Below are 111,683 nucleotides of genomic sequence, written 5' to 3'. Positions count from 1 at the left end.
TCGAGCTGTTCTTCAAGTGGATCAAGCAGAACCTGAAGATCCGGCATTTCCTCGGAACGTCCGAGAATGCCGTACGCATCCAGATCTTCATCGCCTTGATCGCCTATATCCTGCTGAGAGCCGCTCAGGCGACCCAGACCGCAGTCAAGCAACCACTCGCCTTCGCACGCCTTGTTCGCCTCAACCTCATGCATCGACGCACAATCAACGCACTAAACACTCACAAACCACCACCGGAAACAGACACAAGGCAGATGACCCTAAACCTTAATCCAATTTAAACCGGACAGCAGTGGGTCTGGCCCTGCAATGACGGAGCAAATTCGATAGGCCTGCCACGTCCCAGCCCCGTTGCACCACACGGAATTGACGCCCCTGCCCGGCGCTCAGATGTCGCCGGATTCGATTTCCTCGGCGAGGTCGGCGATCAGGTCGCGGCGCGCCTTGGCGCGGCCGCCGATCCGGTTGGCGACTGTCGCTGCAAGAAGCTGCGCCATGGACAGGACGCTGGTCTGGGTCAATTCGCTCCAGGGCGTGGAGACGTGACAGTTGAGCACCGTCGCCTCCTTGCGCCGGGCCTTGCCGGTGTTGGTCGGGTCGGTGATGACAATGGTCTTCAATCGCGTGGTGCGGGCGAAGGTCAGAACGGTCGAGATCTGCTTGGTCCAGGGGCGGACGGCAATGATGATCAGGGCGTCATTGGGTCCGGTCGAGGCCAGTTCCTCAGGCCATGTCGCCGCGTTTTCGGAAATCATGTGAACGCCAGGACGCACGCGGGTCAAGAGGATGCGCAGATAACGGGCGATGCCGTTTTCGATGCCGAGGCCGGCAACCCAGACGCGCCCGGCGCCCGCAATCTGTTCCGCCGCGGCATTGAGAACATCCGGCCGCAACTCCTCGAAGGTGCGCGTCAGGTTGGCGCTTTCGACCTGCAGATGTGTCGGCACGGTGACCGTTTCGTCCACCGCCGCCTGCGGCATGGGGATCTGCTGAACCGGGCCCGTGCGGTTGCGCTCCTCGCGCGCCTGCAGGCGCACATCGTTGAAATCATTGTAGCCGAGATTGCGGAACAGGCGGGCGGCCGTCGCCTTGGAAACGCCTGTGAACCTGGCAAGCTCGGTGGCGGATGAGGCAAGGATCTCGTCCGGCCGGTCGAGCAGAAACTGGGCGAGCTTCTGCTCCGAGGGGGTCAGTTCCTCGTAACGTTCCTGGATCCGCAGCGCCAGTCGAGTTCCCATTCCTGCCCTTCGCTCCCTTCGCAGAATCGCCATGCGATTCAGCATTCTCACAGCCGTTTTGAAAAAACACGTGACAAGTGAGAATGTCTATGAAACTCTTGTTTCAGAAAATGTCAATTCCGAAACAAATGGAACTTAACGTGACCAAAACCAAGATCGTCCGCGAAAAAATCTGGTCGAAGCTTGATGCGGTAGCCTTGCCGGACTCCAGATTTCACAAGAATTTCGCGGAAGTGATCCCCGACTTCATCGGCTCGGACAAGGCGACGGACCGGATCGTGAAACAGCCGTTCTTCCAGACCGGCGACTATGCGTTCATCACTCCCGACAATTGCCTCGTCGATCTGCGCCGCCGCATGCTTGAGGCGGGCAAGTCCATGGTCGTGTCGACCTACGGGATCTATCGCGGCTTCTGGCTTCTGGAGCCGGACATGGTGCCAAAGGGCCAGGAACTGTTTGCCGCCTGGCTGGACGGACTGGAGCATTTCGGCCGTCCGATCACCCTTGCCGAGATCGCCGAGCGCGGCCGGTTCGACTTTCTGGTCACAGGCGCCTCGGCCGTTTCGCTGGATGGCGTGCGCTTTGGCAAGGGCCACGGCTTTTTCGACATGGAATGGGGCATGTTCACCGAACTCGGCATTGTCGACGACAAGTCACCGGTGACCGCGATCGTGCATGACGTTCAGGTGGTCGAGGACAAGCTCTTCCCCAGTCCGACGGACATTCTGGTCGACCATATCGCCACGCCCGAACGCTTCCACAAAATCGAACACCGCGGCACACGACCCCGCGGCATTCATTGGGACCTGCTCGAACCCGAACAGATCGCCCAGACGCCCCCCCTTCAGGAACTCCGCAAGCTACGGGGCCTCGACGCCTGAAACCTCCTCCCCGGAAATGAAAGGATGCATTTGATGCCGCTAATGACCAACCGCCGCCGTTTCCTGCAACTCATGGGCACCGGCGCAGCCGCAGGAGCCATGCCGGGCTTCGTCTCGCGCGCCCACGCCGCCACTCCGCTGACCATGCAGGCAGCCTGGATCAACGACGCGGAATTCGCCGGCTACTTCGCCGCCATCGACGACGGCTTTTACAAGAACGAAGGCCTGGACGTGACCTATCTGTCCGGCGGTCCGGACGTGATCCCCGAAAGTTCGATCATCGCCGGCAAGGCGGATCTGGCGCTGACCACGCCGGACACGACCATCAAGACGATTGTCGATCAGGGCGCACCGTTCAAGATCATCGGCGCGCAATATCAGAAGAACCCGATCGGCATCGTTTCACTCGCCAAGACGCCGATCAACTCGCCGGAAGAACTCAAAGGCAAGACGCTCGCCGTACCGCCGGTGAATGTCATTTCGGTCGAGGCCCTGCTGGCGATCAACGGGATCGACCGCTCGGAGGTGAATATCGTTCCCTACGCCTACGATCCGACGCCGTTGTTAAAGGGCGAAATCGACGCCTCGCTCGATTTCACCACCAACGTACCCTTCACGATAGAACAGTCCGGCGAGAAAGCCGTCAGCTTCCTGCTCTACGATTTCGGCTACAAGACCTACAACGACACGGTCGTGGTAACCGAAGAGGTGTTGAAGACAAAACGCGCCGAACTGGTCGCCTGGTTGAAGGCCAGCCGTGCGGGCTGGGATGCCAACTTCGCCGACACCACCGCCTATCCGCCGAAATTCGCGTCCACCTGGTTTGCCGGAACCGGCCGCACCATCGAAAACGAAGTCTTCTTCAACGGTGCCCAGAAACCGCTGATGGAACATGCCGGCGGGATCTTTACAATGGATGCGGAGGGGATCGATGCCAATATCGAGACCCTTGGCCGGATCGGCATCAAGGCAACGCCCGACATGTTCGACACGAGCCTCCTGGAAGAGATCAAAGGCTGACCGGAAATGCAGGGTCTTCCCCTTCAGTTCACGAACGTCTCCAAGGCGTTTTCAATCAAGGGCAAGGCCCTGCCCGTCATCGACAATCTCTCGCTCGACTGTCCGGCCGGTTCCTTCACCGCCCTGCTGGGGCCGTCCGGATGCGGCAAGTCCACGCTGCTCCGGCTGGCGCTGGCTCTGGAGAACGAGGATTCCGGATCGCTGCGGATCGGCGGCGACAGCCCAAGATCGATCTGCCGCTCGGGGGCGGTCGGGGTCGCATTTCAGGATGCGGCTCTGCTCCCGTGGCGCAGCGTCGAGGACAATATCCGTCTGCCTTTCGAGGTGCTCGGGCGCAAGCGTCCGGACCCTGAGAAGATAAACGGCCTGATCGAACTGGTCGGGCTCAAGGGGTTCGAAAAGGCCCGCCCGGGCGAACTGTCCGGCGGCATGCGCCAGCGCGTCGCCATCGCGCGCGCGCTGGCGACCGAGCCCCGGGTGCTGCTGATGGACGAGCCGTTCGGCGCCCTGGACCTGATCCTCAGGCGGCAGATGAATCTCGAATTGCAGCGCATCTGGTCGGCTAAACGGCCGACGACGCTGCTGATCACCCATGGCATCGACGAGGCGGTCTATCTGGCCGACCGTGTCATCGTGCTGTCGCCCCGGCCCGCGCGGGTGCTTGCCGACATTCCGGTTTCCTTCTCCCGTCCGCGCGGCGCGGAGCTGCTGCGCGACCCCGCGTTTCATCATGTGTGCGACAGGATCGCCGCCCTGCTGGATCCTGAAACCTCGGCCGCCAGCGCCGCCGCAGAAGCCGCCACCCTGGATGCCGCACCTGTAGACGCTCCGGCAAAGGCCGGGACAATCGCATGACCCGGTTTGGCGATCATCTCGCCACGGGCGTTCTGATCCTCCTGCTGCTGGCCGCCTGGGAAGTTGCCGGACAATTGAAACTGGTTGCCGACGGCACGCTGCCGCCCCTGTCGGCAATCCTCCTGCGGTTGGCGGCGGAATGGCGCGAATACTGGCCGCATGTCGCAGCCACGCTTTACACGGCCTCGCTCGGCTTCCTCATCGGCAACGCCGTGGCACTTGCCGCCGCCGTCTCCTTCTGTCTGTGGCCGGTGGCGGAGCGGATTTTCCGGGGCGTCAACATCGCCGCCTTCACGGTGCCTCCGATTGCCATCGCGCCGGTGCTGGTAATCGCGCTCGACGGCGAAACGGCACGGATCACCCTCGCCGCCCTGCTGGTCTATTTTCCGACGATGACGGCCGCCATGGCCGGCCTGCGGTCGGCAGATCCGCGAGCGGTTGATCTCATTCGAGCCTATGGCGGCGGTCCGCTCAGGACACTCTGGCTGTTGCGGCTGCGAGCAGCCCTGCCCGCCATCCTGAGCGGGTTCCAGGTGGCGGCGCCTGCCGCGGTTCTCGGAGCCGTTCTGGCGGAGTTCGGCTCCGGCGCCAGATGGGGCCTCGGCACCTTTCTGCTCGGCTCTCTCGGGCGTGCCGAACCGGACCGTCTCTGGGGAATCGGCCTGACCGCCACAGCCATCGCCGGACTTGGCTACGCCCTGTCGGCGACCCTTGCCGCCCGCACGACATCGCTCAACCGCGCGGTGAACATCGGCGTGACAGGCCCGGAACCGGAAACGGCAAACGAAGCCCCCCTCCGCCGCGCGCTGCTGCTGGCCGCCGCGATCCTGATGCCGCTGCTGATCTGGCAGGGCATGCTGTTCTGGGCGGACCTGTCGCCGATCATCGCCAAGACGCCGATGGGCGTGATCGACTATCTCATCACCGGCAAGACCGCAGCTTCGGCGCAGACCCGGCTGCTGGCAGCACTTGCCGAAACCGTTCCGATCACCATCGCCGGCATGTTGCTCGGGCTCGGCTTCGCCTTCGCCCTGGCGCTGCTCTCCTTCGCCGCCCCTCTTCTGATGCGCGCGCTTCTGCCTTTCGCGCTGGTGACCCAGACCATGCCGCTGGTGGCACTCACGCCGCTGGCCGTGCTGATCTTCGGGCGGGGAATAACGGTGACGCTGGTGATCACCATTTCCGTCACCTTTTTCGCCGCCTTCGTCGTTCTTGCGCAAGGCTTTGCGATGATCCCGAAAGCCGCGTTCGACCTGGTCGACGCCTATGGCGCTTCGACGTTGCGCAAGCTGCGGCTGATCGCAATTCCCGCCAGCCGGCAGTGGCTGTTCGTTGCCGCCCGTCTCGCCCTGCCCAAGGCCCTGCTGGGCGTCATGATCGCGGAGTGGCTGGCCACCGGAAAAGGCCTCGGAAATCTTCTCAACCAGTCGCGCGGCTATCTCGACTACGGCATGATCTGGACCGTCGCGGTGGTGTCCATTCTCTTGTCCGTACTGCTCTATCAGTTGACGCCGGTGCTGGAATGGGTCGGTCGGTCCGACAGGCGGGACAAGTGATGTGGCGCAGTGCCACCGATAATCCTTCCCTCGCCTGACAGGCGCATCGCCGTTTGCCGCTGCCGCAATTCGGCCAACCCGTATCCCGATACGTAATCGGACGAACTGGCGTGACCCGACTGCCTTCCATATGAATTCCGGCATCGCACGAAACCGTGTTCCCGGGCCACCGGCCTTCCGGCGTTTTATATCAGGCAGGCGAATTTCAACGGTTTGTGTCAAGCTATCGCCCGATGCTCGAAAAGGTCTTGCCCGTAAGGACATCCGGCAGAGCGAGGGCTTCATGATCGATATGGAGAAGGATATCAGGCATGGTCAGCATGAAAGCCGCCGTAGTGCGCAAGTTCGGTGCGCCCCTGGACATTTGCGAGGTGGAGAAGCCGGTGGTGACGGACGGCAAGATCGTCGTGAAGGTGAAAGCCTCCGGCGTTTGTCATACGGACCTTCACGCGGCCAACGGCGACTGGCCGGTCAAGCCCAATCCACCGTTCATTCCCGGGCATGAAGGCGTGGGGATCGTCGCCGAGGTCGGTGCCGGCGTCACTGCAGTCAAGGAAGGCGATCGCGTCGGCATTCCGTGGCTGCATTCGGCCTGCGGCCATTGCAGGCATTGCATGGGCGGCTGGGAAACCCTTTGCAACGACCAGCAAAACACCGGCTACAGCGTGAACGGCGGTTTCGCAGATTACGTTCTGGCCGATCCCGACTACGTCGGGCATATCCCGGACGGCCTTGGCCTTGCGGCGGCCGCGCCTGTGCTGTGTGCCGGCGTCACCGTCTACAAGGGACTGAAGGAAACCGACACCCGCCCGGGACAGACCGTGGTCATTTCCGGGATCGGCGGCCTGGGCCACATGGCCGTGCAATACGCCAAGGCGATGGGGCTGCATGTGATCGCCGTGGACATTGCCAACGACAAGCTGGAACTCGCCCGCAAACTGGGCGCGGATCAGGTGATCAACGCACTCGAAACCGACCCGGTGGCCGAAGTGCAGGCCGGCGGCGGTGCGGAAGGCGTTCTGGTCACCGCGGTTGCAGGCAAGTCCTTCCAGCAAGGTGTCGGCATGCTGGCGCGCGGCGGCACCATGAGCCTCGTCGGGCTGCCGCCGGAAGCCTTCCCCCTGTCGATCTTCGATACGGTGCTGAACGGCAAGACCATCCGGGGCTCCATCGTCGGCACACGGCTCGATCTGCTGGAATCCCTCGGCTTCGCAGCCGAAGGCAAGGTTGCGGCACATTACACCGAGGAAACGCTGGACGACGTCAACAGCATCTTCGACCGGATGAAGGCAGGGCAGATCGAGGGCCGGATCGTCATGACGATCTGACTTCGGCGCTGGACCCGCACCCCGGCTGTCTTTCGCGCTCTTGTCGGCTTCGGCACCCAGAACGTGAATGTCACCGGTCCCTCATCGCTCAGCGCGACCGGGCGCTCAGAGGCTCGCGTTGGATGCCGCATGCTCCAATAAAGCCCTGATACCGGCAACGGACAAATTGGCTGCGGGTCGCTCAGCGCCCACCGATCTACTCATTCGGGAAAACACGCACACGCCCGACCTGACAGGTCTGGTGGATATATTCGGATTTTCGTGAAGGAGGAGGAATGGTGGAGCCAAGGGGAATCGAACCCCTGACCTCTTCGCTGCCAGCGAAGCGCTCTCCCAGCTGAGCTATGGCCCCTTATTCCAAAACCGGCCGGATCGGGTCTCCGGCGTCGATGGAGGCGGAACATAGTCACACCTCCAGACAAGATCAAGCAGAAAATGGAACGAATTTTTTCGCATCGCCCGCAATCGCCCGGACAGGGATAAATCCCTGCCCGATCATTGACTTAGCGGTCCGGATCTTCGTCGATTTCGACCCGGATCGGCGGGACTTCGTCTTCGTCCTCGTCTTCATCGTCGATGAAAACGCCGTCATCGGCTGTGTCATCGTCATCGACGTCGACTTCCGCGTCTTCCAGATCCGGGACAACTTCGCCTGTGTCTTCGGTTTCCGCGTCAGCTTCTTCCAGCGGCACGGTGTCCGGTGCCACAACGTCGTCGTCGTCTTCCTCTTCCTCGGGCTTTTCCGCCGCCTTCGCCGCTTTCGCGGCGCGCGCGGTCATGACGGTTTCAAAAACCGTGCTGCACTTCGGGCAGGTAATCGGATCCCGATTGAGATCGTAGTATTTCGCGCCGCAGCTCGGGCACAGCCGCTTTGTGCCAAGTTCAGGTTTTGCCACTGTGCTCACCCTCATCGTTATGTCGTTGTCGAGATCAACAGATGTCCAACCGGGCTCGATTGATCATCGGAAAGCTGATCCATTCAAAAGTGATAGAGCGTTCTGCCTGCGTTCAATCGATCGCAGACGCTCCAGAAATTGTGGGCCGCCCCATAGCGTCAAGCTGGACCCCTGTCAAAGACAAATCAGACAAATTTCTTATTCCACCCATTGTTCTGCATGTTGCGCGGCAAATTTCAAGCGCTCGGATGGATGACGGCGCTGCATCCACATGATAGGACGTGACACCTTTTGACAACCGTTCCAAGTTCCGGACATTGAAAATGTCACATGATTCCGCGCCTGCGCCCCTCACCTCCAGCACGGGCAACTCCCTGACCGGCACCATCCGCGTGCCGGGCGACAAGTCGATTTCCCACAGATCGTTGATGTTCGGCACCCTGGCCGTCGGACGTACGACCGTAAAAGGCCTACTTGAGTCGGAAGACGTTCTGGCCACCGCCGACGCCATGCGCGCCGTCGGCGCCAGGATCGAAAAACAGCCGGACGGGTCCTACACGGTCGACGGCATCGGCCTCGGCAGCCTGCTGGAGCCGGACCATGTCATCGACTTCGGCAATGCCGGCACCGGGGTGCGCCTGACCATGGGCATCCTCGGCAGCCACAACATCGCCGCGACCTTTATTGGCGACGCATCGCTTTCCAAACGTCCCATGGGCCGAGTGCTCAATCCCCTGCGCGACATGGGCACGAACGTGATTGCCCGGGACGGCGACCGCCTGCCCGCCTCGATTCGCGGGCCGGAACAGGCTCTGCCGCTCACCTACCGCGTGCCGATGCCTTCCGCCCAGGTGAAATCCGCCGTGTTGCTGGCCGGGCTCAACGCGCCGGGCGAGACCGTCGTAATCGAACCGATCCCGACCCGCGACCACACGGAAAAGATGCTGGCCGGCTTTGGCGCCGAGATTTCCGTCAGTCTGAATGAAGCAGGCGAGCGGGTTATCCGGCTGAAAGGCCAGCCCGAGTTGAAGCCACAGGATATCGACGTGCCGGGCGACCCGTCTTCAGCGGGTTTTCCGATCGTCGCCGCATTGATCGTTCCGGGATCGGACGTCACCATCGGCAACGTTCTGCTGAACGAACACCGCACCGGCCTCATCACCACGCTGATCGAGATGGGCGGCGATATCGAGATCGTCAACCGCCGGGAAACCGGCGGCGAAGAGGTCGGTGACCTCAGGGTGAAATCCAGCCGGTTGAAAGGCATCACCGTGCCGGCCGACCGCGCACCGTCGATGATCGACGAATATCCGGTGCTGGCCGTCGCCGCCGCATTCGCCCAGGGCGACACGTTCATGCCCGGGCTTGAGGAATTGCGCGTGAAGGAATCGGATCGACTGGCGGCTGTCGCCCGCGGGCTTGAGGCCAACGGCATTCCCTGTGTGGAGACCGAGGACACGCTGACCGTCACGGGCGGCGCAAACGCCATCGGCGGCGGAACGGTGAAAACCCATCTGGACCACCGCATCGCCATGGCCTTCATGGTGCTGGGAATGGCCGCACACAAGCCGGTGACGGTTGACGATGGCGCGGTCATCGCCACCAGCTTTCCGGACTTCACGGCACTGTTTTCCGACCTGGGTGCGAATTTCGCTACCGGCGCCAGCGAGGCCGCATGATCATCGCAATCGACGGACCGGCGGCTTCTGGCAAGGGAACGCTCTCACGGCGGCTGGCGACCCATTTCGGCCTCCGCCATCTGGATACGGGCCTGACTTACCGCGCGGTCGCCGCCGCGCTGCTGGCCAAGGGTCTGCCGCTGGGCGACGAGGCTGTTTCGGTGGAGATCGCGCATAATCTCGATCTGGCGCAGATGGACAAGTCCGTTCTGTCCTCCCACGAGATCGGCGAGGCCGCCTCGCGGATCGCGGTTCTCGGCGGCCTGCGCCAGGAACTGGTCGAACTGCAGCGCCGGTTCGCCGAAAAGCCTCCCGGCGCCGTCCTCGACGGGCGGGATATCGGGACGGTGGTCTATCCGAACGCCACGGTGAAACTCTTCGTCACGGCTTCCGCGCAAGCGCGCGCCCGCCGCCGGACCGACGAAATGATCGCCAAAGGACAGGAGGCGAATTACGCCTCCGTTCTGGAAGATCTGAAGCGCCGGGACGAGCGCGACAGCCAGAGAACGGTGGCTCCGATGAAACAAGCGGAAGATGCGGTCTTGCTTGATACGACAGAAATGGATATAGAAACCGCGTTCCAGGCGGCGGTGGATATCGTTTCGCGCGCCTGACGATGCCAGATCGGGACGGGGCTCACCCTTGGTGTGCCCCTGTTTGTGTATCGCGAACGCATTCGGTCTTGAGACCACAAGTTCTTTAGGAACGACCAAGAAATATCGGCAGGGCGCCTGTTTCCGGCGGCCTGTGACGAGACCGGATTTTCCGTCTCCCGCCCCGCCGGCCCGCTTGATAAAGCGGAAGGATCACGCGCAAACCGCGATCCCGGGAGATTGACAGTCCGGAGTGCAACACCAACCCGCCGGCGGTGCGCCTGAAGGCGCCCAGGAGAATAAATGTCTGATTACAATCCCTCAACCGAGGATTTTTCCGCTCTTCTCGAAGAGTCCTTCGTCCACAATGACCTTTACGAAGGCGCCGTGGTCAAAGGCACCGTTGTTGCCATCGAAAAAGATCTGGCCGTCATCGACGTCGGCCTGAAAGTTGAAGGCCGTGTGCCGCTGAAGGAATTCGGCGCCAAGGGCCGCGACGGCGAAATGGGTGTCGGAGACGAAGTTGAAGTTTATCTGGAGCGCGTCGAGAACGCTCTGGGTGAAGCAGTCCTGTCGCGCGAAAAAGCACGCCGCGAGGAAAGCTGGGTCCGCCTCGAAGTTGCTTTCGAAGCGAACGAAAAGGTCAACGGCCAGATCTTCAACCAGGTCAAGGGCGGCTTCACCGTCGATCTGGACGGCGCCGTGGCCTTCCTGCCGCGTTCGCAGGTCGATATCCGTCCGGTGCGCGACGTTACCCCGCTGATGCACACTCCGCAGCCGTTCCAGATCCTGAAAATGGACAAGCGCCGCGGCAACATCGTGGTGTCCCGCCGTGTCGTTCTGGAAGAAACCCGCGCCGAACAGCGTTCGGAACTGGTCCAGAGCCTCGAGGAAGGTCACACCGTGGAAGGCGTGGTCAAGAACATCACCGATTACGGTGCGTTCGTCGACCTCGGCGGCATCGATGGCCTGTTGCACGTCACCGACATCGCGTGGCGCCGCATCAACCATCCGTCGGAAGTTCTCAGCATCGGCCAGACGGTCAAGGTGCAGATCATCCGCGTCAACCAGGAAACGCATCGTATCAGCCTGGGCATGAAGCAGCTCGAAACCGATCCGTGGGACGGTATCGAAGCCAAGTACCCGGTCGATACACGTTTCACCGGCCGCGTGACCAACATCACCGACTACGGTGCATTCGTCGAACTGGAGCCGGGCATCGAAGGCCTGATCCACGTTTCGGAAATGTCCTGGACCAAGAAGAACGTCCATCCGGGCAAGATCGTTTCCACCTCTCAGGAAGTGGAAGTCGTCATCCTGGAAGTCGATCCGGTCAAGCGCCGCATCTCGCTCGGTCTCAAGCAGACCCTGCAGAATCCGTGGGATGCGTTTGCCGAGCAGTTCCCGATCGGCACCGAAGTCGAAGGCGAAGTCAAGAACAAGACCGAATTCGGTCTGTTCATCGGCCTCGAGGGCGACGTGGACGGCATGGTTCACCTGTCCGATCTCGACTGGAACCGTCCGGGCGAGCAGGTCATCGAAGAGTTCAAGAAGGGCGACATGGTCAAGGCCGTCGTTCTGGATGTGGATGTCGACAAGGAGCGTATCTCGCTCGGCATCAAGCAGCTCTCCGGCGATCCGATGGAATCCGGTGCGGCCGGCGAAATTCGCAAGAATGTCGTCGTCACCTGTGAGGTCATCGAGGTCAAGGACAGCGGCCTGGAAGTCAAGATCGCAGACAGCGACCTGACCGCCTTTGTCCGTCGTGCCGACCTGTCCCGCGACCGTGAAGAGCAGCGTCCGGAGAAATACTCCGTTGGCGACAAGTTCGACGCCCGCATCACACAGTTCGACAAGAAGACCCGCAAGGTGACCGCGTCGATCAAGGCTCTGGAAATCGCCGAAGAGAAGCAGGCCGTCGCACAGTACGGATCTTCCGACAGCGGCGCCTCCCTCGGCGACATCCTCGGTGCTGCCCTGAAGCAGCAGTCCGACGACTAAGATTTCCAGTTTTCAACAAACCGGAAAACGCGAAAGCCCGGCGGAAACGCCGGGCTTTTTGTTGCCCGGCATCCTTTGCGTCACTCTTTACATTTGATCATGCTCCGCTAGGCTGACGACTTGCGACGAGCACCCGCCAGATGCACGCGGCCTCAAAACTCACCTCCCAGACAGAATTGCGATAAGCACCATGAGCGAAGCCAAGAGCGGCGATACGGTTCGTCTTCACTATAAGGGCACCCTCGATGACGGATCCGTCTTCGACAGTTCGGAGGGCCGGGATCCGCTGGAATTCACGGTCGGCAGCGGCCAGATCATTCCCGGCCTCGAGCGCGCCATTCCCGGAATGAAGGTCGGCGACGAAAAAACCGTGAAGGTCGAGGCCGCCGAGGCCTATGGACCGCTGAACCCGGATGCCCGCCAGGCGGTGCCGCGGGCGAACATGCCGGAAAATGTCGAAATCACCGTCGGCCTTCAGCTCCAGGCCCAGACCGAGACGGGCCAGATGATGTCCGTCACGGTCGTCGAAGTTTCCGAAGAGGAAGTCGTTCTGGACGCCAATCATCCGCTGGCCGGCAAGGACCTGACCTTCGAAATCCAGCTCACCGGGATCAATTGACGGCCGGCCCCGCGATTGCCGCGGGGCTCAGTCCGCCATCGAGCCGTCGCTCCGGAAGCAGAGCCGCGAGACGCGGCAGTGAGGGTGACAAGGACAAGCGTTTCCTGCGTTCAATGGAACCTGGAAACGCTCCCCCTCTGATACCAGCCCCGGGCGTCAACTCGCCTTTTCCACTGCGGGAAGGCGCAGCGCGCATCGGCCGGCCTCCGCGCAACGCGATCCTGCCTGACGATTGAGGGCCGCCGTGATGCCGGCTTTTGCCCGATAGCCCCGGATGCACAACCAGGCCACGCGGAGCTATTGCAAATTTTCTCCATAAAGTCGCCTGAAACACCCGCAATCTTATGTAAATCCAAGAAGGCGATTGCAATTCCCGTTAGGGTCACCCTATTTAGGTTGCTGGTTTTGATACGATTTGTCCGGAGACACCGCATTCATGTCCGTTGATATCGACGTGCTCGTAGACAGACGGCGCCTCAGACGCAAAGTGACGTTCTGGCGGGTGGCGACATTCATCGTGATCGCCGCGGTGCTTGTCGGTGGTCTGGTTTACGTGTCGGGCGTCGCAGAATTCTCCAAGCGTACGGCCCATATCGCGCGTATCGCGGTCGAAGGGGTTATTACCGAAGACCGCAAGACCCTCAAGATGATCGAGAAGATCGGCAAGTCGGACGCGGTCAAGGGTGTGGTGATCTCGATCAATTCGCCAGGGGGCAGTACGACCGGCGGCGAAGCGCTGTATCAGGCGCTGCGCGAACTGGCGGAGAAAAAGCCGGTGGTCGCCGAAATCCGCACGATCGGAACATCCGCGGGCTACATGGTCGCGATCGCGGCAGATCACATCGTCGCACGCTACAACACCATCACCGGCTCGATCGGTGTTCTGTTCCAGTTCGGCAACGTCCAGAAGCTGCTGGAGACGGTCGGCATCGAGATGGATGCCGTCAAGAGCGCTCCCCTGAAAGCGGAACCTGATTTCTATTCTCCCGCGACACCGGAAGCGCGCGCCATGCTGGAATCGCTGGTGATGGATTCCTACGACTGGTTCGTCGGCCTTGTCGCCGAGCGCCGCAAGCTGGCGCCTGCCAGGGCGCGGGAGCTTGCAAACGGACGCATCCTGACCGGCCATGACGCCCTTGGCGAAAAGCTCGTCGACGCCATCGGCGGCGAGGACAAGGCGATCGCCTGGCTTGAGACGGAAAAGGGTGTCGCGGAGGATCTTCCGGTCGTCACCTGGACGACCAGGGAAAACCTGGAGGAGCTTCCGTTCTCCTCCCGCGTGTCGCGAGAATTCGGAAAAGGGATCGGTTCAGCCCTGCTGAATCCCATTAATGACGCTAAAGGGCTGATTCCACGGGGGCTTACGCTTGACGGACTGGTATCCGTTTGGCAGGCTTCCGACGCGGCAGACAATAAACGTTAAGCGAGGGGGCTCTTCATGATCAAATCTGAGCTTGTTCAGCATATCGCCGAACAGAATCCGCATCTCTATCAGCGGGACGTTGAGAATATCGTCAACGCGATCTTGGATGAGGTCACCGAGGCCCTGATGCGGGGAGACCGCGTCGAGTTGCGCGGGTTCGGCGCTTTCAGCGTCAAGAACAGACCGGCGCGTGTCGGCCGCAATCCCCGTACCGGTCAGAAGGTGGAAGTGGATGAGAAATTCGTCCCGTTCTTCAAGACCGGCAAGGAAATGCGTTTGCGGCTGAACGGTGGCGTGGATCACGGCGACGAATGACCGCCCACATTCCGCGCATTGCTTCAATGGCCTGTTCAAAATTGAAATCTGATCCGACAACACCCGGGAGACCCCAGTGACCCGTTTCGTCAAGAACGTAATATTGTTCGCAATCGCGGTTGTTCTGGTTCCTCTTTCGGTTGCCAACCGGCACACCGTTTCCCTGTCTCTCAACCCGTTCGATCCCACCGATCCCCGGCTGACACTGACCGACATTCCGTTGTTCTGGGTGATTTTCGCCAGCCTCGGCATCGGCGTGATCGTCGGCGGACTGGGCGCCTGGGCCAAGCAGGGCCGCTGGCGCAAGGAAGCTCGTGTCAAACGCCGCGAAGCCGAAAAGTGGCACAAGGAAGCCGATCAGCTTCGCGAGATGGCGCCTGCCGCGAAGCCGATGGCCGGCGTGAAGGGGCTGAGCGGCCCGGATAATCGTTCTGCGGCCTGAACCGCCGGCCGTTCGGCATCTGTCTTCAGAAATATTCTTGCCCATGTGTCGCCGGGAGGCGTTTTCGCGGTCTTGCGGTGCCTGCCCGGTGCGCCGAGCGTTTCTCCCGGCCGGGTGAATATTTTTTCGCCGACAAAATAACCCCATATCCAAAAACACGGGCTCTCGGCTCTGGAACTCCGCTTCTTCGGTACCCATATTATCAAGCGGCAGGGGGTTTTACGGGAGCGGGCATTTCACGATGCCGTCCAGCAGCCATTCGGGGGTCAGATCGACTTCCACGGCTCCGTATTCCCGGCTGTCGCATTACAAAGGAGCTTGAGATGTTCACGACCCTTGCCTACTCGGCAAGCCTTCCGGCGATTGCGCTCGGACTGATCTACTATGTTTCAGCCTGTTCGGGGCTCGTCTACTGATGCATTCAGCGTTCGCATGAACGTGGGGTGCGGCAACGCTTTTGGATGAATGAACTTTTGGAGCGCTGATCGTTCCAGATTGAACATGCGTTTATTTTTATCCTTTCGAAATTTGGATTGAACGGCGTTTCGTTCAAAATTCTGCCGGTATCACGCCTTTTCCCGGGGGTGTCAGACCCGCCCGTCACGCTCTGGCGTGGCGTTGCCGCGCCTTTCAAATCGCGCTACCTCCACCAAATCCGATAAACCCTTGAGTTTCGCCAGCCAGGCAGGATGCGGCGCGCCCGGCAAACTGGCGGAGACGTTCGCAGGAGTCGTAAAAGCCAGTCTGATGGTTCAATATGACCGGAAAGCGCGCCAGGTCACGGGCTCATGAATGAGCATGCATTGGGCCGGGTACGGGAGGAGCGGCCATGAAGTTCGAATATCATTGCCTGATCAATCGGCTCGCTGCCGGCTCATGATCCAACGCGAGCCGCTCTTCCTCCACACCGGACAGACCGTCAAGACCAGCCTGACGCCACACGTCCACGCAGTGACCGTGGCCACGTTCGACCTGAACAATACCACCTACGTCAAGTTTCTGGACCTGCAGAACACCGAATATTACCGGGTGCTGGTTTCAGCCGCCACACAGAAGGTCACTCTTCTGCAAAATATCGTCGGTGGAGAATTCACGCTGGTAAAAGGTCTGACCGTGAGCTTCTCACCGCAAGGCCCCCAGCAGTTTACGATCTTTCTCAATGGAATGATCCTGGACAGCAAGGAAGAATACCCAATGAGGGGCAAATCCCTGGGCACATTCACGCGCACCACGGCCTTGCTCAAGAACATGAAAGTATCGCGAGAACTGGAGGCCTCCTGAGAATTCGAGCAACGATCTTCACCTATTAACCCTAGGTAACTTTAACTCGACTCATGGGCGAGCTATCTGTATAGTTCCCCTATAACGAGAAAAATAAGTGCCAGACGCCCTTCGGTTCATGCGGTGCAAATCAGTTCCCTCGAAAAGACAGGATAGCCAAATGACGGTACAAGTATTGGCCTTTGAAGTTCCACAGTCTGTCAACACGCCGACAAGTCCGAACAGCAATGTAGTAACAACGCCTTCCGGAGACCCCAACAACACAACAACGGTAACATTCGAGTATCAGGGCCGAATTCCCGTATGGAACACCTTCGTGTCGCAGGCTCAGCCGACATCGGTACTGGGTCAGGACTACACGATAGGCTCAACCACCTGGTGCAAGGGCATCACCGTGCAGTATTCGGCACTTGGTGCCGACAAGTACATGGTCTCAATCATTTCCGGCAAAATTCTGGACGATCGCGGGGAATACAACCTGGCTGGTGTGACACTCGGCATCTTTTCCATAACGCCGCCCGAGAAAAAAAGTCTGCTGTCAGGAGACCAGGATTTCAGCGATTATCCGGTGGCTACATTCAACGCACTGGCCAATACCAACACGCCGACCAGCCCCAACACCAATGTCGTGACCACGCCGAGCGGCGACAGCAACAACACGTCCTACCTGGCGTTTCAGTATCAGCAACGGATTACGGTCTGGTCACCCGTTGTCTCCCAGGCACAGCAAAGCGTCGTGCTGGGACAGGATTACACAATAGGGTCGACCACATGGGTCACCGGCATCACGGTGCAATATGCCGCGCTCGGTGCGTCCCAGTACATGGTGAGCATCACCACCGGCACCATTCTTGACGACCGTGCCAGGTATGATCTGGCCGGCGTGACCTTGGGCATCTTCCCCATCAACCCGGGCTGACCCAGTCATGAGCGATCCAGAGCCGCTGAAATTCGAGCGGGTCGGGGTCAGCAACGCACTCGAAACCAAGGTAGCCGGCAGCATTGGCTGGTCCGGCTACCTCCTGCCTTCGAGCGTCCAGGCGCCGGAAAGCATTGGTCTTGAGCAATCGCTGTCCCAGTACAACGGCCATTACCTCTTCAGCACGAAACGTCCGTCTCTTCTGGAAACGGACCCCGAAGCGTTCTGCCAACAGGTTCTGGACCACATCCAGAGCGGGACCAACAACCGGGTGGTGTTCTGGCTTGAAAACGCCGACCCGCTGGTTCTGGGCGACATCGACAATTATGCGATGCCGTTCTTCTTCGTCAACAGCATCTACCAAACCACGGATGACATGAATCTGCGGTTCGGAACCAACGCCTCCTACTACGCTCTTACGGGCACCAGACTTTCCGTCGACGAAAGCACCAGCAGCCTGCAACTGCTTGCATTTTCCTCCTCGATTCCTCCCACATTCGGTTTCCGCAGCCTGCGCGGCGATCCCCTCGGCGTTTCGGTCACACCAGCAGGAACAGCCATCCGGGCCTTCGTGCCGTTCGCCGGCGGCAACACCGGCTGCGTGACGTTCGATGGCACTCTGGACACTCTTCAGGCGTTCACAACACAGCAGATCGGTCAAGGCTTCCGGTTCGTTCTCGGGGACACATCGGCAAGTCAGGACGCGGGAGAAGACACTGCGCCGAAGTCGATCTTTTACGATGCGTTCGATCTGTCCGAGCTGCCCCGAACCCTGCCCCTGGCCGTCAGCTTCGACCCGGGCGATCCGTGCAACAGGAAGATCGGGACGACCCTGCTCGAGGAAGGCAACCTGCGCTCCGGGTTCGCGCTCAAGTCTTCGCCGTCCCTTGTCAGCACCTATCGCACATCCGCCGGGCAGCCGGTGTCGCTCGTTGCGGCCGGCAGCGCGTCCTCGGACATTGTACCGGCTCCCGGCGCCGGTGGGTTCAGCTTCGCGGCCAGTGCCGCGAAAGCCGACCCGGTGGGATCGGAACCGGTCTTCTTCGAACCAACCGGGGCGTTCGGGCTCGCTGTCGAGACTGCCGCGGCAGGTTTGCCGGACAAGCTGATATGCGGGCTGTTCGGCTCGGAAACGCTGAACTTCCATACTTACGACAGCGGCAAGACGGAAACGGAAAACGATCTTCTGGTGCTTGTCGCGTCGCAAGCGGGATACGCGCCGATCTTCCCCTTCCAGGCCTCCTCTCTCGAAAAGCCGGCGAGCGGCGCCGTCAGGGCCCGGTTGACCGATGACTACCTGGCCGCATGGTCCACCGTCCGGGCAGGCGGCAGCACGGTTGCCTACAGCGCCGAGCCGCAGGGCAGCGGGCTTTTCGGCAAGGGAGATACTGTCAACGAAGCCGAACCCGACGATGTATCCGTTCTGGACTCCACACCGCCGGGCATGGCCCTGCCCCAGGGCAATGCGAAGCTCTTTCCGATGGTCCCTTATGGCGCTGCAACGCGCGCGACGGTCAGTCCGGCCGACGTGGTCCAGTTCGAAAGCCAGATCATCGCGGCCGAGCGCAAGACCACGATTTCAAAGCTGGCGACGGAGACCTGGGCCGCGCGCGTGCAAGTGCGCAACCTGCTGCTCAAGGGAGCGGGACCCGATCCGGAATATGCCACGACCCCGCAGGGCTTTATCGTCGAGTACGAAAAGGCCACGGGCGCCTATATGAACGTCGGCATGGCGCAATCGCTGAACTTGCGCGCCGACATGCCCAAATGCGGTTCCCCGCCGCCGGTTGTGCCTCAATACCTGCCGTTTTCGCTGGCGCACCCGACACAGGAAATGCAGGACGCCCTGCAGACCAACCAGTTGTTCATGGTGGCCGTGAACCCGGAGCCGTTCCAGGGCGGCGACCCTGCCACCGGCGCCTGTTTCGAGAACACCGTCAACATTGCCGACTGGACCATGTCGGCGGAAATCGGCAACGGGGCGACGGCCACCAGCTACAAGAACGTGCTGATCATGAAGTTCTGTTCCGGCTCCCTGCTGGACAGAGTGAACAATCCCAACCGCTGGACGTCAGCAGAGGACTTTTCCCTGCTGACCGGGGACGCGGCCGCGCCGCCCGAAATCGCCTATCTGGGTCTTTCGCAATGGCTGCAGGACTACTTCAAAAAGGGAATCGCCAAGGCCGAGGGCCGCTCCGCAGCGTTCTATCAGAACTTCAAGGAGATCGCGACGAACCCGGACTGGAACGGGGTGATCGTTCTCGCCGCCGATCTGAGCGCTGAAAATCTGCCGCCCGAGATTGCCGGGCTCGCCGGCGGCATCGACTTCACGCGCTTCGCCGCCCATCACTTCGGCTTCACCGTCAGCCGTGTGTCGGTGGACAAACCGACCGGCAAGATCAACATGGAGGATGGCCCTTCCAGCCTCTTCGGTCTGATCGACTATGAAGACCCCCGCTATGCGGCCAATCTGGACACAGGCGTCAGCCCCGAAACACCCATACCGGTGATGACGAACGGCGATTTCGATTTCACCGTTCTGCAACTGCAATCGCTGTTTGAAAACGCCAAACTGGCAAAGTTCCAAAGCCGCATCCAGTTGACGGTGGACTCGCTGTTCGGCAGCACGACGGCAGCGCTTTACAACGGCGGCGTGCCGCAACCGGCCAATGGTGTGGTGCTCGATGGCAGTTACATCAAGCAGGGCACGCGCTCCACCTATGTGTTCGAACAGAACAACACCAATGTGCTGGTCAATGCCTCAAACGTTCTTCCCGCAGTGGCCTTCAACCGTGTCCAGTTCAACACCCTGGGAGCGCTGGACCAGGGCCGGACGATTGCCAGCCGGTTCCTGATCTGGGGGCAGTTCGATTTTAACCAGCTGGAGGGCAAGGACGATGTGCTCGATGTGCTTTCCTTCGGCAGCCCGCAGGATACCAAGCCCGCGCAGTTGGGGGAAGGTCTCGCGTTCTCCAATCTTTCCGTAAACATGAGCTTTCCGGCGGCTACGCCGAATGCAATCCGGTTTGCGCTGAACACCGACAATCTGGCCTGGGACGTGAATGCATCGGCCCCCCGTCCGGAAAGCCTTTTCTCCGGCTTCGCACTTCAGTTGAAGAGCTTCGTGAATGCCGCCGGAGGCCAGACCCCGACCGATCTCGGGTTCTTGCCGGTGACATCGGATCTGAGCCTGACAACCCTCGAGGATCCATGGTTCGGTGTGGTCTACGAGATCACGCTCGGCGGTCCGGGAGCCCTGGCATCCGGGGTTGGTTTCAGTTCCCAGCTTCTGGTGGCCTGGTCACCGTCAAGCCAGCAAGGCGACCAGCATGCCGTTTTCCTCGGAATGAGCCTGCCCGGAGCAGCCCCCGGTGCAAGCCTGTTCAGTCTTCAGGGTGTGTTCAAGGTGGCGGTCGGCTCGATCTCGATCCTCCGCCAGCCGGTTCCGACAGCCCCCGGCCGCGTGGCCACGCTGGATGAACCGGCGTCCTTCTATTGTCTGCGGATTGACGATATCGCGATCAAGATCTTCGGCATCGTCAAACTGCCGCCCTCGGCGAACATCCAGTTCTTCCTGTTTGGCGACCCCAACAACACAGGAAGCCTTGGCTGGTACGCGGCTTACGTGGCGGATGACAACCCCGGATGCGACCAGTCCCTGGCCTTTGCCGAGGTGACTTCGGACACCAGGAAGGAGCTGAGATGACCCGTGTCCTTTTCTGGAACATCGAGAAGTTCAGCATCAACAAATTCTACAGCGCTTCACGGAAACGGCCACGCGGCCAGGGCGGTCTGACCAACACGCAGGCCACGACTCAAAAGCGGCGACTGCTTGGCGATGTCCTGACTGCGACGCGGCCGGATATCGTGGTCATCATCGAAGTCTCCAGCGGTGACAATTTCCCGGATGCACTGGCCACCCAGAGCGCCGGGGTAAACGGTCTTGTCTATCTTCAGGGTTTGCTGAACAGCGCGGCGAACCTGCTGGTTGCTCCAGGGGGCTGGAACATCGTACCGCCCCTTTACACCGGCACCGGCGGGCGATCCGAAACTGTTGGAATTCTGTACCGGAGGCAGAACGACGCGGGCACCCTGCGGCGCTATTTTACCGGGCCCAACATCTGGACAGGTGGCTATGCCGGTACATCAGCGGTGCCGGGAACGGCGGTTGCGGCGGCCTATCCCTCCGTGGGCGGCGTCAATTTCAACGCCATGCTGGTGCCTGCGGGACTGGGCGTCGTGCGGCAAATTCCGGCCGGAGCTCTGGACAACGGCACCTTGAACGAAAATGAGGTTGCCGCACGGATAGCGTTCAACCGCATCAACAACGCAGGCAACGGAGTCGGCGGTCCGGTCAATTTCAACGGGCTGCGTGAGCCTTTCATGGCCACGTTCTGCGAAGCCGATGTCAATGGCAATGTGCAGCGCAACCTGTCCATATTCGGAATACACTCGCCGCCGCAGGCCAATGCGGCACCGGCCTACATGAACCAGCTCGCGACGATCTGGGATATTGTCCGCCCATTGCGGAACAATGAGACAAGGATCGTCGGCGGGGATTTCAACCTCAATCTCCTGAACGCCAACGGATCGGCCTCAGGCGCCTATGCGCCCCTCACCGGCGGCGGGAACCAATATACGCCGCTGCTGGACAGCGCTCTGGCAAATGCCGCGCAAAATGTGGCCCAGTACCGGGGATATTTCTCGACACATATCAGAGGCAAGGTCTCGTCAGCGAGTTCAAATTTCCTATGGTCCGAGAACCAGAACAACCAGGCCTACTATCCCGGCTACGGCTATGTCGGATCCAACTTCACGCAAGCCCCATTCTACGCCATCGACAACATACTCGTCTGGCCGCACCAGGGCGCGAACAACTACCAGACCACCATCTTGAACATGGTGACCGGTACACCGTTCAACCTGGTGAATGCGCCCGCGGACAATCCACCCCAAGGCTCGAACGCCATCGTCATGGCGTCGCGCTTCGGCGCGCCGCCTCTGGCAGGCTGGCCTCAGGCGCCGACAGCGGCGAACTATCCCGGCGTCGGTGCGGCAAAGCGTCTGACCGGTTGGGATAATTATGGCCGTATCCGAAAAACCAGCGACCATTTCGCTGTGTTCGCTGATGCGTAAGGGCAGAAAGGCGTGAAATGGCTGACGGTATCAAGAACCTGCAAAAAGCCCTTGTCGCAGCGGCAGGCGGCGACGCATTCGCGCTCGACAGTTCCTATCTGACAGCAAGCCTGAACGATGACGCCGTCAAGGTTCCAGCCGACTACGACAGCTGGATCGCGGCAGCCTTCTTTACCGCCAGTGCGACGGATTTCCTGATCACGATTCCCACCGCCGGCGATGTCGGCGAAGTCGGGGACGACAACAGCTTTACCGTCACCAACGCCAATGTGCCCTTCATCACCAGCGGCGCACCGCTTTCCTCCAACGCCACGATGGTCTTCGGCGACAAGGACGGCAGTCTGGTGGTGCAGATACAGAGCTCACCCGCGAACTGGACGTGGACCAGTTCCTTCGAGTTCATGAACGGTTGGCCATTCAGCCAATTCGAAGTGCTCAAGGACGTCCTGTTCGCCTTTTCGACAGTCGACGGCAAGTTTCCCTATACCGGCGATGACGGTATGGACGTCAAGGGCGGAAGCTTTCAGAGCTTTGCCAGCAAGATCCCGCTTCCGGACGCGGCAAAGCCTTTCCTCGTGCTCTTTGACGGACTCAAGGCGCCAACCGGCGATCTGCTGCTGAGCGGCAGCCTCGACATGGCGTCCTACAATGCGGAGACAGTGCTGTTCCCCACCGGCACGTTGAGCGCGTCGATCGAGGGCGGGGAATTCGATATCCTGTATCTCAAGGTCACCGATCCCAGCGTGACCATTACCCTTCCCCCTCCCGACGGTTCCGATGAAACCGGTGACTTCGATATCGCGCTGATCGAGGATGACGAGGAAGCCGGCGACCAGTCGCCGCTGCTGTCCATCTCTTCCGGCATCGCCATCGGCAAGGTGGATTCTGGCGCCGACTACACCCTTCAGGTCCAGATTCTCCAGGGGGAGGATGACGAGGAATACGCGATTGATCTGGTCGCGACCAAGGACGGCACACCGCTATCTCCGAGCACGATCATCGAACTGGTCGGCGGCACGGGCAGCTATTTCTCCGCCACGCCTGCCGTCTTGCAGCAATTCCTGACATTCGTGACGCTGAAAGGCCTTTCCATCAGCGGACCCTTGCCCGATTCAGGCAGCGACAAAGCCGTCGTCAACGCGGTGGCGGTTCAGATCGGCAGTTCGGAAGGAACAAGCTGGACAATCATTCCCGACCCGACGGGAACGCTCGATTTCACCATTCAGTCCTTTGACCTCCAGTGGTCGGTCCAGAACCCGTTCGAACCGGAAACCCGGGTCTACAGCTATGACTTCACGACCAGTTTCACGCTAGCCACCAGCGTGTTCAAGGGGCCCGGCGGTGAAGGCGACGGGCTGTTCACGGTGCAGTTCACTTCGGAAAGCATCTTCTATGCCTCCTTTGACGGCACCGCGAAACTCAGCGATTTCCTGACCACACTGTCAGGTGGAATCATCACGCTGAATGTCGACAATATCGGCGATTTCGAGCTGTCGGACATAAGCCTGACGGTCAACTACAACGCCCAGAGCTTCAACTTCTCCTCCGGCTTCGCGCTGGACCTGAACCTGCTGAAAATCGACGATAAACCGATCCTGTCGATCTCCGACGGCACCATAGCGGTGGCAGCCAAGACGCCGACACAGAAAGAAGACGGAGGCAATGCCACATCGCTGCTCCGGGGAACTCCCGCGGGCGTGGCAGATCCCAACGCGGAGAAAAACACCCAATGGCAGGCCTCGATCATGGGTGGCTTCGCCGTCGGACCATTGTCCGCCTCGGCCAGCATCGCTTATGACGGTTTCGCCTCGCCGAAACAGTGGAACCTGTCCGCCTCCCTGGCGCAGCCGCTGGATGTGTCCGATCTGATCGACCAGTTTTTCAACGTTCTGGCGCCCTATCCCTTCCCGAATTTCTTTCCCGGCGACCTCCAGCTGCTGACCTTCGACATCAATGCCGTCATTCCGGCGGAGAAGGGCGAATTGCAGACGAGTTACGACATCAACACGTCTTTCAGCTGGTATTTCACGCTGGTCGATCAGAAAGTCGGCATCGACCCGGCCCGTCTGGGCATCATCTACGATGGCTCCAAACCGAAAGGCACACAGTTCTCCGGATTTGCAGAGGGAACCTGGGTCTATCCCGCGATCAATCTGCGCCTGACCATGGGCTATGAATTCAAGCCCGCCGTGAAAGGTCAGGGCGGCAACGACGTTCTTTATGTTGAATGGGAAGGTTTCCGTGCCGAATGGCAGGAGGGCAAGAACCAGCTGGTCTTCAGCCTGAAAGGCTGGAGCATCGGATCGCTTATCCAGGCGCTGGTCCGCACGCTCGGCAATCCATATTTCACGCTCAGCGCCCCCTGGGATTTCCTGAACCAGATATCGCTGGACGGCTTGCGGGTGATTGTCCTGTTGCAGAACGGCTTGTCGTTCAGCCAGCGTATTTCCGCCAGTTACGAGCTGTCGAGCCCGATCAATCTGGGCTTCATCAACATCACGGCGATCAAGTTCTATCGCGACACATCGGGCAAGGTGACCATCGGGATCGAGGGCTCCAGTCCCATCGCCGATTCAAGCCCGGCGTTCAAGAACCTGATGGACCCGGACAAGGGCCAGGACGTGAACAAACTGCCCACGGTTCCCGGGCAGGGCGAACAATGGTTCAAGCTCTTCCTTCTGGTTCTGGGCCAAAGGATCGGCATCACCGGTTACGCCGATTTCAAGAACACAAAGGAAGTCATCTGCGCACTTTCGAACGTTCCCAACACCAGCGGCGACACCAATCCGGTCGACCCCAATGCGGACAAGGGTCCCACGAAGGGACTGCCGTATTACGACCAGTCGAACAACTGGCTGATCGCAGGGCATTTCGGCCTCCTGAAGGTGGGCGACACCTGGTCGATCGACGCGATGATGGTGTTCAACGATCCCAACCTTTACGGACTGCGCCTTGCCCTGGCGGGCGACAAGATGGGCGGGCTTGCCAACCTGGTCATCGATATCCTGTACAAGAAGATCACCGACGACATCGGGGTCTACCAGATTGAGTTCACCTTCCCGGACATCATCCGCAATCTGAACTTCGGCGCGGTGTCGATCACGCTGCCGCAACTGGGAATCAAGATCTATACAAACGGTGATTTCTTCATCGATATCGGCTTCCCCTATAATCTCGATTTCCGCCGTTCCTTCTCGATCTCCGTGATCGTCTACGGCGTCCCCGTCCTGGGGTCTGGCGGTTTCTACTTCGGCAAGCTGTCGAACGCGACCTCGACCACGACCCCGAAAACCGACCTGGGCACATTCGACCCGGTGATCGAATTCGGCGTCGGCCTGCAGTTGGGTCTTGGCTACAACTTCGAGAAGGGACCGCTGAAAGCCGGATTTGCACTGACCGTTTTCGGCATCATCGAAGGGACGATCGCGCCCTGGCATCCCTATGACCAAAGCAGCCGCGCGCTCGCGCTTGCCGCCAGCGGCGGCGCCCTGCAAAGCGATTACTATTTCAAGGTCAAGGGTACTGTCGGGATCATCGGCCTGCTCTACGGCAGCGTCGATTTCGCGATCATCTCGGCTTCGCTGAACGTCAAGATCGTCCTGTCCATTTCGATCACCTACGAGGCGTACCGGGAAATTCCGCTGACGGCGACGGCCTCGGTCGAGGTCAGTCTGAAGGTCAAGATCAATCTGGGTCTGTTCTCGATATCGATCAGCCTGTCCTTCTCGGCAACCGTTTCGGCGGAGTTCAAGATCGGCGCCAATGAAAGGGCTCCATGGGACCAGATCGGGGGAGCTCAGGACCTTCTCTTCCAGAGCCGTCCTCAGTCCTACGGTCCCGATGCCACCGTCCTCATGGCGCGTCAGGTCTTCCCGCGGCCCAAGCGGGTGGGCGCTCCCTGTCTCAGGTCCATGGGCCTGATGAGGGAGGACACGAAACCGACGCTGACCATGATGGCAGGCGCGCAATACACCGTGCTGGCCCCTGAAGGCAGCAAGGATGCATCGACCAACCAGGGAGCGTTCGTCTTGCTCCTGGCCATGGACGCCCCGGATCCGACGGGACAATCGACGACGGCAAATACGTCCTTCGATCAGCTCTCACAGGCCTATTTCCCCTGGGTCATCGACACAATGGCCGTAGAGACAGGCGAAGTGGCGGATCTCGTCGCCACACTGGCCTCCACGGTTACGCTAAGCCAGCTGAACAAATGGATTACGCGTCTCGCAGACAGCGAAAACAAGGTCTTCGATATCGCCAGTCTCCTCACCTTCCTGGGCGACACGTTCACGCTGAATATCGAGAACCCGGCGACCGCCCAATCTTCCGGACTGAAGGAAAAACTCACCAACGGTTCGGTCATTTTCCCGGCATTCGACGGATTGACCATGGCGGTTCCCGATCCGGCCGGAGGGACGGACACGAAACCGGTCGCCTTCGAGACCTACACCACCGCCACCGCCGAATATGCCCGCCAGATCAGCAAGCTGTTCGATGAGGTAGCCGCCCGGATCGAGGCGGAGAACCAGGAAGACCCCGTCTCGCTCGCCGACGACGATGCGACACCTGAATCCATGGCAGCGCTTGTCTTCGTCGATGCCTTCTCGATGATCGCCCGGCAACTGCTTCAGGCTGCGGCGGATGCCCTGAAAGACTATGCCTATCCATTGACAGCGGACACCAAGCTGTCCGTGCTGCTGAGTGATCTGAACGCAATCACCGGCAATGCTCTGACGACCGCCGACATCGCCGTTCCGAATGCGAAGCATCCGCTGACGGCCGCGAAAACCATCACGATCCCCGCGCAGGACAGTGTGATCCAGACCGGCGACACGCTGAACACGATTGCAGTCCGCAACAGTGATGCAGGCAGCCCGGCGCGCTGGACCACCACGGCCGAAAACCTGATCCTGGGCAATTCCAAAGCTCACTTCATCCAGGGCGGGATTGAACTGTCGCTTGTCTGGGGCTCGGGCGAGACCAAGATTTATGTCACCGTGACCGGAGACAGTTTCCAGACGATTGCACTGGAAATCGGAACAACGGTGGAGGCGCTTGCCGCGCAAAGCGTGCTGTATGACACGGCGAACCTGCTCATGCCGACGCAGACCATGCTTGTCCCCGAGATCGCCTACACGACTGCGGGGACGTCCGGGGCGTCCAGCGACACGCTCAACAGCGTTGCAGCTTCATTCAACACCACCGCCACCGCCGTGACTGACAGGAACCTGGACGTGGAGGCACTGTTTGCCGTCGATGCCGAGGGTGGAATGCTGGCGCTGGCCAATCTCCAGGCACTGCAGGTTTCGAAGCTGTGGGATGCGATCGCAGCCACCAATCAGGTTGGCCAGACGGCGGGAATGGTGTCCCGGTTCCTGCTGTACGGTCTGCGCCTGCCGGTTGCGGACGGCCTCACACTGTCAGCAGATTTCCTCTATCCGACGGGACAGGACTATTACGGTGTCTACCAGCTGACAGGCCAGCAATTCCCAACGCCTGTGTCGGCGACCGGCTACATCGTCGATCTGGCACGGGGTGCACAATCCCACGGCGTGCCGCTTGATTTCATCGAATTCAACGGCGTATCGACCACAGATCCGATGCCCCTGACACTGTCGGAGGCCTATGCCCAGCTTGAGGTCGTCGTGGAATGGGCGAAAGTCCAGGGCAATTTCAACCCGAATCCCTCGCTGACGGTCCTGCCACTGACCGAACGCAGCGCCAGGGTGTTCTCGGCTTCAGGATTTGCCCGCTGGTCGAGTTCTTCGGTGGAGAAAATCCAGGAGGTGACAACCCGCTCCGCAGGTGCCACCGGGACCGGTCTGGCGGAACAGAGTTCCGATTCGCAGATCCAGCCGACAATCTGGGCACTTCCCCCCGCTCTCACCAATCTGGTGGCGGCGCGTCAGGCAAGCATCGAGGCGGCAACCGGCAGCATCAGCTCGACCTATCCGCTGTTGCCGCAATTCTCGCCTGAGGTCCTGCGCACCGACCCTGCGACGAACGCCACCAGCAGCACACCTTTGAACAACTGGGCCTGGTCCACCCGCATCGACTTCCAGGTCAAGCGGCTGCCCGCGGCAGCGCTTGTCGCCAAACAGGGAATGAACCCGGGAGACGTCCCCGGGCCGGCGATCGCACCATCCCTGCCCTTTGTCTATGAGCTTGTCGGCCCCACGGCAGCGGATTCCATCCTTCTGGAGCAAATCCTGACCGCGATGGACACGCTGGGCGAGGACATCGCCTCCAGCATCTTCCTGCTCTACAATCAGAACGGACCGGGTGTTCCGACCCTGGTGACGCCGGGCGATGAGGATTTCCTGTCCTTCATCACCCAGACCAACCTGTCGACGGAGACGAACCCTGCAGGATTCATTTCCGCCCAGGCGAAGTTGGGCGTGGACGCCGAGCCACCGCGCGGCATCGCCAATCCGCCCGCCCAGTTCATCCGCCTTATGTGGGAGCTCAGCACCGTGCGCAGCGGCGGGTATTTTCTCTATTACGAGATGACCCGGAACAAGCAGGGTCTTCCCTCTGCAATCTTCGATTCAAGTGGCACCGGCACGCTGTCCATGGTGGTCAGCTTTGCTGCGAAGGGTCCTGGCACCTTCGGCATGACGACGCCGAATTTCGTCAACTCCGTGGTGACCACCGATGCGCTCGATACCGAACGGGATGTGGTCCAGGCGGTGTCGCAATCGGCTTCGGGTGCCAGCGCTCCCGTGCCCGCCGGCATCACCCTGGATGCTCTTTCCGACATGTACGGCCCCGGACCGGGACGTATCGCGGAGGTCAATCCGGATGCCGCGGTTCCGCAAGGTGTCGACCTGCCGATGGCGGGGATCGTGCATCAGCTGGTCGAAGCCGATCTGGTCCGGGACGGCGGCGCGATTGATGCCGCCAAGACACTGGACAAACTCGCCGCCCATTTTTCCGCCGGAGCGACGTCCACCTTTACCGGCCAGGCGATTGCGGACTTCAATCCCGGTGTCACCGTGGCGCTGGCGGCGGTCTTCTACATTCCCGATTTCACCTACAAGGTGGATACGGCGGCCGCGCCGGGCAACACCTTCCCCAGCATGGCCGCCTATTACGGCGTCACGGTGGACCAGGTCGTCCGCGGCGTGAGCGCCGTTCCGGACATCTTCAGCGAAAGCCAGACGATCACGATCAATTCGCAAGTCTTCGAGCTGCGTCAACAATTGCCTCCGCGCAACATCGGCATCGCGATGAAGCGTGCCAATCTCGGCGAACCGACCGACCTGCCGCCGAACCCGACACCGGAGCAGAAGGCAACTTTCGCCAATCAGACCATGTCCGGTCTGTACACATCGCTGTCCGCCGGGCTGCAGCGAAACGTCTACTTCAAGACCAGCGCCATGGGCACGCCGTTCGGTCCGCAGAACCACGACGATGCGGGAGACGACAGTGCGACAGTGGCCGAAAGCAGGTTGCGCCGGGTCGACCGGCGGCACTCCCGGCTGGCCGCGCTGGCGCTTGCGGATTACGACTATCGCCAATCCATCGGTATCGGAGACGGACTGGCGCTGGTCAATGCAGCTCCTGAAACAGTCGACCCGACCCTGCCGGCAAAATCCGAAAACCCCTATGTGGGGGTCGGCAGCACGGCGCAAGTGTCGCTGCGATGGCAGGATGTTTTCGGAAATACCACCGTCACGCCATTCACCGCGCCGGCGGAAAGCTACGGAGGCGCGCTGAACGGAGCAGCTGTTCCAGTCCTGTTCAATGACCGTTTGATGGGTATGGCCGAGTGGCCGAATACACGCGCCAGCTATATTTATGACAACACGTCCGGTCCCAGCCTGAACCTTGGTCTTGAACTGAACACGCTGGCCTATGAAGGCGAAAGCGGCCAGAAACAGGCTGCCCATGACCTCAAATTGTACCAGCGGGTCTATTTCCAGTTGAACCAGACTTACGGTTCCGACCTGCCGGTCAAGATCCCCGGCGTCAGCGGCAATGCCGTGACGATGAGCCTGTCGAATTCACTCTTTGCAGACCCGGTCACCGATCTGGGGAACGACGCGGACAACGTGCGCGCCTACGTCGCCGACTGTGTCAGCTATCTCTACAGCGTCGCCAATCCTGCCGGAAGCTCGTCGTTGCCGCCGCAGCCAACCGCATCGGTCTCCCTGCCCGTCGATGTGAACGCGATTGCCGACGGCAATATCATCGAGCTGGATGTGGCCCTGCGCTTCCATCGCAATCCGCTGCTGACGGAGCCGTCGGTCGCCGCTCTGCAAAACGGATTGAGCGTCAGTTCTGCCGTCCTCCCGCAAGCGGACTCGGACGCCGGGGTGGCCTTCACCAAATTCGCCATGGCGCTCGAAACACTGTTCGATACAAATGACTGGATGCTGAAAACCGGCGAAGGGCTGGCGAAAACCACGGACGATTCAGCGGAAGGGGATCAGCAACTCTGGGCAGTGCGCTTCGGCAAATCGGCAGGCAAGGGCATTCACTTCAACATCGGCGATACGGCGAGCTACTATGCTCCCAAACCGGTGGCCAAGGCGCTGGAAAGCAAGATCGTTGAGATCACCGATTACAGCACCGGTGAAGAAACAGCGGTCAATTTCGACGGTGTCGATCTGAACCAATGGTTCCAGGCGATGCTGGATGCGCTCGACCTCATCCTCTCGGCGGATTACGCACCGCATATCTTCATTCTGGACGAGATCGACGGGTTCGACGATCCGATGTCCCCGCCACCCGGGGCCGGAGATCCCGGCCCGAGCCTTCACAGCATCCTGAACACCAAGGAACAGCTGGCGGACAACATAAGTTCCACGGTGCTGCCGGTGCTGTCCACCTCCGCCACCGACTCCTCGACAAAAGCCGCCGCCGGCGAAAAGCTTCGCCAGCAGCTTCTGAACCAGATCGGCGCCGCCTATCGCGCCGGAGTTACCATAGTGTTCGGACTGAGCGATGTCAGTGGCGACAGCGGCGACGGCCCGGCCGGGCCCGACAGTCTGTACGGCCAGCCTGGCGGCGAGATCAGTGGTACGCCCCTGAACCAGAATTACAGTCTCACGCCGGCGCGCATCCCGCTTGGCCCGAGCAAGGACGGTCAGGAAACGGTCGATCCGCGTCTGGCGTTTGTCTTCGGATCGAAAACGGTTCTGAATACAGCCTATGTCCCGTTGGACATGTCTCTCAAGATCAGTCATCTGGAGTTCGACCGCAGCAATGTTCCCGGCATTGAAGGGTATGTGGAGTCGCGCTGGCTGTCGTTTGTCAATGGTCCCCTGCCGTATGATCTGGGAGCAGACACGTCCAACGTTCCGGTGGTCAACCGGAACCTGCCGACACCTCCGACCGTGTCCGGACAAACAGCGCAGAGCACCTGGCAGGCCGTCCATCCGATCACGATTCCGCCGACGGATCCCGCAGACCTGAGCAAGTGGAACTACAGCTTTACCTATCTCTACCAGCAAGGCGCGTCGGATGCCGTCAGCTACAGGATCGAGCTGAATTCGAGCGAAGGAAGCAACCAGGCACTGGACAAGGCGGTGCAAGTGGCCGACCTGTTCTCGACGCTTGCCCAGTTCATCTCGTCCTGGCCTGCAATACTGGCCGACATGAACAAGTACCTGGTCCAGATCAACGGCCAGGATGACCAGCCCCCCGCGACACTCGAAGGTGCGCGCAAGGCGGTTGAAGCTTTCGCTACCCAGACCGCCGCCGTGTCCGAGGCTTATGCCAACACCCTCCGGCGTCAGAGCCTGATGGAGAACGCCGCTCCGGAAACGGTGGTTATCAATTTCATGTCCGTTCTGGACGCCACGCCGGAGGGGCATGCACAGACCAATATCCGCGGGCTGGAGATTGACGGGACCGAGGCCACGTGGGACCCCATCACCAACACCATTTCAAACGGTACGACCACTTTGCCCGCAATGGTGATCGCGATTCAGCCCGAGACCTACACAGCGACCGCCGTGCCGCAGGACAAACTGCCGGCCGGGGTGGAGCTAGCCTATGTCTACGAGACGACGACGCCCCCGCCCGGCGAGGATCCGGGCTACCTGAGCTACAGCGATGCGCTTGGCGATTCCACGCGTATCGTGGCGATGGACAAGCTTGATGTCCTGGCCTATCAGAACGGCTGGTCAACGCTCTTCGTGCAGCGCAACCTGATCCTGTTCCCCATCGAAGACATCGACACCATCTCGACCAATCCCGATTTCCTGTTCCAGACACCGGAGGTCCGCTTCGCCAATCCGATCGTGCCCTCGCTGATCTATCCGGACTTCTCGCTGAACGGTATGCCCGGTGCACAAGGAGATCTGGACGCATTGTTGACCGCATTCTTCAAGGGTCTCTACGCAGGTGGTTCGGGCAAGACAAACGCCGACGTCTCGATGCAGGCGAGCTATTCCTATCAGATGGTTCCAGGGCAGGACGACATTCCCCGTGTCGCGGTACCGGTCAGCCTTCTGGTGCCGTCCCCATCGTCGGTCGACCCGAGTGTCGTGCCCGGTTTCGTGGCTCCCTTCGCCGCGACGGTTCAAAACTGGATCGCGAAAAACAATCCGACCGTCAAGGGCGACGCCCAGGTCGATATCGAACTGAAGGTTTTTGGAGCCAGCACCGCGAAACAGCCGCTGATCGAGGTCAAGAAACTCTTCCAGTCGATCCCGGAGAGCTAGAGCGGTTCAGGTTTCAATTGACGCTCATATCCTCCAAGGGCATCTCATCCGTCATGCTGGTGAAGCAGATCGACGTGCGACAGCCGACGGCCTGGAAGATGGCACACGCGATCCGGGAATTAATGGATGACCGGGACGGCTACGACAGTCCGCTTGACGGGATCGTCGAGGTCGACACGACCTACATGGGCGGGCATCCACGGAAGAACGTGGATCCTCGGTACAAGTATGTCTATCGGCCGCGTGGAAAGGCTACGAAACGACCGGAGGTGGCCGTCGCCGCAGAGCGTGGCGGACGCGTCGAAGCGGCAAGGCGGCCAAGGAGCAGGACACGGTCACTCACGGGAAAAAGAAATACGTTCGTGGCAACGTGCACTCCAACACGGTCGAAGTATCACCGCCCTATTGAAGCGAACGCAGCTGGGCGTTTATCACCAGCTCAGCAAGCGTCATCTTCAGCGATATATTGACGAGATCATGTTCCGGAAGAACCCGCGCCGGAAGATCGAGACGGTTGACCAGAGAGACGGAGCCGTGCAGCTGCAGATCTGTCACCGCCCGTTTATCGATCAGCTCGAGGACCTCCCGATGAGGGCCGTCGGCCGGCAGGTCAGGAGATCCTCAGAAGGTGGGTTGGAATGGCCGAAACCGATAGCGCCGGGGCACACCGACGCTCCTTCGATGGGATAGAGCGTTCTTCAGCCTCGCCAGGGAGGGCCGATGATGCAATTATCTTCTGATGAATTGTATATTTTGCGCGATCATCGCAGGGGACGCTGCGGGGCACGTTCTTTGGCAAGACCAAGACATCCTGGTTCTCCTCTCACTTGAGGGCCACCCGCTTGTCGTACCACGTCGGCATATGGCAAGCCTAGATGAGCTTGATGATGCAACTGGTGCGGCAATGATGCGTGCTGCAAAAATGGTTGCACGTGCTCTGCGGAATGAAACTCGCTGTGAAGGTGTAAACCTAGTCCTTTCTGATGGGGCTGTGGCAGGACAAGACGTTTTCCATCTGCACCTGCACGTGAAACCCCGTTGGAAAAACGACGATGTCGTCCTGAGCTGGGACACCGCGACTGCGCCAGACTCGAAACGGTCAAACTTGGCGTCGGCGCTGATTGCTCAGCTCTCCGCCCTCATCTAGTTCTCTCTTGCACAACGAGGTCGATCTCAACTGTGATGAGGTTGAGGGCGGATGTGCAGAATTGCCTTTTTTTGGTGGATAGGTACGTAGCGGAACAAGGACGCACGAAAAATCGATGGAGAGACAGGCGGCCAAGGCATGTCAGGAGGTGAATTTGTTGCGATAGCCAGGCAGCGTCCAGCCGAATTCGATAGCGCCACCGCGCAGCACCAGTGCCAGGGAGGCCGCCACGGCGGCCGATAAGGCCGACGGCAATCCGAGCTGCACCAACACAACAAAACCACCGGCTCCGGCGAATGCGGCGCTCACATAGATTTCCGGCTTGACGATCGCCGAGGGTTCGCCGGCTATCGTGTCGCGCAGAATGCCGCCGAATGTGGCAGTCGAGACGCCCATGAGAATCGCGACCAGCACCGTGTCGCCCACGGCCATGGCCTTTGCGACCCCCATCACGCAATAGGCCGAGACGCCGATGGCATCGGCCCAGCGCAGAGGCTTGTGCAGGCGCTCGACCCAATGCGCGAAGAACCACAGAAAGATGCTGACGACCAGACAGACCAGCAGGTACCCCTCATTCTCCACCCAGAACACCGGCACGCCGAGAAGCAGATCCCGCAGGGTTCCGCCACCGATGCCGGTCAGGGTTGCGAAGAACAGCAGAGCGATGAAGTCGAGCTGCTTGCGCGAGGCGACGATACCTCCGGTAATGGCGAAGACCGCGACCCCGACATAATCCAGTACCTGCAGCAGCATCTTGTCGCCTCGTTTCTTGAATGCGTGCCTCGTTGGCCGCGCAACCACCCGATATTCTCGAACCGAGAGGGCTCCCCCCGCCTCGCATGAAGCGTCCCAACGTTTCGAACCCGGGAGATAGGCGGGACAGGGCTGGGGATCCCAGGCTCTGTTTTTAACCGGCTCACCCGTTAAACACAAAACCGCTCCTGCCCTGCGGCAGGAACGGCTTTTTTTAGTCAACAGTCAATTCCCGGTGCGGGGTCAGGCGCTCTTGTCTACCGTCTGTCCGGCTTCCGCGTCAGTGACCTGGGCAGCCTCCTTCGGCCCCCCCTTGGAGACACCGACCATGGCCGGGCGCAGAACCCTTTCACCGATCACGTAGCCGGCCTGAACGACCTGCACCACCGTGTTATTCGGCACTTCGGTGTTGGGAACCTCGAACATGGCCTGATGGAAATTCGGGTCGAATTTCTGGCCTTCGGGCTCAAGCTTCTTCACGCCATTCTTTTCAAGCTGATTGAGGAGATCGCGCTCGATCATCTCGACCCCCTCGATCAGGGCGGCGACACCGGCATCTGCGTTCTTGCGGTCGTCTTCCGGAAGGGCCTCAAGTGCGCGGCGCAGATTGTCCGAAACATTCAGCATGTCGCGCGCGAAGCCGGAGACGGAGTACTGGCGCGCGTCCTTGATTTCCTTTTCGGTGCGCCGGCGGAGATTTTCCATATCCGCCATCGTCCGCAAGGCTCGGTCCTTCAGGTCGGCGTTCTCTGTTTTAAGAACTTCGGTCGGATCCACTCCGGTTTCTTCGGCGGTTTCAGGCTGCGCTGCTGCCGCGCCGGCTTCCGGGGTTGCCGTTGCCGGCTGTTCTTCCGGGGTTTTGTTTTCTTCGCTCATGAATGTTCCGTTTGGCTCATACCGTTTGCGGATGCTTATAAGGCCGGTCGCCGATTTTTCAAAGAGGATCGGCGGATAGGCTGTCGCTTATCCGCCGGATGCGCTCACAATGGTCGGCAGCCGGTAAGCTGCGGAAGAAATGCCTAAAGGGCGCTCTTGATCCAGTCGGAAAGCTTGCCCTTCGGCGCAGCGCCAACCTGCGTCGCCATAGGCTCGCCATCCTTGAAGAGGATCAGCATCGGAATCGAGCGGACGCCGTATTTCATGGCCATGTCCTGATTCTCGTCGATGTTGAGCTTGGTGATCTTCACCTGAGCGCCCATCTCTTCGGAAATTTCTTCGAGAGCCGGTGCAATCATCTTACACGGTCCGCACCATTCCGCCCAGAAGTCGACTACGACCGGGCCGTCGGAATTGAGAACTTCCGTTTCAAAGGAAGCATCGGTGACTTGTGTTGTAGCCATAACAAGATCTCGTGGTTGTGTGCGTTACGCCTACCCGATGTAAGCGTATCAGTTGGCCAGAACGTAGGTAGCGATTGCCCCGCCGTCAAGCTGCTGTGCCATCCGGACGCAGAGCTGCGAATGTTTCTTCGAGGATCTCTTCAGGAATTTCCATCAGCATGGGACCGGCGGTCCACAGCAGATAGGCGCAAACCCTGCGATCCGGGTAAATCTGCTTCAGCATCTGCCGGTAAACACAAAGCTGTGCGCGGTATTCGAGCGGGACCGCATCAACGGTTTCCGGCGGATGAAAGTTGGTTTTGTAATCCACAATCGAGACCCGGTCCGCTTCGACAAGCAACCGGTCGATCTGGCCGGAAATCTCTACTTCCGTATCGTCACCAGCGCGAATCGTCCCGACCAGCGGCACCTCCGCGCGCGCAGGTTCGGCAAAGAGCGGCCTGAACGCCTCCTCGTCAAGAATAGCCGCGACCTCGGCAAGCAACCGGTCCCGGTAGCGCTCGAACTCGGGCTTCAAAGCCTGTTGCAGATAGGCTCCGGCAGCGGCAAGGCGGTTTGCCCCGGGAACATCCGGCAGCAGCTCCAGCAGGCGGTGGACGAGGCGGCCCCGCTCCAGCGGCCAGGATGCCGGTTCCCGGCGGGCCTTCAGACGGGTGAGCGTCGGAACCGGTTCCAGCCCTTCCTTTTCCTCCATGGCCTCGAAGGCGCGCGAGGGCTGCAGGCGTTTTTTCCTCGGCAGTGGCCGGACAGGCGCGGACAGCCAGGATGGCAGCGGCGGCTCCGCGGTCTGTGCGGCGGTGCCGTCCGGATGGCTTTCGGCGGGTGTGGCTGCCTGGGGACGTTCCGAGCCTTGCTGCCAGCGCCAGCCAATGACATTGCCTGCGCTGTCCTTCAACTCCCGGGCTTCGGGCTTCAGCGTCCGTTCGACCATCGAATACCAGCAGCTTTCATGCGCGCCGCGTTTCGGTTCCCAGCCGCAAACGATCAGCCGGTCCTCGGCCCGGGTCAGAGCAACATACAAAAGGCGGCGGTATTCTTCTTCCTGGGTCTGGCGGAGTCCCTGAACGGCTTCGTCGTGCCAGGGCGTGCGGTCGATCCTGGGCGGTAGCCAGACAAGCGCCGGAGGCAGGAGATCGTTTTCAAGCCGCAGGCGCGGCAGAAAGGACGGATCGTGGATAGCACTGACGGGAGGCGCTCCCGGATCGACCAGGATGACGATCTTCGCCTCCAGTCCCTTGGAGCCGTGCACGGTCATGATCCGCACCATGCCCTTTGTGCTGGTCAGTTCGCGCTTGATTTCCGTCGGCGCGGCGGCCATCCAGGCAAGAAACCCTTCCAGGCCCGGCGTGCCGCTTTGCTCATAGGCGATTGTCAACGCCAGGAATTCATCGAGAACGTCATCAACCTCGACGCCGAGCCTTGCGCGAAACGCCCTGCGGCCACCATCGGCCCCGATCAGCCGGGCATAGAATTCATAAGGCGGCACGAAGTCGGCGCGCGCCCGCCAGTCTTCCAGTTTTTCCCGCACCGACCGCCATTTCCCGGATCCTTCCGAGCGTTTGACCAGCATCTGCCAGAGCGTTCCGGGGCGGATCTTTTCGGGTGTCTCGCGGGCGATCTCAAGCAGATCGTCGTCTGCCAGGTCGAACAGCGGGCTCTTGAGAACACTGGCCAGCGAGAGATCATCCTCCGGCAGCAGCAGGAACCTTCCGAGAGCTGCCAGATCCTGAACAGCGATATGCTCGGTCAACACCAGCCGGTCACTGCCCGCTGCCGGAATGTCGAGTTGCTTGAGTTCCCGGTTGAGCGCATCGACAAACGGTCCGCGTTTGCGCACCAGGATCATCACTTCGCCGGGTTCCGCCGTCCCGTCGCGCATCCAGCCGGCGATTTCGGCGGCAATGCGCCTGGCGACCTTCAGCATCGGACTTCCCGAGCCGACATGATCGACAGGCTGGCGCCAGTCTTCCGGCTCCACGATTTCCGCCTCCGTCTCCAGCGGCCAGAGATCGACAATGCCGGGATCCCGGCGGATCGCCTCATGAACCGGTGGCGCGACCTCCTTGGAAAGGCCCTTATGCGCGCTTTCGTACCGGAACACCGTGTCCACGGCGCCGAGCACATCCGGCGTGGAGCGGAAGGAGAGCTGCAGATTGACGGAATGGAACTCCTGCCCGGCTGACATCGCCTGCTGCGAGAACTCCCGGCGCATGGCATCGAAATAGGCCGGAACCGCGCCCTGGAAGGAATAGATCGACTGTTTTTCGTCCCCCACGGCAAACAGCGTGCGCGTTCTTTCATGCGCCCCGGTGCCGGCGAAAAACTCCGCGGCGAGAGACTGGACCACTTCCCACTGGCGCGGGCTGGTGTCCTGGGCCTCATCGACGAGAATGTGATCGAGGCCCTGATCGAGCTTGTACTGCACCCAGAGCGCCGCATCGGACTTTCTCAGGAGGGTGGCCGTCTTGACCACGAGATCCTCGAAGTCGAGATAACCCCTGGCCGTCTTGGCGCTCTCGTAATGACGGATGACGGCATCGGCCAGCCGCAGCAGCGCAACGGTGCCTTCATAGGTCACGACATTGCGCCGCTCGTCCAGAAGCGCAAGCAAACGGGCCTGCTCGTTGAGGAGCGCCTCGACCATATCCGGGAAGGCCGCTGCCACCTTTTTGGTGGCGAGCGACTGGCGCGGCTCCAGCTTTGCCGTCAGGAAGATCTGCAACCAGGCTTCGCGAAACGCCACCGGATCGTTCAGCCGTTCGGCGCTAACAAGCGCGTCCGCCCGGGCCTGATCCGTTTTGCCGCCACTCTTCAGCGCCTCGCCATAGCTGAGACAGACAGACCGGTCGAGCGGACATTCGTCCTTGAACCGCCGGTCGAACGTCTCGAGCCGGATCGAAGGATCGATTTCAAGCAGGCCGGCCAGTTCAGACAGCCCTGCCTGCAGGTCTCCTGCATCGACCGTCCAGCGGCGGAAGGCGTCGCGGTTCTGGATGAGTTCGTCCAGCGCCTTCTGCGCGCCGCCGTCGCTCATCAGGTCGATGACCGTCGCAAGAGCATGGCCGAAAGCGCTGTCCGGTTCCGTCTCCGCCTTGTGCAGCACGCTGGCGCGGGCCGCGGCCATGAACTCGGCGGCAACCCTGTCGTCCAGAACGGCAAAATGCCCGGCGACATTGGCCTCAAGAGGGAACTGGTGCAGCAGGGCTTCGCAGAAGCCGTGGATGGTCTGGATCTTCAGTCCGCCCGGGGTTTCCAGTGCCCTGGCGAACAGCCGCCGCGCCAGAGCGAGGCGTGCGGCGTTCGGCCTGCGGCCCTCGATCTCCTCAAGCTCCGCCGCCAGAGCCGTGTCTTCCATCGTCACCCAGGTGCCAAGGATGCGGAAAACACGGGTAGCCATTTCGGCCGCCGCCGCCTTGGTGAAGGTCAGCGCCAGAATCCGCGCTGGATCCGTCCCATCGAGCAGCAGGCGCACCACGCGGCGGGACAGCACAAAGGTCTTGCCCGATCCGGCGTTGGCGCTCACCCAGGCCGACGCGCGCGGGCGGGAGGCAAGATCCTGCCGCTCTTTTGTCAGCTTCGGGATTTCAATTCCGCTCATGCCGGGTCGTCCTCCGACCCCAATGCCCATTCCTGGGTGCGAGCAAGATGGTCGTAGTCCCCGCTCAGCTGCCGCTCGCGCATCACACGGGCGCGGGAGAGATAACCCGTATCCTCCCTGGCGTAGTGCGCGATCAACTGCTCCAGCCGTGTCCAGGAGTCCTCGACCAGATCCTCAAGGGGCGTTTCCTTCGGATTGCGCAGCGCCTCGATGACCGGCTCCGTTCCGCCTTTCAGCTGCAGATAAAGCAGCTCGCGGATCTCCGCGTTCGCGGGCACGTCCTTGAACCCGGACCGTTTGATCAGCGCCGCCTCCAGCAGCAATTGCGGAGACAGCAGGGCTTCGACCTGCTTCTGGGAAGGAACCTGACCGGTCTTGTAGTCGATCACCGCCAGGCCGCCACTGTCCATAAGGTCGATCCGGTCCGCCCGGCCGCGCAAACGGAACTCGAAGCCGGGCAGTTTCATGTCGACACCGCCGCCGATTTCCAGAAAACGCCTGTCGACGCGCTTTGCCCGCTCGGCTTCGTAGGCGACGAAGCCGGCAGCAATCCTCTGGAAGCGCGGCCACCACAGCGCCCGGATCGCCGGGAAGGCGTCCAACGGTTCGAAAAACCTCTCGCCTATCCCGGTCAGCGCAGCAACAGCAGCGTCGTCGAACGGGGCCGTCCAAGTCATCAGGAATTCCGCCAGAGCGTCGTGAATGAGATTGCCCTTGTCTGCGGCCCCCGGCTCGCCGCCGATGGGATCGACCGGCTGCACCTCCAGGACATGGCGCGCAAAGATGGCATAGGGGTCCCGGATCAGGCGCTCGATTTCGGTGATCGACAAGGTTTTCGGCCGGGCCGCCAGCGGTGGCAGCGGATTGGGCCGGGCAGCCGGTCTGACCGGGCCTTCAGGGCGGTCCAGAACGGCGGCAAGCTGCGTATAGAGACTGCCCTTGCGCTCCATATCCTCCGTAACCGCCGGGCCTGCCAGGGTGGTCAGTCTTTGCAGCCAGCGCGAGGCGACGGTGGGGGCACCATCTGCCCGGGCGGCCCGTGTCAGCATAACCCGCGCGGCGCCCATTCCCTGTGCGAAGTCATGTGCCGACGCACCGAGCCTGCGTTCGGGCGGCTCCAGTCCCATGCCCCGTTTCATCGGCCGGTTAAGCCAGGGATCGTTGCGGGTCCGCTGCGGCCAGATGCCCTCGTTCAGGCCACCAAGAACAACGAAATCGAAGGATTGCAGCCGCGCTTCCATCGGACCCAGGATCTGCACCCTGGGATCGCCCGGCAACTTGCGGCGCACAGCCTGACCGGACATCAGGGCCGGCAGGACGGATGGCCATTCGCCGGGTGGTATTTCCAGCCCGCTGGCTTCGGCTTCCAGAAGGCCGGTCAGAAACTGGGCCAATGCCTCTCCGGCTTCTCCGGCAAAGAGTTCATCGACCGATCCGACTTCATCCACCGCGACCGCCTGAAGTACGTCCACATGGCGGCGGGCGAGTTCGATGATGGAGACGGGTTCCGCCAATTCGGAGAGTTCCTCGAGCGGCGCCAGGGCAGAGGAGAGACGGTCCGCCAGATCGGCGATCACATCCCAGTCTCCCTCGTGGATCTTTTTCCAGCGTGGCACATGGGCTTCGCCTGCCGACGCGCGGCTGGCTTCGATCGCGGCCTTCAATCCGTCTGTTCCCGGACGGGCACGCGGGCCGCGAATGACCCCGCGTTCGAGGGCGCGTGCGGCGGAGCGGATGTCCCGGATCGGCAGGCCGAGCCTGGCAAGCGGATGTTTGAGGAGCGCCAGCAGGTCTATGGGATCACAGCCGTTCAATGCCAGTTTGGCGGCCAGAAGGGCGAGGATCGCCGGTGCGGTCTGATCGAGCGGGCGGCCCGCGCTGTCATCCACCTGGATGTTCCAGCGGGCCAGTTCCGCCGCAACACGGCGCGTCAGCATTCGGTCCGGCGAGATCAGCGCTGCCGTTTCGCCGCGTTCGATGGTTTCCCGCAAAGCAATGGCGACGCCCAAAGCCTCGTCGGCCTCGTTGCGGGCGGTCATGATCGCGACGCCTTGCAAGGCTTGCGCTCTCTGCTCCTGCGATGTCATGTCGAGAAACGCGGTCCAGCTGTCGGACGTGTCCGCCGGCCGCAGGGCTTCGGAGACAAGTTCCTCGCGCAGGACAAGATCTGTGGCCGGTTCCGGCCCAAGCGTCGCCACCTCGGTCCGGGCGACACTCAGGCGGTCGAGAAGCTGCTTCAGGGAATATTGCGGATGCGAGGGGAGAGAGGCTTCGCCGCTTTGGAAAAGCGGCCCTGCCGCCGGTGCACTGCGTGCGCCCAGGGCAGCCCAGGCCCGATCGTCCAGATACCGGTCGAGACCCGGAAGCACGATGACGCCCTGCGCTAGGCTCGCAACAACTTTCAGAAGCTCCGACGTTGCCGGGACCGATCCCGTCACACCCGCCACGATGACCGGCCCGGACAGCGCACTGGCGGACAGGCGGCGGGCTTCACGCCGGATAAGGGTGGAGCGGCGCGCCTTCGGATCCATTTGCTGCCGCTCAGCCAGATGCGCGGGCCAGGCCTCCTGGACGATCTTGAGAAAGTCCAGAGTGATCTGCCAGTAGCGGGCATGGTCTTCCGGCACCAGACCGGTCAGTTCGGACCAGTCGGCCTCTTCCGTCTCGACCTCGTCCATAAGGGTGAGCAGGTCACTGGCGAGCCAGGCGGCATCGGCGGTCGAGGCGGGCACGCCGAGAGGTTCGTCGGACCGGAGGCTCAGCGCTTCCCGGCGCAGCATGCCCTTCCAGGCCTTCACCAGCCGGGTCATCGCCAGATGGCGTTCCAGCAGAGGCATGGCGGGCGGCAGGGCTTCCAGATCCGGCTCGTTTGTCAGGCTCTGGGCATCTTCATCGGCGTCGCCGACTGGCCGGATAGCGGGCAGCAGAACCGGACGGCCGCCGAATTTTTCCTGAAAGAGCTCGGGCAGCAGGCGGGCGGCGCGGCGGGTCGGCAGATAAAGCGTTGCCGTGGACAGCAACATGGGATCATCGAGGGGACGAAAGCCCGGGACGAGGGTTCCGTCCACAAGCGTATCGACAAGCGTCTTGAGAAAGGGAACGGCGGGAGAGACGGAAAAGAGGCGCGGCCGTTCATCCATCCTCAGGCAGCACTTTCCCGAACGGCGTATTCAGCGGCGCGGATGGCATCGGGCGTGCCGATATGGAGCCAGAGCCCTTCCATCTCCACACCAAACAACCGTCCTGCCTCAATCGCCTTGTCGAACAGCAGGTTCATGGAGAACGGGCCGTCAGGCGCGCCCTCGAACAGGCGCGGATGCAGGATCGCCGCGCCAGCATAGGCAAAGGGCGTCACACCTTTTTCCTGCCGCCGGGTCAAGGAGCCATCCCTGGCCAGATCGAAATCGCCCTTGCCGTAATAGCCGACCGACTTGACGGTTTCAGCGATCAGAAGCAAGGCGTCCATGCGGGTCCCGTCCCAGGCGTCGATCATGTGCTCAAGATTGGGTTTGACGCCCTCCACCCAGTAACAGGTATCGGCATTGAGCTGGAAGAACGGCTCGTTTCCGAGCTTGGGCAGAGCCTTGCGGATGCCGCCGCCGGTCTCAAGCAGCTCATCCCGTTCGTCGGAAATCACGATCTCCATGTCCTGGCGGCGGCGCGCATGCACCTCCACCAGATCGGCAAGATAATGCACGTTGACGACGCATTTCTCCACACCCGCCGCGGCGAGCCTGTCCATGCCGTGGTCCATCAGGGCCTGGCCATTGACCTCGATCAGAGGCTTGGGGGTTGTCGCTGTCAGCGGACGCATGCGCTTGCCGAGGCCTGCGGCCATGATCATTGCGTTTTTCGGGCGATAGCGCGTGTCTGTCATGATGTCACTCGGTTGATTGCAAACGGCCCTGTTCGTCCCTCTTATAGCAGGGAGAACCTCAGGGACGGTAACGTGCGTACCAGTCTTTCAAATCCGACATGCCGGGTCTGTCAAGCACCCGGTCGAGGTAACTTTGCATGCGCGGCAAATGACCCAGATAAGCAGGCTTGTGATCGCGTCGCGCCAGCCTGACAAAAATCCCGAGGATCTTTGAAATCCTTTGCGCGGCCATGATTGCATAGGCCTCTGAAAATCCTGCCTTGTCGAAACCGGAGGTCTGGTTTTCCCTTGCCCTGACATAGGCATCGAGAAGCGTCGTTTCCAGCTCCGGAGCGATATCGACCCTAGCGTCGAATGTCAGGGATGCCAGGTCATAGGCCACCGGCCCGATGACGGTATCCTGGAAATCGATCAGGCCGATACGATCAGACCCGCTCGCGCCTTGCTGCCAGAGCAGATTAGGCGAGTGAAAATCGCGCAGCACCCAACCCCGCTGCGCGTCCGCCAAACTGTCCAGCGCGGCTCGCCACAGCGCTTCAAATTCCGCGCGAACACCCTCGCCCACCGGGTTTCCCGTCATCTCCGGTACAAACCAGTCGAGAAACAGGGAGGCTTCGGCGGCCAGGGCTTCGGTCGAATAGTCCGGCACCTGGTAGATAGTTCCCTGACCCAGGTCGACCGCCTGCGGCCAGGCAATGCCGTGCATCCCGGCCAGAACATCGACCGCCGCGCGATAACGTTCCGGGACGGGGATACCGTTTTCGGCAACTGTTTCTGTGCCCAGATATTCGGACAGAACAAGGCCCTTTTCGGGATTCGCCGCGTGGATCGCGGGTGCCAGGAACCCGTGTCGGCGCAGCTCTCCACCGATGGCGATGACGGAGCGGCAATCCTGCGCCAGATGAACCTTCTGCATGTAGGCCCGGACCGTTTCGGAGACGCTGCCGCTCTGGAACGGCCAGCGCATGAGAACAGCCGTCTCGCCGCCGGTTTCGATTTTCTCAAAGGTTCGCAGGGAAGCGTCGCCTGCCAGAAAGCGGCGATCCGCGCCCTGAAACTTCGTCTGTTCCAGAAAGGCACGGATGTCCCGCGTGAACTCTATCCGTTGCCGCCATTGCGGAGACACGGAAAAGAAGCCGAAGACGCGGGCATCGCTGTCTTCATCCGGTTGCCCGATCCGGATCCACAGCGCATCGTCAGGCAGAAGACCGCCTGCCATTTCCGGCCATTCGATCAGGGCCGCCCCGGTGTGGAGAAGATCGTCAAGACCCAGTTCGTCGAGTTCTTCCGGCTCCTCCAGACGGTAAAGGTCGAAGTGGGACAGGTCGAACCGGTCGAAGGCGTAGGTCTGAACCAGGGTGAATGTCGGGCTCGGAACTTCCAGCCCCGGATTGCCGGCGAAGGACCGCAGCAAGGCGCGGGTGAATGTCGACTTTCCGGCCCCCAGATCGCCGGACAGGCAGACGACATCTCCGGCTTTCAGAACCAGCGCAAGGTCATTGGCGAGCTGCCGTGTCGCGGCTTCGTCCGGGATTTCCATCGTAAGGAAGGAAGCCGGCAGCTGCTTCGGATCACGGTCAAACATTTATTCAGCGGCGGCCTGATCCGACAATTCGGGCCGGGCCGGGAAAACGCAGGACACCGTGGTGCCCTCACCTTCGGCGGAGGCGATATCGACGGTGCCGCCGTGCAGTTCCACGAAGCTCTTGACGATTGCCAGACCGAGACCTGCGCCCTGACGGCGGGCTCCGGTGTCGTGACCGACGAAGCGGTTGAACACCTGGGTCAGGATTTCAGCCGGAATGCCATAGCCGTGATCCTTGACGACGAAGGTGACCGAATCGCCTTCCCTGCTGCAGCTGACATCAACCACGCCGTCGGCTTCCGAATAGCGCACGGCGTTGGAAATCAGATTGAACAACACCTGGCGCAGGCGCTTTTCGTCCGCGACCATCATGCCGATGTCTTCCGGAACCTGGGTGCGCAGATTGATCCGGGCTTCCGCGATCCGGTCTTTCAGACCCTCTACGGCGGCGGAGACGGTCGAGGCCACGTCGACCTCGCCAAGGTCCAGTTCCATGATGCCGGCATCGAGCGTCGCCAGATCCAGAATATCGTTGATGATGGCCAGCAGGGCGGATGAAGAGGACTGGATGTATTCGGCGTATTCACCCTGCTTGTCGGACAGGTCGCCGAATTTCGGATCGGACAGAAGCTGGGCGAAGCCGATGATATTGGTCAGGGGCGAACGCAATTCATAGGACACATGCTGGATGAAGGCGTTTTTGATCTGGTCGGCCTGTTCCAGCGCGTCATTCTTCTCAAGCAGCGCGCGTTCCACATTCACGCTGTCGGTGACATCGACGAAGGTCACCAGCGTGCCGCCATCGGGCAGCGGTACGGTCGCATAGTCGAGCACGTCGCCATTGTGGCGTTCCAGGCGGCTGACCTTTTGCGTGCGGTTGTCGAGAAGACCGGTAACGTTGCCTGCAAGCTGCTCCCAGGCGTCCTCTTCGGTCGCGTTCAAGGTGCAGGCCGAGACCACTTCCTTGACATGCGGCAATTCCGCGAGCTGGTCTTCCTGCAGGTTCCAGATGCGGCCGAACGCCGGGTTCCAAAGGCGCAGGCGGCCGTCGGATCCGAACACGGCGACTGCCTCGGACAGATTGTCGAGAGTTTCGCCCTGAACACGGGTCAGCGCATTGTAGCGGCTTTCCAGATCGAGCTGTTCGGTGACATTCTCGTAGATATAGGTAACGCCACCCTGAGGATGCGGATTGGCGATGACACGCAGGGTCCGCCCGTCCGGCAGGTGCCACCAGCTCTCCCTTGCTTCCAGCGACTGGTAGCTCTCCAGCATCTTGTTGCGCCAGACGCGGTAGTCCGCCTGTTCGGGGATCTTGCGCGTGGCGCGCAAGGCATCGAGGACGGCCCCGTCCTCCGGATGACCTTCCAGAAACGCCGGATCGAGATCCCAAAGCTGACGGAATGCGGCATTATAGAACTGCAGCTTGCGGTCATTGCCATAGATGGCGACAGCCGCCGCGAGCTGGTCCAGGGTGCGGCCATGGAATTCTTCCGCGCGGCCGAGTTCCTTGCGCGCCTGTTCCAGCTCACTGATGTCCACGGCAATGCCGGCGCCGCCGACATTCGCGTTGACATCGGTCACCTCGAACACCCGGCGCGCGCCGGAGGCGACAATGGGAATACGGGCATTGAAACAGCCGTCTTCCGTCCTCTGGACGGCCATTGCGGTTCGGGCGGCCGCATCCAGGAAGGTGGCGCCCTGCTTCACGGCACTTGTCGCATCCGGCATTTCGACGGCCTCGGCATAGGCATCGTTCGCCCAGATAAGCGCGCCCTCCGCATCCCGCTGCCAGGCCGGTGCCGGCATAGCATCCAGAAGCGCGTGCAGCATGTGCAGTTCACCGGAGATCTTGGCGTTGCGCGCGGCGAGTTCCGCCTGCATCTGCCGTTCACCGGTCAGGTCGCGCATGCGCAGAACGACCGCGCCGCCGGTGGTGCGGCCCATTGCCTCGACATAGCTGCCGGTGCGGGTCTTCAAGGTGGTGGTGAAAGCTTCGCCGGAGCGGAAAAGCATGTCCAGATAACGCTCCAGATCGCTCGCGCATTTGGCCGTCAGCCAGCTGCCGAAAGCCAGAAGCTGTACCGGCGGACGCGGAACGCCGGACGTCTCCGGCAGGACGCCCCAGATCTGCGGCATGGCGCCGTTGCCGGTCCACACGATCACGCGCTGCTCATCTGTATTGAGCATCGCCTCCAGGCGGTCCACCCGGAGTTTCAGATCGCCCTTTTCCTTTTGCAGCGTTTCAGTCAGGACTGCGGACTGTTTGCGATGGCGGACAAGGGCAGTCGCGGCGGTCACGGCAAAGGCGCACATTCCGCCGAGCGAACCAAAAAGAATCATGCTATCAGGATTTATTGCCGCGATCGTATCGGCAAGCATATCGGCGGAAGCCGGACCGGAAGACAGCCCGAGGCACGCAATTGCGCCACCGCCTGCTTTCAGCGTGTTCAGACTCCAATCTCGCCACGCCGCACCTGATCGCGCGCCGTCCCTGCTGCCTTTCGGCATTCTGTGATCCCCTTATGCCGCCATGTCCCGCCTTTGCGGGCACAGCCCCCGGTCTATGGGAGCAAATCAAAGACAATCGCCTCCTGGCCTCTGATTCGCTTAAACCATAACCTTTTTGAGAATCACGCAGAAGAGTCCGTTTCCGAAAAGTTAACAGGACCCTTCAAATTGAAGGGTCCTGCATTTTTTTGTTCACAGTGCCGAATCAAGGCGATGACTACATCTGGTGCCCCGCCTTCACCCAATCAGTATTTGTAGTGTTCAGCCTTGAACGGACCGGTCTTGTTAATCCCCAGATATTGAGATTGTCCGTCCGTCAGTTCGGTTAACGTGACACCGAGCTTTTCCAGGTGAAGGCGCGCGACCTTCTCGTCCAGATGCTTCGGAAGCACGTAAACCTCGTTCTGATACTGATCGCCCTTGGAGAACAGTTCGATCTGGGCCAGCACCTGGTTGGTGAAGCTGGCGGACATCACGAAGCTCGGGTGGCCGGTCGCGTTGCCCAGGTTCACCAGGCGGCCCTGCGAAAGCAGGATCATGCGTTTGCCGTCCGGGAACTCGTACATGTCGACCTGGTCCTTGACCGGACGGCATCTGGTGTTCTTCAGCGCCGCGACCTGGATCTCGTTGTCGAAGTGACCGATGTTGCAGACGATCGCCATGTCCTTCATGCCGCGCATGTGGTCGAAGGTGATGATGTCCTTGTTACCGGTTGCGGTGACATAGATGTCGCCTTCCGGAAGGGCCTGTTCGATGGTCTTGACCTCGAAACCGTCCATGGACGCCTGCAGGGCGCAGATCGGATCGATCTCGGTGACGATCACGCGGGCGCCGGCGCCGGCCAGAGACTGGGCGGAGCCCTTGCCGACATCGCCATAGCCGCAGACCACGGCAACCTTGCCGGACATCATCACGTCGGTGCCGCGGCGAATGCCGTCGACCAGGGATTCACGGCAGCCGTAACGGTTGTCGAACTTCGACTTGGTGACGCTGTCGTTGACGTTGATCGCCGGGAACGGCAGCGCGCCCTTCTTCTGCATCTCATAAAGACGCAGAACGCCGGTGGTGGTCTCTTCCGAAACGCCCTGGATCAGGTCTTTCTGCTTGGTGAACCAGCCCGGGTTGGCCGCCATGCGCTTCTTGATCTGAGCGAAGAGGCATTCCTCTTCTTCCGACGTCGGGTTCTCGATCAGATCCGTCTCGCCGGCTTCAACCCGCGCACCGATCAGAATGTAGAGAGTGGCGTCGCCACCGTCATCGAGGATCATGTTCGCCCCGTCGGGGAAATCGAAGATCTTGTCGGCGTAGTCCCAATATTCTTCCAGGGTTTCGCCCTTGACGGCGAAGACCGGAACGCCGGTGGCGGCAATGGCAGCGGCAGCCTGATCCTGGGTGGAGTAGATGTTGCAGGAGGCCCAGCGGACTTCCGCGCCCAGCGCGGTCAGGGTCTCGATCAGAACGGCGGTCTGGATCGTCATATGGAGCGAACCGGCAATCCGGGCGCCCTTGAGCGGCTTGGACTCACCGAATTCCGCACGGCAGGCCATCAGGCCCGGCATCTCGTGTTCGGCGATCTCGATTTCGGTACGTCCCCAGTCCGCGAGCCCGATGTCTTTAATAATGTAGTCGGTCATGAAAGTGTCCTGCTTTTGGAGCCAGCTTAAAACGCCGGGCCTTTTGAAGGCGACCGATCCTTCTGACGGGAAGGAGAGCCGATGGGGCTGTCCGGTCACTGTCTTCCGATGTCCGGCATCTGCCGGATATCATTGGGAGGGTTTATAGCCCCAGCGGAGACATCATGCAATAAAGATATAAAGAATTCTTTATATCCTTTTCAAATCTATAACGCCATGCCCCTCGGAGCTCACAGCTGGGCGACAAGCAGGCCCTCTAGCTAAGACCCACTTCCCTCTCGATCTGGCCTGAAGAAGTGAATTCGTTTCAGTTTGCGAAAATGAAGCGAATTCACTTCACAGGCCTAATGAAAGCCGCAGTTGAACTGGCTTGGGTTGAAATATCCCGGCCCCCACCGCTTTATGGCCGGTAGAGGTCATCCCTCGAGGGCGGCATGCCGGAGGGGCCCTTGGTGCGCCGGGAGGCGACTGTCTGGAAGATGCAGATGGTGCCACGCCGGAAACCAAGTGACACGCCGCACAGATAGGCCAGCCAGAGACGGTATTTCCGCTCCCCGACCTCGGCGATGGCTGTGTCTTTCGCCGCCAGGAGATTCTCGGCCCAAAGGCGGGTGGTGCGGGCATAGTGCTCCCGCCAAGCCTCAACATCGTGGACCTCGAAACCATGCGCCTCGAGATTGGTCAGCGTCCAACCGATGTGGTCCACCTCGCCGCCTGGAAAGATATAGCGCACCAGGGTCCGGTACTCGGGCCTCTTGCGGCGGAACTTCGCGAAGTCCTTTTTGCCGCGCCGGGTGATGGCATGATGAAGATACAGCCCGCGCGGTTTCAAGAGGCGCCGGACATGACGGTAATAATCTTCGTGATTGTCCAGGCCGACATGCTCAAACATGCCGATGGAGGAGATCCTGTCGAACTGACCGTCCAGTTCCCGGTAGTCCTTCAGCTCCACGCTGACCCTGTCTTCCAGGCCCCGCTCCCGAATGCGCTCACGGGCCAGTTTCGCCTGTTCCTCGGCGAGGGTCACCCCAATCGCGGTGACACCGTAATGTTCCGCCGCATAACAGATAAGAGCGCCCCAACCGCAGCCGATGTCGAGAAGCCGGTCGCCGGGCTTCAGTCTGAGCTTTCGGCAGATCATCTCCAGCTTGTCGCGCTGCGCCGTTGCCAGGTCGTTTTCCCAGTCACGAAAATAGGCGCAGGTGTAGAGCATTTCCGGATCTAGAAAGAGCCGGTAGAAACTGTTGGATACATCATAGTGAAAGGCGATATCCGCCTTGCCGCTGCCGGCCCCTGCGGCAGAGCTCTTGCTGTCCAGCGCGCCAATTGGCGATTTCGCGCCGCGCGGCGCGAAGAAAAGCTTCCAGGCCGCACCAAGCAAAAGGCGCTTGTCGAGTTTTTTGAAGAGCGTCCGGCCTTTCACCGCCGGCCGCCTGTCGGCGAAATCGAAGATTGTGCCGCCACGCGGATCGATGTCCCCGGCCGCGTAAAGATCAATGACGGTTTTCAGTCCGGGCGCGCGCAGGAGACTCGGCAGGGCGACATCGGACACGAATAGACGCAGACCCTCGCGAGGTGCGTCCGGCGGTATCAGCGTTCCGTCAGCCAGTTCAAAGGCGAAGTCCGCCCCCAGAACCTCATGAACATGAGCGAGAACGGTCCGGGTGGTATCGATTGAACTGTCCGCCATGCGCGCTCCTGCAACTGGTACAAACCGCACCGAAGGGCGGGCAGACCCGAGGCAAGTCGAACGACTCCGCCGAACTCAGTCCGTCTCGCCAAATCCGCTTTCGACAAGCTCTGAAATCGCGCTCATCGCCACTTCCGCGTCCGTTCCACTCACACAAACCTGGATACAGCACCCCGGACTGGCCGCGAGCATCATCAGACCCATGATCGATGTCCCGCCAACCGTCTGGCCGTCCTTGGAAACATGAACCTCGGCGTCGAATGTCTCAACGAGTTTTACCAGTTTGGCGGAGGCCCGGGCGTGAAGCCCGCGCCGGTTGACAATCGTCAGGTTTCTTTCAAGCAGGGCTGCAGTGGTCATATTCGTATTAGTTCTGTCCCGAAAGCACCTGGCTTGCGACAGAAATATATTTCTGTCCTGCCTGGCGGGCTTCATCCACGGCGTCGGCCAGTTCCCGGTCGGCGCGGACGCTGGCGAGCTTGATCAGCATGGGCAGATTGACGCCCGCCACCACTTCCACGGATTTGCCGTCCATCACGGAGATGGCAAGGTTGGAAGGCGTGCCGCCGAACATGTCGGTCAGCAGCACCACGCCCTTGCCCGTGTTGGCAGCTTCGACGGCGGCCAGAATATCCTGCCGGCGCTGCTCCATGTCGTCATCCGGTCCGATTGAAATGGTTTCGACCTGATCTTGCGGACCGACGACATGCTCCAGCGCCGCCTTGAATTCCTCAGCGAGGCGTCCGTGGGTAACAAGTACTAGTCCAATCATACGTCTTTTGACCTGATCCTAGAGCATCCTGCATTCAGCGGAACGCAGAAGAGAGGCTCCAACATTAAAACATCGATCGACATTTCCGCTTTCACGTGGTTTCGCAAGAAACCGGTCGATCTGGAGTGCGTTAAGCTCTCTTGACGGAGCCGGGCGTTTATCAGTCAGAAGCACTCTCTTCAACCGTTCCGTCACTTGCAAGCAAAAAAGACCCGGACGCTCTCAAATGTAGTCCGGACTTCCGGGAAAAAGCTTGCGCAAGGCCCAGCGGACCTGCCGCAAGCTGATGTCGGGACGATTTGAGGGAGAAGTCATCAACGCGACGAGAACACCTTCCAGATGCTCCTGCGCAATCGCCGTTTCCGGCAGCCGGTCCAAAGTCTCCAGTGGCCTCAGATCGACGACCAGACGAACATGCGCCTCCGGCTCGTGCGCCATTTCCTCAAGCGCGAAACCGCGGATCTCGATCCTGCCCCTTATCGTCTCGGGTGACCGCGCCAGAAGCCGGCTCCCCTGCGCGCGCAACAAGACACGGTCATCGGCTACCAGCGAGGCAAAGTTGCCCTTGGCCCGCGCCGTTTCGATCAGGGTTTCGGAAAGAAGGGATTTGCCGCTTCCCGCCGCGCCGCGGATCAGCATGCCAAAGGTGCCGACAATCACGCAGTTCGCATGAATGCTCTGACCGGTCACTTGCCAGTTCCGGCAGGCAGATAAATGATGAATCTGGCGCCGGCGACCTCACGCTTTTCGCCGTCACCCGGTTCCAGACGATTGGTCGCCACAATTGTTCCGCCATGGGCTTCGATGATCTGTCGGGAGATCGACAGACCGAGGCCGGAATTATTGCCGAAGCCTTCTCCGTCGGGACGGTCCGTATAAAAACGCTCGAAGATGCGTTCCGTGTTCTCGGCCCGGATACCGGGACCGTCGTCATCGACCGTGATCTTGATCTGCCGGCCCTCACGGGCAAGATCCGCCCGGACGGTCCCGTCGGCGGACGAAAAGGACCGGGCGTTGTCGAACAGATTGCTGATCACCTGACCAAGCCGGATGTCGTGCCCCTGGACCAGATAGGGCCTGGCTCCCGGAGCATCGGCGACCGTCAACTTGACATTGGCTTCTCCGGCGCCGGCCCTCTGATTGGAGTCGGCCACCATGTTGCGCAGAAATTCGGCCAGATCGAGCGGTTCGGCCTGGATCCGGGCCAGTTCCGCATCGAGGCGGGAGGCATCCGAAATGTCGCTGATCAGCCGATCAAGCCGACGGACATCGTGCTGGATCACCTCCATCAACCGGTCCTTCGACTCCTGCGACTTCGCAACAGGCAGGGTTTCCACCGCGCTGCGCAGCGAGGTCAGCGGATTTTTCAATTCATGCGCGACATCCGCCGCGAACTGTTCGATCGCGTCGATCTTGTTGTAAAGCGCGTGGGTCATCTCGCGGAAGGAGCGCGCCAGATGGCCGATCTCGTCCTGACGGTCGGAAAAATCGGGAATTTCCTCGCGCGAGGTCGAGCCGCGCCGCACCCGGTCGGCCGCGGCTGCCAGGCGTCTGACGGGCCCGGCAATCGTGCCGGCAAGCAGGATTGACAGGAGGATCGTCACCGTTGCAGCGAACAGGAACACCCGGATGATCGCTATGCGTTCGGCCCGCACGATGGCGTCGATATCGCCACCCTGGGTGGACAGAAGCAGCGAGCCGAGTACCGCTCTGAACCTCTGGATCGGCACGGCAACAGATACGATCAGCTCGCCGCGCGGGGAAATCCTGGTAACACTGGCGGGCGATCCGGCAAGCGCCGCCTCGACCTCCGGATAGACCCGCCCGTCGCCGCCGCCGGCTTCCTGATAAAGCGGCAGATCGCCCTGCCGCAGCCAGCGTTTGGTCCATTGCCAGAGCGTATCCCAAAAATCCTCCTCCACCGCATTGGGCGGCGGCAGATCGAAGCGCAGGATCTGGGCACTTGAATAAAGATGGCGGGAATCAAGGATCAGAATGCCTTCCGGATCGTAGATCCGCGCACGCGTCTTGGTCGGCGAGATCAGGCGGCGCAGAACCGGGCCGACACGTTCCGGATTGATCGGAAAATCGAGACTGTCCAGATCGTCGCCCGTCGGAGTGATGCTCTCGCCGGCCTGCAACTGAAGCAGACGCTCGGGATCCACCGTGATCGTCCCCGTATCGACTGTCGCCGAGGCGGCAATCGCACCCGCGATAATCTCGCCCTGTGTCAGAAGACTTTGCACGCGCGCGTCAATGAGACCGGCCCGGAACTGGTTCAGGTAGAGGATGCCGATCACCAGGGCGAGCAGACCCACAAGGTTGATCGCAATGATCCGACGCGTCAGGGAAGACAGGACATAGGTGCCGAAGATGCGTCCGAACTGGTTCAGAAGCCGGCGGCGGATGCGCTTGTTGCCGAGACGGCGCAAGCGGGAGCGTTCCGAACCGCTCGCGGGTTCGGAAGCCGCAACTGCCTCGGCGCTCTCGCTTTCAACCGCCATTTACCCCACCACGAGGGCAAGCGGTGCCACGATGCCGGTGGGCCGGTTTTCCCTCATCAAATGCTTCGGTCCGATCGGACTACACCTTCTGGCCGCTTCTGGCTGACCGCTTCTGGCCGACTCAAGCCTCCCGGAAGCGGTAGCCAACACCATAAAGGGTTTCGATCATGTCGAAGTCGTCGTCAACCACCTTGAACTTTTTCCGCAGGCGCTTGATATGGCTGTCGATGGTCCGGTCATCCACATAGACCTGATCGTCATAAGCCGCATCCATAAGGGCATTCCGGCTTTTCACGACGCCCGGGCGCTGCGCAAGGGCGGAAAGAATAAGGAATTCGGTTACCGTCAACGTCACCGGCTTGTTGTTCCAGGTGCAGGTGTGACGCTCCTGGTCCATGACCAGTTGGCCGCGCTCGAGCAGCTTGTCCGCATCGTCGCGCGGTGCGGAAGCGTCCTTCGGCTGCGCCCTGCGCAACACTGCACGGACCCGCTCGACAAGAAGCCGCTGGGAGAAGGGTTTGCGGATGAAATCGTCCGCGCCCATTTTCAGGCCGAACAGTTCGTCGATCTCGTCGTCTTTCGAGGTCAGGAAGATCACCGGAAGATCCGAGTTCTGACGCAGACGGCGCAGCAGTTCCATACCGTCCATGCGCGGCATCTTGATATCGAAAATAGCAAGTTCCGGCGGATCGCTCTGCAGCCCGTCGAGGGCCGAGGTTCCGTCCGTATAAGTCTGAACGCGATATCCTTCGGCTTCCAGAGCGATGGACACCGAAGTCAAAATGTTGCGGTCGTCGTCGACCAGGGCAATTGTCGGCATGCTGTATTTTTCCATTTCCGGCAACGCACCGATGGCACGCATCGGCTTGACTGTAACATAGAGCGTTTGGCCTGCTAAATGCGCATAAATTAAGGCAATCTGCCATTTCCGATACTCCGGAGCGGGAATGGCGGGTACACTGCCTGCATGGTGGGGATCGTTCCGGGAAATTTCAAGAGACCGGCCAGATCCGTTCAACGCGGTCCAGAGGCGCTTCCACGAAAAGTCGCCTCAGCTTTCAGACCACCCACAGGCCATGATCTGCCGATTTGAAACCCGGCGCCTGCCCGGCCGCGCCTGTTCGATTCCGGGAATGGGCTCTTTCATTCTCGGTTTTGCCCCCGCCGCGCGCCATGAGACTTGCGCTTCAAACGCATTCTCTTTCGGTTTTCCGGACAAATCGAACATTGCGAAGATGTCGCCATTTAGTTCGATATCCAAATTAAACAACTGATGCAGGACATCATATTTTAATCGATTAAACAAGGACATAGCACCTTCAGATGTCTTGCTGCCCTTCTGCCATTCCACTACGGTCGCAGCCCTTACAGCCGGGTCTGGCGAGAATTGACTTTCGCACTTCTTGCCATTCTTCGACGGCAACATGCCCAGATCACGAGGACTGCGGGAACAATGCAAGAAACAGGTGTCAGAAATCCCTCCAATGGCTGCGAAACCTTCGGCTTCAAGGGTCTGAAGGCGCTCTACTGGAACCAGCACGCGCCTGTGCTTTACGAGTATTCCGTTTCCCGCGGCGAATCCCAGATCACATCCGGAGGCGCCCTCGTCGCCGAAACCGGCGTTCATACCGGCCGTTCTCCAAAGGACAAGTTCGTCGTTCTCGACGACGAGACCAGGGACACGGTCTGGTGGGACAACAACGGACAGATCTCCCGGGATCAGTTCGACCTGCTGCTCGGCGATTTCCTGGACCATGCCGAAGGCCGGGAACTGTTCGCGCAGGATCTTTACGGTGGCGCTGATCCGGCACACCGGCTGCCGGTGCGCGTCTATACGGAATATGCCTGGCATTCATTGTTCATCCGCAATCTGCTGTTGCGGCCGGAAACCGGTGAGCTGGCCAACTTCGTCCCGGAAATGACCATCGTCGACCTGCCCAGCTTCAAGGGTGACCCCGAGCGCCACGGTTGCCGCACAGAAACGGTGATCGCCTGCGACCTGACACGGAAAATCATCCTGATCGGTGGCAGTTCCTATGCGGGGGAAATGAAAAAATCCGTATTCACGATGCTCAACCATCTGCTGCCGGCCAAGGGCGTGATGCCCATGCACTGCTCCGCCAATGTGGGCGAGGGCGGCGACACGGCGATCTTCTTCGGCCTGTCGGGCACGGGCAAGACAACCCTTTCCGCAGATCCGGACCGTACGCTGATCGGCGATGACGAACACGGCTGGGGTGAAAGCGGCGTCTTCAACTTCGAAGGCGGCTGCTATGCGAAAACCATCAAGCTGTCGGCTGAGGCCGAACCGGAGATCTACTCCACGACGCAACGCTTCGGAACGGTGCTTGAAAATGTAGTTCTGGATGAAAACCGGGTTCCGGATTTCGACGACGGTTCGAAGACCGAGAACACCCGCGCGGCCTATCCGATCCACTTCATCTCCAACGCCAGCCCCACCGGCCGCGCGCCGATGCCGAAAACCATCATCATGCTGACGGCCGACGCGTTCGGTGTCATGCCGCCGATCGCCCGCCTGACACCCGCCCAGGCCATGTATCACTTCCTGTCCGGTTATACAGCCAAGGTGGCCGGCACGGAAAAAGGTGTCACCGAACCGCAGGCGACATTCTCGACCTGCTTCGGAGCACCATTCCTGCCGAGGCATCCTTCCGATTACGGCAACCTTCTGAAAGACCTGATCGCCCGCCACAATGTGGATTGCTGGCTGGTCAATACCGGTTGGACCGGCGGCGCTTACGGCATCGGACAGCGCATGCCGATCAAGGCCACCCGCACCCTGTTGCAGGCAGCCCTCTCCGGCAGCCTGAAACAGGCGGAGTTCCGCACCGACGCGAATTTCGGCTTCGAGGTTCCGGTCGCGGTTGAAGGTGTGGAGGACAGAATCCTCACACCCCGGGAAACCTGGAGCGACAAGGACGCCTACGACGCGCAGGCTGCGAAACTGGTGCAGATGTTCGTGAGTAACTTCGAAGCCTTTGAGGCTCACGTGGACGGCGCGGTTCTCAGCGCCGCCCCGGCCCTGAGGCTCGCGGCGGAATAAAGGCCCCATCGATCACCGCCCTCCTGGACGGCGCCTGTGGCAGCAGGCGCCGTTTCTTTTTTGCAGCGGCGGTTTCGATGGCAGTGTCTGCGACAGGAGCCTACAGCAGATCCCAGCACCTTCACCGCACACCGGTATTTCATCGGGGCCGAAACAGTCTATATTGGGTTCGACGCAAAAGGACATTCCATATGCCTGCCACCGATACCTCGCCCTTGGCGGATGTGCTCAGAACGGCGGAAGCCTGGACCGGTTCAGGCCGATCCGTCGCGCTTGCGACCGTGATCGAGACCTGGGGCTCCGCGCCGCGTCCGGTCGGCTCCCATCTGGTGATCGATTCCGACGGCAATTTCGAGGGCTCAGTTTCCGGCGGCTGCGTGGAAGGCGCCGTGGTCTCCGAAGCGCTCGACGTCATCGAAACCGGCAAACCCGCGACTCTTGAATTCGGCGTCGCAGACGAAACCGCGTGGCAGGTCGGCCTGTCCTGCGGCGGCCGTATCCGCGTTTATGTCGAACCCGTCAGCTGATTCCGGATTTTGAAGTCATGACACCCGAAGCGTTCCTCGCCTTTCTCGCCGCGACCCTGCTGTTTGCCTATATGCCGGGGCCGGCGCTTCTCTACACCGCCGCCCAGACGATATCGCGCGGTCAGCGGGCCGGGTTCATGGCCGCCGCCGGAATTCACCTGGGCTGTTACGTTCATGTCATTGCGGCCGCCTTCGGATTGTCGGCGATTTTCACCGTGGTGCCGACGCTTTATTTCGCGCTGAAACTGGTGGGCGGCCTTTATCTGATCTTTCTCGGCATCCAGATGATCCGCACCCGGGTGAGCGCCGGTCCGCTACCGGAGCTGCCGCAAAAGTCGACCCGTAGGGCCTTCGTCGACAGTGTTGTGGTTGAAATCCTCAACCCCAAGGTCGCGATCTTCTTCATTGCCTTTCTGCCGCAATTCGTCAGTCCGGGCACGGGCCTGCCGATCTGGGTGCAGTTCCTGATCCTGGGGACCTTCGTCAATTTCGCCTTCACGTCCGCGGATCTGGTGACGGTCCTGTTTGCATCGGAGGTGAAAAAGCGCCTGACCAGAAACTCAAGGTACCAGGATCTGACCCGCTGGCTGGGCGGCTCCCTGCTGTGCGGCCTCGGCGTGAAACTGGCAACGGACCGCACCTGACCCATGGACCTTACGCTTCTCACGGACCTGAATGACCTTCGCTCCACCCGCCGCGCGGCGATCCTGGTGACCAGCCTTCAGGACGGCAACCAGAGGCTTGTGCGCGCTGAAGACGATCTTTCCTCCGATCCGCTGGCGGATGAATTGCGCAAGCGCTTCCGGTCCGGAAAATCCGGAACAGTCCCGACGCAAGGCGGCGATGTCTTTCTGACCGTCTCCGTGCCCGCACCCCGGCTGGTGATTATCGGCGCCGTACATATCAGCCAGGCGCTCGTGCCCATGGCGGAGATCGCCGGGCTGGATGTCACGGTGATCGATCCGCGCACGGCTTTTGCCACCGGGGAAAGATTTCCGGGAAGCACGCTGAGAGACGAATGGCCTGAAGACGTGCTCAAGGACGCTCCCCTGGATGCCTATACCGCCCTTGCCGCCGTGACCCACGATCCGAAAATCGATGATTTTCCTCTTATGGAAGCGCTCAGGACCGGATGCTTTTATGTCGGCGCGCTCGGCAGCCGCAAAACCCACAGCAAACGCCTGGAACGGTTCGAGGCTGCGGGCCTCGATGCCGCACTTTTCAAACGGATCGACGCCCCGATCGGTCTTGATATCGGTGCCGCGTCGCCGCAGGAAATCGCGGTTGCCGTGCTTGGCTCCATCATCCAGGCGCTTCGCAAGGGACCGGAGGCCTCGGCATGAAATTCGGCCCCCGCCCGCCTGAAGAGGCCGCCGGGTGCATTCTCGCGCACAAGACCAGGCTGGCGGACAGAACGCTCAAGAAGGGCCATATCCTTACAGGAGCGGACTGCGCCGACCTCGCGGCAGCCGGACAGGCGCAAGTGGTGGTGGCCTCTCTGGATCCCGGTGACATCGGCGAGGACGAGGCGGCGAGGCGCCTTGCCCTGGGGGCGGCAGGACCAGGACTGGAAGAAGACACCGCCTTCACCGGACGGGTAAACCTTTACGCGGCGGCCAGCGGCGTTCTCGTGATCGATCCCGACGCGGTGACCGCGGCCAACCGGATCGATCCGGCCATCACCTTCGCGACGCTGGCGAACCACAGCAGGGTCACCGCAGGGCGCATGGTGGCGACTGCCAAGATCATTTCCTTTGCCGTCGCCGGAGAGCTGGTGGAGTCCGCGGCCGAGGCTCTCCGAGGCGCAGTACGCGTTGCCGCCTTCAAACAGCACAAGGTGGGACTGGTCGCGACCGAGCTGCCGCATGTGAAAGCCACCACGCTGGACAAGACACGCCGGGTTCTGGAGAACCGCCTGCGGCCAAGCGGCAGCAGTGTCATCGCAGAGAAGCGGGTTCCGCATACCCGGGACGCGGTTGCCGGCGCGATGGCCGAACTGGTGCGCGAGGGCGCGGACTTCCTGATCCTGTTCGGCGCGTCGGCCATCGTCGATCGTGACGATGTCCTGCCCGCAGCTCTGGACTTCGCGGGCGGACAAGTGCGGCAGCTGGGAATGCCGGTCGACCCGGGCAACCTCCTGATGCTCGGAGCGCTTGACGGCCTGCCGGTCCTGGGGGCGCCGGGCTGTGCCCGCAGCCCGAAAGAGAACGGCTTCGACTGGATACTCGACCGGCTTCTCGCAGGGCTCGATGTCAGTCCGGACGATATTACCGCAATGGGTGTTGGAGGCCTTCTGATGGAAATCGCCAGCCGTCCTCAGCCGCGCGCTGCCGCGATCCAGGGCCGTAAATCGAAGATCGCGGCAATTGTCCTGGCGGCGGGCAAGTCGTCGCGGATGGGCGGGCCGAACAAGCTTCTTGCGGAACTTGAGGGCAAACCGCTTGTCCGCCATGTCGCCGAAGCCGCCACCGGCGCAGGGCTGTCCCAGGTTGTGCTGGTCACGGGACATCTTGCGGACGCGGTCGGCAGTGCTGTGACCGACCTGACGCTCGAAGTCGCGCACAACCCGGACTTCGCGGACGGGATGGCCGCTTCCATCCGTGCCGGCATGAAGGCGCTTTCCCGCGAAACAGACGCGGTCATCATTCTGCTCGGCGATATGCCGCGGATCGACGTGGATATCCTGCAGCGGCTCATCGCGGCCTACCGGCAGAGCGATCCGGGCCTGATCGTCACAGCCACGGCCGACGGCAAGCGCGGCAATCCGGTTCTCTGGGACAAAAGTTTCTTCGAGGCGCTGTCATCCCTGAACGGGGATATCGGCGCCAGACACATCATTGCCGACAATCCGGATGTCGTCAGGGAGGTCGAGATCGGCCCGGCTGCGAGACTGGATCTGGATACCCCCGAGGCCTTGCTGAAAGCCGGAGGGACACTGCCACAGCACTCAGGCTGATCCGGATAGGTTGAGGCTTGATAAGATGAATCTTTCAGGCATCGACCCGACAAAGAAGAGCCAGCAAGCCCCCCAGGTCACGACACGGATTCTTGTCGCCGGACAGGTGTGTGAAAGCATCGTTTCCGGAGGCCATATCTTAAGGTCCGTTAACCCGCTATGCATGAAACGCAGGCCGGAAATTCAAGCTATTCTATTGCATTTTTGTGACATGCCGCTTATGTAAGCCCTGCGCTTGCTGCAGAGCACCCTACAGGGTTGGACAACGGATGACGTCCCGAGCGCCGATTACATCCGATTCCCGTCAAAAGCTGTTCGGATCCTTTCACAAGGATGCTCGAGCGTTTTTGCTGCTTGGTACAAGAATAAAGGAAATACGAAATGGCTGACATGTCTCTCCCGCGTCCGGGCTGCTGCAAATGGGCGGAAGGTGATGCTGGCAACTACATCTTTCCGTGCTCGACGCGCGTTGAGGCCGGTGTGTCCTATTGCACCGAACACAGTGCCATTGTGTACATCCCGCCGGAAGAACGCCGTCGCAGCCGCTCCGGTGGCGGCATGAGCCTGTCCTTCCGCCGGGCCGCCTAAAAACAACAGCTGCTTGAAAAAAAGCAGATATTTCGCGGCAGCGCCACGAGCCTTGAACCCGGTCTCACGACCGGGTTTTTTGTTGCCTGAACGACAGGCACCGAGGCTCCAGAGCTGCCGCATACCGCGTTAAATTGAATTCAGAAGATCCCCCCTCGAATGCATTTACCAGGGAACGCTGCCTCGCGCGTCTTGCTGAAACCAAGATCCCACTTGAATGCGACACGCTCCGGGCTTTCAACTCCTACAAGATACAGGAAAACACTTCTGGATTTATGCGAGAACAAATTATTTTTATATCGCAACAAATACCTATTCAGTACAGATTTCTATTTATCTTTCTCTATTCTCAATTATCCACCGAACTAACATCATGTGGGTAAATTTAATATTTTCTTGCCATTTAGTGTATAATTTTTAAATTCAACACGGAATAGTTGATCTTACATTTACTTGGGAACCTTACGCCAGATGAGCGCCGCGCAGGGACAAATCGAGAAGAAGCGGCTTAGCGCGTTGCACTCGCTTCAAATTCTCCATTCCGAACATCTGCAGGAATACGATTCCGTTGTCGAGACCGTTGCAGAGATTTTCGACTGTCCCATCGCACTTATCTCGCTGGTTGCCGAAGAAGAGCAGTGGTTCAAGGCGCGCTGCGGCCTGGATGTTGCGGGGACAAGTCGGGACGTCTCCTTCTGTCAGCACACAATCCTTTCCGATGACCTTTTCATTGTCCCCGATGCACTTGAAGACGAACGCTTCAGGGAAAACCCGCTCGTTACCGGCGAGCCGCATATTCGCTTTTACGCAGGCTGCCCACTTTCCATCGATGGCCTCAACAGACTTGGGACACTCTGCGTCATCGGCCGGCAGCCGCAGCTCCCCACTCCAGGCCAGCTCAAGCAGCTCCGGCGCCTCGGCGATGTCGTTGAAGGATTGTTCAAGACCCACCGGGCGGGGCTCGAGACACGGGAAGCTCTCGACTCTGTGGAGTTCGCGCGCCGCAAAGCGGTTCGCGAAACTGAACTCATCGAGGAAATCGCCAACCTTTCCGGCGTTGGCGGCTGGGAGTTCGATGTTGCCGCCAATATCCTGACCTGGACCGAAAAAACCCGGGACATTCACGAAGTCGACCCTGAGTTTGTCCCCGATATCAGCACGGCCGCTTCGTTTTATCCGACAGAAGCCAGCAATAAAATCAGCAAGGCCATGCAGGAAGCGATTGAGAACAACGTCGGCTGGGACCTTGAGCTGCCGCTGGTCACCGCAAAGAAACGGCACATCTGGGTCAGGTCCGTCGGGCGGCCGATCAGGGAGGACGGGTCGGTCGCGCGCATTGTCGGCGCCTTCCAGAACATTACCGAACGCAAGCTTTCCGAACAGGCGATCCGGCACTCGGAGGCCGTGCAAAGGACGACACTCGAGGCATTGACCGAGGGCATCCTGCTTCTTACCCGGTCTGGCCGAATCCGGTCAGCCAACCCGGCGGCGCGGGCAATTCTCGGTTTGGGCGACACGGATCCGACCGGCAAATGCGTCGCCGATCTCGACCTTGAACTCACATGCAGTTTTGCGGATTCCAACAACTCCACCGATCCCCTGGTGCTGGCAGCACGTGATCCCCAAGTCGTCACGGATCTGATCGCCAGCCTCAAACTGCCCCAAAATCCCAATTGCATTTGGCTTCGCCTGAACGCTGAACCGATCGACCCCCAGAACGAATACGGACTGGACGATATTGTCGTTTCGCTGGCGGATGTTACGGAAACCAAGCATCAGTCGGAAACCCTGCAGGTCATCTTCGACAATTTCCCCGGTGGATTTGCCCATTACGACGAGACCAACAGACTGGCATCAAGCAATGCCGAGTTTCAGCGTCTGCTTGGCTATCCGCAGGATATGATCGACCGGAAAGCACATCTTCTTGAATTTCTCAAATTCAGCGCCAACAGGGGCGACCTGGGGCCAGGGGTGCCGGAAAAACTGGCGGAGGAACGCTTCAGTCTGACAGCAAAGCCGAAGTCTCGACACTACGAGCGGCAGACATTGAACGGCCGCTTTCTGGAGGTTCGCAGCACGCCGCTTCCCACCGGTGGATGGATTTACAACTTCTTCGACGTGACGGACCGCAAGCGCATGGAAGTCCAGCTTGCGAAAAACGAACAGCTTGCACGGCACCGACTGGAGGAACTCGAGGTCATTCTTGCCAACATGCGGCAAGGCGTGAGTGTCTTCGACAATCGGGGCAACCTGATGCTGTGGAACAAGCAATACGTCGACATATTCGGAAGGCCGGAAGCCGAGGTCTATGAAGGCGCCAGCATTACAGACCTGATCTTGGCCGAAGGAGAACGGGGCGAGTTCACCGGAAACGTGCAGCATCACGTCATGGACCTGCTCACCCGCCTCACCGCCGGTGAAGTCGTCCACTCGAAGGTAACGCATCCTGACGGTAAGGTAATCAGTTCCGTTCAGGCCCCCTTGCCCGACGGCGGCTGGATCGGCACCCACGAGGACATAACGCTGAACGAACGAGCCGCGCAGAAAATCGCTCATGCCGCTCATCATGATCCGCTTACAGGTCTGGCTAACAGGACAAAGTTCAACCTGAAGCTGGAAGAGTCCCTGGAAAAAGCCGCCGCTCTCGACACGAGCGGGAACCTGATGCTGCTCGACCTCGACAAGTTCAAACCGATCAACGACACTTATGGGCACGATGCCGGCGACGAATTGCTCAAGCTGGTCTCAAAGCGGCTGCAGGAATGTGTCCGGTCCACCGATCTGGTCGCCCGGCTCGGCGGAGACGAGTTCGCCATAATCCTCAGCGGAACCGGGCCGACCGAAGTCCACATTTCGGACATCGCCGGACGCGTCGTGGAGCAGCTTCGATCGCCGTTCAAGGTTCAGGGGCAGCTTGTTTCGGTCGGCATCAGCATCGGCATCGCCACCATCAATGGCGAAACAAAGGACGCCGGATCGGTTTTCAAGCGCGCCGACATCGCGCTTTACGAAGTGAAGAAAAACGGGCGCAACGGCTTTCGGTTCTTCGAAGAGCTGGACTCTTGCCGGATCGTCAACGGGTAAGCCCTTCCCGGCCACCGCCGGAACCGGTTCAAACGAAAAACGCGGCCCGTCGCCGAACCGCGTTTCGTTATTTCAACGTTGACGCTAAAACGTCAGGCCGTCTTCAAGGCTTCCGCGACATCCCTGAGCTGGGACAGCGTCATTTCAGCCTTTTGCCTGGCTTGATCGTCCTTTGCGTCGGAGGCGTCTTCTTCCGCATTGCGGATAGCCAGATCGAGTTGGTCCTTGCTGATTTCGCTGACCGGAACGGCCTGCTCGGCCAGAACCGAAAGCACTCCCGAGGACACCTCGGCAAACCCGCCGCGGACAAAATACTCTGTCCAGCCGCCATCGTCGTTACGGACCTTCAGAATGCCCGGATTGATGGTGGACACGACCGGAGCATGGTCCTTCAGTACGCCGAATTCGCCCTCGGTTCCCGGAACGATCACCTCGGCAACATGCGCGGACAGGAGCTGGTGCTCCGGCGAGACCAACTCAAACTGGAAAAGTTCAGCCATTTGGCATTTTCCTTGTCAGTCTGGAGCATCCTCGCCGCGCGAAACGCGGACGGGACGCTCTAGCATCTTCAGATCGATCAACCTGATCTGTTTCGGATGGCCGGGCCATCCAGCATGTGGCAGACCGCACGCCCTTGCGGGCGTCCGGTCAATTCCAGGATCTTAGGCGGCTTCCGCAGCCAGACGCTGGGCTTTCTCGATCGCTTCGTCGATGGAGCCGACCATGTAGAAAGCCGCTTCCGGCAGGTGGTCGTAATCGCCGTCCACCAGGCCCTTGAAGCCCTTGATGGTGTCTTCCAGAGCAACAAGCTTGCCCGGAGAACCGGTGAAGACTTCAGCCACGAAGAACGGCTGGGACAGGAAGCGCTCGATCTTGCGGGCGCGGGCCACGGCGAGTTTGTCTTCTTCAGACAGTTCGTCCATGCCCAGGATGGCGATGATGTCCTGCAGGGCCTTGTAGCGCTGCAATGTCACCTGCACGGCACGCGCGGTGTTGTAGTGCTCTTCACCGATGATGCGGGCATCCAGCATACGGGATGTGGAGTCCAGAGGATCCACGGCCGGGTAGATACCTTTTTCAGCGATCGAGCGGTTCAGAACCGTGGTCGCGTCCAGGTGGGCGAAGGTCGAAGCCGGCGCCGGGTCGGTCAAGTCATCGGCAGGAACGTAAACGGCCTGCACGGACGTGATCGAGCCCTTGTTGGTGGTGGTGATGCGTTCCTGCATCGAGCCCATGTCCGTGGCCAGCGTCGGCTGGTAACCAACAGCGGACGGGATACGTCCGAGCAGCGCGGACACTTCGGAACCGGCCTGGGTGAAGCGGAAGATGTTGTCCACGAAGAACAGAACGTCCTGGCCCTTGTCACGGAAGTGTTCCGCAACGGTCAGACCGGTCAGGGCAACACGTGCGCGGGCTCCGGGAGGCTCGTTCATCTGGCCGTAAACCAGGGCCGCCTTGGAGCCTTCTCCGCCGCCTTCCTTGTTCACGCCGGATTCGATCATTTCCCAGTAAAGGTCGTTACCTTCACGGGTCCGTTCGCCGACGCCGGCAAAAACGGAGTAACCGCCATGCGCCTTGGCGACGTTGTTGATCAGTTCCATGATGAGAACGGTCTTGCCCACGCCGGCGCCGCCGAACAGGCCGATCTTGCCGCCCTTGGCGTAAGGTGCCAGCAGGTCGACGACCTTGATGCCCGTTGCGAGGATTTCCGCCTCGGTGGACTGCTCGACGAATTCCGGTGCTTCCTGGTGGATGCCGCGGCGTTCCTCGAACTTGATCTCGCCGGCTTCGTCCACCGGTTCGCCGATCACGTTCATGATGCGGCCCAGGGTTCCGTCCCCGACCGGCACGGCGATCGGGCCGTCGGTGTCGACAACGTCCTGTCCGCGTACAAGACCCTCGGTGGAGTCCATCGCAATGGTGCGAACCGTGTTCTCACCAAGGTGCTGAGCGACCTCAAGCACAAGGCGGTTGCCCTGGTTGTCAACTTCAAGAGCGTTCAGGATCAGCGGCAGGTGGTCATCGAACTTGACGTCGACAACGGCGCCGATGACCTGGGTGATCCGTCCGACCGTTTTGTCAGCCATATCCCTAATCCTCGTCTCGATCCGGTTAGAGCGCTTCAGCGCCCGAGATAATTTCAATCAGTTCCGTCGTAATCTGTGCCTGACGCTGGCGGTTGTAGGTGATCGTCAGCTTGTCGATCATTTCGCCGGCGTTGCGCGTCGCATTGTCCATTGCGGACATGCGCGCACCCTGCTCAGATGCAGCATTTTCCAGGAGCGCCCGGAAAATCTGGACGGAGATATTACGCGGCAGCAGATCCGCAAGGATCTCGCCCTCGTCAGGTTCGTATTCGTAGACCGCAACGGCACTATCGTCCGCTTCGGCTTTTCCCGTGTCGAATTGAGCCGGGATAAGCTGCTGCGAAGTCGGCTCCTGCGCGATCACCGACTTGAAGGTCGAATAATACAGCGTGCAGACATCGAACTCGCCGTTTTCGTACATGGCGAGAACTTCGCGGCCGATTTCGTCCGCATTGGAGAAAGCGACATTCTTCACGCTGCGCAGATCGATGGTCTTGAGCACCAGATGGCCCAATTCACGCTTCAGGGCGTCGTAGCCCTTCTTGCCGACGCAGATGATCTTGACCGTCTTGCCTGCCGCGATCAGGCTGCGTGCCCGGTCGCGTGCCAGCTTGGCGATATTCGAGTTGAAGCCCCCGCACAGGCCGCGTTCGGCGGTGGCGACGACCAGGAGATGAACCTGGTCATTGCCCGTACCGGACATCAGCTTCGGAGCGTCATCGCGCCCCTCGAAGGCGACCGCTAGGTTGGCCAGCACCGCTTCCATGCGTTCCGCATAAGGGCGCGCGGCCTCCGCGGCTTCCTGAGCACGACGCAGCTTCGCCGCGGCCACCATCTGCATGGCCTTGGTGATTTTCTGCGTCGCCTTCACGGAAGCGATGCGGTTTCGTAAGTCCTTCAGGCTCGGCATGGCCGCCCCTGCTCCTTATCCCGGCGTGTGATCCTTAGACGAAGTTCTTGGCGAACTTGTCGACGGCGGCTTTCAGCTTGCCCGTCAGTTCGTCGTCGAGCGCCTTCTTTTCCCAGATTGCGTCGAGCAATTCCTTGTGCTCGCCGCGCAGGAACAGAAGCAGGCCTTCCTCGAAATCGCGCACCCGGTCAACAGGCTGCGTATCCAGGTAGCCATTCACGCCGGCGTAGATCACCGCGACCTGCTCTTCCGTCTTCAGCGGCGAGAACTGCGGCTGCTTCAGAAGTTCGGTCAGGCGCGCACCACGGTTCAGCAGGCGCTGGGTAGTGGCGTCGAGGTCGGAGCCGAACTGTGCGAAGGCCGCCATTTCGCGGTACTGCGCCAGTTCGCCCTTGATCGGGCCGGCAACCTGTTTCATCGCCTTGATCTGGGCCGAGGAGCCCACGCGGGACACCGACAGACCGACGTTCACGGCCGGACGGATGCCCTGATAGAAAAGGTCGGTTTCCAGGAAGATCTGACCGTCGGTGATCGAGATCACGTTGGTCGGAATAAACGCGGAAACGTCGTTGCCCTGGGTTTCGATGACCGGAAGAGCCGTCAGCGAACCGCTGCCGTTTTCCTCGTTGAGCTTCGCGGCACGTTCCAGAAGACGGGAGTGCAGGTAGAAGACGTCGCCCGGGAATGCTTCACGTCCCGGCGGACGGCGAAGAAGCAGGGACATCTGACGATAGGCAACGGCCTGTTTGGTCAGATCGTCATAGCCGATCACGGCATGCATCGAGTTGTCGCGGAAGAACTCGCCCATGGCACAGCCGGCGAACGGCGCCAGGTACTGGAGCGGAGCGGCGTCGGATGCGGTCGCGGCAACAACGATGGAATATTCCATCGCGCCGGCGTCTTCCAGCGTCTTGACGAACTGGGCAACGGTGGAGCGCTTCTGACCGATTGCAACATAGATGCAGTAGAGCTTGGCGTTTTCGTCGTCGAAAGCGTGCAGCGATTTCTGGTTCAGGAAGGTGTCCAGAAGGATCGCGGTCTTGCCGGTCTGACGGTCGCCGATCACCAGTTCGCGCTGACCGCGGCCAACCGGGATCAGTGCGTCAATGGCCTTGAGACCGGTCGCCATCGGCTCGTGCACGGATTTGCGCGGCAGGATGCCCGGCGCCTTCACGTCCACACGGCGTTTTTCGGTTGCCTCGATCGGACCCTTGCCGTCGATCGGATTGCCGAGCGGATCGACAACACGGCCGAGCAGACCCTTGCCGACCGGAACTTCCACGATAGCGCCGGTCCGCTTGACGGTGTCGCCTTCCTTGATGTTACGGTCGGAGCCGAAGATCACGACACCGACATTGTCTGCTTCCAGGTTCAGGGCCATGCCCTTGATACCACCGGGAAACTCGACCATTTCACCGGCCTGAACCTTGTCCAGACCATAAACACGGGCGATACCGTCACCGACGGAGAGCACCTGACCGACCTCGGTAACTTCGGCTTCCTGGCCAAAGCTCTTGATCTGGTCCTTGAGGATTGCGGAAATTTCCGCGGCCCGAATATCCATCAGCCGACCTCTTTCATCGCGAACTTGAGTGAATTGAGCTTGGTACGCAGGGACGTGTCGATCATGCGGGAACCGACCTTGACCACGAGGCCACCAATCAGTGCAGGATCGACCTTCGCTGCGATGTTTACAGATTTTCCCGTGGAAGCCGAGAGGGCCTCCTTGAGGGCAGCGACATGCTCATCGGAAAGAGCCTTGGCGGAGACCACCTCAGCCGTCGCCTCGCCCCGCTTTTCAGCAAGCTGGGCGCGGAACGCCTTGATCATGTCTGGTAGTACGAAGAGGCGCCGGTTACGGGCGGCCAACTTCACGAAATTCGCTGCAAGACCGGAGATGCCGGACTTGTCGAGCAGGGCGGTGAGCGCTGCAAGCTGCTCTTCCGCACTGAATGCCGGGCTCTTCACAAGACGGACGAGATCTCCGCTTTCGGCAAGCATGCCTTCGAAAGCCGTAAGGTCCCGCTCAACGTCAGCCGTCAGGCCTTCGTCCTCTGCGAGGTCGAGAAGGGCAGACGCATAACGCAGCGCCACGCCGGATACGAGAGATACGTTGTCAGTCACCAGGTCCGTGCTCTCTGACTTCTTTCATGCCCGCAAAACGGCCAGCGCCCGCAAAGCATTGAAAAAACGAATGATTTTCAGGCAAGAAGATATGACGGTTAAACCGTCTCCTCAAAGCCGCGCCTCAATTAGCACAGGGTTTCCGAGTGTGCAACTTCGCCAAATGACCTTTGTTGCGGAATCGTCGGTGTTTTTTGATGTCCGTCCCCAAAAACCCTTGCAGATCAAGGCCTCACCGGCGTCATAAACCTTTAGACGGTATCTCTCTGCCGCGCTTCGGAGGGCTTCACAGAAAGTGTTGCGGATCGATATCCACCTGGACCCGCAACCCCCGCGACGGTTTGGGGCCGCCGGCGAGCCAGTTGCGCAGATAGGACTGCAGATCGAATTGCCGGGGCGCCATTGCCAGAAGGCGGAAACGGTATCTGCCACGGACCATGGCAAGGGCGGCCTCCGCGGGGCCCAGCAGAGTGACGGGCTGGTCGCCCGGCGCCGCTCTTGCCAGCGCCCGCGCGTGGCCTTCGGCGAAGGTCTTGTCCGGCCCGGACACGACCACCGCGGCCAGACGTCCGAAAGGCGGCAGTCCGGCGGACCGCCTAGCATCGATCTCCGCCTTGTAGAAAGCGGCCTTGTCGCCGGACAACAGCGCCCGGATGACCGGATGTTCGGCACAGTAGGTCTGCAGGAGCCCCACGCCACCGCCCGACACCCGCCCGGCGCGGCCCGTCACCTGCGCCAGCAGCTGAAAGGTCTTTTCCGCCGCGCGCGGATCGCCATGAGCCAATCCCAGATCCGCATCGATAACACCGACCAGTTTCAGCTTGGGGAAATTGTGCCCCTTGGCGACCAGTTGCGTGCCGATGACAATGTCGGCGCCGCCCTCCTCGACGATCTTCATCTCCCTTTTCAGCCGCTCGGGCCCGCCCGGCAGGTCGGAAGACAGGATCAGCGAGCGCGCCTGCGGAAAAAGGTCGGAGACCTCTTCGGCGATTCTTTCCACACCCGGTCCGCAGGCCACCAGCGTGTCCGTGCCCTGACAGGACGGGCATTTGTCGGGAACCTTCTCGAAGTGGCCGCAATGGTGGCAGACCAGTTTCTTCTGGAATCGGTGCTCCACCAGCCAGGCGCTGCAATGGGGGCACTGAAAGCGGTGACCGCAGGTGCGGCACAGGGTCAGCGGCGCGTATCCACGGCGATTGAGAAACAGAAGCGACTGACCGCCGGCCGCAAACGTATCCTTGACGGCATGGACAAGCCGTGGCGCCAGCCAGCGTCCGCGTTCCGGCCCGTCCATCCGCATGTCGATGGCGTCCAGCTCCGGCAGATCGGCTCCCGACGCGCGTTCTGGCAATTCAAAGAGTTCATATCGGCCGAGATCGGCATTCACCCGGCTTTCGACGGACGGTGTCGCGGAGGCCAGCACGACGGGGAACTTCGACAGATGGCCGCGCACCACCGCCATATCGCGCGCGCTGTAGGGCACCCGGTCGTCCTGCTTGAAGGCTGCGTCATGCTCCTCGTCGACAATGATCAGTCCGAGGTCCCTGAAAGGCAGGAACAATGCGGAACGCGCTCCGATCACGACACGGACATCGCCGGAGGCCACACCCCGCCAGACCCGCGACCGGTTCTTCACCGTGATTTCCGAATGCCATTCGGCGGGATAGACCCCGAAACGCTGTTCGAAGCGGCGCAGAAACTGTTCCGTCAGCGAAATTTCCGGTAGCAGGACGAGCGCCTGCCGGTCGCGGCGCAGGGCCTCGGCGATCGCTTCGAAATACACCTCGGTCTTGCCGGAACCCGTTACCCCGTCGATCAGGCTCACGCTGCCGGAGGCCGTGTCGAAACACTTCACAAGACCTGCCACGGCGGCCTCCTGGGCGGCGGTCAGCGTTTTGCGGGCATAGTCCAGCTGCGGTTTCGGCGGCGGCGGGGCCGCTGGCAGCAGGACAGGTTCCAGGACATTGTGATGGAGCAGACCGTCGATCACCGAGGCCGATACGCCGGCGGCATGGGCAAGCCCGCTTTTGGTCCAGGCGAAGCCGTCTTCCATGGTTGCCAGCACCCGGGTGCGGGCGGCAGTGGAACGATCCGGTTCGGCACCCTCGATCCGGCGCACACCGGGCAAAGGCGCTTCCGGCTCCAGGGCCTCCTCCGATCTCAAGACCATGCGCAGGACCATGCCCGGCGCACCCAGGGTCCAGTTCGCAACCCAGTCGACGAAGCGGCGCAGATCATCGTCCAGTGGAGGCGTGGTGTCGTAGACGCGGGAGATCGTCTTGAGCTTCTTCGGGTTGATCGCCGCATCGGGCTCGATGTCCCAGACGGCGCCGATCACCTCGCGCGGGCCGAGCGGCACCTTGACGATAGTGCCCGGAACAACGGTCTTTCCGGGTGGGACCCTGTAGGTGTAGGCGCCGGGCACGGCGACTGGAACCAGCACGCTGGCAATCGTCTCCTGGTCATCTGGGTCGTCGAACAGCACGGAATTCATTATCCTAAACGCCTTGCCCGGTCCAACGCGCGATCCGCGGAAGCTCACGAAAGCAGGAGCAAGACTTTGCCTGTCCCGATACGGCATTCAAGAGCGGCCCGTTCTGAGGTACGTACCACACTAAAATCGTCCACCGGAGAATCAGCGTTTTTCTTGTCATCATAGGGTACAGAAAGCGCGGCTGACCAATCAATCGTTTGACCCGATCCACGGGACAGAGTTTCCCGTGGACCGACATGATGCGCCAACAGGGGCACCCCACACGGAGAAGACGCGCCTGCGGCGCGAAGTTAGCGCTGGGTTCCGGCTCTGGCCATGCAGTTGCGCCGCAGACCGTCCGAATTGACCGCTTGAGTTCGTCAACAAGCTGGCGGCACGGATTTTCGGGCCGTTTTTTCGAGTTGCAAACTCGGGTGGTGCTGATTATCGTCCGGCCAGGCCCCGGGCGGGGCCTCCGGTCCGCGGAAAGGTGTCCCACGCCCAAAAGTCGAGAGTGCCCTGGCACTCATGCTATCTGACACCCGCTCGTTCCGGAGATGCGGACGCTGGATGACAACCGAGCCCGGGAGTCACCATGACCGACCTGATGCGCGACGCGCAAACCCTTCCCCTGTTGAGCCCCTCCGACCTGTCGCTTGACCTCGACCGGCAGAAACGGCTGGCGAAAGATCTTAAAAACGCGGTCCGCGCCGGTGATAACACCGCTATCGCGCGCCTGCGGAAACATCACCCCAGGTTCGGCGCGCTGGATCTGGCCGCGCTCAAACTGACCGATGCCCAGTTGACAATCGCCCGTGAGGCGGGTGTCGCCAGTTGGCCGGCGTTGAAGCGTCATGTCGAGCGGATCGACGCCGCTCGGGACGCAATCGAAACCCATCACCAAGCGCCCGACGCCGATCTGCCAACCCTGCATGTGCGCTGTGGCAACGACATCGAGGCCGCCTTGAACCGTGCGGGCTTCGCCGGCGATTTTCTCATGTTCGCCGACCCCATCTGCCAAGGTCCCCTCACCCGTGGCAGCAGCTTGCTGGAGACCCGCGCCGCTTTCATTGCTGCCGAATATCCCGGCGAGTCCTATGAACGGAACCTGGAGGGACTGCGAAATGCCGAGCGCAAGATCGGCGATGCAGGCAAATACGGCCGGATCGCCCTGTGGTTCGAACATGACCCCTTCGACCAGTTGCTGCTCGCCAGACTGCTTGCGATGCTGCGGGAAACGCAAGCGGACCGCAGGAAGGTCGAGCTGATTTCAGTCGACAGGTTTCCCGGCATCTCGAAATTCATCGGGATAGGCCAGCTGTCGCCGGCCGCGCTCCGGCACATGTATGACCTGCGCCGGCCGGTGCCGGTTTCCGCCTATGCGCAGGCAAGCGAGGCCTGGACAGCCCTGTGCGCACCGACACCGCGTCCCCTGCTGGACCTGGTGGACAGGAGCGATTCCCTGCCGTTCCTCGGAGACGCAATCCTGCGTTATCTGGCGGAACTGCCCTCCGTTGAAAACGGGTTGTCTTTTACCGAGCAGACCATTCTGGAAATCCTCGCCAATGGTCCGTGTCCCTGGGGACAGATTTTCCGGGAGTTCATGAGAGAACGCGATCCGCTGCCCTATCACGGCGACCTGATGTTCCTGGGAACACTGCTCCGACTTCGGGACGCCGGAACACCCGCGGTCCTCGACGACGGCAGCGGTCTCGACCATGCCGGCCGGGGCAAGACGGTCTTCTCGCTCACGCAGGCCGGTCGCGCGCTTCTGGAGTGCCGGCGCGACTGGACATCCTGCACCCCGCGCAGACGGGACCACGGCGGCATCCAGTGCTTCGGCGATCCTGACTGGCGCTGGAACCGGGACCTGCAACGGCCGGTGATCCTCTGACGCCGGGTGATGGCGAACACAAAGAACCGGCCGGCGGGAAGGGCGCCCTGCCGGCTGCATGGGCCGCTCACAGAACGCGGCCCAATCCTTTTTCTATCGGGTGCTGTTGCCGTGTGATCGCTGAAACTCAGGTAACCGGCGCGCGGTAGTCGTCTGAGGTGCTGGTGCCGGTCTTTTCGTGGCTCCATTCGGCCTTGCGATAGGTGCAGGATCACTTGTTGATGTCGCCGCGCGAGGCGTTCTGTTCCTAGGGCGTAGACCCGTTAACCGAACCGTACAGGTTAGCAGGCCAAACTAGCGCCATGTGCGCGCAAACAGCAGACAATGACGCCCTTCTCGTGACGGCCATGCCTGATCTCAATCAGCGCGTGGGTCTCTGGCTCGACCATCTGTCGGACGAGCGGCGCCTGTCCGACAAGACGCTGCTGGCTTACGAACGGGACCTGAGGCAATTCCTGCGCTTCCTGACCGGGCATCTTGGAGGCGCGCCTTCGCTCAAGGATATCGCCGCGCTCAAGCCCGCCGATTTCAGAGGCTTTCTGGCTAGCCGCAGGCGGCAGGGCGTTCAAAGCCGGTCTCTCGCACGGGGACTGGCGGGCATACGGTCCTTTTTGAGATTCCTGGAACGGCGCGGCGAGGTGAATGCAGCCGCCTCCGCGGCAGTTCGTCCGCCACGTCAGGCCAGGTCCCTGCCCAAACCTGTGTCCTCGAAAGACGCCATCGGCATCACCAGCGGCGATCTGGCCATGGAAAGCGAAGCCTGGATCGAGGCGCGCAACGCCGCCGTCCTGACCCTGCTTTACGGCTGCGGCCTGCGCATCTCCGAAGCCCTGTCACTCACCGGCAAAATGGCTCCCGGGCGAGGTACCAGGACGTTGCGGATCGTCGGCAAGGGGCGCAAGGAGCGTATCGTGCCGATCCTGCCCGTCGTCAGCGAAGCAATCGAGCAGTATCTGAAGCTCTGCCCCTATGCCATCAGCCCCGAAGGGCCTTTGTTCCTGGGCGCGCGCGGCGGCCCGCTGAACCCGCGCCTGATCCAACTGGCGATGGAGAAGCTGCGCGGCGCCCTCGGGCTAGCCGACAGCGCCACACCGCACGCGCTGCGGCATTCCTTCGCGACGCATCTTCTGGCGGGTGGCGGTGATCTCAGAACCATTCAGGAGTTGCTCGGGCATGCGAGCCTTGCCTCCACACAGATCTATACGGAGATCGATATCGCTCATCTCCTGAGCGCCTACGACAAGGCACATCCACGGCGTTAGGCTACGGACCCGAGATCAGCCCGAGATCAGCCCGAGATCAGCCCGAGATCAGGTTATCCGGGTTAACTGAGAACGTCCCAAGGGATGGCGACGCGGAGTTCAACCGGGTAGAGTCATGCCGGTGGAGCCGTTGTCCTGCCGATCCGTGCCGCAATCAGGAGAGTGCGAATGCGTCTGATTATTCTCGCCGCCGGCCTTCTTCTGCTGTCATGCGCTGCCTCGCTCGCGCAAGAGCGCGTCTACTGCCCGCTGCCGGAAGACGGGATCTGGATCAACAAGGACGCGGAGCCGAAGCAGATCAGCCGGGTGGAGATCGAAAGCCGGTGTCAGAACGACAAAGTTTATGTGCGCGCCCGTGCCTTCACCTCCTGCATTCCTCGCGATTGCAAATGGGGCTGGACGGAAGCGGCGCGGCGGTCGGACGGAGCAATCCAGGTGCTACTGGTGGGGTTTTTGAGCAGCAAACAACTTACAATGAAAGTCTTCAGTGACCTGCTCGACGTGCATGTCGTCAACGTCACCAACGACTTGTCTCAACCGCGCACGGAGGAAACCTATAATCTCACGCGGAAATGATCGCGCATCTTGAGGGTTTCCTTCTTTTTCCTTGCCAAAGCGGCGTGTTGGCCTACACTTTTAAGTAGCGCAACGATGCGCGGTGATACGCAAGGAGGGGAATGGATGCGTCTATTGACCACTGGTATCGCGGCACTCGCCCTGACAGCATTCGCAGTCGTGCCGACTGTAGCCTGCACCTGGGACAAGACCGCACAAGCCAAGCAGAAAATGACCGTCGCCGAGGTGACGACGCTGCCGCAATTCGAGACCGATGCCGCCATCGCGACCAATGATCTGAGCGATGAGACACTCCGGGAAATGTCAATCCTGCCGGTTCCGGACGAAAAACCCGCCGAGTGATCACGGCTTTCTGACTTGCTCCATGTCGCCCGCTGCCCCGCAGCGGGCTTTTTTTGTGACGATCAAGGGTCTGTGGTCAATCAGGAGTTCGGCGCCACATGCATCGCGTTGTGGCGATATTCCCCGAAGGCCTGCCTGAGGATCTGAAGCGAGGAGCTGAGAAAGAGGCTGGCCATCAGTCCGGCAACGATCAGGTCCGGCCAGGCGGTGGCCGTTCCCCACACGCCCAGGGCCGCCAGCATGACAGCCACATTGCCGATCGCATCGTTGCGCGAGCACAGCCAGACAGACCGCACATTAGCGTCGCCGTCCTTGTAACGGACAAGCAGCAGAACGCTGGCTATGTTTGCGGCGAGCGCCATGAACCCGACGGAGCCCATGACCGCGGCTTGCGGAACCCCGAGCGTGTAGACGTGGTATAGCGTCGAACCCGCGACCCAGGCCCCCATCAAGAACAGGCTGACGCCCTTGGCCAGCGCCGCCAGAGAGCGGGTTCTCAAGGAGGCTCCGATCACGGCGAGGGACAGACCGTAGGTGGCCGCATCGCCGAAGAAATCGAGTGCGTCCGCCTGCAGGGATTTCGAGCCTGCGGCCTGACCGGCACCCATTTCAACGATGAACATGCCGGCATTGATCGCAATGACCAGCCAGAGACGGCGGCGGTAATCCCGTGACATTCCGTCGAAGGTTCCCTGAGAACGTCCGCAACATGCGCCCATGAATCGCTCCAATACACTTGAAATCCTGCTGCAGGAGCCTTGTAATCCCTATAGCGACTAGAGCTTCAAGAGGTTTTCATGGATTTTTCGATCGGAGATTTGGCAAAGCGGACCGGCGTCAAGGTGCCAACCATCCGCTACTATGAAAAGGAAGGCCTTCTGGATGTGCCGCTGCGCACGGAAGGCAACCAGCGCCGCTACCGAACGGAGGACCTGGACCGGCTCGGCTTTATCCGCCATTGCCGCGATCTCGGACTGCCGATGCCGGCCGTCCGGGACCTGATCGAGCTCGGCCAGCATCCCGACAAACCCTGCCAGGAAGCGGACAGGATCGCCGCCACTCAATTGCAATCGGTGCGCGAACGCATCGCCCATCTGAAGAAACTTGAGGCGGAACTGGCGCGAATCGCCGCAAGTTGCCAGGGAGCGCATACCGTGACCGACTGTAACGTTCTCAAGGCTTTCGGCGATCACAGTCTCTGCCGCGACGATCACCGTACACCGACAAAATCCTAGAGCACACCCGCCAGCCGCGCAGCATCGTGCGGCGTTCTTCAGGCAAGCTGATTAGCGGCCGAGTACACAGGGAACCGGCTGCCGTTCGATTTCGCTTCTACGCCGGCCGGACGCGCAATGCGCAATTGCGAACAAAAAACGGCGGCTCCTGTCACCCGGGAGCCGCCGGCTACTCACAATGGTCTTTCAAGTCACGCGCCGAGGCGTGAACCGGTCCTCACGAATGGATCGACTTGAAGAAAGCCCCGAGGGCGGCTTCCTTAACGGCTTCCGACATTGTCGGATGCGCATGACAGGTGCGGGCGAGATCTTCCGAAGAGCCGCCGAATTCCATCAGCACAGCCGCTTCATGGATCATCTCACCGGCGCCGAAGCCGATGATATGCACACCCAGAACCTCGTCGGTCGTGCTGTCGGCCAGAACCTTGGCAAAGCCATCGGTCTTGTTCATGGCGCGTGCGCGGCCGTTTGCGGAGTAGTTGAACTTGCCGGTCTTGTACTCGATACCGGCCGCCTTGAGCTCTTCCTCGGTCTTGCCGACTGAAGCGACTTCCGGCTGGGTATAGACGACACCGGGAATGACGTTGTAATTCACATGGCCTGCCTGTCCGGACAGGATCTCGGCCAGCGCAACGCCTTCGTCCTCGGCCTTGTGCGCCAGCATCGGACCGGCGACAACATCGCCGATGGCATAGATGCCGTCGACATTGGTCTTGTAATGAGCGTCGATCTGAACGCGGCCGCGCTCATCCAGCGCCACTCCAGCCGTATCCAGCCCGAGACCCTCGGTATAGGGACGGCGGCCGATGGCGACCAGAACGATGTCGGCTTCCAGAACCTCCTTGTCGCCACCCTTGGCCGGCTCGACGCTGACCGCCAGACCCTTGCCCTTCTTCTCGACACCGGTGACCTTGGACGACAGCTTGAACTCCATGCCCTGCTTTTTCAGCATGCGCTGGAAGTTCTTGGAGACGTCGCTGTCCATCGGGCCAAGAATCTTGTCCATGAATTCGACCACGGTAACCTGCGATCCGAGACGGTTCCAGACCGACCCGAGCTCAAGGCCGATAACACCCCCGCCGACGACGATCATCTTCGCAGGCACCTTGTTCAGTTCGAGCCCGCCCGTGGAGGAGACGATCAGTTTCTCGTCGATCTCGACACCAGGCAGCGGCATAACATCGGAACCTGTCGCAATGACGATGTTCTTCGTTTCAAGCACGTTCGCCTTGCCGTCATCGCCGGTCACTTCGACCTTGCCCTGACCCAGAACCTTGCCGGTGCCCGTGTGAACGTCGATCTTGTTTTTCTTCATCAGGAAGGCGACACCGCCGACATTGGCGTCGACCACGTCGCTCTTGTGTTTCATCATCGACGGCAGGTCGAGCTTCGGCTTGGATACCTTGATGCCGATCTTTTCAAAGCCGTGGCCGGCTTCCTCGAACATTTCGGAAGCATGCAGCAGGGCCTTCGAGGGGATGCAGCCGATATTGAGACAGGTGCCTCCGAGCGTCTCGCGTTTTTCGACAACGGCCGTCTTCAGGCCGAGCTGCGCCGCCTTGACCGCGCAAACATAGCCACCCGGGCCGGATCCGATGATGACAAGATCATATTGGGACATATTGGGCCGCCTTTGCCTCTTCAAGTGTGCGTCCAGAAATCTGGATCATGGTAGGATTGCCCGGCCTCCGGAAACATCCAGAATTGCGCCGGTCGTGTAACTTGCCTGGTCCGACATCAGCCAGAGCACCGCATCGGCCACCTCTTCGGCAGACCCTGCGCGCTTCATCGGCAGTTTGGATTGAAGTTCGGCCACCCTGCCGGGCGCGCCGCCAGAAGCATGGATCTCCGTGTCGATAATTCCCGGACGAACCGCATTGACGCGGATCCCCTCCTGCGCGACTTCCAGCGCCAGTCCGACCGTCATGGTGTCGATCGCGCCTTTCGAGGCCGCGTAGTCGACATACTGGTTCGGCGAACCGAGCTTGGAGGCCGCAGAACCGAGATTGACGATCGTCCCCCCCTTGCCGCCGTTGCGGGTCGACATCCGCCGCACCGCCTCGCGGGCACACAGGAACGATCCGAAGACGTTGACGGAAAAGATCCGGTTCAGGCGCTCGAGAGACATTTCGTCGACCCGTTGCGCCACGTCCAGGACCCCCGCGTTGTTGACTAGGCCCGTCAGGGTTCCGAGCCTGTCGGCCTCGGCGAACAGATTCAGGATTTCCGCTTCGTTGCCGACATCGCCCTGGATTGCGACAGCCGCGCCACCGGCTGCCCGTATCTCATCGACAAGTTCTTCCGCTGCGCCGGAATTTTGCGCGAAATTGACCAGCACCTTTCGGCCATTCGCCGCAAGCTTGCGGCAAACGCTGGCACCTATTCCGCGGCTTCCGCCGGTAACCATGACAATTTCTTCAGGCATTCCGCCTCCGGTTGAGGCCGTTCATTCAGTTAAGGGGACGAAGCGTTTCCGATGCCTTGCCGGCGGCCCAGGTGCCGGACAAAGTTCCATCGGCGTTGATCTTGTAGAATACGGGGTCGGCTCCACCCCAGTCGATAACAAGCCTGTTGCCGGCGAGCGGCCCCTGACCATGGAAGGTCCGGCCGGCAATCGTCCAGCGGAAGAAAGCCGTGCTGTCCTTGACCGTGATGGTGACGCCGCCCTCATAGCGGGTTCCGTCCGGGTTCAGCCCCTGAACGGAATAGGCACCCTCGATCTGCGGAACAACCACGGCTTTGGGAGCAGCATGGGCCGGCGACGTTGCGCCGCCTGTCACGAGCACCATCGCGAACAGCGCGCAGGCGCCGAGTATCATCGCGCGCGCATAGGCTCTGCACGATCCGTTCAGCGTTCCTCCCGTCACCATCAGCTTTGCCAAGTGCGCCTCCCGTCGCATCACCGCTCCGCCAGCGCCAGGCGCAGGCCGAAGCCGGCAAAGGCCGCGGCGACCGTCCGGCGCATCCACACCAAGACCGTGTCGCTGCGCAGAACCCTTTCACCCACCAACGAGGCGAATTGTCCGTAAATCACGAACACAACGAAGGTCATGACCATGAAGACCCCGCCGAGAAGCAACATGTCGAGCGTCGGGTTGAGCGCCCGCGGGCTGACGAACTGGGGAAGGAAGGCGAGAAAGAACACGGTCAGTTTCGGATTGAGAATGTTGATCAGAAACCCGGTCCGCGCGGTCACCGCGAAACTCGCACCCGCACTCCTGTCGGCTTTCAGGTCCAGCGGACCATTTTCCTTCAAAGTCTGCCAGGCAAGATAAAGCAGATAGGCGACACCGGCATATTTGACTGCCTGGAACACCAGGGCGCTGGTGTGCATCAGCGCCGCCAAACCGATGATGGAGGCCAGGATCGCCGGGATGATGCCGAGCGTACAGCCGAAGGCGGCGGCGACAGATGCCTGCCGCCCCCTGCCGAGACCGACCGCCACCGTGTAGACGACACCGGTTCCCGGAACCAGCACCACAATCAGCGCGGTTATGAGAAAATCAAGGCTCATCTACCGGTGTCTCCAGGGTCTTTCCGGATCAGAGATCCAGAACCAGTCGCTGCGGATCTTCCAGGCTTTCCTTGACGCGAACCAGGAAGGTCACGGCTTCCTTGCCGTCGACAACCCGGTGGTCGTAGGAAAGCGCCAGATACATCATCGGCCGTATCACCACCTGTCCGTTCACCGCCATCGGCCGTTCCTGGATCTTGTGCATGCCCAGGATGCCGGACTGCGGCGCGTTGAGGATAGGCGACGACATGAGCGAACCATACACCCCGCCGTTGGAGATGGTGAAGGTGCCGCCGGACATATCAGCCATGCCCAGTTTGCCGTCCCGGGCTTTCCTGCCGAGATTGCCGATCTCCTGTTCGATTTCGGCGATGGACATCTGGTCGGCGTCGCGCACAACGGGAACCACGAGGCCCTTGTCGGTGCCCACGGCCACGCCGATGTGGCAGAAGTTCTTGTAGATGATGTCCGTGCCGTCGATCTCGGAATTGACCGCCGGGATTTCCTTCAGGGCATGGGTCACCGCCTTGGTGAAGAAACCCATGAAGCCCAGCTTGACACCGTGTTTCTTCTCGAACAGGTCCTTGTACTGCTTGCGCAGCTCCATGACCGGGCCCATGTCCACCTCGTTGTAGGTGGTCAGCATGGCGGCCGTGTTCTGGGCATCCTTGAGGCGGCGGGCGATGGTCTGGCGCAGCTTGGTCATGCGCACGCGTTCCTCGCGCGCCTCGTCCTGGGCTGCCACCGGACCACGGGCAACCTGTGCCGGCGCAGGTGCGGACGCACTTGCGGTCGCGCCCGAGGCAATCGCACCGATAACGTCGCCCTTCAAGACCTGACCGCGCTTGCCGGATCCGGCAAGCTGGTCGGCGGAAAGACTGTTTTCCGCCATCATCTTGGCCGCCGACGGGGCCGGAGGCATGGAAGATGCGGCCTGAGCCGGTTGCGCCTCGGCAGCCTGGGCCGGTTTACTTTCGGCCGGAGCCGCGGCCGCGCCTTCTCCCGATGGGTCGATCTGGCAGAGCAGAACGCCCGGCTCGACGGTTGCGCCGGTTTCCGCGGCGATCTTGACCACCTTGCCGGCGACCGGGGCCGGAACTTCCTGGGCAGCCTTGTCGGTTTCCAGTTCGACGAGCGTGTCGTCGGCCTTGACCATATCGCCGACCTTGACGCTCCACTCACCGACTTCCGCTTCGGTCACGGATTCGCCGGCGCTTGGCGTGACGACATCGACCAGTTCAGCTTTTTCCGACTTCGTCCCGGCTTCGCTATCTTGCCTGGCAGGAGCGGCTTCAGCCTTTGAGGGGGCTGCCGTCGCCCCTTCGGCGATATGCCCCAGAAGAGCGCCGACTTCGACCGTATCGCCTTCATTCACGACGATGCTTTCCAGAGTGCCCGCCTTCGGCGCGGGAACTTCCACGGTAACCTTGTCGGTTTCCAGTTCAACAAGCGGCTCGTCCTGCTTGACGGCCTCACCGGGTTTCTTGAACCACTGTGCGATCGTTGCTTCTGAAACGGATTCGCCCAGCGTGGGTACGCGAATTTCGGTTGCCATGGTCGCCTTCTCTTAAAATTACCTGGCCAGTTTTTGAAAGAGGACCCGAAGGCCCTCTCAACGATTAGTTTCCAAGAGCCTCTTCGAGGAGCGCCTGCAGTTGAGCGAGATGCGCTGACATCAGGCCTGTTGCCGTCGATGCCATGGCGGCACGGCCCGCATAAAGCGGACGCTTGTGCTTGGCGTCGATCTGTCCGAGCACCCATTCGATATAGGGCTCGACGAAGAACCAGCAGCCCATGTTGCGCGGCTCTTCCTGGCACCAGACCATCTCGGCCTGCGGGAAGCGGGCCAGTTCGAGCATCAAGGCCTTTTTGGGGAACGGATAAGGTTGTTCCACACGCAGCAGGTAGACATCGTTCAGGCCGCGCTTTTCCCGCTCTTCATAAAGATCGTAATAGACCTTGCCCGTGCACATGACGACACGCTTGATCTTGTCGTCCGCAACCAGTTTGGTTTCCGACGCGGGATTGTATTCCGCATCGTCCCAAAGCAGCCTGTGGAAACTGGAGTCCGGACCGAGCTCGGCGATCGTGGACACAGCCCGCTTGTGGCGCAGGAGAGACTTCGGCGTCATCAGGATCAGCGGCTTGCGGATTTCGCGGCGCAGCTGACGACGCAGGATGTGGAAATAGTTGGCCGGTGTCGAGCAATTGGCGACCTGCATGTTGTCTTCCGCGCACATCTGCAGGAAGCGCTCCAGCCGTGCGGAAGAGTGTTCCGGGCCCTGCCCCTCATAGCCATGCGGCAACAGACAGACGAGGCCGGACATGCGCAGCCACTTGCGCTCGCCGGAGGAGATGAACTGGTCGAACAGCACCTGCGCCCCATTGGCGAAATCGCCGAACTGGGCTTCCCAAAGGGTCAGGGCACGCGGCTCGGCCAGCGAATAGCCATATTCGAAACCGAGCACGGCTTCTTCCGACAGCATCGAGTTGATGACCTCGTAGCGCTGCTGATCGGGCGAGATATGGTTCAGCGGGATATAGCGGCTTTCGTCTTCCTGATCGTACAGCACCGAGTGGCGCTGTGAGAAAGTGCCGCGCTCGCAGTCCTGGCCGGACAGGCGAATCGGATGGCCTTCCTTCAGCAGGGAGGCGAAGGCAAGCGCCTCGGCGGTCGCCCAGTCGATCCCCTCGCCGGATTCAATCATGCGTTCACGGTGCTTCATGAAGCGGGCGATGGTGCGGTGGATGTTGAGACCTTCCGGCACACTGGTCAGTGCGCGGCCGATTTCCTTGACTTCCTCGATCGGCAGTCCGGTCTGGCCGCGGCGCGGATCGTCTTCGTTATCCGCGCGCTTCATGCCGGCCCACTTGCCGTCCAGCCAGTCGGCCTTGTTCGGCTTGAACGCCTGGCCGGCGTCGAACTCGCCATCCAGATGCTTGCGCCAGTCGGCCTTCATCTGGTCGACTTCTTCCTGGGAGAGGACGCCTTCCTGGATCAGACGCTCGGAATAGAGCTGCAGCGTCGTCGCATGTTTGCGGATCTTACGGTACATGATCGGCTGCGTGAACGCCGGCTCGTCGCCTTCATTGTGACCGAAACGCCGGTAGCAGATGATGTCGATGACCACCGGACGGTGGAAAGTCTGCCGGAATTCGATCGCGATCTTGGCCGCGAACACCACGGCTTCCGGATCGTCGGCGTTGACGTGGAAGATCGGCGCCTCGATCACCTTCGCCATATCGGACGGATAGGGTGAGGAGCGGGAGAAACGCGGATTGGTGGTGAAGCCGATCTGATTGTTGATGATGACGTGGACCGAACCGCCGGTGCGGTGGCCGCGCAGGGCCGACAGGCCGAAGCACTCGGCAACGACGCCCTGGCCGGCAAAGGCCGCGTCGCCATGCAGAAGCAGAGGCAGGACCGTGCCGCGGTCGACTTCCGTCGTGTCGATGAATTTGCCGTCTTCGTCCGCGGAAAGCTGATCCTGCTTGGCGCGGGACTTGCCGAGAACCACCGGGTTGACGATTTCCAGATGCGACGGGTTCGCCGTCAGCGACAAGTGGACGTTGTTGCCGTCGAACGTGCGGTCGGAGGACGCGCCGAGATGGTATTTCACATCGCCGGAGCCTTCCACCTCGTCCGGTGCGGCGGAACCGCCCTTGAACTCGTGGAAGATCGCCCGGTGCGGTTTACCCATCACCTGGGACAGAACGTTCAGCCGGCCGCGGTGCGCCATGCCCAGAACGATATCCTTCAGGCCCAGCTGGCCGCCGCGCTTGATGATCTGCTCCAGCGCCGGGATCAGCGCCTCGCCGCCGTCCAGGCCGAACCGTTTGGTGCCGGTGTATTTGACGTCGAGGAACTTTTCGAAGCCTTCAGCCTCGACCAGCTTGTTCAGGATCGCCTTCTTGCCTTCGGCCGTGAAGTCGACCTGCTTGTCCGGTCCCTCGATGCGCTCCTGGATCCAGGATTTGGCCGCCGGATCGGAAATATGCATGAATTCGACGCCGAGCGTCGAACAATAGGTCCGCTTCAGGATGTCCAGCATCTCGCGGATGGTGGCGTATTCCAGGCCGAGAACATGATCGATGAAGATCTTCCGGTCCCAGTCGGTTTCCGTGAATCCGTAGGAGGACGGGTGCAGCTCCTCGTGATCGCCCTTGCCAGCGAGGCCGAGCGGATCGAGATCGGCATGAAGATGGCCGCGCATGCGGTAGGCACGGATCATCATCAGGGCGCGAACGGAATCGCGGGTCGCCTGATGAACTTCCATCTCCGAAACCGGTTTGCCGTCGGCTTCGGCCTTCTTCTTCAGCTTTTCGCCAAGCTTGTCTTCAATCGGCGCCCAATTGCCGTCAAAGGCATTGACAAGGTCGCCGTTGGCCTCGATCGGCCAGTCCTTGCGTTTCCAGGTTGCCCCACGCGCTTCCTTCAGCACGGCTTCCTTTTCGTCCTGGAAGGACGCAAAGAAATCCCGCCACTCGGCTTCCACCGAGTTCGGATCCGTCTTGTACTGTGCGTAGAGGTCTTCGATATAGGATGCGTTGGCGCCGTAAAGCAACGACGTCAGTGCGAATACGTTGTTCGCTTCCTGCCGTGCCATGTCCATCTAGCGGAGGGCTGCTCCGCCCTTTTTGTTATGGCGAGCCGTAATTGGCCCGCGGCCGGTTCCCTACAAAGACCAATGTAAAAACACCGGCCCCCTCGAAAATCAGTTGCGGCACGGTATTCGCGCCACAACCCATCCTTCCATCATGCAGCAGGAAACGTAAACAGTTTACGTCCCCTGCTGCAAAGAATTCCCGGATATCAACCCTTCAAAACCTCGAGAAGCGTCTCGCCGAGCTTCGCAGGAGAAGGAGATACCCTGATGCCGGCCTCTTCCATCGCCGCGATCTTGTCTTCCGCGCCGCCCTTGCCGCCGGAAATCACCGCGCCCGCATGGCCCATGGTGCGGCCCGGAGGTGCGGTCCGTCCGGCGATGAAACCGGCCATAGGCTTCGAACGGCCCTTCTTCGCTTCGTCCATCAGGAACTGGGCTGCTTCTTCTTCCGCGGAGCCACCGATCTCGCCGATCATGATCATCGACTTGGTCTCGTCGTCGGCCAGGAACATTTCCAGGACGTCGATGAACTCGGTGCCCTTGACCGGATCGCCGCCGATGCCCACGGCCGTTGTCTGGCCGAGACCTGCATTGGATGTCTGGAAGACGGCCTCGTAGGTCAGCGTGCCGGAACGCGAAACAACGCCGACGGACCCCTTCTTGAAGATGGAGCCCGGCATGATGCCGATCTTGCACTCTTCAGGCGTCAGGATACCCGGGCAGTTCGGGCCGAGCAGGCGGGACCTGGATTTATCCAGCTTCGCCTTGACCTTGATCATGTCAGCCACCGGGATACCCTCGGTGATGCAGACGATGAACGGAACTTCCGCATCGATCGCCTCGATGATCGCAGCGCCCGCGCCTGCCGGCGGAACGTAGATCACGGAGGCGTCGGCACCGGTGGCTTCCTTGGCTTCACCGACGGAGGCGAAGATCGGCAGCTCGGCGGCACCCTCGACGCCGGAGGACCAGGTTTCCCCGCCCTTCTTGGGATGCACGCCGGCCACCATCTTGGTGCCGTAATATTCAAGGGCCTGTTCCGTATGGAACGTGCCGGTCTTGCCGGTCAGGCCCTGAACGATGATTTTCGTGTCCTTATTGACCAATATAGACATTTACGCCCCCCCCTTCACGGCTTTCACGATTTTCTGGGCGGCGTCGTCGAGGTCATCGGCGGCGATCACGTTGAGACCGCTCTCGTTGATGATCTTCTTGCCGAGTTCCACGTTGGTGCCTTCCAGGCGGACGACGAGGGGAACCTGCAGGCCGACTTCCTTGACGGCCGCAACCACGCCTTCCGCGATCACGTCGCAACGCATGATGCCGCCGAAGATGTTGACCAGGATGCCCTTCACCTTCGGATCGGAGGTGATGATCTTGAAGGCGGCCGTCACCTTCTCTTTCGAAGCACCGCCGCCCACATCGAGGAAGTTGGCCGGCTCGGCTCCATAGAGCTTGATGATATCCATGGTCGCCATGGCAAGGCCCGCGCCGTTGACCATGCAGCCAATGTCGCCGTCGAGAGCAACGTAAGCGAGATCGTGTTTGGACGCCTCGGTCTCCTTGGCGTCCTCCTCGGTCTCGTCGCGCAGGGCGAAGATGTCGTCATGGCGGAAGAGCGCGTTGCCGTCGAAGGACACCTTGGCGTCGAGGACGCGCAGGCGCCCGTCCTTCATGACGATCAGCGGGTTGACTTCCAGAAGGCTCATGTCCTTTTCGACAAAGGCCTTGTGCAGGATCGGGAACAGGGTCATGCCGTCCTCGCGGGCGGCACCGGAAAGCTCAAGCGCATCGCAGAGCTTGCCTGCGTCCGCGGCGGTCACACCGGTGTCCGGATCGATCGGCAGTGTGATGATCTTTTCCGGGGTCTCTTCGGCAACGGCCTCGATGTCCATACCGCCTTCGGTGGAGACGACGAAGGCCGGGCGCCCGACGGTGCGGTCGACCAGGATGGAGAGGTAAAGCTCACGCTCGATGTCGGCACCGTCTTCGATGTAAAGACGGTTGACGACCTTGCCCGCGTCACCGGTCTGCTTGGTAACCAGGGTGTGGCCGAGCATTTCCCGGGCATGCGCCTTGACTTCGTCCAGAGAGAAAGCCAGGCGGACACCGCCCTTGGCGTCGGCGGGAAGTTCCTTGAACTTGCCCTTGCCGCGGCCGCCGGCGTGGATCTGTGATTTCACGACCCATAGCGGTCCGGGAAGCTTCTTGGCAGCAGCCTCGGCTTCGTCGGCCGAGAAGATGGCGACGCCTTCGGCCACCGGAGCGCCGAATTCCTTCAGCACCGCTTTGGCCTGATACTCATGAATATTCATGTATTTCTCCCGTTTCTAGCGCCCCGCTTCCAGCGCGTGCCGAAAGCGGATGCTACGGTTTCAGGTCAAACGCCGCCTCAGGCGAGCGCCGGCTGAATTTTCTTGCAGGCTTCAACCAGACCGTTGACCGATGCAACGGACTTGTCGAAATTGCCTTTCTCTTCACCGTGAAGATCGATCTCGATGATGCGCTCGACACCATCGGCACCAATCACGACGGGAACGCCGACGTAGGTGTCCTTCAGGCCATACTGGCCGTCGAGGGCAGCCGCGCAAGGCATAACGCGCTTCTTGTCCTTGAGGTAGCTTTCCGCCATCGCGATCGCGGAAGCCGCCGGAGCATAGAAGGCTGAGCCGGTCTTCAAGAGGCCGACGATTTCCGCACCGCCGTCGCGGGTGCGCTGAACGATCTCTTCCAGACGATCGGCGGTGCACCAGCCCATCTTGACCAGATCCGGAAGCGGAATGCCGGCAACGGTGGAGTAACGGGTCAGCGGCACCATGGTGTCGCCATGACCGCCCAGGACGAAAGCGGTGACGTCTTCCACGGAGACGTTGAATTCCTCCGCCAGGAAGTAACGGAAACGCGAGCTGTCGAGAACGCCGGCCATGCCGACGACCTTGTTCTTCGGCAGACCGGAGAACTTCTGCAGCGCCCAGACCATCGCGTCGAGCGGATTGGTGATGCAGATGACAAAAGCATTTGGCGCGTATTTGGAAATGCCGGCGCCAACCTGTTCCATGACCTTCAGGTTGATTTCCAGAAGATCGTCACGGCTCATGCCGGGCTTGCGGGGCACGCCGGCGGTGACGATGATCACGTCGGAGCCTTCGATGGCCTCGTAGCTGTTGGCACCTGCCAGTTTGGAGTCGAAGCCGTCGACCGGCGAGGATTCAGCCAGATCGAGCGCCTTGCCCTGCGGAACGCCTTCCGCGATATCGAAGAGAACGATGTCTCCCAGTTCCTTCAAACCTGCCAGATGTGCAAGCGTTCCGCCGATCTGACCGGAGCCGATCAAGGCAATTTTGTTACGCGCCATTTTGAAAGTTTCCCTTTACGTAAGATGGAACTCCATGCCATCCGCCGATGACTGACGATGGCACTACTCCCTTTGCCGCGCCCACGCAACCTCGCCAAAAGATTATTGCGCGCTGCCCGGCAAAAATTCTCATATCTTCCCGTCCATATACATGCCCTATAGGGAATATATACCTATGCGTGGGTTTCCGGCCTTTCTCCCGCAAGGTAGGCCTCGGACCGCATTTCGATCAACCGGGACGCTGTCCTGTCGAATTCGAACGCTTCGGTCCCCCCTTCCGAGGTGTAGAGATTCTGGGGTTCTGCATCCGCCGAGACGATCAGCTTGATGCCATTGTCGTAGAACGTGTCTATCAGGATGATGAAGCGCTTGGCCTCGTTGCGCCGGGCTTTCGACAGGACCGGCACATTGTCCAGGAACACGGTGCTGAAGGCATGGACGATGCGCAGGTAGTCGCTCGCTCCCAGCGGCTGCATGCACAGGTCATCGAAGGTGAACCGCGCCGCGCCGGCGGCCGTGCAGGGAACGGCAATCCTGCGTCCCTTGTTCTCCAGTTCCGCGGTATGCGGCTTCATCCCGTGGGTCAGCTTCGTCCAGATCTCATCCATCCGCGCATCGGCCGTCTCTCCGAGAGGCGTTATATAGACCGGGGCCCCGGCAAGCTTCTCCAGACGGTAGTCCGTCGGTGAATCCAGATGGAGGATTTCAACCCTGGAGGTCAGCATATTGATAAAGGGGACAAACAGCTGGCGGTTGAGGCCGTCCTTGTAAAGACTGGACGGCTCGACATTCGATGTCGCCACCACGATCACACCCTTTTCGAACAACTGGGTGAACAAGCGGCCGAGGATCATGGCGTCGGCGATATCGGTGACGGAAAACTCGTCAAAGAGCAGCAGCCGGGTTTCCTCGGCGATCTGTTCGGCAACCGGCGGGATCGGATCGTCGCCCTTCACCTCGCCGCGCTTGTGCGCCTGGCGGTGGGCGTGAATGCGCTCATGCACGTCGCCCATGAATTCGTGAAAGTGCACCCGGCGTTTGCGGCGGATCACCGTGACCTCGTAAAAGAGATCCATCAGCATGGTTTTGCCGCGCCCGACGCCGCCCCACATATAAAGTCCCTGCACCGCAGACCAGAGCTGGTTCTTCTTGTTCGCGAACAGCCAGCCGAGCGAGCTTTTCTTCGACGCGAGCCTGGTTTCGGCAAGACGGGTATTGAGGAGATCCAGCTGGCGCACCGCCTGCCGCTGGACGGGGTCTTCCGAAATCTCGCCGGATGCGATCAGCGCGTCGTAGCGGGCGCTCATCGCGCGGTTGACCGGCAGTTCCATCTTCAACGGCGATACTCCCTCCATGAGAACTCATGGGGTCGCGAGTTAATCCAGTTGCACGGCGGAATAAGGTCAAATCGCCGCAGATGCAAGCCATGATATGGTCTTACGCACTTCTCCAAGGTCGGCGCAGTGGATTTAACCGATTGAAAGGCAGGGCGTTCCGGGGAGCGGACGATAAACACTGCTTCATGGTTTACTTCCGGATCGAGAACAGCTCCTCATCCACACCGCTCACAAGGTTCGAGATCTCCTTTTGCAAGCGGACCGCAAATGCCTGGGCGAGCCTCGATGCCGGACGGTTCGCCGGCGTCATCACCGACATATTGAGGAAAAGGCCCGGACTGAACGGTCTGAACGTCACGGCGCTCCTGTCACCGAAAATTCTGACGTGGCTGACGGCACTCAGACTTTCGCAGATCGTGTAACAGCTGCCCTGGGCGACAAGCTGTAGAGCGGGGAGAAACGTCCTGAGTTCGAATCTCTGCCTCAGGCGAGCACCGGCGTCCTCGAACGCCTTGCGTATCTGGACGCTGATCAGGTGCTCCTTGAAAAGCACAGCCATCGGTTTGTCGTCGAGATCGTTCGGCGTGATCACCGATTTCCGCACCAACGGATCTCCTTCCGGCAGTGCGCAAACGCAGGGAAAGCTGAAATCTTCCGTGCGGATTGTACTGCGCGGTTCCGGCGTCTCCGCGAAGCCGACATCATACTGCTGAGAGGCGATCCACTCCGCAACGACCGGCGAAGACCGCATCATGAGGGAAACCTCGATGTCGGCCTTGTCCTGTGTGAACTCGCCAACGAGCTTCGGCAGGAAATAGTTGGAGGCTGCGGGATTACAGGCAATTTTCAGTTTGCCTGCATCGAGATTGCCGATCTCCTGTAGAATCCGCGCGGACTGGTTCATGCGCTTGATCATGAACTCCGCTTCTTCCATGAAGTAATAGGCTTCCGGCCTGGGGACCAGCCGCCGTCTTTCGCGTTCGAAGAGCGGAAAACCTATCTCCCTTTCCAGTCCCGCGATCATGGCACTGATCGCCGGCTGGGTCCGGCCAAGCGCCCGGCCCGCCTCGGAAACTGAACCGGTACGCATCACTTCAACAAACGTCTGGAGCTGGCGGAAGGACAGATTCATGTAACTTCCATAAAGCTCTTCTATCAAAATAGCAATATTTCCGATTTGTTTTTATGTATTGGCGCACCCTAAACTCGTGAAAAATACGCATTGGCCTGTCAGGAGGCCAACGACCATTGGGGAGCAAAATTGGAAAAATTCGCACAGTGGCTGCTCACGGCATTAATTTGCTGTGTGGCGCTTGGCCAGTTTGTTCAGGTTATTACGCGCTATGTCCTTCAGGTTCCGGTCATGGGCCTGGAAGAGACGATCCTGTTTCCGACCCTCTGGCTCTACATTCTCGGCGCGGTCAACGCATCACGCGAAAACACGCACATTCGCGCGAATGTGCTGGAGATCTTCCTCAAGACCGAACGCCAGCACACGATCCTTGCGGTCGTCGGCGAGATCATCAGTCTCGTGGTCGGTCTGTGGCTGCTGTACTGGGCCTGGGACTACACCAGATACGCCTGGCGCGTGTGGCGGGAAAGCCCGACCCTTTATATTCCCACCTTTTATGCCGACGTCGCCCTGGTCTGCGGCCTTTTCCTGATGATGGTCTACACAAGTCTTTACCTGCTGGCTCATATCAGGACCCTTGTGAACGGAGGCGCACGATGATCGATATCGCGCTTCTGGCCATTGCGCTTCTGGTCGTCACACTCACCTTCGGAGTGCCGCTTCCCTGGTGCTTCGGCGCCGCCCTGATGACGATGTATTTCGTCGGGGACGTCACCATGAAGGGCATGGTCCTCTGGGGGTTCCAGCAGCTCGGCAATCCGGTCCTGCTTGCAATTCCTTTGTTTGTGCTGGCCGGCACCATCATGTCGGAAAGCGGCATCGCCGCCGCCCTGCTCAGGTTTGTCAATGCCTTCGTCGGTCATGTGCGCGGCGGGCTCGGCGTGGTGGCGGCGGTCACCTGCGCGGTCATCGGCGCAATCTCCGGCTCGGGTCTCACCGGTGTCTCGGCGATCGGCCCACTGCTCATTCCGGAGATGGAAAAACGCGGTTACCCCCGTGCCTATGCCGCAGCGCTGATTTCAAACTCGTCCATTCTGGGTCTCCTCATTCCACCTTCGGCAACCATGATCCTCTATGGCTGGGTCACGGACACCTCGATTGCCGCCTGTTTCCTGGCAACGCTTGGTCCGGGCCTGCTCATCATGTTCAATTTTTCGGTGGTGAACCTGTGGATGGCCCGCAAGTTCAATCTTGTGCTGGACGAAAAGCCGACTGCCGCCGAATTTACCGGAGAAGTGGCCAGACGAGGCTTCCACGCCTTTCCGGCGCTGCTTATGCCGGTCATCATCCTTGGTGGCATCTACGGCGGTATCATGACGCCGACGGAGTCCGCCGCAGTCGCGGTGATCTATGCGATTCCCGTCGGGTTCCTGATCTATCGCGGCCTGCGTCTCGACAATTTCCTGGCTGCCGGCAAGAACGCGGCCACGGCTGTCGGCGCCATCATGCTGATGATCCTGTTTTCGATGATCCTCGGCCGTATGTTCATCTACGAAGGCATTCCGCAACAGCTGGTCAGCGTGATTTTCGGCATCACCGAAGACAAGGTCATATTGCTGATCCTGATCAACATCCTGCTGTTCCTGGTGGGGATGGTGGTCAATGACGCAACAGCCATACTGCTTGTCGCACCGCTTCTGCTGCCACTGATGCAGGCGCTTGACGTGAGCCCGGTGCAGTTTGCCGCGATCATGGGTGTGAATACCGCCATGGGCGGCGTGACCCCGCCCTATGCATCCATCCTCTATCTTGGCGCCCGGATCGGCAATGTCAAAGTCACAAAGGTCATACCTCCCGCCATGCTCCTGATCCTGTTCGGCTATGTCCCGGTGGTCTTCCTGACCTCCTTCTGGCCGGACCTCTCGCTCTACCTGCCACGGCTGTTCGGCTACTGAACCGCTTCGTCAGGAAAGACCGGAACGCAGAACCATAAAACCAGAAAGGGAAATACCATGAACATACTTTTGGGAGCGACTGCCGTCGCCGCCGTTGTCGGCCTTGCCTGCACCGCCCAGGCAGAGGAACTCAAGATGAGCCATGTCCGTCCTCAGGGAGCGACGATCGATGTCGAGCTGAAGGATTTCGCCAAGTCCGTCAAGGACGCAACGGGCGGCGATATCGACATTCAGATTTTCGCCGCCTCAGCGCTTGGCGACTATACCGTCGTCCAGGAAGCCGTCTCCGTCGGCGGCATCGACATGGCCACCCAGCCCGCTGCCACGGGCACGGACCGGCAAATGCAGATTGCGTCCTTTCCGTACCTTGCCGCCAACTGGGACGAGGCACGCAAGATCTACGGTCCGGATGGCATCCTGCATTCGACCATGGCCAAGCTGTATGCCAAGCAGGACATAACGATGTTGGCCGCTTATCCCGTTTACTTCGGCGGGATTTCGCTCAATCGCGACCCGGTCGATCCGGGCGATCCGTCGAAATCGAATGGTATCAAGGTACGTGTTCCCGGCATCAAGAGCTTCCAGCTCACCGGTGAGGCGCTCGGATATATTCCCGCGCCGATCCCGTTTTCCGAGGCATTCACCGCCATCCAGACGGGCGTGGTCGACGGCGTCATCGGCTCGGGAGCCGAGGGTTATTACGCGTCCTTCCGGGATGTGACCAAGTCCTACATTCCGGCCAACACGCATTTTGAAGTCTGGTTCATGATCATTTCCAACGAGTCGCTGTCTTCCCTCGACGCGGAAGACCAGGAAGCCCTGAAAAAAGCGGCTGCTGACTTTGAGGCCAAGCGCTGGATCGTAGCGGAGGAAGACCAGGGCAAGTGGGAAAAACGTCTTGCCGACGAGCTGGGCACGAATGTCGTCAAACTGACCGACGCACAGCTTGCCGCCATGGCCGCCAAGGTCCGCGAGGATGTCTGGCCGCTTGTGCTCACCGACATCGATTCCGAATGGGGTCAGGAGATCCTGGACAAGGCTCGCAACTAGAGAGCTTTGCGTTCAATTTGAACGCGAAAAATCATGCTTCCAAAGGCCACCGACCGGCCGGCAACAGGTTTGCCGGCCGGAATTTCAAGCGCATGCGTGAGACACATCATGGAATCGGACTACGCCATTATCGGTGGGGGGGTTGTTGGGCTCTCTGTCGCCTGGGGTCTGCTCAATCGGGGCAGATCGGTGACAGTCATCGATGGCGATGACGGAAGCTTCAGAGCTTCCCGGGGAAATTTCGGACTGGTATGGGTCCAGTCAAAGGGCATGAACCAGCCGCGCTATGCGCAATGGTCCCAGCAGTCGGTAAAGGCGTGGCGGGCCTTCTCGGACGAACTTCGCGGCAACACCGGTTACGAAGTCGGCCTCGAACAAAACGGGGGGTACGACTTCCATTTTTCCGAGGAGACACTCGCCAACACCGTCCGGAAATACGAAACGCTGAAAGCCAAACTGAACGGCGACTATCCATATGAGATCCTCGGGCACAACGAGCTGCGCAAGGAAGAACCGGAGATCGGGCCGAAGGTCACAGGAGCAATCCTTCATCATCAGGACGGCCATGCCAATCCGCTGAAGCTGCTCAAGGCGCTGGCGGACGATGTGCGCCGTCTCGGTGGCCGCATCCTGAACGGCAAGACCGTGAAGTCGGTCCGCTTGAATGGAAGCTTCTGGCTCGAATGCAGTGACGGAACGACGGTCGAGGCCGCTAAAACCGTTCTTTCGGCCGGTCTCGGTGCGACCGAACTCGGGCCGAAGATGGGCTTCAAGGCCCCGATACGTCCGCAGCGCGGGCAGGTTCTGATCACCGAGAAACTGCCAAGGATCATGAACCGGCCATCATTGATTGCGCGTCAAGTCGAGGAAGGCGGGGTCCAGATCGGCGCGACGAACGAAGAAGTCGGATTTGACGACACGGTCACTTTGGAAGGTCTTGCCGGCCTCGCCGCAACCGCCGTTGAAACCTATCCCGTGCTGGGCAAGGCGCAGCTTGTGCGCAGTTGGGGCGCATTGCGGATCCTCTCCCCGGACGGGCTGCCAATCTACCAGAAGAGCACGGAAATGCCCGGTGCCTATCTTGTGACCTGCCACAGCGGCATCACGCTGGCCGCAGCACATGCGCGTTTCATTCCGGAGTGGCTGGAGGAAACTCCGGATGCTCCCGATCTGGAGGTGTTCAATGAAGACCGTTTCGCAATTGCGTAAGCTTCCCGGCGGCGGTCGGCAGGTTCGCGTGACCTTTGCCGGTACCGATTACCAGCTTTGTGAGGGCGGCAACCTTGCCGCGGAACTGCTTGCCGCGGGCACAGGCCCCTTTCGCTACACCCCGGTTTCCGGTGCGCCCCGCAATCCCTACTGCATGATGGGCGCCTGCTTCGACTGCCTGGTCGAGATCGACGGTGTCATCCGCCAGGCCTGCATGACGGAGGTGCGCGAGGGGCTGAGCATCTCAAGGCCCGCTGCGCGGGAGGCAGAGCATGACTGAAGCGGATCTCGTTGTGATCGGAGCCGGTCCCGCCGGCATGTCGGCCGCCCGCGCCGCGGCGGATGCGGGTCTTTCCGTGGTATTGCTGGATGAGCAGAAACAGGCAGGGGGGCAGATCTACCGGGACGTGGAGCGTGCCGCGAAGGCGCGCTGCGATATTCTCGGACCGGACTTCGGCAAGGGCCTGAATATGGTCCGCGCTCTCAGGAATGCGGACATCAATCATATATCGGGAGCGACGGTCTGGCAGATCGAGCGGAACACCCGTGTCGCCTACACGGTCGAAGGCGTGGCCTCCTTCATCACCGGGAAGTGTCTGCTGATTGCCACCGGCGCGCTGGAACGGCCAATGCCCGTGCCCGGCTGGACCCTGCCCGGCGCAATGACCGCGGGCGCCGCGCAGATCCTGCTCAAGCAGTCCGGCATGCTCGTCGAAAACGCGGTCCTTGCCGGCTGCGGGCCGCTGCTTTATCTCGTTGCGACGCAGATGTGCCGGGCCGGCACACCGCCGCTTGCCCTTGTGGAGACCCAGTCGGCGGCGAATATCCTTGCCGCCGTCCTTCGCCACGGGACGGGAGCCGTGCAGGGCTGGCGCCAGCTTGCCAAAGGTCTTGGCCTGTTGTCGGAGCTTCGTTCATCCGGCGTGAAGCGTTTCACCGGCGCCTCCGCAATCGCGCTGGAAGGGACGGACCATGTCGAGGCTATCCGCTTCACCTCCGGCGGGCGGCAGCGGCGGCTGGTCTGCTCCACGGTGCTCCTGCATCACGGTGTCGTTGCCAATACGCAGACAACCCGGTCTATAGGCGTTCCGCACCATTGGAACGAACTGCAGCGCGCTTTCGTTCCGGAAAAAGACAAATGGGGCCACACAACTCACCCGCAAGTTTTTATTGCCGGCGACGGCGCTGGTATCGGCGGTGCTGATGCGGCTGCAATCGCAGGCAGGATTTCGGCCCTGGCGATAGCATGTGAGCTAGGAGCGATAACGCTGGCGGAACGCGACGCGGCTGCCCTGCCCTTGCGCCGCGGCTTGCGGAGAGAACTGGCCGCGCGCCCGTTCATCGACCGGGCCTATCCGCCCTTTGGCGAAGCCCTGTCACCGGCGGACGAAACCATTATCTGCCGCTGCGAGGAAGTCACCGCCGGCGACATCAGGAAATACGCAAATATAGGCTGCCGCGGCCCGAACCAGACAAAGGCGTTCGGACGGCCGGGCATGGGTCCCTGCCAGGGGCGTTACTGCGGGTTGACGGTGACCGAGCTGCTCGCGGCGGCCAACGGACAGTCACCCCAGGACACCGGCTATTTTCGGATCCGCCCGCCCATAAAACCTGTCACACTTGGTGAACTGGCGGGACTGGCCAGACAAATTGAAGATGAAAAGGAAACTGACCAATGATCGAGCGCCTCGAAACCGGCACGCGTATGAGCAAGATCGTCAAGCACAACGGTGTCGCCTATCTCTGCGGTCAGGTCGGAGAGGGCCAGAACGTCGCGGAGCAGACCCGCGATTGCCTGTCGCGGGTCGACGCGCTGCTGAAAAAAGCCGGATCGTCCCGCACCCAAATCCTGCAGGCCATCGTCTGGCTTGCCGATATATCGGATTTCGACGAGATGAATTCGGTCTGGGACGCCTGGGTTCCGGAAGGACACGCCCCGGCCAGAGCCTGTGGGGAGGCGAAGCTGGCGCGTTCAGATCTCAAGGTAGAGATCATCATCACCGCGGCGTATCCCGCCTGAGTGGAAACAACCGCTCTTCTCTTGAACGGCGCCCGCTGCAACGGCTCTTGTGTCTCAGGTAAGGTCCTTTCCTCCGTTTCTTGCGGAAACAAATAAGACGCAAGAACCTTCGGGAATTTCAGCGCTACATCAGCACCGATTTGCGACCGTTCTGCAGTTCCTGGATGTAGAGCAGCTGGGCGACGAGCTGGCGTTCGTCCGTGTCGTCAAGATTGGCTTTGCGGCCGCGGCCATCGGTCAGGAGCCAGGCGTTCCCGGGCTTGACGAGATCGCATTCGATCGGGGCCTTGGGGTCGAAGCCGGTTTTTTCCAGCAGCGCGGACCCCAGGCCGCTGTCGTCGCTCTTTTCCTGACCCATGGTGCGCAAACGCAGGCTCCGGTAGACCTGCAGGACGGAGCGGGCCGCGACAACGACCGTAACGACATCATCCCCATCCATCGCAGCAAACCGCAGCACACCGGCGTCAGACGGAATGGACCCGCTCGAGCAGGGTGTTCTGTGAACATCGCCAAGCGTGACCCATTCGGAACGAAGCGTCACTGTGGTCGGCTGCCGCAATCCCGCCAATTCCTTCGCCAGTCGCTTTTCCGCAAGGCGTTGGGGATTTTTAACGGTTTGTTCCGTTCGGACCGATTGACCGGCGATCACTGTGCCGCCGATCCTGAGGCGCCTGAAAACGATCACGTCGCGCATCAGGTCCGTGCGCTCCACCCGCCAGCCAGCGTCGAGCCAGGCATTCTGATGAACCAGGCTGCCACCGGAATTGGCCCACCATGTGCGATGTTCCCGGGCGCTTTTGGGAAGCGAGGTCCCGATAATCTGTTCGACCTCATTCAGCTTCGCAGCCCAGACGACATCCTCAAGACGCGCCAGATGTTCCCGTAACGGTTCATATTTTGACATTCGCACAGCCTTTCCGTTAGCTGCGCAAAATGTACACCTATAACGAGCATTGTCCAGTAAAAAATACCGATGCTTGTTAACGGTAGAGGGAGATCGGCAATCCGGTGGAGGTCTGACCGTCGAACCGCCCGGGAGCGCTGGAATAGAGCTGTGCGGCGATCACGCCGGCACCGTCCTTCAGGACCACCTGATTGCCGTTAAGGTCCCAGGCAGCGATGCCTGTCAGGGCGGGGGATGCGCAACCTCTGGTATTCGCACGGTAGCCGCCGGACCATGTCGTCAGGGTCATGAAGGCCTTGCAATTCTCACCGGCGGAGGCCAATTCCCAGCCGCCGAGAAGATCCGTCCTGCCGACTTCCTGGGCGCCGGACGGCGCGGCAACAGGGTTGCTGGCGAGATCCGTCGGGGCTGCAGACGGGTCCAGTCCGGCGGTTCCGACCGGCGGCGCATTGGGATCAAGCGGGGCCAGAGTTCCGGCGCCGACCGGCGTGGTCGGGGTCGCGGGCAACGGCGCTGCGTAATTCCGGCCTCCGGAAAACCGCTGGCATCCGGCTGCCAGAACAACCAGTCCCAAGACCAAAACAAGTTTTCCCGCGCGCATCATGACGAATCAGTCCCTCACCTTCCGGTCCACAATGAACGCATCCTTAGCCCAGAATTTGTCGAAAATCCAAAATCCCGGGAATTTGTCCAATGGAACCGGCTTTTTCGACCTTCATCAGGATCAGCCTCAGGTCAAGGCCTCATATAATGCGGATATGCGCCAAGCGCACCCAACGGAAACCCGTGCGGCCATTTCCTGGCCTTGCACAGGGGGACTTCAACCTGAATCTCTGTCAGGATATATCCTTCACCGGCCGATTTTACGGCCTTTCAGACTGAGGAAAGAACTATGCCGATCGCCTTGTGGTGTGTGCTGATTGCCGCGATCCTGCCCGTCCTGTCCGTATTTCCAGCCAAACTGAGCAAGGACTTCGATAATGCCAACCCGAGAGATCAGGACTATTGGCGGCAGGGTTTCCGGGCGCGGGCGCAAGGCGCCCAGGCCAATGGATTTGAAGCTTTCCCGTTTTTCGCCGTCGCTGTATTCGTTGCCATGAGTCAGGGGGGAGACCCGGGCTGGATAGACCGTCTCGCCGTCCTGTTCATCGCCCTCAGGGTCATCTACGTCGCCTGTTACTGGGCCGGACGGGCCAACCCGCGCTCCCTTGCCTGGACGGCATCATTCCTGACAATCGTGGCGCTGTTCACCAGTTCCCTGTGGAGCTGACGGACGCTCCCGGGCAGGGCCACCACTGAAAATAGTCCAAGGAGCATTTGCACCAGTGAGCCGATTTCGTTAACGATGCAAAAGAGTAAAGTGGTTTTTTGGTAGGCAGAGGTACATGGTGAGGACGACAGATCAGACGACGGATACTCCGTCGGCATGCCTCCAGTCTGCTTCCCAGCGCCAGCTTACCGAGCCGCATATTGTCGATGTTCTGATCGCGGAGCGCGGAAAACTTGTGATGGCGAGCCCCTGGTGGCCGTTCATCAGACCCTTCGCGCACAATTTTTTGCGCTACAAGTCCGCGGTGAGCATGGCCGATACGATCGCCCCGATGGACGCGCTCGACGTTTTTTCCCATCTGAGCAACCTTTTGAAGCTGGACGTCACGACACTCGGCCTCGACCGCGTGCCGAGCGAAGGTCCTGTCGTGCTGGTCTCCAACCATCCGACCGGCATCGCCGACGGCATCGTTCTTTATGACGCGATCAAGGCCCGGCGCGACGATCTGGCGATATTCGCCAATCGCGATGCCATCCGCATCAACCCGCGCCTAGCCGAGATGATCATCCCTGTCGAATGGCGGGCGGACTTCAAGAGCCGGGAAAAATCCAAGGAAACGCTGAAAATCGCCTCCTCCGCCTTCAGCAAGGAACGGGTGGTGGTGCTGTTTCCTTCCGGCCGGCTTGCCTACTGGCATGGCGGCAAACTGACCGAACGCCCGTGGATGAGCTCCGCGCTGGCGCTCGCCCGCAAGAACAAGGCGCCGATCATCCCCATGCACATGGGCGGGCGCAATTCCGGTCTTTTCTATTTCCTCGCCCGCGTGTCGACCGAGTTGCGGGACATGACGGTCTTCAATGAGCTACTCAACAAGAAAAACGCCAAATTCAACGTGCATTTCGGCAAGCCCATCCGGCCCGAACGGTTGCAGGGCGACCTTGGCGAGCTGACGGAGCAGATGCGCATCCATTGCGCCGAGACCCTGGCCAGCGATCCGGACGCGGAATTTTAGAAAATTCGTTTTCCCCGGCCAACACCGGGATCATCCACAGGCGAAGATTGCCCTTCCGGCGCGAATAGGACATGGTTCGGGAAACTCAAAGGAACCCGCTGCCCCATGTCTTTTTCGCCCGCGGTCGCCGCGGATGAAGTCTCTTCACTTCAGCATCCAGCCGCTCCGCAGATCCGCGCGGAGCCCAAGCCGCTCGCCGTCCTGCAGAAGGTCTTCGGATACAGCAGCTTTCGCGGCAAGCAGCAGGCCGTCATCGACACTCTGGTCGATGGCAAGGACGCGGTTGTGCTGTTCCCGACCGGGGCCGGCAAATCCCTGTGCTTCCAGATCCCGGCGCTTTGCCGGCGTGGCGTCGGCATCGTCGTTTCGCCGCTGATCGCGCTGATGAAGGATCAGGTCGGCGCGCTCAAGGCTGCCGGTGTCAATGCCGCCGCAATGAACTCGACGCTGTCGCCGGAAGATCAGGCCGCCCTGCGCGCAGAGCTGCAACGCGGTGAGATCGACCTGCTTTACGTGACGCCCGAACGGCTGAGCATAGAGAGCTTCCGCAGATTTCTCGACACGCTTGAAATTTCTCTCTTCGCCATCGACGAAGCCCATTGCGTCAGCCAGTGGGGTCATGATTTCCGGCCGGAATATCTGTCCCTGTCCTGCCTGTCGGAACGCTATCCGGGTGTGCCGAGGGTTGCGCTTACTGCCACGGCGGACCCGCACACCCAAAAGGACATTCTGGCGCGGCTGCAGCTTGAAGACGCCGAGGTCTTCTCCACCAGTTTCGACCGGCCGAACATCCGCTACGAAATCGTCGAGCGCACCAACCAGCGTCAACAGCTTCTGGATTTCCTGAAGAAGCACGAAAACGAAAGCGGCATCGTCTATTGCCTCTCGCGGGCCAAGGTGGAAGACATCGCCGCGTGGCTGACGGAAAAAGGCATTCGGGCGCTTCCCTATCACGCGCGGCTACCAGCCGAGGAGAGGTCGGCCAACCAGGACGCTTTTCTGCTTGAAGAAGACCTGTGCCTCGTGGCCACCGTTGCCTTCGGTATGGGGATCGACAAGCCGGACGTGCGCTATGTCGCCCATCTGGACCTGCCGTCCTCGGTCGAGGCCTATTACCAGGAGACGGGCCGGGCGGGCAGAGATGGCGCTCCGGCAGAGGCCTTCATGGCCTACGGCATGGCCGATCTGGTGCAGCGGCGGCGCATGATCGCCGAAGGCGACGCGCCGGACGACGTCAAACGCGCGGAAAACGCCAAGCTGAACGCCTTGCTCGGCATTTGCGAGACATCAGGTTGCCGTCGACAGGCGCTGCTCGCCCATTTCGGCGAGACCTATCCGAAGCCTTGCGGCAATTGCGATACCTGTCTGTCGCCGGTCGAAACCTGGGACGGGACGGAAGCCGCCCAGAAATTCATGTCGGCCATCTACCGCACCGGACAGCGCTTCGGAACCGGCCATGTCATCGACGTGCTGCTCGGCAAGAGCAACGAGAAGACCACCCGCTTCGCACATGACAACCTGTCCGTCTTCGGCATCGGAGCGGACGTGCCGCAGAAGACCTGGCAATCGATCGCGCGGCAGCTCGTCGCCGCCGGGTTTGTCGATGTCGATCATACCCAGTTCGGAGCTCTGGTGTTGACGGAAAAGGCCCGGTCCGTGCTGCGCGGGGAAGAAACGCTTGCCTTGCGCAAGGACCGCAATGCAGCGGGACTGAAGAAGACCCGCACATCGCGCACGGGCTCGGTCGCCGACGAACTCGACAATGAAGACAAGCTCCTGTTCGAGCGCTTGCGGCGTCTCAGGACCCAGATCGCGCGCGATCAGAAAGTCCCCTCCTACGTGGTGTTCCCGGATGCCACCCTGGCCGGCATTGCGTCCGCGCGTCCTGTAACCAAGGATGCGCTGCTGTCAGTCTCGGGTGTCGGCCAGTCGAAACTGGAGAAATACGGCGAAGCCTTCCTTGATCTCGTCGAGGCTTTCGAAGCAGGCGTTTGAAGATTATTAACCTTAACGAAGCATTGACCCTTTTAGCGATATGAAAGACCCAGGCTGATCTTTCGCGGGGGTTTACAAATGCGCATCATATCCGTTGTCGGATTGTTTCTTCTTGGCTCTACTGTCACCGCCTTGGCCGCGGACGTGCCTGTCGCCAATTTCGGCACAGTGGAACACCTTCGCCTGGAACGCTCCGGCTGGTCCGGCTTCAGCGGCGTCCTCTTTGCCGGAGGCGCGTTTCTGAACGTTTCGGGAACCGCAGAGTCCAGATATAACACCAACAAAGAGAGCAATTTTGAACGGTCCGGGGCATTCGGCGGTTCGATCGGCTATGATCATCAGTTCGACCAGTTGATATTGGGCGCTCATCTGGAGGGCATGATCACCAATTTTCGCAGCGACGCGTCGAAAGATCTTTCCGTGCAGGGCAAGTGGCTGAGTTCGGGGACTGTTCGTCTCGGCTTCGATGCCGGGAGGTTCATGCCGTATGTTTCCGCCGGCCTCGGCTACGGCCGACTTCAGGTGGGCCACGAGACACGCGCCATGCTCGCCGAAGACGATTTGTTTACGCCGCCAGCGGCGCGCATGCTGGAATCCTCCTATTCCAAGACAGCCCTCGCACTGGTGCTCGGGGGCGGGGTCGAAGCCCGTATCAACGACGGATTTTTCGCGCGCGCGGACTACAAGCACTTCCGGTTTGACGAGATCCAGTTCAATATGAATGAGCTTTCGACGGTGATGACGGCAAGCAACAATATCGACGTGTTCAATGTCGGCCTTGGCTACCGCTACTGATCGCTGATTCCAGAGCTGCCGCTTCAAGCGGATTGATTGTTTCAGAAGGGCGCCCGAGGCACCGTTTGCCTTGCATATCCGTTCGGGTGATCTCTGAATTCAGAGCAACGCAACATGATCTGGGGCACAACCACCAAATATTGGGTAATTTGATGGATGTTCTCTAGCCGTCTCCGCGCAGACACAATTGATATACGCCGGCAAGGTCGTCCAGAGTATCCGCACCGGGATGCGCGAGGAAGCCGTTGATGACCTCGCGCAACGCCAGATGGATCTGGCGATGCTGACGCAGGCGCCGGTAGGACTTGCCGAGAGTATAGATCTGATCGATTTCCTCCCGCGAGAAGAGATCGAGACCGGCAATGCCCAGCACGACACCCAGATCCGCATTGGTTCGCCGCGACAGATCATGTGCAATGAGAAACCCGAAGAGGCCGGTCACGAACCGGTTTTCGTAAGACAGGTCGTCGAAATCGCGATCGGCTGTCGTGAGCACCAGCCTCATGATCGCGACAGTGGCCGCGGCGGCAAACTCTGTCGGTGTGTTGGTGTCACGGATTTCCAGCCCGGCGGCTTCCAGCAGGCCGGCGGTCTTCAAGCGCAGTCGGTCTTCCGTTTCGACAGCTCTGAGTTCCGAAATGAATTCCGGCTCCCTTAATGAGGGACTTCCAAACAAACCAAGCATGACACCGTCCTTCCAGACGCGAGCCCACCCTAAAAAATGTAGGTCACAAATTCCCCAACCGCAAATTTAAAGTGGCCGACCCCGCCGGATCCTCGCGGATCCGGCCGCGGGAGAGCCTCAGGTTCCTGACTTCGGCAGCCCTGAAAAAGCTTCCGCGCCCCAGACGGCTTTCACCTGCGCGTCGCGGCCACAGGCCTTGCGATAGCCCTTGTAGGCGTCGGCCCGGGAGACATACCCGAAGCGTGTCAGCGTGCGCACGCCGCTCTTGTAGTAGTTCTGATGATAGTCCTCGGCCGGCCAGAAGACCGCGGGCTGCTCGACCGGAGTAACAACCTTTGAACCGAGTGCCTCGCGTGCCCGGGCAATTTCCTCTTCGGCCTGTTTTGTCTGCGCCGCGTCGAGCGGATAGAGCGCCGAGGAATACCCATGGCCGCGATCGCAGAACTGACCGCCCGCATCCGTCACATCGATCGTTCGCAGAAAAACTCCGACCAGGTCGCCATAGCTGATCCGGCTTTCGTCGAAATCGACTTTCACCACCTCCCGGTGGCCGCCACGCTCGTAATTCTTGTAGGTGGGGTTCTGCGTCGTTCCGCCGGCATATCCCGAGACGACTTCACGCACGCCGGGAAGGGCTTCCAGATCCGATTCCACGCACCAGAAACACCCGCCTGCAAGGATCGCGGTTTCCGCCTGCGCCTGCGCGTAGGGGGCTGCTGCTGCAAAAGCAGCAACGACAGATAGCGGCAAAAGGCGCTTCATGTATGATCCTCCATCGGTTTCCATTAGAGGTACGCAATTCGGGAGCCGAAACAACTCAACTCCCTGGCGCATCCTTGCACAAGAACGTGAAGCCAACGTGAGCGGTTCCACGTCTTACCGCCCTCCGAATGCACGGTGACATGCCGTCATCTGCGGTTTCATGCGATGGAGCTTCTGGCCGGTGAGGTGCAGTGCTCTGCTCCAAAAACCGGATTGCTTTCGCCTGGCGCTTTCCGTCACATTTCGCGATCCGGGACAGGTATGAAACCGCCTGAAGGCATCGGGATTTACGCAGGCGCAGAAGACGTTCATCTTGATGCAAAGGGTGAAGCGCTACGGTCCCGGCTGGAATTCGCGAAGATTGATGCTTTGAAACGCTGTGGGTCAAGAGATGAAAATCGACGAACAATTGGTTGCGAATCTCGTCCGTCACCAGTGTCCTCATTTGAGTCATTTGCCAATTGCTCCGGTCAAGAAACAAGGCTGGGACAACAGAACTTTTCGGCTCGGCGAGGATCTCAGCGTACGCTTGCCAAGCAACGCGTCCTATGCCGATGCGGTGGAGAAGGAAGCAAATGCGCTGGCCACACTCGGCAAAAATCTGTCTGTTGAGGTTCCTGAAGTGGTGGCTGTCGGAGAGCCGAGCAAAATATTTCCGCTGCCTTGGTCAATTCGGCGCTGGGTCAAGGGAGACACGCTGGAGAGCAGCGCAGGTGTGGACCAAACCGCCCTCGCATTTTCGCTCGGCAGCACTCTTGCCGAACTGAGAAACATCCCGACAGGCAACGGCCCATATGCAGGAAAACACTCTTTTTATCGGGGGTGCCATCCCAGCGTCTATGGCCATGACGTGCAAAAGAGCCTGGAGATTCTCGAAGGCAAAGTGGATGCTTCTCTATGCCTCGAAATTTGGCAACGCAGCGTTACATCGGCCTGGAACGACGCACCGGTCTGGTTCCACGGTGATGTGGCAATCGGGAACATCGTCGTTGACAAAAACACCGTGAAAGCGCTCATCGATTTCGGGACGTGCGGACTCGGTGACCCGGCCTGTGACTTCGTTATGGCCTGGACATATTTTGACGTCAAAAGCCGCAGGGACTTTCGATCCGCCTGCGCAATCGATGAAGACACCTGGCAAAGAGCGCGCGGCTGGGCACTATGGAAAGCACTGGCATGCCTTTCGGGGCTGTCGAGTCCCGATGTCGATGGCGTGCAATCACGAGCCTTGCGAAACATCTGTGATGAAGAGGTTCTTGACCGGCAATCGCCCGAAGCCCGCCGGCCCGTACGCTCGCAATGACCGAGGAGAAACCCATCGCCTTGGCGGAATGGGCACCTTTGCGCGCTGATCACCCGTGTTTGCAACGGACTGCCTGAGGCACTCCACCGGTTGATCGCCAAGTTCAGGGCCGGTTCGCGCCATGCATGGCGCGAACCGAAAATGACGTCCGTTAGACCCGGCGTTCGACCATCATCTTCTTGATCTCGGCGATTGCCTTGGCAGGGTTGAGCCCCTTCGGACAGGCCTGGGAGCAGTTCATGATGGTGTGGCAGCGGTAGAGGCGGAACGGATCTTCCAGATCGTCCAGACGCTTGCCGGTCGCCTCGTCGCGGCTGTCGATCAGCCAGCGGTAGGCCTGAAGCAGAACTGCCGGGCCGAGATAGCGGTCGCCGTTCCACCAGTAGGACGGGCAGGAGGTCGAGCAGCAGGCACACAGGATGCACTCATACAGACCATCCAGTTTCACCCTGTCATCATGGGACTGAAGCCACTCCTTTTCCGGCGCCGGCGACACGGTCTGAAGCCACGGCTCGATGGAGCGGTGCTGAGCATAGAAGCGGGTCAGGTCCGGCACGAGATCCTTCACCACCGGCATGTGCGGCAGCGGGTAGATCTTGACCACGTCGGCGGCGACCTCGTCCATGCCCTTCGTGCAGGCCAGGGTGTTGGTGCCGTCGATGTTCATCGCGCAGGACCCGCAGATGCCCTCGCGGCAGGACCGGCGGAACGTCAGGGTCGGGTCGATCTTGTTCTTGATGAAGATCAGGCCGTCCAGGACCATGGGGCCGCAGTCGTCCGCGTCTATGAAATAGGTATCGACCCGGGGGTTGCGCCCGTCGTCCGGGTTCCAGCGATAGATGCGGTACTCACGCAGGTTGGTAGCGCCTTCCGGCTTGTCCCACACCTTGCCTTCCGTCACCTGGGAGTTCCGGGGAAGCGTCAGCTGAACCATATCGTTACTGCTCCGCGTTGGGCCCTGGTTTCGCGTCCGGGCCGGTTGGTCTTCTGGCTTGAGCTCAAAGCTCGAAGACCATGTTGTCATTCGTCCGGCCGGTCACCTGGTAGCCCCGGTTTGCCAGTTCGTTCAGGCAATCCTCGGACCAGTAGGGCCGGCAGTTGGTTTCAAGAAGGATCACACGGGGCCAGAGGTCCCTGTCCACGTGCCGCAGGAAAGGAAGAACCACCCGGTCCTCGAACCCTTCCACATCCACTTTCAATACGTCGATCTTGCGCAGACCCAGCTCGTCGGTCAGGGCCGTCAGCGGCCGGACCTTGACGAAAGTCGGCGACCAGTCGCCTGCCCATTCCCCGGTGGTCAACTCCTTGACGAAGGTGGAGAAGCCGCAATTGCTCGGTTCCTGCCACAAGGGCAGCGTGTCGTCGCGCGGCCCCACGGCGGAGCGCACGACCGTGACATTGTCCAGCAGATCGTTGGCCCGCACGTTGAAAGTCAGTTTGTCCGCCGTCTGCGGATTGGCTTCAATCGCGACCACCTGCGCGCCGAGGCCGGCGGCGAAGATCGCATAGGACCCGATATTGGCGCCGACATCGACGAACACCTTGCCCTCGCCCAGATGAGGCGCGATCAGCCTGTGTTCCTCGCGTTCCGGCAGACGCCCCTTGGACAGGATCTTGCGGTCGTCGTAATTCTCGCCCGGATAGATGCGGAATTTCAGACCGTCGGCTTCCAGATCGTAAGGCCCCTTGAAAAGCCGCGCGACCAGCGCGCGGACGCGCTTGCGCAGACCCATCGAAAGTTCATGCCTGTCGGCAAGGCGCCAGGCAGCACGCACCATCCGCTCGACCGGATAGGTGCCGAACGGACTTCTTGTGTCCAGAAGTGTTGCTGCCTCGCTCAATCGACCGCTCCCGTCAGTAGACCCGCGCTTTCGGCGCGATCTTCTTCGGGTCGATACCACCTTCTTCCAAGGTGGTCAGCGGATCGGTCACGACCGGGCGATAATCCAGCTTGATGTCACCGGCCTCGTCCACCCAGGCAAGCGTGTGCTTGCGCCAGTTCACGTCGTCTCGGCCGGAGAGCGGGCCGTCCTTGAAATCCTCGCGGGCATGGGCGCCACGACTTTCCTTGCGGGCTTCGGCGCCGTAGACGGTGGTAATCGCATTGGCCATCAGGTTTTCCAGCTCCAGCGTTTCCACCAGATCGGAATTCCAGATCAGCGACCGGTCGGTCACCTTGAGATCCTTGCGCTCTCCCCAGATCTCCGACAGACGCTTGCAGCCCTGCGCCAGGCTTTCCTGGGTGCGGAAGACGGCAGCGTCCTCCTGCATGGCATGTTGCATCTTGTCGCGCAGGTCCGCCGTCGGGATCGATCCGTTGGCATTGCGGAGACTGTCGAAGCGCTCCATGATCTTGTCGCAGCTCGCCTCGTTCGGCGTCGGTATGGCGGCGTTCCTGTCGATCACCTGACCCGCCCGGATGGCGGCGGCGCGTCCGAACACCACGAGGTCGGTCAGCGAGTTCGAACCGAGACGGTTGGCGCCGTGGACGGATGCGCAGGCCGCTTCGCCGACAGCCATCAGACCCGGCTGGATGCGGGTCGGATTGTCACCATCCGCGTTCAGCACCTCACCCCAGTAATTGGTCGGAATGCCGCCCATGTTGTAGTGAACGGTCGGCAGGACCGGGATCGGTTCCTTGGTCAGATCCACACCGGCGAAAATCTTCGCCGATTCGGAGATGCCCGGCAGACGTTCCGCCAGCAAGGCCGGATCGAGGTGATCCAGGTGCAGGAAGATATGGTCTTTTTTCGGTCCGACACCTCGGCCTTCGCGGATCTCCATGGTCATGCAGCGGGAGACAACGTCGCGGGACGCCAGATCCTTGGCCGATGGCGCGTAACGCTCCATGAAGCGTTCGCCTTCGGAGTTGACAAGATAGCCGCCCTCGCCGCGCGCGCCTTCGGTGATCAGGCAGCCCGAGCCGTAGATGCCGGTCGGGTGGAACTGGACGAATTCCATGTCCTGAAGCGGCAGGCCGGCGCGTGCCACCATGCCGCCGCCGTCGCCGGTGCAGGTATGGGCTGACGTCGCCGAGAAGAAGGCCCGGCCGTAGCCGCCGGTCGCCAGAACCACCGTCTTGGCCGCGAAGCGGTGCATCGTACCGTCGTCGAGGTTCCAGGCGATCACACCCTGGCAGACACCGTCGTCGGACATGATCAGGTCGAGTGCGAAATATTCGATATAGAACTCGGCGTTGTGGCGCAGGGACTGGCCGTAAAGCGTGTGCAGGATGGCATGACCGGTCCGGTCGGCCGCGGCGCAGGTGCGCTGCACGGGGGGGCCTTCACCGAAATTCTGCATGTGGCCACCGAACGGGCGCTGGTAGATCGTGCCTTCCTCTGTCCGCGAGAAGGGCACGCCGTAATGCTCCAGCTCGTAAACGGCTTTCGGAGCTTCACGGGCAAGGTACTCCATGGCGTCGGTGTCGCCGAGCCAGTCGGACCCTTTCACCGTGTCGTACATGTGCCACTGCCAGCTGTCCGGCGTCATGTTGACGAGAGAGGCCGCAATGCCGCCCTGAGCGGCAACTGTGTGCGAGCGGGTCGGGAAGACCTTGGTGATACAGGCGGTCCTGAAGCCCTGCTCGGCCATACCGAGTGCCGCGCGCAGGCCTGCGCCGCCAGCGCCGACAACGACCACATCATAGGTATGGTCGACGAATTCGTAAGTCTTGGCCATCCGGGTCAGCCTCCAAAGCCGATCTTGAGCACTGCGAAGATGCAGCCGAAACCGATAAAGACGCAGAAGAAGGAGTTCAGCATCAGGGAAAGGAACTTGATGCCTTCGCCATGCACGTAATCCTCGATGATCACCTGCATGCCGAGCTTCATGTGATAGACACCGGAGAGGATCACCAGAAGCAGGACAATCGAGACCAGCGGGTTTTTCAGCGTGTCGATGACCTCTGCGTGGGTGGACCCCTGCATCGCGATCACCATGATCACGAAAAAGCTGATCAGGAAGACATTGGCGAAAGCGGTGACATGCTGCTTCCAGTAATGATCGGTGCCTTCCTTGGCGGAGCCGAGGCCGCGGACCTTGTTCAGCGGCGTGCGCAAATCTTTCATGACGCTCTCCTTAACGAACCAGGTAACCGATGACCCAGAGCACCAGGGTCAGGGAAACGGAACCGATGATGGTGGCCCTGGCCATCCATTCCCGGGCTTCCTTGCCGAATCCGGCGCCCATGGCCCAGATCAGGTGACGGAGGCCGCCGAGCATGTGATGCACCAGCGCCCAGGTGAAGCCGAAAAGGACCAGCCGGCCCAGGATGGAGCCGTATATGTCGTTGACGAAATCGAAGTAGGACGGGCCGGCCGCGGCGGCGATCAGCCACCAGGCCAGAAGGATCGTGCCGAAATACAGCGCCGCGCCCGTGATGCGGTGCAGGATCGACATAACCATCGTCAGAATGGGTTTATAAATCTGAAGATGGGGCGACAGCGGGCGGTTGCCCCGCAGATCGGCGTTCGACATGGAATTCCTCTCCCGTACGACGCTGGATCAACAAGTTTTCACATGGACACATATGAAAGCATAATAGTTGATCGATCTTAAAAATTCCGAGCGGCATGGAATCGGGAAAAACCGGTTGATAGACACTCTGCCGAAAGCCCGATTGCCGCATACAGCGGTTTTTCCTGAGTTCAGTCGCCTTAGCTTACGTTCGCGTAAACGTAAGCAAATCAAAGCGTTGTTCAGAAGGGTTCTAGCGCCAACGCTTCGAAAGGTCAAAAGATCCTATAGGGCTAATTGCACCGAAACCACTTTTGAATCGTTTTAAATAGGGACTGCGACAAATCTTCCCTACCAGGGTGTGAATACACATATGGATAGGAAACGGTAAAACACGGCCGGAAAAGTCCGCCGACGGGGTTCCTAAAGGTCAAGCAGGCTTCCTGTGGGTGTTTCATCATTTCGTTGTCAGTTATGAGTTTACCTGCTGGTCAGCCGCCTGCACCCTGTGCGGAACGCCGAAGACGGACCATCCGGTTCTGTGCGAAAAGGTCTGCATGGCTTCTGTTCCAAGCTTGGAATTGCCATAAGGATTAAGCCCGGGCGACCAGACCGCAATCGAGGCCCTGCTTGGCGAAATCACAAGGATCCCGCCTCCGACACCACTCTTGCCGGGCATGCCGACACGAAATGCGAAGTCCCCGGAGCCGTCATAATGGCCGCAGGTCATCATCAGCGCATTGATGCGCCGGCGGCGTTCAACCGAAACGAGTTCCGGCATCCCGGGCGCGTCCACCAGAAAACGGCCCGCCATCGCCAGTTGCCGGCAGGTCATCTCGATCGCGCACTGATGACTGTAGGTGCCGATCACCTTGTCGACCGAAGTCTGTAGATTCTCGAACGATGCAAGATAGTGGGCCAGGGAAAGATTGCGATGGGCGGTGGCGATCTCCGACCGGGCAACCGTTTCGTTCATGTGGATGCCGTCGTCG

The 111,683-nt window shown here is 60.6% G+C and carries 88 protein-coding genes, 1 tRNA gene and 1 pseudogene (1 of these 90 only partly in view); 42 read left to right on the top strand and 48 right to left on the bottom strand.

Annotated elements, in window-relative coordinates; all coding sequences use genetic code 11:
• Positions 1–281 (top strand): annotated as a pseudogene (locus OA90_RS28985) (IS4 family transposase); the annotation flags it as partial.
• A 105-nt stretch (positions 282–386) separates the two neighbouring features.
• On the opposite strand, the gene OA90_RS07995 reads toward OA90_RS28985, so the two are convergent.
• Positions 387–1,238 carry a MurR/RpiR family transcriptional regulator gene (locus tag OA90_RS07995; RefSeq protein WP_068409263.1) on the bottom strand — a complete coding sequence of 284 codons (852 nt, stop codon included), beginning with the start codon at positions 1,236–1,238 and terminating at the stop codon, positions 387–389.
• Positions 1,239–1,378: 140 nt separating this feature from the next.
• Here OA90_RS07995 and OA90_RS07990 point away from each other — a divergent pair, with 140 nt between their 5' ends.
• The 5 genes from OA90_RS07990 to adhP all read left to right on the top strand — a co-directional run bounded on the left by OA90_RS07990 (position 1,379) and on the right by adhP (position 6,878).
• Positions 1,379–2,119 (top strand): 5-formyltetrahydrofolate cyclo-ligase, encoded by a 741-nt coding sequence (locus tag OA90_RS07990; RefSeq protein WP_156510423.1) that lies wholly within the window; start codon positions 1,379–1,381, stop codon positions 2,117–2,119.
• A 33-nt stretch (positions 2,120–2,152) separates the two neighbouring features.
• Entirely contained in the window at positions 2,153–3,139 is a 987-nt protein-coding gene (locus tag OA90_RS07985; RefSeq protein ID WP_068409259.1) for an ABC transporter substrate-binding protein, read from the top strand.
• A 6-nt stretch (positions 3,140–3,145) separates the two neighbouring features.
• The gene (locus OA90_RS07980; protein ID WP_068409186.1) at positions 3,146–3,994 is read left to right on the top strand and encodes an ABC transporter ATP-binding protein; all 849 of its coding nucleotides are present in this window, start codon (positions 3,146–3,148) and stop codon (positions 3,992–3,994) included.
• Positions 3,991–5,550 carry an ABC transporter permease subunit gene (locus OA90_RS07975; protein ID WP_068409184.1) on the top strand — a complete coding sequence of 520 codons (1,560 nt, stop codon included), beginning with the start codon at positions 3,991–3,993 and terminating at the stop codon, positions 5,548–5,550. Before OA90_RS07980 ends, OA90_RS07975 begins: the two co-directional genes overlap by 4 nt.
• Positions 5,551–5,861: 311 nt before the next feature.
• Positions 5,862–6,878, top strand: coding sequence for an alcohol dehydrogenase AdhP (gene adhP, locus OA90_RS07970; protein WP_068409183.1), 1,017 nt, complete (start codon positions 5,862–5,864; stop codon positions 6,876–6,878).
• Positions 6,879–7,154: 276 nt separating this feature from the next.
• On the opposite strand, the gene OA90_RS07965 is transcribed toward adhP, so the two are convergent.
• Together OA90_RS07965 and OA90_RS07960 are read right to left on the bottom strand one after the other, a co-directional pair.
• A tRNA-Ala gene (locus OA90_RS07965) sits at positions 7,155–7,230 on the bottom strand.
• 151 nt (positions 7,231–7,381) lie between these two features.
• Positions 7,382–7,774, bottom strand: a complete 393-nt coding sequence (locus OA90_RS07960; protein ID WP_068409182.1) for a TIGR02300 family protein — start codon at positions 7,772–7,774, stop codon at positions 7,382–7,384.
• A 323-nt stretch (positions 7,775–8,097) separates the two neighbouring features.
• Between OA90_RS07960 and aroA the strand changes: the two genes are divergently transcribed.
• The 12 genes from aroA to OA90_RS07900 all read left to right on the top strand — a co-directional run bounded on the left by aroA (position 8,098) and on the right by OA90_RS07900 (position 32,855).
• Positions 8,098–9,453, top strand: coding sequence for a 3-phosphoshikimate 1-carboxyvinyltransferase (aroA, locus tag OA90_RS07955; protein WP_068409180.1), 1,356 nt, complete (start codon positions 8,098–8,100; stop codon positions 9,451–9,453).
• The gene (cmk, locus tag OA90_RS07950) at positions 9,450–10,067 is read left to right on the top strand and encodes a (d)CMP kinase (RefSeq protein ID WP_068409178.1); all 618 of its coding nucleotides are present in this window, start codon (positions 9,450–9,452) and stop codon (positions 10,065–10,067) included. The genes aroA and cmk overlap by 4 nt, the downstream gene beginning before the upstream one ends.
• Positions 10,068–10,349: 282 nt before the next feature.
• Positions 10,350–12,047, top strand: coding sequence for a 30S ribosomal protein S1 (gene rpsA, locus OA90_RS07945; RefSeq protein WP_068409177.1), 1,698 nt, complete (start codon positions 10,350–10,352; stop codon positions 12,045–12,047).
• A gap of 190 nt (positions 12,048–12,237) precedes the next feature.
• A complete protein-coding gene (locus OA90_RS07940; RefSeq protein WP_068409175.1) occupies positions 12,238–12,666 on the top strand; it encodes a peptidylprolyl isomerase in 429 nt (142 codons plus the stop codon).
• A 436-nt stretch (positions 12,667–13,102) separates the two neighbouring features.
• Positions 13,103–14,089 (top strand): signal peptide peptidase SppA, encoded by a 987-nt coding sequence (sppA, locus tag OA90_RS07935; protein ID WP_068409173.1) that lies wholly within the window; start codon positions 13,103–13,105, stop codon positions 14,087–14,089.
• 15 nt (positions 14,090–14,104) lie between these two features.
• Complete coding sequence (ihfB, locus tag OA90_RS07930) at positions 14,105–14,404, top strand: integration host factor subunit beta (RefSeq protein ID WP_068409172.1); 300 nt, start codon at positions 14,105–14,107, stop codon at positions 14,402–14,404.
• Between the two features lie 76 nt (positions 14,405–14,480).
• On the top strand, positions 14,481–14,846 hold the full coding sequence (locus tag OA90_RS07925; RefSeq protein ID WP_068409171.1) for a lipopolysaccharide assembly protein LapA domain-containing protein: 366 nt from the start codon (positions 14,481–14,483) through the stop codon (positions 14,844–14,846).
• Between the two features lie 876 nt (positions 14,847–15,722).
• A complete protein-coding gene (locus OA90_RS07920; RefSeq protein ID WP_068409169.1) occupies positions 15,723–16,127 on the top strand; it encodes a hypothetical protein in 405 nt (134 codons plus the stop codon).
• A gap of 160 nt (positions 16,128–16,287) precedes the next feature.
• On the top strand, positions 16,288–17,046 hold the full coding sequence (locus tag OA90_RS07915) for a hypothetical protein (RefSeq protein WP_156510422.1): 759 nt from the start codon (positions 16,288–16,290) through the stop codon (positions 17,044–17,046).
• 7 nt (positions 17,047–17,053) lie between these two features.
• Positions 17,054–20,752, top strand: a complete 3,699-nt coding sequence (locus OA90_RS07910; RefSeq protein ID WP_068409165.1) for a hypothetical protein — start codon at positions 17,054–17,056, stop codon at positions 20,750–20,752.
• Complete coding sequence (locus OA90_RS07905; RefSeq protein ID WP_068409161.1) at positions 20,749–22,182, top strand: endonuclease/exonuclease/phosphatase family protein; 1,434 nt, start codon at positions 20,749–20,751, stop codon at positions 22,180–22,182. The genes OA90_RS07910 and OA90_RS07905 overlap by 4 nt, the downstream gene beginning before the upstream one ends.
• A gap of 17 nt (positions 22,183–22,199) precedes the next feature.
• Positions 22,200–32,855 (top strand): LysM peptidoglycan-binding domain-containing protein, encoded by a 10,656-nt coding sequence (locus OA90_RS07900; protein ID WP_068409159.1) that lies wholly within the window; start codon positions 22,200–22,202, stop codon positions 32,853–32,855.
• Positions 32,856–33,257: 402 nt separating this feature from the next.
• Here OA90_RS07900 and OA90_RS29455 read toward each other — a convergent pair whose 3' ends face one another.
• From OA90_RS29455 to OA90_RS07815, 17 genes are all read right to left on the bottom strand, one after another.
• Positions 33,258–33,410 carry a hypothetical protein gene (locus OA90_RS29455; protein ID WP_244274562.1) on the bottom strand — a complete coding sequence of 51 codons (153 nt, stop codon included), beginning with the start codon at positions 33,408–33,410 and terminating at the stop codon, positions 33,258–33,260.
• Positions 33,411–34,143: 733 nt separating this feature from the next.
• On the bottom strand, positions 34,144–34,755 hold the full coding sequence (locus OA90_RS07890) for a trimeric intracellular cation channel family protein (RefSeq protein ID WP_068409155.1): 612 nt from the start codon (positions 34,753–34,755) through the stop codon (positions 34,144–34,146).
• Positions 34,756–34,998: 243 nt separating this feature from the next.
• Positions 34,999–35,631 carry a nucleotide exchange factor GrpE gene (grpE, locus tag OA90_RS07885; RefSeq protein ID WP_068409153.1) on the bottom strand — a complete coding sequence of 211 codons (633 nt, stop codon included), beginning with the start codon at positions 35,629–35,631 and terminating at the stop codon, positions 34,999–35,001.
• A 143-nt stretch (positions 35,632–35,774) separates the two neighbouring features.
• On the bottom strand, positions 35,775–36,095 hold the full coding sequence (gene trxA, locus OA90_RS07880) for a thioredoxin (protein ID WP_068409151.1): 321 nt from the start codon (positions 36,093–36,095) through the stop codon (positions 35,775–35,777).
• A gap of 85 nt (positions 36,096–36,180) precedes the next feature.
• Entirely contained in the window at positions 36,181–39,693 is a 3,513-nt protein-coding gene (gene addA, locus OA90_RS07875; protein WP_199823637.1) for a double-strand break repair helicase AddA, read from the bottom strand.
• The gene (gene addB / locus OA90_RS07870; protein ID WP_068409149.1) at positions 39,690–42,833 is read right to left on the bottom strand and encodes a double-strand break repair protein AddB; all 3,144 of its coding nucleotides are present in this window, start codon (positions 42,831–42,833) and stop codon (positions 39,690–39,692) included. Before addB ends, addA begins: the two co-directional genes overlap by 4 nt.
• Positions 42,834–42,835: 2 nt before the next feature.
• Positions 42,836–43,570, bottom strand: a complete 735-nt coding sequence (locus tag OA90_RS07865) for a nucleotidyltransferase family protein (RefSeq protein ID WP_068409147.1) — start codon at positions 43,568–43,570, stop codon at positions 42,836–42,838.
• A gap of 58 nt (positions 43,571–43,628) precedes the next feature.
• A complete protein-coding gene (gene tsaE / locus OA90_RS07860; protein WP_068409145.1) occupies positions 43,629–45,155 on the bottom strand; it encodes a tRNA (adenosine(37)-N6)-threonylcarbamoyltransferase complex ATPase subunit type 1 TsaE in 1,527 nt (508 codons plus the stop codon).
• Positions 45,156–47,666, bottom strand: coding sequence for a PAS domain-containing sensor histidine kinase (locus tag OA90_RS07855; RefSeq protein ID WP_208986027.1), 2,511 nt, complete (start codon positions 47,664–47,666; stop codon positions 45,156–45,158).
• 245 nt (positions 47,667–47,911) lie between these two features.
• A complete protein-coding gene (gene ahcY / locus OA90_RS07850) occupies positions 47,912–49,300 on the bottom strand; it encodes an adenosylhomocysteinase (RefSeq protein ID WP_068409143.1) in 1,389 nt (462 codons plus the stop codon).
• Between the two features lie 400 nt (positions 49,301–49,700).
• Positions 49,701–50,990 carry a cyclopropane-fatty-acyl-phospholipid synthase family protein gene (locus OA90_RS07845; RefSeq protein WP_068409141.1) on the bottom strand — a complete coding sequence of 430 codons (1,290 nt, stop codon included), beginning with the start codon at positions 50,988–50,990 and terminating at the stop codon, positions 49,701–49,703.
• A 75-nt stretch (positions 50,991–51,065) separates the two neighbouring features.
• Complete coding sequence (locus OA90_RS07840; protein ID WP_068409139.1) at positions 51,066–51,350, bottom strand: HPr family phosphocarrier protein; 285 nt, start codon at positions 51,348–51,350, stop codon at positions 51,066–51,068.
• Between the two features lie 7 nt (positions 51,351–51,357).
• On the bottom strand, positions 51,358–51,762 hold the full coding sequence (locus OA90_RS07835) for a PTS sugar transporter subunit IIA (protein WP_068409138.1): 405 nt from the start codon (positions 51,760–51,762) through the stop codon (positions 51,358–51,360).
• Positions 51,763–51,984: 222 nt separating this feature from the next.
• Positions 51,985–52,452, bottom strand: a complete 468-nt coding sequence (locus OA90_RS07830) for an aldolase (RefSeq protein WP_068409136.1) — start codon at positions 52,450–52,452, stop codon at positions 51,985–51,987.
• Positions 52,449–54,266: a sensor histidine kinase gene (locus OA90_RS07825; protein WP_068409134.1), complete on the bottom strand. Its 1,818-nt coding sequence runs from the start codon at positions 54,264–54,266 to the stop codon at positions 52,449–52,451. Before OA90_RS07825 ends, OA90_RS07830 begins: the two co-directional genes overlap by 4 nt.
• 121 nt (positions 54,267–54,387) lie before the next feature.
• The gene (locus tag OA90_RS07820) at positions 54,388–55,086 is read right to left on the bottom strand and encodes a response regulator transcription factor (protein ID WP_068409253.1); all 699 of its coding nucleotides are present in this window, start codon (positions 55,084–55,086) and stop codon (positions 54,388–54,390) included.
• Between the two features lie 231 nt (positions 55,087–55,317).
• Entirely contained in the window at positions 55,318–55,692 is a 375-nt protein-coding gene (locus OA90_RS07815) for a hypothetical protein (protein ID WP_156510421.1), read from the bottom strand.
• A gap of 27 nt (positions 55,693–55,719) precedes the next feature.
• On the opposite strand from OA90_RS07815, the gene OA90_RS07810 reads away from it, so the two are divergent.
• The 7 genes from OA90_RS07810 (at position 55,720) to OA90_RS07780 (ending at position 64,485) form a co-directional block, all read left to right on the top strand.
• Positions 55,720–57,330 carry a phosphoenolpyruvate carboxykinase gene (locus tag OA90_RS07810; RefSeq protein WP_068409130.1) on the top strand — a complete coding sequence of 537 codons (1,611 nt, stop codon included), beginning with the start codon at positions 55,720–55,722 and terminating at the stop codon, positions 57,328–57,330.
• Between the two features lie 191 nt (positions 57,331–57,521).
• Positions 57,522–57,857 carry an XdhC family protein gene (locus OA90_RS07805; RefSeq protein WP_068409128.1) on the top strand — a complete coding sequence of 112 codons (336 nt, stop codon included), beginning with the start codon at positions 57,522–57,524 and terminating at the stop codon, positions 57,855–57,857.
• Between the two features lie 17 nt (positions 57,858–57,874).
• Positions 57,875–58,501, top strand: coding sequence for a LysE family translocator (locus OA90_RS07800; RefSeq protein WP_068409126.1), 627 nt, complete (start codon positions 57,875–57,877; stop codon positions 58,499–58,501).
• A 3-nt stretch (positions 58,502–58,504) separates the two neighbouring features.
• Entirely contained in the window at positions 58,505–59,200 is a 696-nt protein-coding gene (locus tag OA90_RS07795) for an XdhC family protein (RefSeq protein WP_068409124.1), read from the top strand.
• Positions 59,197–60,813, top strand: a complete 1,617-nt coding sequence (locus OA90_RS07790; RefSeq protein ID WP_068409122.1) for a molybdopterin-binding/glycosyltransferase family 2 protein — start codon at positions 59,197–59,199, stop codon at positions 60,811–60,813. Before OA90_RS07795 ends, OA90_RS07790 begins: the two co-directional genes overlap by 4 nt.
• Before the next feature lie 381 nt (positions 60,814–61,194).
• On the top strand, positions 61,195–61,401 hold the full coding sequence (locus OA90_RS07785; RefSeq protein WP_068409120.1) for a hypothetical protein: 207 nt from the start codon (positions 61,195–61,197) through the stop codon (positions 61,399–61,401).
• 471 nt (positions 61,402–61,872) lie between these two features.
• Positions 61,873–64,485: a PAS-domain containing protein gene (locus OA90_RS07780; RefSeq protein WP_068409114.1), complete on the top strand. Its 2,613-nt coding sequence runs from the start codon at positions 61,873–61,875 to the stop codon at positions 64,483–64,485.
• A gap of 92 nt (positions 64,486–64,577) precedes the next feature.
• Here OA90_RS07780 and OA90_RS07775 read toward each other — a convergent pair whose 3' ends face one another.
• From OA90_RS07775 to OA90_RS07750, 6 genes are all read right to left on the bottom strand, one after another.
• Positions 64,578–64,985, bottom strand: a complete 408-nt coding sequence (locus OA90_RS07775; RefSeq protein ID WP_068409112.1) for a F0F1 ATP synthase subunit epsilon — start codon at positions 64,983–64,985, stop codon at positions 64,578–64,580.
• 162 nt (positions 64,986–65,147) lie between these two features.
• The gene (gene atpD, locus OA90_RS07770) at positions 65,148–66,581 is read right to left on the bottom strand and encodes a F0F1 ATP synthase subunit beta (protein WP_208986033.1); all 1,434 of its coding nucleotides are present in this window, start codon (positions 66,579–66,581) and stop codon (positions 65,148–65,150) included.
• 16 nt (positions 66,582–66,597) lie between these two features.
• Positions 66,598–67,482 (bottom strand): F0F1 ATP synthase subunit gamma, encoded by an 885-nt coding sequence (locus OA90_RS07765; RefSeq protein WP_068409108.1) that lies wholly within the window; start codon positions 67,480–67,482, stop codon positions 66,598–66,600.
• Positions 67,483–67,516: 34 nt separating this feature from the next.
• Positions 67,517–69,046, bottom strand: coding sequence for a F0F1 ATP synthase subunit alpha (gene atpA, locus OA90_RS07760; protein ID WP_068409107.1), 1,530 nt, complete (start codon positions 69,044–69,046; stop codon positions 67,517–67,519).
• A complete protein-coding gene (locus OA90_RS07755) occupies positions 69,046–69,609 on the bottom strand; it encodes a F0F1 ATP synthase subunit delta (protein ID WP_156510420.1) in 564 nt (187 codons plus the stop codon). Before OA90_RS07755 ends, atpA begins: the two co-directional genes overlap by 1 nt.
• Positions 69,610–69,892: 283 nt before the next feature.
• Positions 69,893–72,091: a primosomal protein N' gene (locus OA90_RS07750; RefSeq protein ID WP_068409251.1), complete on the bottom strand. Its 2,199-nt coding sequence runs from the start codon at positions 72,089–72,091 to the stop codon at positions 69,893–69,895.
• Positions 72,092–72,674: 583 nt separating this feature from the next.
• Between OA90_RS07750 and OA90_RS07745 the strand changes: the two genes are divergently transcribed.
• The 4 genes from OA90_RS07745 to OA90_RS07730 all read left to right on the top strand — a co-directional run bounded on the left by OA90_RS07745 (position 72,675) and on the right by OA90_RS07730 (position 76,153).
• Positions 72,675–73,973, top strand: coding sequence for a DUF1835 domain-containing protein (locus OA90_RS07745; protein WP_068409104.1), 1,299 nt, complete (start codon positions 72,675–72,677; stop codon positions 73,971–73,973).
• A gap of 302 nt (positions 73,974–74,275) precedes the next feature.
• Positions 74,276–75,235 (top strand): tyrosine recombinase XerC, encoded by a 960-nt coding sequence (locus OA90_RS07740; protein WP_068409102.1) that lies wholly within the window; start codon positions 74,276–74,278, stop codon positions 75,233–75,235.
• A gap of 168 nt (positions 75,236–75,403) precedes the next feature.
• Positions 75,404–75,811 carry a serine/threonine protein kinase gene (locus OA90_RS07735; protein WP_068409101.1) on the top strand — a complete coding sequence of 136 codons (408 nt, stop codon included), beginning with the start codon at positions 75,404–75,406 and terminating at the stop codon, positions 75,809–75,811.
• Between the two features lie 105 nt (positions 75,812–75,916).
• On the top strand, positions 75,917–76,153 hold the full coding sequence (locus OA90_RS07730) for a hypothetical protein (RefSeq protein ID WP_068409098.1): 237 nt from the start codon (positions 75,917–75,919) through the stop codon (positions 76,151–76,153).
• Between the two features lie 80 nt (positions 76,154–76,233).
• Here OA90_RS07730 and OA90_RS07725 read toward each other — a convergent pair whose 3' ends face one another.
• On the bottom strand, positions 76,234–76,872 hold the full coding sequence (locus tag OA90_RS07725) for a cation transporter (protein ID WP_068409097.1): 639 nt from the start codon (positions 76,870–76,872) through the stop codon (positions 76,234–76,236).
• A gap of 78 nt (positions 76,873–76,950) precedes the next feature.
• Between OA90_RS07725 and OA90_RS07720 the strand changes: the two genes are divergently transcribed.
• The gene (locus tag OA90_RS07720) at positions 76,951–77,388 is read left to right on the top strand and encodes a helix-turn-helix domain-containing protein (protein ID WP_068409095.1); all 438 of its coding nucleotides are present in this window, start codon (positions 76,951–76,953) and stop codon (positions 77,386–77,388) included.
• 217 nt (positions 77,389–77,605) lie between these two features.
• Here OA90_RS07720 and lpdA read toward each other — a convergent pair whose 3' ends face one another.
• From lpdA to OA90_RS07665, 11 genes are all read right to left on the bottom strand, one after another.
• Positions 77,606–79,009 (bottom strand): dihydrolipoyl dehydrogenase, encoded by a 1,404-nt coding sequence (gene lpdA / locus OA90_RS07715; RefSeq protein ID WP_068409093.1) that lies wholly within the window; start codon positions 79,007–79,009, stop codon positions 77,606–77,608.
• Positions 79,010–79,054: 45 nt separating this feature from the next.
• Positions 79,055–79,813: an SDR family oxidoreductase gene (locus OA90_RS07710; RefSeq protein WP_068409092.1), complete on the bottom strand. Its 759-nt coding sequence runs from the start codon at positions 79,811–79,813 to the stop codon at positions 79,055–79,057.
• A gap of 25 nt (positions 79,814–79,838) precedes the next feature.
• Positions 79,839–80,270, bottom strand: a complete 432-nt coding sequence (locus OA90_RS07705) for a hypothetical protein (protein WP_082836904.1) — start codon at positions 80,268–80,270, stop codon at positions 79,839–79,841.
• A gap of 17 nt (positions 80,271–80,287) precedes the next feature.
• Complete coding sequence (locus tag OA90_RS07700; RefSeq protein WP_068409091.1) at positions 80,288–80,902, bottom strand: LysE family translocator; 615 nt, start codon at positions 80,900–80,902, stop codon at positions 80,288–80,290.
• 28 nt (positions 80,903–80,930) lie between these two features.
• Complete coding sequence (gene odhB, locus OA90_RS07695; protein ID WP_068409088.1) at positions 80,931–82,457, bottom strand: 2-oxoglutarate dehydrogenase complex dihydrolipoyllysine-residue succinyltransferase; 1,527 nt, start codon at positions 82,455–82,457, stop codon at positions 80,931–80,933.
• A gap of 64 nt (positions 82,458–82,521) precedes the next feature.
• Positions 82,522–85,509 carry a 2-oxoglutarate dehydrogenase E1 component gene (locus OA90_RS07690; RefSeq protein WP_068409247.1) on the bottom strand — a complete coding sequence of 996 codons (2,988 nt, stop codon included), beginning with the start codon at positions 85,507–85,509 and terminating at the stop codon, positions 82,522–82,524.
• Between the two features lie 206 nt (positions 85,510–85,715).
• Positions 85,716–86,624, bottom strand: a complete 909-nt coding sequence (sucD, locus tag OA90_RS07685) for a succinate--CoA ligase subunit alpha (RefSeq protein ID WP_068409085.1) — start codon at positions 86,622–86,624, stop codon at positions 85,716–85,718.
• Complete coding sequence (gene sucC / locus OA90_RS07680; protein ID WP_068409084.1) at positions 86,625–87,824, bottom strand: ADP-forming succinate--CoA ligase subunit beta; 1,200 nt, start codon at positions 87,822–87,824, stop codon at positions 86,625–86,627.
• A 77-nt stretch (positions 87,825–87,901) separates the two neighbouring features.
• Complete coding sequence (mdh, locus tag OA90_RS07675; RefSeq protein WP_068409082.1) at positions 87,902–88,864, bottom strand: malate dehydrogenase; 963 nt, start codon at positions 88,862–88,864, stop codon at positions 87,902–87,904.
• 173 nt (positions 88,865–89,037) lie between these two features.
• A complete protein-coding gene (gene zapE, locus OA90_RS07670; protein ID WP_244274561.1) occupies positions 89,038–90,219 on the bottom strand; it encodes a cell division protein ZapE in 1,182 nt (393 codons plus the stop codon).
• Between the two features lie 172 nt (positions 90,220–90,391).
• Complete coding sequence (locus OA90_RS07665) at positions 90,392–91,333, bottom strand: LysR substrate-binding domain-containing protein (protein ID WP_068409075.1); 942 nt, start codon at positions 91,331–91,333, stop codon at positions 90,392–90,394.
• 129 nt (positions 91,334–91,462) lie between these two features.
• Here OA90_RS07665 and OA90_RS07660 point away from each other — a divergent pair, with 129 nt between their 5' ends.
• From OA90_RS07660 to OA90_RS07630, 7 genes are all read left to right on the top strand, one after another.
• Positions 91,463–91,933 carry a TRAP transporter small permease subunit gene (locus tag OA90_RS07660; protein WP_068409245.1) on the top strand — a complete coding sequence of 157 codons (471 nt, stop codon included), beginning with the start codon at positions 91,463–91,465 and terminating at the stop codon, positions 91,931–91,933.
• Positions 91,930–93,228, top strand: a complete 1,299-nt coding sequence (locus OA90_RS07655; RefSeq protein ID WP_068409074.1) for a TRAP transporter large permease — start codon at positions 91,930–91,932, stop codon at positions 93,226–93,228. Before OA90_RS07660 ends, OA90_RS07655 begins: the two co-directional genes overlap by 4 nt.
• 57 nt (positions 93,229–93,285) lie before the next feature.
• The gene (gene dctP / locus OA90_RS07650) at positions 93,286–94,278 is read left to right on the top strand and encodes a TRAP transporter substrate-binding protein DctP (RefSeq protein ID WP_068409073.1); all 993 of its coding nucleotides are present in this window, start codon (positions 93,286–93,288) and stop codon (positions 94,276–94,278) included.
• A 108-nt stretch (positions 94,279–94,386) separates the two neighbouring features.
• Positions 94,387–95,487 (top strand): FAD-dependent oxidoreductase, encoded by a 1,101-nt coding sequence (locus OA90_RS07645; RefSeq protein ID WP_068409071.1) that lies wholly within the window; start codon positions 94,387–94,389, stop codon positions 95,485–95,487.
• Complete coding sequence (locus tag OA90_RS07640) at positions 95,462–95,767, top strand: (2Fe-2S)-binding protein (protein ID WP_068409070.1); 306 nt, start codon at positions 95,462–95,464, stop codon at positions 95,765–95,767. The genes OA90_RS07645 and OA90_RS07640 overlap by 26 nt, the downstream gene beginning before the upstream one ends.
• Positions 95,760–97,166 (top strand): NAD(P)/FAD-dependent oxidoreductase, encoded by a 1,407-nt coding sequence (locus tag OA90_RS07635; protein ID WP_068409068.1) that lies wholly within the window; start codon positions 95,760–95,762, stop codon positions 97,164–97,166. The genes OA90_RS07640 and OA90_RS07635 overlap by 8 nt, the downstream gene beginning before the upstream one ends.
• The gene (locus OA90_RS07630) at positions 97,163–97,507 is read left to right on the top strand and encodes a RidA family protein (protein WP_068409065.1); all 345 of its coding nucleotides are present in this window, start codon (positions 97,163–97,165) and stop codon (positions 97,505–97,507) included. Before OA90_RS07635 ends, OA90_RS07630 begins: the two co-directional genes overlap by 4 nt.
• A 124-nt stretch (positions 97,508–97,631) precedes the next feature.
• On the opposite strand, the gene OA90_RS07625 is transcribed toward OA90_RS07630, so the two are convergent.
• Together OA90_RS07625 and OA90_RS07620 are read right to left on the bottom strand one after the other, a co-directional pair.
• A complete protein-coding gene (locus tag OA90_RS07625) occupies positions 97,632–98,411 on the bottom strand; it encodes a hypothetical protein (RefSeq protein ID WP_068409063.1) in 780 nt (259 codons plus the stop codon).
• 76 nt (positions 98,412–98,487) lie between these two features.
• Entirely contained in the window at positions 98,488–99,015 is a 528-nt protein-coding gene (locus OA90_RS07620; protein ID WP_068409061.1) for a protease inhibitor Inh/omp19 family protein, read from the bottom strand.
• A gap of 288 nt (positions 99,016–99,303) precedes the next feature.
• On the opposite strand from OA90_RS07620, the gene OA90_RS07615 reads away from it, so the two are divergent.
• The 4 genes from OA90_RS07615 (at position 99,304) to OA90_RS07600 (ending at position 103,483) form a co-directional block, all read left to right on the top strand.
• Positions 99,304–99,681: an MAPEG family protein gene (locus OA90_RS07615; RefSeq protein WP_068409060.1), complete on the top strand. Its 378-nt coding sequence runs from the start codon at positions 99,304–99,306 to the stop codon at positions 99,679–99,681.
• Positions 99,682–99,796: 115 nt separating this feature from the next.
• Positions 99,797–100,693, top strand: coding sequence for a 1-acyl-sn-glycerol-3-phosphate acyltransferase (locus tag OA90_RS07610; RefSeq protein WP_208986025.1), 897 nt, complete (start codon positions 99,797–99,799; stop codon positions 100,691–100,693).
• Positions 100,694–100,798: 105 nt separating this feature from the next.
• Positions 100,799–102,688 carry a DNA helicase RecQ gene (recQ, locus tag OA90_RS07605; RefSeq protein WP_082836903.1) on the top strand — a complete coding sequence of 630 codons (1,890 nt, stop codon included), beginning with the start codon at positions 100,799–100,801 and terminating at the stop codon, positions 102,686–102,688.
• A gap of 78 nt (positions 102,689–102,766) precedes the next feature.
• Complete coding sequence (locus OA90_RS07600; RefSeq protein WP_068409059.1) at positions 102,767–103,483, top strand: outer membrane beta-barrel protein; 717 nt, start codon at positions 102,767–102,769, stop codon at positions 103,481–103,483.
• Positions 103,484–103,646: 163 nt separating this feature from the next.
• On the opposite strand, the gene OA90_RS07595 is transcribed toward OA90_RS07600, so the two are convergent.
• Positions 103,647–104,168 carry a hypothetical protein gene (locus OA90_RS07595; RefSeq protein WP_068409058.1) on the bottom strand — a complete coding sequence of 174 codons (522 nt, stop codon included), beginning with the start codon at positions 104,166–104,168 and terminating at the stop codon, positions 103,647–103,649.
• 117 nt (positions 104,169–104,285) lie between these two features.
• Positions 104,286–104,930 carry a peptide-methionine (S)-S-oxide reductase MsrA gene (msrA, locus tag OA90_RS07590; protein ID WP_068409056.1) on the bottom strand — a complete coding sequence of 215 codons (645 nt, stop codon included), beginning with the start codon at positions 104,928–104,930 and terminating at the stop codon, positions 104,286–104,288.
• 391 nt (positions 104,931–105,321) lie between these two features.
• Here msrA and OA90_RS07585 point away from each other — a divergent pair, with 391 nt between their 5' ends.
• Positions 105,322–106,233 carry an aminoglycoside phosphotransferase family protein gene (locus OA90_RS07585; RefSeq protein ID WP_068409054.1) on the top strand — a complete coding sequence of 304 codons (912 nt, stop codon included), beginning with the start codon at positions 105,322–105,324 and terminating at the stop codon, positions 106,231–106,233.
• 151 nt (positions 106,234–106,384) lie between these two features.
• Here OA90_RS07585 and OA90_RS07580 read toward each other — a convergent pair whose 3' ends face one another.
• From OA90_RS07580 to OA90_RS07555, 6 genes are all read right to left on the bottom strand, one after another.
• Complete coding sequence (locus OA90_RS07580; protein WP_068409052.1) at positions 106,385–107,167, bottom strand: succinate dehydrogenase iron-sulfur subunit; 783 nt, start codon at positions 107,165–107,167, stop codon at positions 106,385–106,387.
• A gap of 64 nt (positions 107,168–107,231) precedes the next feature.
• Positions 107,232–108,074, bottom strand: a complete 843-nt coding sequence (locus tag OA90_RS07575) for an FkbM family methyltransferase (RefSeq protein ID WP_208986024.1) — start codon at positions 108,072–108,074, stop codon at positions 107,232–107,234.
• Between the two features lie 13 nt (positions 108,075–108,087).
• The gene (gene sdhA / locus OA90_RS07570; protein ID WP_068409051.1) at positions 108,088–109,914 is read right to left on the bottom strand and encodes a succinate dehydrogenase flavoprotein subunit; all 1,827 of its coding nucleotides are present in this window, start codon (positions 109,912–109,914) and stop codon (positions 108,088–108,090) included.
• A gap of 5 nt (positions 109,915–109,919) precedes the next feature.
• Positions 109,920–110,303: a succinate dehydrogenase, hydrophobic membrane anchor protein gene (gene sdhD / locus OA90_RS07565; RefSeq protein WP_068409049.1), complete on the bottom strand. Its 384-nt coding sequence runs from the start codon at positions 110,301–110,303 to the stop codon at positions 109,920–109,922.
• A gap of 10 nt (positions 110,304–110,313) precedes the next feature.
• Positions 110,314–110,712: a succinate dehydrogenase, cytochrome b556 subunit gene (sdhC, locus tag OA90_RS07560; RefSeq protein ID WP_068409048.1), complete on the bottom strand. Its 399-nt coding sequence runs from the start codon at positions 110,710–110,712 to the stop codon at positions 110,314–110,316.
• A gap of 451 nt (positions 110,713–111,163) precedes the next feature.
• Positions 111,164–111,683, bottom strand: partial view of a glutaminase gene (locus tag OA90_RS07555; protein ID WP_068409046.1) — the 3' portion only. The gene runs 428 nt beyond the window's last position; only the last 520 of its 948 coding nucleotides appear in the window; its start codon lies beyond the right edge, outside the window; the stop codon is at positions 111,164–111,166.

Source organism: Labrenzia sp. OB1 (assembly GCF_001624695.1).
Lineage (GTDB): Bacteria > Pseudomonadota > Alphaproteobacteria > Rhizobiales > Stappiaceae > Roseibium.
This window is presented reverse-complemented; position numbering and strand designations above follow the sequence as displayed.

What these genes read in the sequence shown, in the direction of transcription:
- OA90_RS07780 (WP_068409114.1), top strand. Translation starts at nt 61,873, where the DNA reads ATGAGCGCCGCGCAGGGACAAATCGAGAAGAAGCGGCTTAGCGCGTTG.
- OA90_RS07920 (WP_068409169.1), top strand. Translation starts at nt 15,723, where the DNA reads ATGATCCAACGCGAGCCGCTCTTCCTCCACACCGGACAGACCGTCAAG.
- aroA (WP_068409180.1), top strand. Translation starts at nt 8,098, where the DNA reads ATGTCACATGATTCCGCGCCTGCGCCCCTCACCTCCAGCACGGGCAAC.
- sdhD (WP_068409049.1), bottom strand. Translation starts at nt 110,303, where the DNA reads ATGAAAGATTTGCGCACGCCGCTGAACAAGGTCCGCGGCCTCGGCTCC.
- OA90_RS07915 (WP_156510422.1), top strand. Translation starts at nt 16,288, where the DNA reads ATGACGGTACAAGTATTGGCCTTTGAAGTTCCACAGTCTGTCAACACG.
- lpdA (WP_068409093.1), bottom strand. Translation starts at nt 79,009, where the DNA reads ATGTCCCAATATGATCTTGTCATCATCGGATCCGGCCCGGGTGGCTAT.
- OA90_RS07765 (WP_068409108.1), bottom strand. Translation starts at nt 67,482, where the DNA reads ATGCCGAGCCTGAAGGACTTACGAAACCGCATCGCTTCCGTGAAGGCG.
- OA90_RS07905 (WP_068409161.1), top strand. Translation starts at nt 20,749, where the DNA reads ATGACCCGTGTCCTTTTCTGGAACATCGAGAAGTTCAGCATCAACAAA.
- OA90_RS07595 (WP_068409058.1), bottom strand. Translation starts at nt 104,168, where the DNA reads ATGCTTGGTTTGTTTGGAAGTCCCTCATTAAGGGAGCCGGAATTCATT.
- ahcY (WP_068409143.1), bottom strand. Translation starts at nt 49,300, where the DNA reads ATGACCGACTACATTATTAAAGACATCGGGCTCGCGGACTGGGGACGT.
- sucD (WP_068409085.1), bottom strand. Translation starts at nt 86,624, where the DNA reads ATGTCTATATTGGTCAATAAGGACACGAAAATCATCGTTCAGGGCCTG.
- OA90_RS07800 (WP_068409126.1), top strand. Translation starts at nt 57,875, where the DNA reads ATGACACCCGAAGCGTTCCTCGCCTTTCTCGCCGCGACCCTGCTGTTT.
- OA90_RS07610 (WP_208986025.1), top strand. Translation starts at nt 99,797, where the DNA reads ATGGTGAGGACGACAGATCAGACGACGGATACTCCGTCGGCATGCCTC.
- OA90_RS07690 (WP_068409247.1), bottom strand. Translation starts at nt 85,509, where the DNA reads ATGGCACGGCAGGAAGCGAACAACGTATTCGCACTGACGTCGTTGCTT.
- OA90_RS07725 (WP_068409097.1), bottom strand. Translation starts at nt 76,872, where the DNA reads ATGGGCGCATGTTGCGGACGTTCTCAGGGAACCTTCGACGGAATGTCA.
- addB (WP_068409149.1), bottom strand. Translation starts at nt 42,833, where the DNA reads ATGGATGAACGGCCGCGCCTCTTTTCCGTCTCTCCCGCCGTTCCCTTT.
- sdhC (WP_068409048.1), bottom strand. Translation starts at nt 110,712, where the DNA reads ATGTCGAACGCCGATCTGCGGGGCAACCGCCCGCTGTCGCCCCATCTT.
- OA90_RS07615 (WP_068409060.1), top strand. Translation starts at nt 99,304, where the DNA reads ATGCCGATCGCCTTGTGGTGTGTGCTGATTGCCGCGATCCTGCCCGTC.
- dctP (WP_068409073.1), top strand. Translation starts at nt 93,286, where the DNA reads ATGAACATACTTTTGGGAGCGACTGCCGTCGCCGCCGTTGTCGGCCTT.
- trxA (WP_068409151.1), bottom strand. Translation starts at nt 36,095, where the DNA reads ATGGCTACAACACAAGTCACCGATGCTTCCTTTGAAACGGAAGTTCTC.
- sucC (WP_068409084.1), bottom strand. Translation starts at nt 87,824, where the DNA reads ATGAATATTCATGAGTATCAGGCCAAAGCGGTGCTGAAGGAATTCGGC.
- OA90_RS07890 (WP_068409155.1), bottom strand. Translation starts at nt 34,755, where the DNA reads ATGCTGCTGCAGGTACTGGATTATGTCGGGGTCGCGGTCTTCGCCATT.
- OA90_RS07665 (WP_068409075.1), bottom strand. Translation starts at nt 91,333, where the DNA reads ATGAATCTGTCCTTCCGCCAGCTCCAGACGTTTGTTGAAGTGATGCGT.
- OA90_RS07865 (WP_068409147.1), bottom strand. Translation starts at nt 43,570, where the DNA reads ATGACAGACACGCGCTATCGCCCGAAAAACGCAATGATCATGGCCGCA.
- OA90_RS07745 (WP_068409104.1), top strand. Translation starts at nt 72,675, where the DNA reads ATGACCGACCTGATGCGCGACGCGCAAACCCTTCCCCTGTTGAGCCCC.
- OA90_RS07840 (WP_068409139.1), bottom strand. Translation starts at nt 51,350, where the DNA reads ATGACCACTGCAGCCCTGCTTGAAAGAAACCTGACGATTGTCAACCGG.
- addA (WP_199823637.1), bottom strand. Translation starts at nt 39,693, where the DNA reads ATGAGCGGAATTGAAATCCCGAAGCTGACAAAAGAGCGGCAGGATCTT.
- OA90_RS07710 (WP_068409092.1), bottom strand. Translation starts at nt 79,813, where the DNA reads ATGCCTGAAGAAATTGTCATGGTTACCGGCGGAAGCCGCGGAATAGGT.
- OA90_RS07825 (WP_068409134.1), bottom strand. Translation starts at nt 54,266, where the DNA reads ATGGCGGTTGAAAGCGAGAGCGCCGAGGCAGTTGCGGCTTCCGAACCC.
- cmk (WP_068409178.1), top strand. Translation starts at nt 9,450, where the DNA reads ATGATCATCGCAATCGACGGACCGGCGGCTTCTGGCAAGGGAACGCTC.
- OA90_RS07795 (WP_068409124.1), top strand. Translation starts at nt 58,505, where the DNA reads ATGGACCTTACGCTTCTCACGGACCTGAATGACCTTCGCTCCACCCGC.
- odhB (WP_068409088.1), bottom strand. Translation starts at nt 82,457, where the DNA reads ATGGCAACCGAAATTCGCGTACCCACGCTGGGCGAATCCGTTTCAGAA.
- zapE (WP_244274561.1), bottom strand. Translation starts at nt 90,219, where the DNA reads ATGGAGGGAGTATCGCCGTTGAAGATGGAACTGCCGGTCAACCGCGCG.
- msrA (WP_068409056.1), bottom strand. Translation starts at nt 104,930, where the DNA reads ATGAAGCGCCTTTTGCCGCTATCTGTCGTTGCTGCTTTTGCAGCAGCA.
- OA90_RS07720 (WP_068409095.1), top strand. Translation starts at nt 76,951, where the DNA reads ATGGATTTTTCGATCGGAGATTTGGCAAAGCGGACCGGCGTCAAGGTG.
- OA90_RS07655 (WP_068409074.1), top strand. Translation starts at nt 91,930, where the DNA reads ATGATCGATATCGCGCTTCTGGCCATTGCGCTTCTGGTCGTCACACTC.
- OA90_RS07805 (WP_068409128.1), top strand. Translation starts at nt 57,522, where the DNA reads ATGCCTGCCACCGATACCTCGCCCTTGGCGGATGTGCTCAGAACGGCG.
- rpsA (WP_068409177.1), top strand. Translation starts at nt 10,350, where the DNA reads ATGTCTGATTACAATCCCTCAACCGAGGATTTTTCCGCTCTTCTCGAA.
- OA90_RS07835 (WP_068409138.1), bottom strand. Translation starts at nt 51,762, where the DNA reads ATGATTGGACTAGTACTTGTTACCCACGGACGCCTCGCTGAGGAATTC.
- OA90_RS07820 (WP_068409253.1), bottom strand. Translation starts at nt 55,086, where the DNA reads ATGCCGACAATTGCCCTGGTCGACGACGACCGCAACATTTTGACTTCG.
- tsaE (WP_068409145.1), bottom strand. Translation starts at nt 45,155, where the DNA reads ATGTTTGACCGTGATCCGAAGCAGCTGCCGGCTTCCTTCCTTACGATG.
- OA90_RS07580 (WP_068409052.1), bottom strand. Translation starts at nt 107,167, where the DNA reads ATGGTTCAGCTGACGCTTCCCCGGAACTCCCAGGTGACGGAAGGCAAG.
- OA90_RS07635 (WP_068409068.1), top strand. Translation starts at nt 95,760, where the DNA reads ATGACTGAAGCGGATCTCGTTGTGATCGGAGCCGGTCCCGCCGGCATG.
- atpA (WP_068409107.1), bottom strand. Translation starts at nt 69,046, where the DNA reads ATGGATATTCGGGCCGCGGAAATTTCCGCAATCCTCAAGGACCAGATC.
- OA90_RS07940 (WP_068409175.1), top strand. Translation starts at nt 12,238, where the DNA reads ATGAGCGAAGCCAAGAGCGGCGATACGGTTCGTCTTCACTATAAGGGC.
- mdh (WP_068409082.1), bottom strand. Translation starts at nt 88,864, where the DNA reads ATGGCGCGTAACAAAATTGCCTTGATCGGCTCCGGTCAGATCGGCGGA.
- OA90_RS07625 (WP_068409063.1), bottom strand. Translation starts at nt 98,411, where the DNA reads ATGTCAAAATATGAACCGTTACGGGAACATCTGGCGCGTCTTGAGGAT.
- OA90_RS07600 (WP_068409059.1), top strand. Translation starts at nt 102,767, where the DNA reads ATGCGCATCATATCCGTTGTCGGATTGTTTCTTCTTGGCTCTACTGTC.
- OA90_RS07810 (WP_068409130.1), top strand. Translation starts at nt 55,720, where the DNA reads ATGCAAGAAACAGGTGTCAGAAATCCCTCCAATGGCTGCGAAACCTTC.
- OA90_RS07585 (WP_068409054.1), top strand. Translation starts at nt 105,322, where the DNA reads ATGAAAATCGACGAACAATTGGTTGCGAATCTCGTCCGTCACCAGTGT.
- OA90_RS07845 (WP_068409141.1), bottom strand. Translation starts at nt 50,990, where the DNA reads ATGGCGGACAGTTCAATCGATACCACCCGGACCGTTCTCGCTCATGTT.
- OA90_RS07775 (WP_068409112.1), bottom strand. Translation starts at nt 64,985, where the DNA reads ATGGCTGAACTTTTCCAGTTTGAGTTGGTCTCGCCGGAGCACCAGCTC.
- OA90_RS07790 (WP_068409122.1), top strand. Translation starts at nt 59,197, where the DNA reads ATGAAATTCGGCCCCCGCCCGCCTGAAGAGGCCGCCGGGTGCATTCTC.
- OA90_RS07730 (WP_068409098.1), top strand. Translation starts at nt 75,917, where the DNA reads ATGCGTCTATTGACCACTGGTATCGCGGCACTCGCCCTGACAGCATTC.
- sdhA (WP_068409051.1), bottom strand. Translation starts at nt 109,914, where the DNA reads ATGGCCAAGACTTACGAATTCGTCGACCATACCTATGATGTGGTCGTT.
- OA90_RS07980 (WP_068409186.1), top strand. Translation starts at nt 3,146, where the DNA reads ATGCAGGGTCTTCCCCTTCAGTTCACGAACGTCTCCAAGGCGTTTTCA.
- OA90_RS07735 (WP_068409101.1), top strand. Translation starts at nt 75,404, where the DNA reads ATGCGTCTGATTATTCTCGCCGCCGGCCTTCTTCTGCTGTCATGCGCT.
- OA90_RS07700 (WP_068409091.1), bottom strand. Translation starts at nt 80,902, where the DNA reads ATGAGCCTTGATTTTCTCATAACCGCGCTGATTGTGGTGCTGGTTCCG.
- OA90_RS07975 (WP_068409184.1), top strand. Translation starts at nt 3,991, where the DNA reads ATGACCCGGTTTGGCGATCATCTCGCCACGGGCGTTCTGATCCTCCTG.
- grpE (WP_068409153.1), bottom strand. Translation starts at nt 35,631, where the DNA reads ATGAGCGAAGAAAACAAAACCCCGGAAGAACAGCCGGCAACGGCAACC.
- OA90_RS07630 (WP_068409065.1), top strand. Translation starts at nt 97,163, where the DNA reads ATGATCGAGCGCCTCGAAACCGGCACGCGTATGAGCAAGATCGTCAAG.
- recQ (WP_082836903.1), top strand. Translation starts at nt 100,799, where the DNA reads ATGTCTTTTTCGCCCGCGGTCGCCGCGGATGAAGTCTCTTCACTTCAG.
- OA90_RS07910 (WP_068409165.1), top strand. Translation starts at nt 17,054, where the DNA reads ATGAGCGATCCAGAGCCGCTGAAATTCGAGCGGGTCGGGGTCAGCAAC.
- OA90_RS07855 (WP_208986027.1), bottom strand. Translation starts at nt 47,666, where the DNA reads ATGCCGAAAGGCAGCAGGGACGGCGCGCGATCAGGTGCGGCGTGGCGA.
- ihfB (WP_068409172.1), top strand. Translation starts at nt 14,105, where the DNA reads ATGATCAAATCTGAGCTTGTTCAGCATATCGCCGAACAGAATCCGCAT.
- adhP (WP_068409183.1), top strand. Translation starts at nt 5,862, where the DNA reads ATGGTCAGCATGAAAGCCGCCGTAGTGCGCAAGTTCGGTGCGCCCCTG.
- OA90_RS07900 (WP_068409159.1), top strand. Translation starts at nt 22,200, where the DNA reads ATGGCTGACGGTATCAAGAACCTGCAAAAAGCCCTTGTCGCAGCGGCA.
- OA90_RS07815 (WP_156510421.1), bottom strand. Translation starts at nt 55,692, where the DNA reads ATGTTGCCGTCGAAGAATGGCAAGAAGTGCGAAAGTCAATTCTCGCCA.
- OA90_RS07645 (WP_068409071.1), top strand. Translation starts at nt 94,387, where the DNA reads ATGGAATCGGACTACGCCATTATCGGTGGGGGGGTTGTTGGGCTCTCT.
- OA90_RS07785 (WP_068409120.1), top strand. Translation starts at nt 61,195, where the DNA reads ATGGCTGACATGTCTCTCCCGCGTCCGGGCTGCTGCAAATGGGCGGAA.
- OA90_RS07985 (WP_068409259.1), top strand. Translation starts at nt 2,153, where the DNA reads ATGCCGCTAATGACCAACCGCCGCCGTTTCCTGCAACTCATGGGCACC.
- OA90_RS07620 (WP_068409061.1), bottom strand. Translation starts at nt 99,015, where the DNA reads ATGATGCGCGCGGGAAAACTTGTTTTGGTCTTGGGACTGGTTGTTCTG.
- OA90_RS07640 (WP_068409070.1), top strand. Translation starts at nt 95,462, where the DNA reads ATGAAGACCGTTTCGCAATTGCGTAAGCTTCCCGGCGGCGGTCGGCAG.
- sppA (WP_068409173.1), top strand. Translation starts at nt 13,103, where the DNA reads ATGTCCGTTGATATCGACGTGCTCGTAGACAGACGGCGCCTCAGACGC.
- OA90_RS07995 (WP_068409263.1), bottom strand. Translation starts at nt 1,238, where the DNA reads ATGGGAACTCGACTGGCGCTGCGGATCCAGGAACGTTACGAGGAACTG.
- OA90_RS07740 (WP_068409102.1), top strand. Translation starts at nt 74,276, where the DNA reads ATGTGCGCGCAAACAGCAGACAATGACGCCCTTCTCGTGACGGCCATG.